The sequence below is a fragment of the Bradyrhizobium sp. CCGUVB14 genome, from assembly GCF_024199935.1.
GTDB lineage: Bacteria > Pseudomonadota > Alphaproteobacteria > Rhizobiales > Xanthobacteraceae > Bradyrhizobium.
Genome location: NZ_JANADS010000001.1, coordinates 4,605,937 through 4,715,477 on the forward strand (window position 1 = coordinate 4,605,937; position 109,541 = coordinate 4,715,477).

A 109,541-nucleotide genomic window follows, 5' to 3' on the forward strand; every position below is an offset into this window, starting at 1 on the left:
CGACGCCGCAGAAGAAGCCGGACAAGCCGACCTATGTCAGCATCAAGCCCGATCTGACGCTCGCGATCGGCGAAAACGCGGTCAAGCGGACCGACCTCGTCAGTTCGCTCGACGCCATCGCCGACATGAGCAAGGACAAATACGTGTTCCTGCGCGCCGACAAGGCCGTGCCTTACGGCGAGTTGATGGGCGTCATGGAAATCCTGCGGTCCGGCGGCTATTCTCGGATCAAGCTGGTGGCGCTCGAAGCACCTCCTGCGGCGGCTGGGCCGGCGCAGGGGGCGGTCCAACCCTAACGGCAGCGCGATGTCCGACCCTGTAATCGACGCAAAACCATCCCGGCGGCTCTGGATTCTGGCCGCGATCGCCGCGATTGGCCTGCATCTCGGCGGGGCTGCGCTGGCGCTCGCCAACCTTCGTGCCGACGACGGCGACGATGGCCTCGGCGCCAACGGCGCGGAATACGCCGTCGAGATGACCTCGCCGAAGCTGCCCGAGACGGATCTGCCTCCCGGCCCGGATAGCGAAGCCTCGCAGTATCAGCCGCAGCAGATGCAGCAGCAGGCCGAGGTTCACGAGACCGATCTGCCGAAGGAAATACCTCAGGAGGCCGAAGACCCGGACCGCCTCGTCACCGAGAACGACTCCAAGAAGCCGGTCGAGGACACCACGAAAGTGGCCAAGGTCGAAACCCAGGCCGTCGAGGAGATGCCGAACGCCCAGGAATCGGCGAGGCAGGCGCTAAACGAAGACGCGCGCGAGGACGAGAAGGCGGCTGCCCCCAACCAGGGCATCGGCAAGGACCTTCGCAAGCTGACGGCCGAGTGGGGCAAGCGGATCAGCGCCTATTTCGAGCTGCACAAGCGCTATCCCAAGGACAAGAGCAAGACGACGACGGTCAAGCTCAGCCTGGTCCTGAACCGACGCGGCAATGTCGTGTCAGTCGACGTGGCCGAGTCCTCCGGCGATCCCGCCTTCGACAGCGAGGCCATCTCCATGGTGCGCCGCTCGGATCCCGTGCCGGTCCCGCCGGCCGACCTGACGGACGATCAGTTCGCCTTCAGCCTGCCGGTGAATTTCAAGAAGCCGTCGAAATAACCTTCAGCGCCAGTAGAACTTGATCGAGACGTAGACCACGACCAGGCAGGCGAAGATCAGCGCCACCGGGAGGGGGCGCTTCTCGGTTCCACCGAACATCGCCGCTCCGAACATGGCGGCCTTCTTCGGCTTGGGGGCCGGGCGCCGGAAGGCGGTAACATTGTCCGCCACCGGCTCAGCCGGCCGCGAGCGGACGTCGGGCGGGTTCCCGGCGCCACCCATCTCCAGATAGTAGGATTTGTAGACCTCGGCGATGGTGGCTTCGGCCGCCTCGCCCTCGCTCATCCGCTCCAGCAGCTTCTTGTAGCCGTCGAGGAAGCCCTGTGCGTCCGCAGGCAGCGCCGACAACCCATTCAGCTTGGCCATCATCTTCCAGGTGGCGAAATCGGCGCGGGCACGGGTGTCGGCGCGTCGCGCGATCAGCATATCGGCAGCTTTGACCAAGTTGGCCTCTAGCCCTTCGGCTTTGTCTTCAAGTGCAGGATCTTCAAGTCCGGGATCTTCAAGTGCATGGTCTTGAAGGGAGTGTCTTCAACTACGCATTGCCGGTAGCGAAGAGAACAGCTTGAATCACATAACCGGTCAACGTTCGCAGTATTGCTGAAATAACATCAAGATTTAGACCGAACTGGGAACCCGCAAGCGGCAGCAGGATCAGAAGCGCGATCAGGATCATCATGCCGTACGGCTCGAGCCGTGACAGCGGCAGGGCAAGCGGCCGGGGCAACAGCCCGACCGCGACCCGTCCGCCGTCCAGCGGCGGGATCGGCATCATGTTGAAGACCGCCAGCACGGCGTTGATCAGCAGCGCATTCTTGAGGTTGTCGAAGATCCATTGCGCCGAACTGGCGGGCGCCAGGGGCAGGGCGTGCAGGGCGAGGCCCGCGACCAGCGCCAGCAGGATGTTGGTGACGGGGCCGGCCAGGGCGACCCAGACCATGTCCAGCTTCGGATTGTTGAGGTTGCGAAAGTTCACCGGCACCGGCTTGGCGTAGCCGAACAGGAACGGCGAATGCGCAAACAGCAGCATCGCCGGCAGAATCAGCGTGCCGAACGGGTCGATATGGCGCAGCGGATTGAAGCTGACGCGGCCGAGCTGCCAGGCGGTGTTGTCGCCGAGGCGGTGCGCGACGAAGCCGTGCGCCGCCTCGTGGAAAGTGATGGCAAGCACCAGCGGCAGCACCCACACCGAGAGGTCATAGAGGGAAATGTTCAATTTGCATCTCGTCCGGTCTTGCTCGTCGCCTTGCAGACGACCTGGCCAGACCGGCGGTGCAGCAACGCTTCGGCTCAAGATAGGATGGCCGGTTCCGAAATACCACGCTGCAAATGATCGGCAAGCCGGGCCGCCGGGCGCGGCAGGTTGCGCGCGCGGTGGATGCGGATGTCGGCCGCGGGAAGCGGCGGCAGGCCGTCGCGTGCGCCGAGAGCGCGGAGCCGAGGCGGCAGGATGCCGGCCTTCACCACGGTAATCGCAAGGCCCTCCGCCGCGATCGATTCCACCGCCGCCAGCGTCCGGCTGACGAAGGCGAGCCGCCACCGCCGGCCGGCGCGATCGAGCGCGTCTGCGGCCCATTGGCGAAACAGGCAACCGGGCGGGTACAGCGCGACGGGCAGAGTGTCCTCCGCCGTGGCGCGGCAGGCGGCGGCCGCCGCCCAGACGGCCTGCTCGCGCCGCAACAACTCGCCGTCGCCACGCCCTTGCGGATGCATGGCGATGACGAGGTCATAGGCTTCGCCGAGCCGGGCCGGCATGGTCGCGGTCAGCCCGGTCTCGATCTCGACCCGCACCGCCGGATGCTCCCTGGCGAAGCTCGCCAGCAGGGGCGGAATGACGATCGTGCCATAATCGTCCATCACGCCGAGGCGGATGACGGCTTCCGGCTTGCGTGCGCGTAACGCGCCGATTGCTTCGGCATGGAGAGCAAGGATGCGCCGCGCATAGGCCCGCAACTCGTCGCCCGCGGCGGTCGGCACGATTCCGGCCCGATTGCGCTGAAACAGCTTTGCGCCGAGCCGCTCCTCGAGGCGCCTGACCTGCACGCTCACCGCCGACTGGGTGCGGTTGAGCTGATCGGCCGCGCGCGTGAACGAGCGATGCTCGGCGACGGCGAGAAAAGCCCTCAGCAGATCGGGATCGAGATCGGGCACGGTCATGATGGAACGTTATCCCAGCATGACGGAAATTCCATTCCCAGTTTGGGCACGGCCCGTATGCTCTTCGTCAAGGCGTTCGACGGGAGGGATTGTGGGCGAGATTCTTGGCGTTCTGGCTGCGGTGCTATCGAGTGCGCTCGGCGGCACCTCGATCGGTGCGACGCGCTATCTCGTTGGCAGCATCGATCCGCTGGCGATCGGCTCGTTCCGGTTCGGGATCGGCTTTCTGCTGCTGCTGCCGCTGACATGGCTGCGTGGCGATCGCCGGCCGGCGCGGGGCGACTGGGCTGTTGCGATCGGGCTCGGCATCCTCTTCTTCGCGCTGTTTCCGATCCTGTTCAACGCATCGCTGATCTTCACGACAGCCGCGCGCGGCGCGCTCGCGCTGTCGACATTGCCGCTGTTGACACTCGTGATCGGCGCCGCGCTCGGCAGCGAGGCGCTGAGCTGGCGCAAATCGATCGGCGTCGTGGTGGCAACATCAGGCGTTGCCGTCGCGCTGCTCACGGACCTCAACGCGGCGCCATCGGGCGCCTGGCGCGGCGATCTCCTGATGATGGCGGCTGCGCTGTGCATGGCGCTGTACGGCATCTGGTCGCGGCCGTTGATCCGGCGCTCCAGCCCGATCGCCTTCACCACCATGAGCATGGCAGCGGGCGCCGTCTGCCTTGTCCTGCTCTCGTGTTTCCGCGGCAGTTTTGCGCCCGTCGCAAATTTCGGCACGCCGCAATGGCTCGCCGCGCTTTACCTCGGCGCCTTCGGCGCGGCGCTGACCTTCTATCTCTGGGCCTTCGCGCTGGAGCGGACGACGCCGACGCGCGTCGCGATCTCGGTGACGGTCAATCCAATCACGGCGTCACTGGTTGGCGCCTTCCTGCTGAACGAGCCGCTGCGCTGGAATCTCGCCGCCGGCATCGTCGCGGTGTTTGCGGGAATCTGGCTGGCCACGACCACAGGACGGCGCGTTGAGACCGCCAGCTTGCCTGCTTCAAGCCGGCCCTGACCTTACGCCGGGATCGTCCTCTCATATTGCTTGAGGCCATCGTCGAGCTTCAGCCAGGCGAGCTTTTCCGAGACCCAGATGTGCTCGGTCGGCGCGAAGGCGTTGCGGTCGTCGAAGGTCGCGAGCGCCACGCCGGCCAGCGTGCCGTTGCGCCGCCAGGAGAACAGCCGGGTGCCGCAATTCTTGCAGAACACGCGCTCGATGGCCTCGGACGATGCGTAACGGCCGGTGTCGCCCTCGACCGTCAGCGCTTTCTGGTCGAACTGGGCACGAACGAAGTAAGGCGAGCCCATCGCCTTCTGGCACATGCGGCAATGGCAGATGCGCACATTCAGCGGCTCGCCCTCCGCCTTGAACCGCACTGCGCCGCACAGGCATCCACCTTCTCTAATCATGCCACCCGCCATTCGCTGACTTGCCGCGCCATATTCCAGTTGAGCTCATCGAGTTCGTCATCCATCTTGGTGTTCGGCCGGCTGACGTTGGTGAAGGCGGCCCAGCAGAAGCCGCCATGGGTTCTGACCGCAATGGTGCTGGTGCCGGGCAGGCTGCCATTGTGCCACCAATTGCCTGAACTGTTGATGCAGAATCCCTTGGCATAGTCCGGGCTATAGCTCGGTGCCGTGGTCATGACCTGGATGGTGCGCGGCCGCAGGATGTTCGCCGGCCGCGCATAGCCGTCGACGTGCATCAGGAACTGCACGAGGTCGGTCGGCGTCGCGATCCAGCCGCCATGGGAATCCATGCGGCGGACGTTCATCTCGTAGGGACTTTCGACCTTGCAGTAATAGGCGACTTCGCCGGCCTGGCGCTGGTCGCTTGTGTTGCCGGCGATCGTCATGTCGGTGATGCCGCAACGGCCAAGTACCTCGGCGCGGACATGTTCGGCATAGCGCTGGCCGGTGAGCTTCTCGATCACGCGGCCCAGCACGCAATAGCCGAAATTCGAGTAGGCGTAGTGCTGGCCCGGCGGACGGTCGAGCGGCCGATTGGCCAGCGTCCAGGTGATCAGCTGCGCGTGATCCATGTGCGGATGCGTGAACATGGGATCGCGGTTGTCGTTGGTCCAGCCGCCGCCGGTATGCGTCAGGAGATGCTCGAGCGTGATCTGGTCGATGCCGGGCGAGTAGGGCGGCGCGCCGTAATCGGTGCCGAGCAGCGCGCCGGGGCCGAACACGCGGTCGGTGAGCTTGACGCGGTTCTCCTCGATCAGCCGAAACAGCGTGACCGAGGTGATCATCTTGCTGACGCTGGCGATGCGAAACAGATGCTGCGGCGTCGTTGCTTCATTCTGCTCGCGATCGGCGACGCCGAACGCGGCCTGGTGGACGATCGCACCCGCATAGCCGATCGCAAAGGAGAGCCCCGGCACGTCGAACTTGCCCATGAAGCTCTGCGCCAGCCGGCCCATCGCCGCGCGTTCGGCCGGCGAGGGCGGGCGGATGCTCGGCGGGTTGGGCGCGAGCTGCGCCAGCGCGCGTTGCGACAGCAGCGGCAGCGCGCCCGCGCCGGCTGCGAACTTCACAAAATCCCGACGCCCAAGCTGCATGGTCCGCCTCCCTGGACGGACCATCACGCTCTCAATAGGTCGCCCGTCCCCCGGAAATATCAAAGACCGCGCCAGTGGAGAAGGCACAATCTTCGGATGCAAGCCACGCGGCCATCGCGGCGAGCTCTTCCACCAGGACGAAGCGGGCTTTGGGGATTTTCGACAGCATGAAATCGATATGTTGCTGCGTCATCTGGTCGAAGATCGCGGTCTTTGCCGCCGCCGGCGTCACGGCATTCACGAGAATGTCATGGGCGGCGAGCTCCTTGCCGAGCGACTTCGTCAGCGCGATCAGGCCGGCCTTCGACGCCGAATAGTGCGAGGCGTTCGGATTGCCTTCCTTGCCGGCGATCGAGGCGATGTTCACGATCCGCCCGTATTTCTGCTTGAGCATCACGGGCACGACCGCCTTGCAGACGATGAAGGGGCCGTCGAGGTTGATGCGCAGCACCTTGCGCCATTCCTCGAGATCGGTCTCCCACACCGGCTTGTTGACGCCGGCGATGCCGGCATTGTTGACGAGGATGTCGATCTTGCCGAAGGCGGCAAGCGTGGCATCGCGCGCCTGCTCGACGCCTGCGGTGTCAGTGACGTCGACCTTGACGACGCGGACGCTGTCGCCGATCTCCTTCGCCGTCTTCTCGGCCAGCGCGGCATCGAAATCCCAGATCGCGACCTTGGCGCCGGAGGCGACGAAGCGCTCGGTGATCGCGCGGCCAAAACCCTGCGCGCCGCCCGTGACGACGGCGACGCGGCCCTGGAGATCAATCTTGTTCATGAGATGTGATCCCTGTGGGCGTCAGAGCATGTAGCCGCCGTCGACGACGAGATCGACGCCGGTGGTGAAGGCGCTCTCGTCGCTGCCGAGATAGATCGCCATGTTGGCGATTTCGTCGGCGGTGCCGAGCCGGCCCATCTTCTGGCGGGAGATGAACATCTCCTTGCCCTGCGGTCCCTGGGCCGCGGCGCGATCGAGCATCGAGGGGGTCTCGACCGTGCCGGGGCAGATCGAGTTGCAGCGGATGCCCTTGGTGATGAAGTCGAGCGCGACCGCGCGGGTCAGCAGCGACACAGCGGCCTTCGAGGAGCTGTAGACGTAGCGGTTCGCCGGCGGCCGCAGCGCCGCGCAGGACGAGATGTTGACGATGCTGCCGCCGCCGCCCGCGAGCATGTCGGGCAGGAACGCCCTGATGGTCCGGTGCATCGACTTGACGTTGAGGTCGAACGAGAAATCGAAATCCTCCTCCGAGCACTCCAGGATGGTGCCGTGATGCACGAAGCCGGCGGCGTTGAGCAGGATGTCGATCTTGCCGATGCGCTTGGCGAAGGCGTTGACGTCGGCGGTGTTGCGGACGTCGAGCTTTGCGACCTCGGCGATGCCTTCCTTGGTCAGGCCCCCGATGCCGGCCTCGTTGATGTCGGTGGCGATGACGGTTGCGCCTTCACGCGCGAATGCGAGGGCGCATGCGCGCCCGATGCCTGCCGCTGCAGCCGTGATGACGGCGCGCTTACCCTTGAGGCGGTCTGCCATGTTCTTGTTCTCCTCACCTTGAAAATTTGACTGTTGGTTTCTCGTCATTGCGAGCGAAGCGAAGCAATCCAGATTCTTGCCGCGGGGGCAGTCTGGATTGCTTCGTCGCTACGCTCCTCGCAATGACGGTGTCGCTGTCAGTGATTATCCCGCGGCACGCCAAACGCGGCGGCGACGTTCTGGTAGCGCGTGGCGAGCTCCATGCAGGCGCCGGTCGATTGCTGGCCGACGGTGTTGCGATAGATCTCCTGCCAGGGCGTCTGGTTCGCCGGGTGCTTGAAGCCGCCGCTGGCCTTCAGCTCGGCGTGGCGCTTCTTCAACTCGTCGTCCGAGATCAGGATGTTGGCGCTGCCCTTGTTGAGGTCGATGCGGACCTTGTCGCCGGTCTTGAGGATCGCAAGGCCGCCATTGGCGGCGGCTTCCGGCGAGGCGTTCAGGATCGACGGCGAGCCCGACGTGCCGGACTGGCGACCGTCCCCGATGCAGGGCAGGGACAGGATGCCGCGTTTGATCAGGGCGGCCGGCGGCTGCATGTTCACGACCTCGGCGCCGCCGGGATAGCCGATCGGGCCGGTGCCGCGGATGAACAGCACGCAGTGCTCGTCGATGTCGAGCGAAGCGTCATCGATCCGCTCGTGATAGTCCTCCGGACCCTCGAACACGATCGCGCGGCCCTCGAAGGCATTCAGATCCTTCGGGTTGACGAGATAGCGGTCGCGGAATTCCTTGGAGATCACGGAGGTCTTCATGATCGCGGAATCGAACAGATTGCCCTTCAGCACCAGGAAGCCGGCGTCCTTCACCAGCGGCTTGTCATAAGCCCAGATCACGTCGTTGTCGGGCTTCGGCGCATCCTTGCAGTTCTCGCCGATGCCGCGGCCGTTCACCGTGACCGCGTCCTCATGGATGCGCTTGTGCTTCATCAATTCGCGCACCACGGCCGGCACGCCGCCGGCGCGGTGGAATTCCTCGCCGAGATAGAAGCCGGCCGGCTGCATGTTGACCAGCAGCGGCACGTCATGGCCGAACTTCTGCCAGTCATCGATCGACAGCTCCACGCCGATATGGCGGGCCAGCGCATTGATGTGGATCGGCGCGTTGGTCGAGCCGCCGATCGCCGAATTGATCACGATGCAGTTTTCGAACGCCTTGCGGGTCAGGATGTCCGAGGGCTTGAGGTCTTCCCAGACCATCTCGACGGCGCGCTTGCCCGTCTCGTAGGCGATCTGGCCGCGTTCGCGGTAGGGGGCCGGAATCGCCGAGCAACCCGGCAGCGAGAAGCCGAGCGCTTCGGCAAGGCCGTTCATGGTCGAGGCCGTGCCCATGGTGTTGCAATGGCCGACCGAAGGCGCCGAGGACGCCACGATCTCCATGAACTCTTCATAGTCGATCTCGCCTGCGGCGAGCCGCTCGCGCGACTTCCAGACGATGGTGCCGGAGCCGGTGCGCTCACCGGCATGCCAGCCGTTGAGCATCGGGCCGCCTGACAGCACGATCGCGGGCAGGTTCACGGTCGCCGCCGCCATCATCAGGGCGGGCGTGGTCTTGTCGCAGCCGGTGGTCAGCACCACGCCGTCGAGCGGATAGCCGTAGAGGATCTCGACCAGGCCGAGATAGGCGAGGTTGCGGTCGAGCGCCGCGGTCGGGCGCTTGCCGGTCTCCTGGATCGGGTGGGTCGGGAATTCCATCGCAATGCCGCCGGCCTCGCGGATGCCTTCGCGGACGCGATGGGCGAGCTCGATATGATGGCGGTTGCAGGGGGAGAGGTCGTTGCCGGTCTGGGCGATGCCGATGATCGGCTTGCCGGACTGCAGCTCGGCGCGGGTGAGGCCGTAGTTCAGATAGCGCTCCATGTAGAGCGCGGTCATGCCCGGATTATGCGGGTTGTTGAACCAGTCCTGCGAGCGAAGGTGGCGGCGGGTGCCGTTACCGGCGGGCGCATGCCCATTGGTTGGCTTTTTTGTCATTGGATTCTCCTTCAATGCAAACGCACGGGCCGGCGTCCGGGATGCCGATCGGTGCGATGCCCGGCAGCGCGAGCATGTCGTGACGGCCCGCCTGCTGGCGAACGTTTCCTGATGGCAGCGATACTACTCATGGGTCGTTGGTAACGCTATCATTTTGTACGGCTGGCGCCCATTCCGGCGTGTGCGGGCCGGCCGCGAGCCGCTGCGTCTGCGAACTCTGCCGCTCGATCACGGTAAAGCCGAGATCGAGCACGGGCTCCTCGGGACGCTTGCCTTCGATCGCCTCGATCAGCATCGCGGCAGCAGCGCTGCCCATTTCGTAGCGGTTGGTCCGGACGCTCGTCAGCGTCGGCACCGAGGAGGCCATGAATTCGAGGTCGTTGAACCCGACGATCGCGATCTGATCGGGGACTGCGATGTCCCGTCGGCGGCATTCGAACAGCACGCCGAGCGCGAGGTCGTCATTGGCGCAGAACACCGAGTCGATGCCGGGCTCGCGCGCGAGAAGATCGGCGAACAGCGCACCGCCGAGCGTGACCGAGGTCGGCGTCGCCGTCGTCACGATCAGTCTTTGGTCGAACAGGCCGGCGTCCTTCATGGCCGCGACGTAGCCGTCGAGCCGGCGCTGCACCCGCGGGTCCATGCGCGCGCCGACAAAGCCGATCCTGCGGTGGCCCTGCGCGAACAAATGAGCAATCGCCGCGCGCGCTGCATCATAATGGGAAAAGCCGATCATCATGTCGACCGGGTTGGGCCCGATCTCCATGATCTGCACGATCGGGCAGTCGGCCGCCTCCAGCATCGCGCGCGATTCCGTGGTCTGGTCGATGCCCGTGACGATCAGTCCCGCCGGCTTCTGCGCCAGAAACAGGCGCAACAGTTTCTCCTCCTGGAGGATGCTGTAACGCGTGTTGGATAGCTGGATCGAGTAACGGCTGCTTTCGGAGGCGTCATAGATGCCGCGCAGCACGTCGGAGAACACGTTGTTGGTCAGTGACGGAATCAAGACACCGATCACCTCGGTGCGCTGCGAGGCCAGCGCGCGTGCCGCAAGGTTGGGCACATAGCCGAGCTCCCGGGCCGCGCTTTCGACCCGCGTCCGCTTGGCGACCGACAGCGCCTCGGGATTGCGGAAGAAGCGGGAGGCCGTAATGGGGCTGACGCCGGCGAGCTCGGCGACTTCCGCCAACCGAATCTTGCCCGACTTGGTGCGCTTTCGTCCCATTTGTTGCTCTTATCACAGCCACTCCCGCAAACAAAGGATCGTTGACAGCGCTACCAGCAACGACTAACCAAAGACAAATTGCCAAAGCCGCACAAACTGCCGACAATGTCGCCTGTTAAGAGGGGCTTCGGGTCGGCGAAGTTCAGAGAAAACAAGACGGTGGCGGCGCCACAGTTGCGTCGTCTAAGTCGGAGGAGGGAGCCTAGATGTCGTCTGTGCAAATCCGCGACGTGCGGAAATCGTTCGGCAATTTTGAAGTCCTGCACGGCGTCTCGATTCCGATCGAGGACGGCCAGTTCGTCGTCCTGGTTGGCCCTTCCGGCTGCGGCAAGTCGACGCTTCTGCGCATGCTCGCAGGCCTCGAGAACATCACCTCCGGCACGATCTCGATCGGCGACCGCGTCGTCAACAATGTCCAGCCCAAGGAGCGGGACATTGCGATGGTGTTCCAGAACTACGCGCTCTACCCGCACATGACGGTCGGCGAAAACATGGGCTTCTCGCTGAAGCTGCGTAACGCCGGCTCCGACGAGATCAACAAGCGCGTCAAGCGCGCTGCCGAAATCCTCGCACTGACGCCGTTGCTCGAGCGCTACCCGCGTCAGCTCTCCGGCGGCCAGCGCCAACGCGTCGCCATGGGCCGCGCCATCGTGCGCGATCCCCAGGTGTTCCTGTTCGACGAGCCCTTGTCGAACCTCGACGCCAAGCTGCGCGTCGCCATGCGCACCGAGATCAAGGAGCTGCACCAGCGGCTCAAGACCACGACCGTCTACGTCACCCACGACCAGATCGAGGCCATGACCATGGCCGACAAGATCGTCGTGATGCATGACGGCATCGTCGAGCAGATGGGCACGCCGCTCGAGCTCTACGACAAGCCGGAAAACCAGTTCGTCGCCGGTTTCATCGGCTCGCCCGCGATGAACTTCCTGAAGGGGCATGTCCGCGTCAACGGCGTTGCGACCTTCGAGGGACCGAACGGCGTCAGGCTGCCGCTCAAGAGCGCGCCGGCGGGCTCCGATGGCAAGCCTGTGGTCTATGGCGTCCGTCCCGAGCATTTCACCATCGCCGATGACGGTGCCGACGCCGAGATCGTCGTGGTCGAGCCGACCGGTTCGGAGACGCAGGTGTTTGCGAAGGTCGGTGGCGAGCAGGTCGTCGCGGTTTTCCGCGAGCGTCACCAGTTCAACCCGGGCGACAAGGTCAAGCTGAAGCCCGATCCGGCCCTAGTGCATCTGTTCGACGAGGCGACCGGCAAGCGCATGTAGCGGCGTTTCGTGACGTAAGACGACTAAATACAAAATATAAAATTCAGGGAGAGAACGATGAGCCATTTCGACAGGCGTAGTGTGCTTAAAGCCAGCCTGGGCGGCGCAGCTTTGCTCGCTGGCCCAGGGATCGTCCCGGTGCGTGCTGCGGAGTGGACCAACACGCCGGAGCCGAACGCCTCCATTCGCGTGCTGCGCTGGAAGCAGTTCATCCAGGCTGAGTTCGACAAGTTCGCCGAGCAGACCAAGAAGTTCTCCGAAAAGACCGGCATCAAGGTCAAGCTCGAGGCCGAGAGCTGGGAAGACATCCGCCCGAAGGCCGCGGTCGCCGCTAATGTCGGCGCCGGTCCGGATCTCATCGTCGGCACGCTCGACGATCCCTTCAAATTCCCCGAGAAGCTGATCGACGTGACCGACGTCGCCGACTATCTCGGCAAGCAATATGGCGGCTGGTATCCGGTCGCCGAGCGCTACGGCAAGAAGGGCAACAACTGGATCGCCATCCCGCAGGGCGCGACCGGCGGCTGCCTCAACTACCGCATCAGCCACGTGAAGGCCGCGGGCTTCGAGGAATTCCCCAAAGACACCGACGGCTTCCTCAAGCTGTGCCAGGCGCTGAAGAAGAACAACACGCCGGCGGGCTTCGCGCTCGGCCATGCCACGGGCGACGCCAACGGCTGGTGCCAGTGGGCGCTGTGGGCGTTCGGCGGCAAGGTCGTCAACGACAAGAACGAGGTCGTGATCGACTCGCCGGAGACGATCGCCGCGATCGAATACGTCAAGCAGCTCTATGCGACGTTCATTCCGGGCGTGCTGTCTTGGAACGACTCGAACAACAACAAGGCGTTCCTCAACGGCGAACTCAGCCTCACCCTGAACGGCATCTCGATCTGGACCGTCGGCAAGAACTCGACCGATCCGAAGCAGCAGGAGATCGCCAAGGACATGAACCACGCGCCGATGCCGATCGGCCCTGTGGGCGTGTCGACCGAGCAGCAGAACGTCCTGGTCTACTACGGCTACAAGCACTCGAAGTATCCGAAGGCGGTCAAGGAGTTCATCAAGTTCATGATGGACAAGGAGAACTACGACGCGTGGGAGGTGGCCTCCAACGGCTACGTCTCGCCGCCGCTCCCGGCCTATAACGACAACCCGGTCTGGACCTCCGATCCCAAGATCACGCCGTATCGCGACTGCCTGAAGCGCTGCCGCGACAACGGCTATGCCGGCGATCTCGGCTACGCCTCGGCCGCCGTCATGGGCGACTTCGTGGTGGTGGACATGTTCGCGGAAGCCGCATCCGGCTCGGCCACGCCGCAGGAAGCAGCCAAGCGCGCTGCCGAGCGTGCCAAGCGCTACTACCAGGTCTGATCAGCCACAGGCGGCGGCGTCCGGTTTGCTGGGCGCCGCCGTTGTCGTTCTTTGAGGGGAGTCCGACATGGCCGTTATCGCCGAGCCCGCCGCTGCGGAAGTCAAGCGCAGCAGCTTGTGGAGCAGGGCGTTCGAAAGCCGGCATTTTCTCGGCGCCATGTTCATGGTGCCGGCGATCGCGATCCTGATCCTGTTTCTGGCTTATCCGCTCGCGCTCGGATTCTGGCTCGGCATGACCGACACCAAGATCGGCGGCGTCGGTCGTTACATCGGCTTCCAGAACTTCGTCTCGCTGTCCAAGGACAGCGTGTTCTGGCTGTCGGTGTTCAACACCATTTTCTACACGGTGTTCGCGAGCATCGTGAAATTCGCGGTCGGACTTTACCTGGCCCTGCTGCTCAACGAGCGGCTGCCGTTCAAGTCGATGGTCCGCGCCATCGTGCTGTTGCCCTTCGTGGTGCCGACCGTGCTGTCGGCGATCGCGTTCTGGTGGATCTATGACAGCCAGTTCTCGATCATCTCCTGGGTGCTGATCAAGGCGGGCCTGTTGACCCACTACATCGACTTCCTCGGCGATCCCTGGAATGCGCGCTGGTCGGTGGTGCTCGCCAACATCTGGCGCGGCGTCCCCTTCGTGGCCATCACGCTGCTGGCGGGATTGCAGACGATCTCGCCGTCGCTTTACGAGGCCGCCAATCTCGATGGCGCCACCAACCTGCAGCGCTTCCGCCACATCACGCTGCCGATGCTGTCGCCGATCATCGCGGTGGTGATGACGTTCTCGGTGCTGATGACGTTCACCGACTTCCAGCTGATCTACACCATCACGCGCGGTGGCCCGATCAACGCGACCCATCTGATGGCGACGCTGTCGTTCCAGCGCGCCATCACCGGCGGCAATCTCGGCGAGGGCGCGGCGATCTCGAACGCGATGATCCCGTTCCTGGTCGCGGCAATCCTGTTGAGCTTCTTCGGGCTTCAGCGCTCCCGTTGGCAGCAGGGCGGGAGGGACTGACCATGACCACCGTGGACGACCAAAGCGTCGGAATGGACTATCTGGAAAGCTTTCCGCGGAAGTTCCTCCGCGTCTACCTTCCGCTCGGCCTGATCATCGTCTTCCTGCTGTTCCCGTTCTACTGGATGGCGGTGACGACGTTCAAGCCGGACGCGGAGATGTACGACTATGAGAAGTACAATCCGTTCCTGATTGCGCATCCGACGCTGGAGCACATCAAGAAGCTGTTCTTCGACACGGACTATCCGTTGTGGATGTGGAACACCGTCATCGTCTCGGTGTCCTCGACCTTCATCTCGCTGTTCGCCAGCGTCTGCGCGGCCTATGCGATCGAGCGCCTCCGCTACAAGGGCTCGCGCTATGTCGGCCTTGCGATCTTCCTCGGCTATCTCGTCCCGCCCTCGATCCTGTTCATTCCGCTGGCGGCGATCGTGTTCCAGCTCGGCCTGTTCGACGGCAATCTGGCGCTGATCCTGACCTATCCAACCTTCCTGATCCCGTTCTGCACCTGGCTCCTGATGGGCTATTTCCGCACCATCCCGTACGAGCTTGAGGAATGCGCGCTGATCGACGGGGCGACGCGGCTGCAGATCCTGACCAAGATCACGCTGCCGCTGTCGCTGCCGGGGGTGATCTCGGCGGGCATCTTCGCCTTCACGTTGTCCTGGAACGAGTTCATCTACGCGCTGACCTTCATCTCCTCGTCCGAGAACAAGACGATTCCGGTCGGCGCCATCACCGAGCTCGTCAATGGCGACGTCTACCATTGGGGCGCCCTGATGGCGGCGGCCCTGACCGGCTCGGTCCCCGTAGTTATCCTTTATTCCTTCTTCGTAGAGTACTATGTGTCGGCGATGACCGGCGCCGTGAAGGAATGATCGCGGGGCCTGCCTGAGAACGCGTCAGTAGATCAAGGGCGGCGCGTTCCGGCCAATAAGAAGGAGTAGGCTCTTGCACATTCTGGTTCTGGGTGCTGCCGGCATGGTCGGCCGCAAATTGTGTGAACGTCTCTTGCGCGACGGCCGGCTCGGCAAGAGCGACATCACCAAGCTGACCATGCACGACGTGGTCGAGCCCAAGAAGCCGGAGAAGGCCGGTTTCCCCGTCGAGACCGTCTCGGGCGATTTCGCCGTGCCGGGCGCTGCCGAAAAGCTGATCGCCGGCCGTCCCGACGTGATCTTCCATCTCGCCGCGATCGTCTCGGGCGAGGCCGAGCTCGATTTCGACAAGGGCTACCGCATCAATCTCGACGGCACGCGGATGCTGCTTGACGCTGTCAGGCTCGTCGGCGGCGGCTACAAGCCCCGCGTCGTGTTCACGTCCTCGATCGCGGTGTTCGGCGCGCCGTTCCCGGATGCGATCGGCGACGAGTTCTTCCACACGCCGCTGCTCAGCTACGGCACCCAGAAGGCGATCGGCGAGCTGCTGCTGGCGGATTATTCGCGCCGCGGCTTCCTCGACGGCATCGGCATTCGCCTGCCGACCATCTGCATCCGTCCCGGCCTGCCCAACAAAGCGGCATCGGGCTTCTTCTCCAATATCCTGCGCGAACCGCTCGCCGGCAAGGAAGCGGTTCTCCCGGTCTCCGAGGACGTCCGCCACTGGCACGCCACGCCGCGCTCGGCCGTCGGCTTCCTGCTTCATGCCGGCACCATGGACCTCGCCAAGGTCGGTCCGCGTCGCAACCTGACCATGCCGGGCTTCTCGGCCACGGTCGGCGAGCAGATCGCCGCGCTCAGGCGGGTCGCGGGCGACAAGGTCGCCGCGCGCATCAAGCATGAGCTCGATCCGTTCATCGTCGGCATCGTCGGTGGTTGGCCGCGCAATTTCGAGGCGAAGCGGGCGCGCGAGCTCGGCTTCACCACCGAAGAGAAGAGCTTCGACGATATCATCCGGATCCACATCGACGACGAGCTTGGCGGCAATTTCGTCGCCTGATCGTTGGAGATGAACAGCGTGGACATGACGATGGCGAGCGTTGCTTGCATCGGTGAATGCATGGTCGAGCTCCGGCAGGCTCAAGGTGGACAGTCCACCGGTCAGTCTGCCGGGCAGGGTGGTGGCCTGTTCTCGCGCGGCTTCGGCGGCGATACCCTCAACACGGCGGTCTATCTGGCGCGGCTCGAGATCAAGGTCGACTATCTCACCGCGCTCGGCGACGACGGCATGAGCGAGGAGATGATCACGGCCTGGAATGCCGAGGGCGTCGGCACGCGGCGCGTGGTGCGGCTGCCGGGCAAGCTGCCCGGCCTCTACATGATCCAGCTCGATGCCAACGGCGAGCGCCAGTTCTTTCACTGGCGCGACAGTGCGGCGGCGCGGCAGCTGATGAGCCTGCCGGAGACCGACGAGCTGCTCAACTCGCTGATGAGCTACGACATCGTCTATCTCTCGGCGATCACGCTCTCGATCTACGACGCCTCGGGGCGCGACCGCCTGTTCGCGGCGATCAAGCGCGCCCGGCTGCTCGGCACCCGCTTCGTGTTCGACACGAATTTTCGCGCACGCGGTTGGCCCGACCGCGACGTCGCGCGCGAGGTGTTTGCCGCGGCGTTTGCCGCCGCCGACATCGTGCTGACCTCGACCGAGGATCTGCTCGCGCTCTATCCCGGCGAAAGCCGTGAACAGCTGATGGCGCGCATCCCGACGCCCGAGCTGGTGTTCCGCCTGGCCGAGCCCGTCAGCATGCTGCGCTTTCCCGGGGCGACCTATGAGGTCCACGCCGAACCAATGACCAAGCCGGTCGTTGACACCACGGCGGCCGGGGACAGCTTTGCCGCGGCCTATATCGCGGCCCGGCTCGGCGGTTCCGATCCGGTCGAGGCCGCCCAGGCCGGGCATCGCCTCGCCAGCCTCGTGATCTGCTATCCCGGCGCCATCATTCCGGGCTATGCCATGCCGCCGAAGAAGCGGCACCGGCCGGCGACCACGCGTCAAGCGACCAAGTGAAACGAAAAGATCCCAGAGATGCCCACGACCGCCCAACAGAACCACCTCGTCGCGCTGTTCAAGGCCGCGACCGTCATTCCCGTCCTGACCATCGACCGCATTCAGGATGCCGTGCCGTTGGCGCAAGCCCTCGTGGCCGGCGGCGTTCGCACGCTGGAGGTGACCCTGCGCACCCCCATCGCGATCGAGGCGGCGCGGGCGATCATGTCCGAAGTCCCCGACGCGGTCGTCGGCATCGGCACCATCCTCAATCCGGCCGACTTCACCCGTGTGGAGAAGATCGGCGTCGCCTTCGGCATCAGCCCGGGCCTGACCCCCGATCTCCTCAAGGCCGCCGCGCACAGCTCCTTGCCCTTTGCGCCCGGCATCGCCACGGCGTCCGAGCTGATGATGGCGCTGTCGCATGGATTCGACGTCGCAAAATTCTTTCCGGCGGAGCAGGCCGGCGGCATCAAGGGGCTGCGCTCGCTCGGTGGGCCGTTCCCGAACGTTCGGTTCTGCCCGACCGGCGGGGTCGGTGAGGCCAATGCGGCGACCTGGCTCGCCGAGCCCAATGTCGTCGCGGTCGGCGGTTCCTGGCTGTGCCCGACAGCCGAGATCAAGGCCGGGAACTGGGCTGGCATAACTGCCATCTGCCAGCGCACCCTCCAGGCCCTTAAACCTGCGTGAAGTCTTGCCATCCCTGGGCTAAGACTTAGGTCAGGATAAGACTTGGGTCAGCAAGAGACCGCCAGGGAGAAAAGACCATGACCGCCAGCATCGTCGGATGGGCGCATACGCCGTTCGGCAAGTTCGACACCGAAACCGTCGAAAGCCTCGTCACTCGCGTCGCCAACGAGGCGATGGCCGATGCCGGCATTTCGGCCTCCGATGTCGACGAGATCGTGCTCGGCCATTTCAACGCCGGCTTCTCGGCGCAGGATTTTACCGCCTCGCTGGTGCTCCAGGCCGACCCGAAGCTGCGTTTCAAGCCGGCCACCCGGGTCGAAAATGCCTGCGCGACCGGATCGGCCGCAGTGCACCAGGGCCTGCGCGCGATTGCCGCGGGCGCGGCCAAGATCGTGCTGGTTGTCGGCGTCGAGCAGATGACCCGCACCCCGGGTCCGGAGATCGGCAAGAACCTGCTCAAGGCGTCCTATCTGCCCGAGGACGGCGACACCGTCGGCGGCTTCGCCGGCGTGTTCGGCAAGATCGCCAGCTCCTATTTCCAGAAATACGGCGACCAGTCCGATGCGCTGGCGCTGATCGCGGCCAAGAACCACAAGAACGGCGTCGCCAATCCCTTCGCCCAGATGCGCAAGGACTTTGGCTTCGACTTCTGCCGCGCCGAGAGCGAGAAGAATCCGTATGTCGCCGGCCCCCTGAAGCGCACCGACTGCTCGCTCGTCTCCGACGGCGCGGCCGCGCTGGTGCTGGCCGATGCCGAGACCGCCAAGGGCATGGGCAAGTCGATCGGCTTCCGCGCCACCGCGCACGCCCAGGACTTTTTGCCGATGTCCAAGCGCGACATCCTCCAGTTCGAAGGCTGCACGGTCGCCTGGCAGCGCGCGCTGGAGCAGGCCGGCGTGACGCTCAACGATCTCTCCTTCGTCGAGACCCATGACTGCTTCACCGTCGCCGAGCTGATCGAGTACGAAGCGATGGGCCTGACGCCGAAGGGGCAGGGTGCCCGCGCCATCAAGGAAGGCTGGACCCTCAAGGACGGCAAGCTGCCGGTCAATCCGTCCGGCGGGCTGAAGGCCAAGGGCCATCCGATCGGCGCCACCGGCGTCTCCATGCACGTGATGACCGCGATGCAGCTCGCAGGCCAGGCGCCAGAGGGCATGCAGCTCAAGAACGCCAAGCTCGGCGGCATCTTCAACATGGGCGGCGCCGCCGTCGCCAACTACGTCTCGGTCCTCGAACCTCTGAAGTAGCCAGTCCCGTAGGGTGGGCAAAGGCGCGCAAGCCCCTTGCCCACCATTTCCTTGCGTTAGATCATGGTGGGCACGTTGCGCTTTGCCCACCCTACGGCTCCTGATTGATTTGAGAGAAAGCTATCATGAGCAATGCCTACGAAGATTCACTCTCTATTGAAGCCCTCAACGATCGCATCGCGATCCTCGAAGACAATATCCGCCAGCTGATCGAGCAGGCTGCGGCCGCCTCGGGCGAGCAGAACGAGTCGCGCATCGCCGACCGCATCAACCAGCAGAACGACGAGCTCGATCGCCTCATGAAAATCCGCGAATCCCGCCAGAAGAAATAGCGGCCGCACCGCGCATGCGGCCATACCCCGGCCGCCCTTGCGCGTGCGCTGCTGCTGCCTTTAGCTGGACCGAAATCGCGGGGCCGCGCCTGTAGCGTTTTCGAGCGAAGTGGATACCGGTTCGCATAAAGAAAACGCGTCAAAACAGGAATCCATAGCCTGCGCAATCGGGAGCGAACGAATGGGGCCGCTGAAGGGCATCAAGGTCGTCGACATGACCACCGTGCTGATGGGGCCTTATGCGACCCAGATGCTCGGCGATTACGGTGCCGACGTGATTAAGGTGGAATCGCTCGACGGCGACGTCACCCGCCTGATCGGCCCGATGCGGCATGCCGGCATGGGCCCGGTGTTTCTCAACACCAACCGTAGCAAGCGCTCGATCTGCCTCGACCTGAAGAAGCCTGCGGGACGCGAGGCCGTGCTGCGGCTGCTGAAGGATGCCGACGTTCTCGTCTACAACGTCCGCCCGCAGGCGATGGCGCGGCTTCAGCTTGGTTATGACGTCGTCTCCGCGATCAACCCGCGCCTCGTCTATGCCGGCGTGTTCGGCTTCGGTCAGGACGGGCCCTATGCCGCAAAACCCGCCTATGACGATCTGATCCAGGGCGCCACCGCGCTCCCCGCCCTGATGGCGCAGACCGGCGACGGCGTGCCGCGCTACGTGCCGAACGCGCTGGTCGACCGCATCGTCGGCCTCACCGCCGTCGGCGCGATCTGCGCCAGCCTCGTGCATCGCGATCGCACCGGCTACGGCCAGCGCGTCGACATCCCGATGTTCGAGACCATGGCCGGCTTCGTCATGGGCGACCACATGGGCGGGCTCACCTTTGAGCCGCCGCTCGACAAGGGTGGCTATGCCCGGCATCTCTCGCGCGACCGCAGGCCGTACAAGACCTCCGACGGTTATCTCAGCGTCATCGTCTACAACGACAAGCAGTGGGAGAACTTCTTCAAGGCCACGGGGCGCGACGACCTGCGCGCCGATCCCAAATTCGCAACCTTCGCCGGCCGTGCCGCCAACATCGACGTCGTCTATGCCGAGCTCGCGCGCATCTTCGAGACGCGCACCACGGCCGAGTGGATCGAGCTGCTGACCAAGGCCGACGTGCCCGTGATGCCGATGCATGACCTCGCGTCGATCCTGCACGACCAGCATCTGGAGGCGACGGGCTTCTTCCCGGTTGTCGACCATCCGACCGAAGGCCCGATCCGCAGCATGAAGGTGACGGCCACCTGGTCGGAGACCGAGGCCGAGCCTGTCAGGCTCGCCCCACGCCTCAACGAGCATGGCGCGGAGATCCTGCGCGAGATCGGCTACTCCGCCGACGACATCGCCGCCATGGTTCGCGATGGCGTCACGCGCTTGGCGCCGGAGTAGGAGGGCATCATGAGCTTCATCACCGGTGTCGGCCTCACGTCCTACGGCAAGCACGAAGGCTCGTCCTCGCTCGACCTGATGAGCAAGGCTGCGCAATCCGCGCTCGACGATGCCGGGCTGAAGCGGGCCGAGATCGATGGCATCCTCTGCGGCTACTCAACGGTGTCGCCGCACATCATGCTGGCGACGGTGTTCGCTGAACATTTTGGCATCCGCCCGTCCTATGCGCACGCCGTGCAGGTCGGCGGCGCCACCGGACTTGCGATGACGATGCTCGCCCATCATCTCGTTGACGCCGGCGTCTGCCGCAACGTGCTCGTTGTCGGCGGCGAGAACCGCCTGACCGGGCAGAGCCGCGATGCCTCGATCCAGGCGCTGGCGCAGGTCGGTCATCCCGACTACGAGGTGCCGCTGGGCCCGACCATTCCCGCCTATTACGGTCTCGTCGCCACACGCTACATGCATGAATACGGCGTCACCGAACAGGATCTCGCCGAATTCGCCGTGCTGATGCGCGCGCATGCCTGCGCGCATCCCGGCGCGCAATTCCACGATCCCATCACGGTCGCCGACGTCATGGCCTCGAAGCCGGTGGCGATGCCGCTCAAGCTGCTCGACTGCTGCCCGGTGTCTGACGGCGGCGCGGCCTTCGTCATCAGCCGGGAGCGGACCGGGGAGGCGGGCGTACGCATTCGCGGCTGCGCCCAGGCGCATACCCATCAGCATGTCACCGCTGCGCCGGCGTTGAGCGAGCTCGGCGCCGAAATCTCCATCGCGCGCGCCAGGGAGGCCTCCGGCCTTGCGATCTCCGACGTGCGTTACGCCGCGATCTACGACAGTTTTACCATTACGCTCGCGATGCTGCTGGAAGACCTCGGCCTGGCCGGCCGCGGCGAGGCGGCGGCACGCGTGCGCTCAGGGCATTTTGGCCGTGACGGCGCGATGCCGCTCAACACCCATGGCGGCCTCCTGAGTTACGGCCATTGCGGCGTCGGCGGTGCCATGGCGCATCTGGTCGAGGCGCATCTGCAGATGACGGGACGGGCGGCGAATCGCCAGGTTCGCGATGCCTCGATTGCGCTGCTGCACGGCGACGGCGGCGTGCTGTCGTCCCATGTCAGCATGTTTCTGGAGCAGGTGCGATGAGCGAGCGAATCGCGGACTGGACCAAGGGCGAAGAGGCCATCACCTTTCAGACCTGCAGCGCATGCGGCCATGTGCAATATTTCCACCGCGCCTTTTGCGCGGCCTGCGGTGCGTCAGACCTGCACGAAGCGCGTGCCAGCGGCAAGGGCGGGGTCTACGCGACCTCGCTGGTCTGCCGCGCCGCCACGCCCGAGACGCGGGCGCACGTGCCCTACAACATCCTGCTGGTCGATTGCGCCGAGGGATTTCGCATGATGGCTCATGGCGAGAATGATCTTGCCATTGGCGACGAGGTGATCGCGGGCTTCAAGCCGTTTGCGGGTAAGCTCGTGCCGTTCTTTGCGAAGAAGGCGTAGTGGGCTTCGTCATTCGGGGGCGGTCCAAGGGACCGAGCCTGGAACGGGTATTCTGGGCCTGGCCTGTGCGAGGGCCACCCCGGAATGACGAAAACTGGAAAACGCGAACGCAACGCCCGTAAAGCTAACTCAACGCCCGTAGAATAATATGCTGGCGATGACGAGCATCGCCATCACCGCCAGCATATGCGCGAGCGCTTCCGAGGCCGCCCCCTTGGTGGCTTCCTTCATGCCGTTTTCTCCCTAGACTTGGGCGTGACTCATCGTGTGCGCTACTCGCGCACCCGACGGCCAATTATTTTACTCGGAACACCCCACTTCGAGTATTCGCCGCAATCAAGTCCCCACGCGGCGAATATCGACTGTGCCAAGGTCGATCAGCAATGCGGCGGCATTTTGACTCGATGATGTTGCTCCTGCGGTCTCGCTGCGCAGAGTTTGAGGAACCTTTCCTCGACCGCGACAAGTCTCATCGAATTTTCTTGGAAGAGTTCCCGGACGATTTCGGTGTGGCCATCGATTTGGCCTTCGAAGCCACCATCAGCGCATCCCTGATATTGCTGAGGTGACGTGTCATCGCCTGGCTCGCCTTGCGAGCGCTCCTCGCTTGAACGGCTTCGAATATGGCTTCGTGATCCCTGAGCCACATGGGACGATAATCCTCCATCTGCATGTGGTTGTGAATCTCCTGCCAGATGCCGGACTCGGTTTGCGCACGCCACAAGGAGTCGCTGATCGACACCAGTGCTCCGTTTCCCGTCGCCTCGGCCAGCACCATGTGGAAGCGGTGGTCCGACGTGTCGGCCTCGCGTCCCTGCGCGTGTTCCCAGCGCATCATGGCGAGTGCTTCGGCAAGCTGCACGAAGGTGGCCTCCGAGGCGCGCTGCGCCGCGATCGCCGCGATCTGCGGCTCGATGAGCTGACGCGCTTCCAGATTCTCGAACGGCCCAAAGCCTTCGAGCACATGCACGTCAGGCGCCTCCTGACGACTGATGACATAGACGCCGCTATTGCTGCGGACCTTCAGCATCCCGGCCATCGCGAGCGACAGGATGGCCTCGCGCACCGTCGGGCGTGACACGCCAAAAGTCTTCGCGAGATCGCGCTCGGCCGGCAGGCGCTGGCCGATGCGGTAACTCGTCTGGATCATTGCAGCAATGCGCCGCGCGACGATCTCGAAGCTGCGTTCAGGTTTGGTTGGAGGGTCGTGCAACATCTTCGTGCTCATCAGCTGTTTTTTTGAGTTTGACAAGCTGCCGCGCGAAAGCCAAGCTGGTCAGACCAATTTGGCCTGACCAATTTGGGTCGAACCGACGCCGGATCTGCATCACCGGCGGGAAGACGGAGCAACCGCGCGTGTCCGACCGAAGACTGAATTCAGCCGAGGCGCGCGACATCGCGTTCCATCTGCACTCGCAGACCAATCCTCTGCATCATGCAGAAATCGGACCGCTGATCATGACGCGCGGCGAGGGCGTCCATGTCTATGACGCAAGCGGCAAGCGTTATCTGGAAGCGATGGCCGGGCTCTGGTGCACCTCGCTCGGCTTTTCCGAGGCGCGGCTGAAGGCGGCCGCAGCTGCGGCCTACGACAAGTTTGGATTCTATCACAGCTTCAATCACAAGACGCCCGACAACACGATCGACCTCGCCGAGAAGCTGGTTGAGATCTCGCCGATCCCGGATGCGCAGGCCTATTTCGCCACCTCGGGCTCGGAAGCCACCGAGACGATGGTGAAGCTCGCCTGGGTCTATCACGCGGTCCATGGCAAGCCGGGGAAGCGCAAGATCATCGCTCGCGACCGCGGGTTCCATGGCTCGACGATCGTCGCGGCCTCGATGTGCGGTCTGCCCCGCATGCACCGCGAATTCGGCCTTCCGCTCGACGGCTTCCTGCATACGCATTGCCCGGATGCCTATCGCGGCACCAGGCCTGGCGAGAGCGAGGCGGCGTTCGTCGCTCGCCTTGCGGCCGATCTCGAAGCGCTGATCACGGCCGAGGGACCCGATACGATCGCCGCCTTCATCGCCGAGCCGATCAACGCCGGCGGCGGCATCGTCGTGCCGCCGAAGGGATATTTCGCTGCGATCGAGGCGGTGCTGCGCCGTCACGACATCCTGGTGCTTGGCGACGAAGTGGTCTGCGGCTTCGGCCGCACCGGCAACTGGTTCGGCTGCGAGACGGTCGGCATGAAGCCGGACATGGTGGCGCTCGCCAAAGGCATCACCTCGTCCTACTTCCCGATGTCAGCCGTGTTGCTCGGACGTCCGATCCGGGACGCGCTTGCCGAAATGAACAAGGGCGGCGAGCTGTTCGGACACGGCTTCACCAATTCCGGGCATCCGGTCGGCGCGGCCATCGCGCTCGAGACGCTGAAGATCTATCACGAGATGGACGTCGTGCCGCATGTCCGTCGCATGGGCGGCAGGCTCCGTGCCGGGCTGGAGCAGATCGCGCGGGATTCGCGCATCGTCGGCCAGGTTCGCGGCGAAGGATTGATGATCGGGGTCGAGCTGGTCGCTGACCCCGCGACGCGGCGGGCGTTCGATCCGGCGTTGAAGGTCGGCGCGATGTTCGATGCGCTTGCGATCGAGAATGGCCTGATCATCCGCGCAATGGGCGATACGATCGGGTTCTGTCCGCCGCTCATCATCGACGAAGCCGGGGTCGACGAAGCGCTCGACCTGTTCGCGCGGACCTTGTCCGGCGCCGAAGCCAAGCTTGCCGAGAACCGTCCATCTTCGTAATCCGTTGAGGAGACAAAAACATGCGTCGTCGAGACCTGCTCCGATCCACACTGGGCGCCGGTCTCGGCGTCGCCCTGGGTTCGACCCTTCCGATGCCGCGGCTGGCCCGCGCGCAGGGCTCGCGCGTGCTGCGCTTCGTGCCGCAGGCCGATGCGGCCATTCTCGATCCGATGATCACCACCGGCCTGGTCAACCGGAATCATGGCTTCCTGATCTGGGATACCCTCTACGGCGTCGACGAGAAATTCCAGGTTCAGCCGCAGATGGTCGCGGGCCACACCGTCGAGAACGACGGCAAGCTCTGGACGATGACCTTGCGCGACGGCTTGAAATTCCACGACGGCGAGCCGGTGCGCGGGCGCGACGTAGTGGCGAGCCTGAAGCGCTGGGCCTCGCGCGATGCGTTCGGCAATTCGCTCTTCAATCTGGTCGATGAGGTCTCCGCGCCTGACGACAAGACCGTGCGCTGGCGGCTCAAGTCGCCGTTTCCGCTGCTGCCGGAGGCGCTCGGCAAGGTCGGTGCCATCATTGCCTTCATCATGCCGGAGCGTCTGGCGCAGACCGACAGCGTCACGCCGGTCAAGGAGCTGATCGGCTCCGGTCCGTTCAAATTCCAGGCCGATCAGCACGTGCCCGGCGCGCGTCTCGTTTACTCGCGTTTCGACGGCTATGTGCCGCGTCCCGAGGGGACGCCGAGCCTCCTTGCAGGTCCGAAGGTCGCTTATTTCGACCGGGTCGAGTGGCAGGTCATCCCGGATCCCGCGACGGCCGCGGCCGCGCTTCAGCAGGGCGAGATCGACTGGTGGGATCAGCCCATCGTCGACTTGTTGCAGAAGCTGAAGGCGAACAAGGCGCTCAATGTCGAACTGCTCGATCCCATCGGCAATGTCGGCGTGCTGCGCTTCAACCATACGCAGCCGCCCTTCGACAACCCGGCCATCCGCCGCGCCGTGCTCTCCGCCATCAGCCAGAAGGAGTTCATGTCCGCGGTTGCGGGAGACGATACCAGCCTCTGGCGCGACAAGGTCGGCTTCTTCGCGCCCGGTGGCGCCATGGCAAACGATGCCGGCATGGACGCGCTGAATGGTCCGCGGGACATCGCCGCCGCCGCCAAGGCGATCAAGGATGCCGGCTACAAGGGTGAGAAAGTACTGTTGATGGCGCCGGGCGATTTCCCCGTCATCGGACAGATGAGCGAGGTCGCCGCCGATCTGTTCCGCAAGCTCGGCTTCAATCTCGATTACGTCATGACGGACTGGGGCTCGATGCTGCGCCGCATGGGCAACCGCGAGACGCCGGACAAGGGCGGATACAGCGCCTTCTGCACCTATTCCGCCGGCGTCACGCAACTGAATCCGTCGGCCCACAACTTCATCCGCGGCAGCGGTGACAAGGCGACCTTCGGCTGGGCCAGGAGCGAGAAGCTGGAGCAGCTCCGGGATTCCTGGTTCGCAGCGCCCGATGCCGCCGCGCAGGCCAAGATCGGCATCGAGATGCAGAAGCAGTGCTTTGTCGATGTTCCCTATGTGCCGCTTGGTGTCTTCTATCAGCCGACCGCGTACAAGAAGAGCATCACCGGCATGCTCAAGGGCCTGCCGTTGTTCTGGAACGTGCGCGGCGCCTGAAGAAGGATTTTCGATGCTCCCAATCACCGGCTATGCGGACCGCTGGAGCGTGCGCCCCGGCGACGACATCAAGTTCATGATCGCGGTCAAAGGCGGCGGGCGCTATTCGGCGCGGATCGCACGGATCATCTGCGGCGACCCGAATCCCAAGGGGCCCGGCTATCGCGAGATTCCGGTGAAGTGGAATCTCGAAGGCCAGCACGACGGGATCGAGCAGACCATCGCCAAGGGCTCATGGGTCGATGTATCCGCGCTGACTTTGCCGGCAGGTCCGGTCGCCTTTGCCGCGACCGTCTGGCCGACCTTGCTCGCCGCGGGCAAGCAGGCCGTGCTGAATTTTGCGGGCGCCGGCGGCTCGCTGACGCTCGGCGTCGGTGAAAGGGGTGCTTTCGCCCGGCATGTGACCGGTGAGGGCACCGTCGAGGTCGAGACCGGTATCGCGCTCACCGAGCGTGCCTGGCACGATATCGCCTGCCTGTTCGATCCCGCGACCGGATCGCTGGCGATTGCGCAGGCGCCACGCAAGATCAGGCTCGACCGCGACGAGCGCGCGACGAAAACGCTGAGCGCGCCAAAGGCCGCGTTGGCCGGCACGGGCGCGGCGGCAATCGCCGCGGAGCGCGGAAGCCGGGGCGCAGTCCACCACTTCAATGGCAAGATCGAGCGGCCGCGCATCACCGATGGCAGCACCGGTCTTGACGGCGTCATCGCCGCGCAAGCCTCTGGCGCGGCGGCCCCGGCCATCGCCGAATGGGATTTTTCGATCGGCATTCCGACCGACACGGCGACGGATATCGGCGCAGCCAAGGCGCACGGTACCTGCATCAATTTGCCGACGCGCGCGATGACGGGCTCGCGCTGGACTGGCGGAGTGACGCATCGCTGGACGGAAGAGCCAAAACTCTGGGGCGCGATCCATTTCCACGATGATGATATCGGCGATTCCGGCTGGCAGCCGTCGCTGAGCTTCACCGTGCCGGAGGATTGGACGAGCGGCGTCTATGCGCTGCACCTCGAAAAGGACGGCGCGCGCGACAACATCGTCTTCTATGTCCGCGCCAAAATACCGGGATCGCAGGCCAAGGTGGCGTTCCTCGCGCCGACCTTCAGTTACACCGTCTACAGCCAGTATCAGAAGAAGGGCAGGCAAGCTCTGATCACGGAGCGCTCGCTGGCCTGGGGCGCGCTGGCGCAGGCGCCGGACGGCCATCCGGAATACGGCGTCTCGCCCTACAATTTCCATTCGGACGGCAGCGGCGTGGTGATGTCGACCATGCGCCGGCCGCTGATCGACAAGCGCGTCAACCAGATCCACCTGGTCGATCCCAGCGATGACGGTTCCGGCCTCTACTGGATCGCCGCCGACAGCGCCATCACCGATCTCTTGACCCGCAAGGGCATCGACTTCGAAGTCATCACCGATCACGACGTCCATGCCGAAGGCGTCGATCTGCTGTCGAAATATTCGGTCGTCCTGACCGGCCAGCATCCGGAATATCATACGCACGAGACGCTCGATGCGCTCGGTGGCTATATCGGCAATGGCGGCCGCTTCATGTATCTCGGCGGCAACGGCTTCTACTGGAAAGTGGTGCCGCACGCGACAGGCACCTGGGCTTTCGAGCTGCGGCGCGCCGAGGGCGGCATCCGACTCTGGGAAACGCTGCCCGGCGAGAGCTATCATGCGTTCGATGGGTCCTATGGTGGCCTCTGGCGACGGCTTGGCCGGCCGCCGCAGGCGCTGGTCGGTGTCGGCTTCAGCACGCAAGGGGAATACAAGGGGTTCCCCTACACCTTCCTCGACGGCATTCTCGATCCCCGCGTCGCGTTCATGCGCGAGGGGATCGAGGAACTGGCGAGCCCCGGTGCCAGGCTTGGCGAGCGCGGCTTCATGGGCGGAGGCGCGGCCGGTCACGAGCTCGACCGTGCGGACACGCGCCTCGGCACGCCGCATCATGCGATCATCATCGGCCGCGCTGTGCTCGATGATCCGACCTATCAGCCCGTCAACGAAGAGCGCTACGACCATACCTGGCCGGCGTCGCGCGAGGACATCATCCGCTCCGACCTGACCTTCTTCGAAACGCCGAATGGCGGCGCGGTCTTTTCGGTCGGCTCGATGAATTTCATCGGCGCATTGCCGGTCGACGGCTACGCCAACGTGGCGGCCCTGCTGGTGACCAACATCGTCAGGCGCTTTGCCGATCCGACGGCATTTCCGGAGCCGAAGTCCTCCGCATGATGTTGCTCTTGCGTCGGGGCAAGAATAGTCTTGGGTCGTCCAAAAAACGACAACAAGACCCAAGGTGATCATGGCCCGCATCGACTACAGCGACCCGTCCAAGGCGTCCGACCGCACTCGCGAAATCCTCGACAAGAACCGCAATGCCAACATCTTCCGCATGATGTCGCATTCGCCGAGCTATTTTGAACAGTATTGCCGCCTCGGCGGCGCCATCCGCCACAAGGGCGAGCTCGATCCCATCGTGCGCGAGCTCGCGATCACGCGCACCGGCATTCTGTGCGAGGCGCCCTACGAGATCGTCGCGCACAAGCGCATCGGCAAGAACGTCGGCGTCACCGACGCGCAGAACGAGGCGCTGGAGAATTGGCAGGCTGCGACCTGTTTCGACGAGACGCAGCGCGCCGCGCTCGCCTTCACCGACGAGATCGTGAAGCTGAGGAAGCCGACGGATGCGACCTTCAAGGCGATTGCCGCAAAGCTGACGCCGGCAGCGCTCATCGAGCTGCAGCTCTCGGTCGGCTTCTACATCATGACGTCGAAGTTCCTGGAGACGTTCGAGATCGATCTCCAACCCGTCACCGAGGTGGTGGGCTGATCCACAGCGAGGCTTGCGAGGGATGGTCATGACGATCGATGAATATGCGGCCTGGGCTGCGACCGTTGCGAAAGTCGATGAGCATCCTTCGAACGAACGGCTGTCCTATCTCGGGCTCGGCCTCGCCGGTGAATCCGGCGAGGTCGCCGAGCACATCAAGAAGCTGCTGCGCGACGACTGGCTCGACAAGGCGGGGCTAATCGAAGAGCTCGGCGATGTCATCTACTACTGGGCCTGCCTGTGCGCCGCGACCGGCCAGCAGCCGTCCGAATTGCTGAAGGCCAGCGCGGCCAAGATCAAGCGACGTATCAGCGAGGCGGCGAGCCGATAGGCGATCGCTTACGTCGACGTCAGAATATCGACCTTGGTGTTGGCGACGATCAGGCGATCGGCCAGGAGCTGCGCCAGGTTGCGCATGATGCGCTCGGAGGCACGCGGGTGCTGCCGGCGAAAACGCTCGAAATCCCTGAGCGACACTTCGAACGCGGTCGCCGCCATGTCCGCGAACACGTCGGCGGAGCGGGCGGTCTCGATCAGTGCCATCTCGCCGAAGGCCATGCCGGCGGTCAGCGTCGCAAGCCTGACGCCATCGGGCAGGGTGACATGCACGGCGCCGCTGCGCAGGAAGAACAGGGCGTCGGCAGGATCGCCTGCGGTGAGGATCTTTGCACCGGAGTGATAGGTTTTGATCGTGCAGATCGAGGCGAGGTCCGTCAGCTCCTCGGCGCTGAGGCCGTCGAGCAGCGGCTGTTCGGACAGCTCGGTGGTCTCGTGGAAATCGATCGAACCGCCATAGCGATAGACGATCTGGTCTTCGGCCCATTCGATCGCGGTATCGAGCAGGTAGAAATCGCGAACGTTCTTCAGCTCCGCGGTCCATTCCCGCAAGCTGTCCCATTCCTTGGAGGCGCGACGGACGCCGGAAATCACCACGGTGACGTTCAGCGCGGCGAGCTGCTCGAAGGCTTCGGCCACAAGGCGTGCGCCGGCCCGCGTGGTGGAGGTGACGCGGTGAAGATCGAAGATCACGAACTGCGGCCGCGGTCGATCGGCCAGCCGGCGCGAGACATAGTCGACCGCCGAGAGCGACAGCGTGCCAACCAGCTCGATGACCCGCACGGCCTCTTCATGCGCGGCGAGGATGTCGCGCTCCTGCTGGCGGCGGACGCGGCGTGACGGGCTCTTGCCGATGTCGTAGTCAGCAATGACGGCGTTGCGGGCGTCATCGCTGCGGTTGAGCATGTGCAAATCGTAGTGCGAGGACAGCGCCTCGCAGACCTTGATGCCGCGCACGCTGTTGCCGTGCTTGTCGAGCCTTGGCGAATAGCTGCCGAGCCCGAGGCGGGCGGGAAGCGCGGCCAGGATGCCGCCGCCGACGCCGCTCTTGGCGGGGATGCCGATCCGGTAGATCCACTCGCCGGCGTAATCGTACATGCCCGACGAGGTCATCACCGACAACGTCCGCGAGATCGCATACGGCGTCAGCACCTGTTCGCCGGTGACCGGATTGACGCCGCGATTGGCGAGCGTCGCGGCCATGATCGCGATGTCGCGCGCGGTGACCAGCACCGCGCATTGGCGGAAATAGACGTCGAGCACGCCGGCGACATTGTCCGAGATCACCGCATTGGTCTTGAGCAGATAGCCGATGGCGCGGTTGCGGTCGCCGGTCTGACTTTCGGACGTGTAGACCGCTTCGTCGACGGCGAGGTCGCGTCCCGCAAAGCGGCTGAGGGCGAGCCGGATCTGCTCGAAAGCATCAGCGCCCTTGCTCGCATGGATCAGTCCGGTGCAGGCGATCGCGCCGGCATTGACCATCGGGTTGAACGGATGATTCTCCGCATTGAGCCGGATCGAGTTGAAGGGATCGCCCGAGGGCTCGACGCCGATCGCGCTTTCGACCTTGCCCGCACCCAGAAGATCCAGCGCCAGCGCGAACACGAACGGCTTTGACATCGACTGGATGGTGAAGGGCACCCTGGAGTCGCCCACTTCATAGACATGGCCGTCGAGCGTGGCGAGGCTGATGCCGAAATAGGCAGGGTCGGCCTTGCTCAGCTCGGGAATATAATCCGCAACTGTGCCAGAGGTCTCCGCGGAGAACTCATTCAGGCATGTGTCGAGAAACCGCAGCAGCGGCGGCTTCGAGCGGGTCCAGGCGGCGGCGGGCGGCGGTTGCGCTATCATCGCCACCCTTGTGCAACGCAATCCTGACATGCGCAACCCGTTCGGCTCTGTTGTAACGCCCGAACGCAAGACGCCGCGCGCGATTGCATCATGATCTGTTTCAGATTGTCGCAGATCCGAAGCCGCCGAGAAACTGCAACGGAAACTGCAACGAACCTGCGGCGGCGCGTGCTCAGCTCGCGACGATCGCGATCGCTTGGCCTTCGGCGACAAGGTCATCGATCTTCACGAGCAGTGATTTGAGCGTGCCGGCCGCAGGCGAGGACACCGGGATCTCCATCTTCATGGCCTCGACGATCACAACGTCTTCGCCATCCGCGACGGTTCCTCCAACTTGCACGGGCGTTGCGCAGATACGTCCCGCAACTTCAGTGACGATCTTTATTTCTGGCATGCCATCGCCTTTTTGTTGTCGTCGCAAAATGCCTGAGGTAGCGTCTTTCACAAGTGGAATTTAATTCCGCAGAGCGGAACAAACGGTAGGGATCATGGGACGACGTTCGGAGCGGTTGAGTAGGCAAGGTGCACTCGCTGGCGATGCCGGTGAAGGTGATGTCATCCAGGTGGTGTCGCGCGCGTTCGACGTGTTGCGATGCTTCGAGGGCCACGATAGCAGGCTCGGCAATCTCGAGATTTCAAATCGCTGCGGCCTGCCGCGTTCCACCGTGTCGCGGCTCACGCACACGCTGACGCGCATGGGGCAGCTGGTTTACCTGCCGCGCGACCAGAAATATCGCATCGGGCCGAGTGCGGTGGCGATGAGCGCCTCGATGATGAAGGGCGCGCAGCTGCGCAGCATGATCCGCCAGCGGCTGCAGGAAGTCGCCGACCAATTGCCTGGCACCGTCGGCTTCGTCGTGCCCGATCGCTTCCATCTCGTCTATCTCCAGTTCGCGCGCTCGGCCTCTGCGCTCGGTCTGCACGAGGGCACAGGCAGCCGCATCTCGATGGCCTCGACCGCTGCGGGCGCGGCCTATACCGCGGCCTTGTCGCCGGAAGTCGGCGATGCCTACATCGCCGAAATGGAGCGCGAAGCGCCCGAGGCGGCGAAGATCCTCAGGCCCCGCATCGAGGCCAACCGGCAATCGCTGCGCGAGCGCGGCTATGTCACGGCCTGCGGCCTGTGGAGCCCGCACATCAATGGCCTGGCGGTGCCGATCTGGTCGCCGCAGTACCAGACCTTCGTGGTCGTCACGATCGGCCTTCTCTCGGCGATGTTTGACGAGCAGCGTCTCCACGCCGAAGTCGCGCCGGTGATGGTCGCGCTCGGCCGTTCGCTCGGCAGCCTGATGGAGGGCGCGGAAGGCGACGCCTTCAACAACCGCATCTCGCGCAAACCGGTCGCAATGGCCGTGCACAACAATAACAAGCCGATCAATTCGGAGGGAGTGAATGAATTGGAAGCCGGAACTCGACGAGCTCGCCCGGCGCGAAGCCTTCGCGCGGGAGATGGGCGGCGTTGACAAGGTCAAGCGACAGCATGACCAGGGCCGGCTGACTGTTCGGGAACGCATCGACAAACTGATCGACAAGGGCAGCTTCCACGAGATCGGTGCCGTTTCCGGCATCGGTGAGTACGATCCCAAAGGCGAGCTGAAGACCGTGACGCCGGCGAACTGCGTGTTCGGCCGCGCGCGCGTCGACGGCCGCACCGTGGTTGTCGTCGGCGACGATTTCACGGTGCGCGGCGGCTCGGCGGATGCGTCGATCTCGGCAAAGCCCTTGATGGCGGAGGAGATGGCGCACGACCTCCGTCTACCCATCGTGCGCATCATCGAGGGCTCCGGCGGCGGCGGCTCGGTCAAGACCATCGAGACCAAGGGCGCGGCGAACCTGCCGGGTGGCATCGGCGGCACGCGCTGGTATCGCTTCACGACGGAGAACTTGTCGCGCGTTCCGGTGGTCGCGCTGGGCCTCGGCTCGGTTGCGGGCCTCGGCGCTGCGCGTCTGGCCGCCAGCCACTATTCCATCATGACGCGGAAGTCCGCGATGTTCGTCGCCGGTCCGCCGGTGGTGAAGGCGCTTGGGCAGAACCTCTCGAAAGAAGAACTCGGCGGCGCGGATATCCAGACCCGCGCCGGCGCGGTCGATCATGCCGTCGACACCGAGGAGGAGGCTTTTGCCTGCGCGCGGCGCTTCCTCTCGTATTTGCCGTCATCGGTTTACGAGCTGCCGCCGACCTTGCCCTGCATCGACAATCCGGAGCGCAGCGAAGAGGCGCTGATGAATGCGGTGCCGCGCAACCGCAAGCAGGTCTACAAGATGCGGCCGATCATCGAGCAGGTCGTCGACAAGGGCTCGTTCTTCGAGGTCGCTTCCAATTTCGGCAAGCCGATCATCGTGGGCCTCGCGCGGCTCGAGGGTAGGGCGGTGATGCTGCTCGCCAGCGACAGCTTTCACTATGGCGGCTCCTGGACGGCGGATGCCTGCCAGAAGGTGGTGCGCTGGGTCGACTTCGCCGAGACCTTCCATCTGCCGATCGTCTATCTCATGGATTGCCCCGGCTTCATGATCGGTCTCGATGCCGAGAAGGCGGCGACCATCCGCCACGGCGTGCGCGCCATGGCCGCGGTCAACCAGACCACCGTGCCCTGGTGCACCGTGATCCTGCGCAATGCCTTCGGCGTCGCCGGCGTCGTGCATCAGCCGGCCGACCGCTTCTCGATCCGTTACGCCTGGCCGTCGGCCTATTGGGGCTCGCTGCCGCTCGAAGGCGGCATCGAGGCCGCCTACCGCGCCGACATCGACGCGGCCGAGGACAAGGAAGCCAAGCTCAACGAGATCCAGGAACGGCTCAACAAGCTGCGCTCGCCGTTCCGCTCGGCCGAAAAATTCTGGGTCGAGGAGATCATCGATCCGCGCAAGACCCGCTCGCTGCTGTGCGAGTTCGCGCGGCTGGCCGAGCCGTTGCGAAAAGCAGGGCCGCCGGAGAACATGACGATCCGGCCCTAACGTCCCGCCGTCATTGCCAGCGTCCTGTCCGCGCAAGCTCGGAGAGCCAAGGCGGAAGCGCCGCAATTGATCCTCTCACCGCGGACACGTCTGGATTGCGTCGTCGCAATCGGGGCGAGCGGGAACACATCCGAGGCGACGGCGCCCAAATCCGGCCATCTTTCGCCGCGCTTCAGGCCCATTTCGGTCAAACCGATATCTGTAGCTCGTCGCCGGGGCAGGGCCCTCCAACCGGAGTCCTGCAATGATGAAGTTAGTAATTTCTGCGTGTTTTTTAATTGCAGTTAGTTCAGTTGCTTCGGAAGCGCGGCCCTCGCGCAATCTTCAAGCGCCCGGGTGCAACATCACCATGCCCTGCGACTTCTCGTATCCGCAGGCGCGACGCGAGCGGGCTCCCCGCCAGGCATTGCAAGCCTATCGGGCAACCCAAATGACGATGACTGACGCGGGAAGCCGCGCCACGACAATCAGCGTGTCCGGTGGCGATCGCGTCATTGGCGGTCGTCCGGCCGGGTGTCCCTCGTCCTTCTGCGGTTGTGGCGCGGCGCTGCGCGTGTTCGGCCGTATCGTGCCGGAATTGAACCTCGCGGCCAATTGGCTGCGTTTCCCGCGGACGGCGCCGGCGCCGGGAATGGTTGCGGCGCGCCGCGGGCACGTCTTCGTTCTGGAGCAGCATCTCAGCGGCGACATGTGGATGGCCTATGACGCCAATTCGGGCGGTCACGCCACGCGCATGCATGCACGTTCATTGCGGGGCTACACCATCGTCAACCCGCGCGCTTGAGACGACGGGGAGGGTGCTCGGACGTCATCACACCCGCAGCACCTTCCCCGGATTCATGATGTTCTGCGGGTCGAGCGCGCGCTTGATGGTGCGCATGATGTCGAGCTCGGTCTTCGAGCGGTAATGGCTGAGCTCGTCGAGCTTCTCGATGCCGATGCCATGCTCCGCCGAGATCGAGCCGCCCATCGAGGCGATGATATCGTTGACGGCCCGCGTGATCGCGGCGGTGTATTGGTTCAGCGTCTGCTGATCCATGCCCTTCGGCCCCATGAACGAGAAGTGCAGATTGCCGTCGCCGATATGCCCCAGAGGATAGGGGCGAATGCTCGGGAGAATATCGAGTACGGCCTTGAGCCCCTTGTCGATGAACTCCGGAATTTTTGAGATCGCCACCGACATGTCGTAGCTGATCCCCGGTCCTTCGGCGCGCGAGGCCTCGGCCATGGCTTCCCGGATGCGCCACATGTTGCGCGACTGGCTGACGGTCTGCGCGATCACCGCGTCGATCACGCGACCGGCCTCGAGCTGGTCGGCGAGAAACTGCTCGAGCTTCTCCGACATGCCGGTGGCCCCGTCCTGCCGGGGGCGCGAGGACGACCATTCGAGCAGCAGGTACCATTGCGTATCCGCCTTGAGCGGGTCCTGGACGCCGGGAATGTGGCGCATTACGAGGTCGACGGCCGCGCGGCTCAAGAGCTCGCAGGACCCGACATTGTCCTCGGAGGCCGCATGCGCTTCGGAGAGGATCTCCAGCGCCGCGCGCGGATCGCGGACCGCCAGCCACGCCGTGGCGACGTCCTTCGGCGCCGGCCATAGCTTGAGGACGGCCTTGGTGATGATGCCGAGCGTGCCCTCGGCGCCCATGAAGAGGTGCTTGAGGTCGTAGCCGGTGTTGTCCTTCTTCAGCGCACGCAGTCCGTTCCAGACGTCGCCGTTGGGCAGGACGACCTCGAGACCGAACACGAGGTTGCGCGCGTTGCCGTAGCGCAGCACCTGCACGCCGCCGGCGTTGGTCGAGAGATTGCCGCCGATCATGCAGGAGCCCTCGGCGCCAAGGCTCAGCGGCAGAAACCTGTCGTGCCTGGCCGCGGTCTCCTGCAGCATCTGCAAGACGCAGCCGGCCTCCACCGTCATCGCATAGCCGACGGGATCGACGTCCAGCACGCGGTTCATCCGGCCGAGCGACAGCACGATGCCGGTATGGGCGGGCCAGGGCGTGGCGGCGCCCATCAGCCCGGTGTTGCCGCCCTGTGGCACGATCGCGACGCCGTGGTCGTGGCATAGCCGGACCACTTTCGAGACCTCCTCGGTGCTGCCGGGACGTATGACGGCCCCGGCGCCGCCCACCAGCAGCCCCCGCCAGTCCGTGACGAACGGCTGCTTGGCGTGCTCGTCTTCGATAAATCCCTTCTCGCCGACGATCGCGCGCAGGGCGTCGCGTAGCTCTGCGGTCACAGGTGCGGTCGGAATGGCGGGTACGGGTGACGGGAAGGCAGTCGGCATTTTGTTTCCCCTGGCGCATCTTGGTGTGCACTGCGCGCGCGAAGCGCTTTAAGGGCATTGTCCACGTTTGGGCCGCGAAGTCTAACGGCAATATCGGTCACACCGGGACAATCTTGGCAACATCTCCAAACATGTTCGCCAACATCTTGCGGCTGTCTCGTCCTAGGAGGGGCCCCGACCCCGCAAGCAGGATTGGCAGATGCGATTGAAACCTTCGGCGACACGTCTTGGCGCAGGCGTGGCCTGCCTGATGCTCGCAAGCATCACATCGGCGCACGCAGAGCCGGTGTTCGACAGCCTCGGCGGCACATGGTCGGGCACCGGTTCGATGAAGCCATCGGACGGCCCGCGTGAGAAGGTGCGCTGCAAGGTGGCGTACGACATCACCAAGCCAGGACGTTCCGTAAGCCTCGACCTGCGCTGCGCGAGCGATGCGTACAAGATGGTCCTGTCCGCGAACATCGATCAAAACGGGACCGAGCTGTCCGGAAACTGGTTCGAGCACGAGTATCGGCAGGGCGGCAAGGTCACCGGCACCAACAAGGACGGCTTGATCGAGGCGCGCATCGAAGGAAACACCGTGGCCGCGCTGGTGACGATCCAGACCAAGGCCAATCATCAGTCGTTCCTGATGGAGGCACCGGGGTCCTGGATGTCGGAAGTCGCGATCGAACTGAACAAGGACGTGAAGTGACGGTGCGCGCATCACGGGCCGTCAGGCATTTGCTCACCGCGATATTCTTTCTCGCTTCCATCGGTCAACCTCGCGCACAAATCCCCCCCGGAGGCGGGACGCCGCCGCGCGCGGATCCTCTTCCTGACGGGCCGCCGATCTGGGACTACGACCACGACGGCACCTACACCTGCGATGAATGGAAGCGATACATGGACCAGCTGTTCCGGCTGGCCGACAAGAACCGCGACGGCTTTCTGAGCGCGTCGGAATTCCCCGTCATCCGACGCGCCGAGCGGAGTTTCGCCCAGGCGGAGCTCGGCTATTTCGACGACAACGGCGACGGCAAGGTGAGCCGCTCCGAGCTCGTGGACAAGCCAAGCCGCTTCATCGGCCAGTACGACGCGAACGCGGACTGCAAGGTCACGGCTGCAGAACTGAAAGGCGGCTCATCGCCGCCGTCTGACGGCGGCGGACGGCGCGGGCGCGGTGGTGGCGGGCCGGGCGGGGCGGGAGGCCTGGGGCCGAAGTTCTAGCGCATCGATTTGCGGCCGTTGACGACGGGCGCAAGTGAACATTGATCTGGATCAAGCGGAATTCCGCGCAGCCCATTTTGGTACAGGTTGCGCCTGCTGGCCACGTCGATGGTTGAGACCGACGAGAGGAACGTGCAAAACTGTTCCTGATCGTGGAAGGGGACGCCGGGAGGAGGGCGGGATGTATCTGCGGCGCCGTACAGTTGCGTCTTTGCATGTCGCTGCTGTCGCGTTGACGGTTCTGGCCTCCGCCTCCTGCACGTTGCGCCCCCTGCAAGGCGTGCTGATCCCGAGTAGCGAGGCCGTTGAAGCAACCTCCCGAGTCCCGATCCTGATCGGAACAACGCGCACGCGATCCGGCAGCGATCCCGGCGAGATGTTCAGCCGCGAGCAGTCCGGCGAGATGGCGTTCGCAGAAGTGATCGTGTCGATTCCGCCGGACGGATCGCGCACGGTGGGTGAAATCCAGTGGCCGCTCTCGCCCCCCGGCGATCCGCGCAAGGAGTTCGTCACGGCATCGGCGGGCTATCTGGATCGCGCCGGATTCAACGCTGCCATGACCAACGCGGTAAAGGCCAGGCATCTCAACAAGGCGATGGTCTTCGTTCACGGCTTCAACAACCGTTTTGACGACGCGGTGTACCGCTACGCCCAGTTCGTTCATGACGGCCGGATTCCCGTCATTCCCATCCTGTTTTCGTGGCCATCGCAGGGCGCCGGAAACCTCGGCTCCTACGAATACGACCGCAAGGTCGCGGGACAATCGGGTGCGGCGCTGGCAGCACTGGTCGACAGCGTGAACGCCAATCCGGCGATCAAGGAGATCACGTTCGTCTGCCACTCCATGGGCTGCCTGGTGACGCTCGATGCGCTGCGGAACAGGGCACAGCACGGTGGACCGCCCTCGAAGCTGAAGAATGTCGCGCTTGTCGCGCCCGACATCGGCTTTGACGAGTTCATCAGCCAGATCAGTGCGGCGGGACCGCGGCGTCCCCGCATCGGGCTGTTCCTGTCTCAGGATGATGTTGCTCTGAAAATATCGAGGTCCCTTGCCGGAGGAACAGCCCGTCTCGGCGAATTCAATCCGCAGGACGAGCCGTACAGAAGTGCGCTTGCGCAGCAGAAGATCGCGGTGTTCGACCTGACGCACCTGGGCGGCGATGATGCGCACTCCAGAGCCTTCGAGGACGTGACCTCCGTCATGGGAATGATCAGGCAGAGGCTCGCCCAGGGCCAGCAGCTCGGCGAGGACGCGTCGCGAATGGCCTCGCGCTAGAGTTAGGTTTTTCCTGTTAGGTCGCTGCGCGAGCAGGTGCTGGCCTGCGCGTCTGACTGCGGGGTCACGTTCACTTGAACACGATCATCTTCTCCGCGGTCATCTCGTGCATCGTATAAGGGATGCCTCCAACGCCGTGGCCCGATACGCGACGACCCGCGAAGGGCATCCAGTCGGTGCGGAAGGCCGTGTGATCGTTGATCATCACTGCCGCCGCATCGAGGCGCTCCGCCGCATCGAGGGCCGTGGCGAGATCGCGCGTGAAGATCGCGGACTGGAACGAGACCGGAAGTGAATTGGCTTCTGCGATCGCATCGTCGATGCGATCGAACGGATAGACGCAGGTCACCGGCCCGAAGACTTCCAGGGTGGAGACTTTTGCGTCGCGCGGTGGCGAGACGAGAATCGATGGTTTGAGGGTCGTCTCGCTCAGCCGTCCGCCGCCGATCTGGCGCGTTCCGCGAGAGGTGGCCTCCGCGATCCAACCTTCGACACGCTCGACCTCCCGCGGGGTGATCAGCGGTCCGACCTCTGTCTCGGGACGCGTCGGATCTCCCACCTTCAGGGCCTCGACCCTTGCCGTCATTCGGTCGATGAATTCCTTCTGAAGCGATGAATGCACGTAGATCCGCTGGACCGATACGCAGACCTGGCCGGCGTGGTAATATCCACCCTTGACGACCGGCTCGATGATCTTCTCGAGATCGGCGCTGCGGTCGATGATGAGGGGAGCGACGCCGCCGTGCTCCAGCGCGCAGCGCGCACCGGGTGTGATGACCGATCGCAGGTGCCAGCCGACACGCGCCGATCCGATGAAGCTGAGGAAGGCGACGCGCGGGTCGGTCGCAAATTTTTCCGGAAGGCTTTGATCTTCCGGGAGGAACGTCTGGACCCAGCCTTCGGGCATGCCGGCCTTGTGAACAAGCTTCACCAGTTCCACGCAGCACAGAGGCGTCGTGCCCGCAGGCTTCACGATCACCGGGCAACCGGTCGCAATCGCCGGCGCGACCTGGTGAACGATCAGGTTGAGGGGATGATTGAAGGCGGAGATTGCCGCGACGATGCCGATCGGCTCCTTGATGGTCCAGGCCCGGCGGCTGTCGCTTGCGGGCGTCAGGCCCATGGGGATCTCGACCCCGGCGCGGGTTCGCAGAAAATCCGCCGCCGAGCGGATGCCGTCGATCGCCCGGTCGGTCTCGATCAATGCGTCCGTGAGCGGCTTTCCGCCCTCCCGTGCGATCAGAATGCCGAAATCCTGCCGCTTCTCGGCAACGAGATCGGCGAGCTTGTGGAGGATGGCGATCCGCTGATGGGTTTTCAGCCAGGCCTTTCGGTCCGCGAGCAGCTTTCGCGCGGTCTCGAACTTCGCGTCCAATGCGGCAGCGTCGTCACTGGCGAGCTCGGTGATCTCTTTTCGGTCGAAGGCCTGTACGACTTGAATCATGATTGTCTCCCGCGCATCGACGAGGTCAGCGGCATTACGAAGCTGGCGGCACAGAGGATCGTGACTGTCTGCACCGCGCGGATTGACCTTGCCGTCTGACGCTCTCAACGCTCAATGTACGGCGCCGGGCGCAAGCTCGCCACGTCGCGCGTTGGCGCAGAGCGGATCTGTCGTGCGATTTTGCAATGATGATATTGTGCAGGTGTTTTGCCCGACGTGTCAAACGACGAGTCAAACCGCGTGCCGGGGGGCTAGTCGTCGCGAATCTAAATTCTTGAACGATCTCTACTGTGCATGGGGTTGTTTTCGACGTTTTGTCGAGAGCGCCCGTCAGGCGCTCTCCGTCTCCCGGTGCACGTCGTGCACGACGAGCCCCATGCCTTCGTCGGGCATCTTGATCCAGTCGCGGCGCTTCAGTGTGCGCTTGGTGTCCTCGTAGCCGCTTGTCCAATGCTCGCGCATCGAGGTGCCCGAGAATTCGTGGTCCTTGGCGTCGCCCTCATAGGCCTTCTGCTGGTAGATCAGGTGCAGGATCGCGATCTCCGGCATGCGGCGCAGGCTCGATTTCAGCTGGCGGTCCTCGTCGGAGAGCTGCTCGTCCGGAATCTTCGCCAAGGCCTTGTAGAGCAGCACCTTGAGATTATGCGTGCGGCGATAGACGTCGGTGTTGTGACGGGTGCGCGAGGAATACATGATGTCCTTGTGGCGGGCCATCACGTCCTGGATCGAGCGCGGCAGCACACCGCGCGCGCTGAACAGGTCGACCTGGAACACCAGCGAATTGATCGCGTCCTCCTGGTCGAGCAGGTGCTGCAGCGGCGTGTTGGAGACGATGCCGCCGTCCCAGAAATGATCGGTGCCGATCCGCACCATCGGCAGCGCCGGGGGCAGGGCGCCGGAAGCCATGATGTGCTCCGGCTCGATCTCGTCATGGGCGTTGTCGAAATAGATGAAGTTGCCGGAGAGCACGTTCACCGCGCCGACCGCGAAGCGGATCTTCTTTTCGTTGATGAGGTCGAAATCGACGAGCTCGAGCAGGGTCGCCTTCAGCGCGGCCGTGTCGTAGTAGCTGGTCGCGGTCTTGGCGCCGACCGGGCTGAACCAGGGATTGACCTGGTGCGGCGTGAAGAAGCCGGGTTGGCCCATCGCCGATGTCATCCAGGAGCTGTAGAGGTTGCGCCACTGGCGGAAGATGTCGCCGTCCGGCGTGTAGTGCCAGATCTTGCGGTTGGTGATGCGCTCCCAGAAAATGCGCAGCGCTTCGAGCCGCTTCTCCGGTTTGTTGCCGGCGATGATGGACGAGTTGATCGCGCCGATCGAGACGCCGGTGACCCAGTCGGGCTCGATGCCGGCCTCGTGCAGCGCCTGGTAGACGCCGGCCTGGTAGGCGCCGAGCGCGCCGCCGCCCTGCAGGACCAGCGCGACGCGATCGCAGCGTTCGGGCCGCCAGCCCCGCGCGGGCGGCTGATGGGTCTGATGTGTCGGTTGCGACGTGCGAGCGTCCATGGCGATGCCTCCAGCCTTCACCGGACGATTGCGGCCGGTGGTGACGGCGTGATGACAAAGCAGGCCGATGCCGCCTTTGCATGCAGGTCAACCGCGACGGGAATGGCGGGAGGTCGTGTCCCTGACGGAAATCGGTCACATCGCAGTCAATGACGGCAGCTAGCAATCTGCGTGAAGTCGGAACTTGCCGGATCACCAGAGGAGACAGCGATGCGCAGGGAAGACGTGCTGAGGCTTCCGTCCATGCCGGCCGCCGGGCCGAGCTATCCGGCCGGCCCGTACCGCTTCGTCAACCGCGAATTCCTGGTGATCACCTACGAGACCGACCCGGACCTGATCCGTGCCGGCCTGCCTGAGCCGCTGGAGCCGATCGACCAGCCGATCGTGCACTACGAATGGATCAAGATGCCGGACTCCTCCGGCTTCGGCAGCTACACCGAATCCGGCCTCGTGATCCCGGCGCGGCTGCACGGCGAGGAGGTCAACTTCGTCTCGCAGATGTATCTCGATGATGATCCGCCGATTGCGGCGGGCCGTGAGATCTGGGGCTTCCCGAAGAAGTACGCCCACCCGAAACTCGAGATCGTCAAGGATACACTGACGGGCACGCTTGAATATGCCGGCCAGCTCGTCGCCATGGGCACGATGGGCTACAAGCACGAGAGCATGGCCGGCAACGGCGATCTCACCCGCGCCACGCTGTCGAAGACGCAAATCAATCTGAAGATGATCCCCGGCGTCGACGGCCATCTCGAGGTCTGCCAACTCGTCGCGATCAACCTGATCGACATCGTGCCGAAGGGGTCCTGGATGGGACCCGGCCGGCTGCATCTGGTGCCGCACGTCAACGCGCCGGTTGCGGATTTCCCGGTCCGCCGCTGCATCGGCGCGCATCACTACATCGCCGACCTGACACTGCCGTTCGGCCGCGTCGTGCACGATTACATCAAGGAAGCCCAGGCCGCGACGGGGCTCGCCGCGGAATAGGGCGGCGCGCCATCATCAAACTGTAACACTGGCGTAATTGACTGCACGGAGGACCCGGAGGAGGCCAATAACGGCCCCCCGGGATTGGGCTGCAATGATATGGGGTCAGCATGGCCGAGCCGGCAATGCTTGTCAGCGCGACATCGGGTGTCGCGCCTGTCATTCCTGGACTGGTGTGGGCGTTTCGTTTGCATGGCGACGGCAGCGCTGAGGCGCTGCCGATCGACCAGCCGATCGAGTTCAGCCATGATGGCCGACTCTGGCTGCATTTCAATTTGACAGATGGTCGCGTGCGGCCGTGGATCGCAGCATCACAGCTGCCGCCGCTTGCGCGCGATCTCTTGCTGTCGAGCGACACGTTCCAGCAGCTTCACGTCATCGACCATTGCGTCTACGGCGTGTTCTCCGATCTGGTTCGCGACATCGATGCTGCAACGGAAGAGACCGCGTTCCTGCGCTTCGCCATGACCGAGCATCTCCTGGTCTCCGGCCGTCACCAGGCGCTTTGCTCGGCGGATGCGACGCGCCGCGTGCTCGAAGGCGGCTACCGCGTCGACAACGTCGCCCATCTCCTGGAAAAGATCGTCGACGAGGTCGCCGACACGCTCGATCGGATGGCCGACAAGCTCGGCCAGGAAATCGACGGCATCGAGGAACGCATCCTCGCCGACGAAGCCAAGCCGGAGATGCGCCGCACGCTTGGTCGGTTGCGCCGGACCTGCGTCCGCCTGCACCGCCAGCTGACGGGATTGCGCGTGCTGTTCCACCGGCTCGACCAGAAGAACACCGATCATCTGTCGCCGGGGCTTCGTATTCAGGCCGGCAAGCTCGCCCAGCGGCTCGACGGGCTCGACCACGACATCGTCGAGTTGCGCGAGCGCAGCCGCCTGCTCGAGGAGGAGCTGCGCTTCAAGAACGAGGAGGAGAGCAACCGCCACCTCCACACGCTCTCGATCGTGACGACGCTGCTGCTGCCGCCGACGCTGATCACGGGCATCTTCGGTATGAACACCAAGGGCCTGCCGCTCACCGACGTGGACGAGGGCTTTCTCTGGGCGGCGGCGCTCATGGTGAGCTCGATCGGCCTTGCCTATCTGTTCATGCGGCGCACCGGCATCTTCAAGAAATAGCGCAGGCCAGCCGGTGTCGGCCGTGAATGCGATTGCCCCAACATTGGCGTTGCGACGCTCGCTCGTGATCGCCGTGGTGCTGTTCGCGAGCACCAGCGCATTCGCCGGCGCCAAGGACGAGAGCGCCGCCGACTGGCTGTTCCCGAAATGGTTCAACGAATGGCATGACGGGCTCGCCAACAAGGGACTGAATTTCGGCGCGACCTACATTGCCGACAATATCGGCAATGTCTCGGGCGGGGTCTCGCGCGGCGCCATCCATTTCGGCCGGCTCGATCTGTCGGTCGATGCCGATCTCGACAAGCTCGTCGGCTGGACCGGCGGACGCTTCTACGCCAACGGCTACATCATCTACGGTCGCGGGCTCAGCCGGAACTACATCCAGAATCTCGCCACCATCAGCGAGATCGAGGCGCTGCCAGATCAGCGGCTTTACAACGCCTATTTCGAGCAGAGCTTCTTCAACGACCGCTTGAACATCAGGGCCGGCCAGCAGGCGGCCGACGTCGAGTTCTTCGACAGCCAGACCGACGACCTCTTCATCAACGGCACCTTCGGCTGGCCCGCCATCAAGGCGACCAATTTGCCGGCCGGCGGCCCGGCGCCGCCGATCGCGGTGCCCGGTATTCGGCTCAAGGCTCAGGTCGCGGACAACGTCACCGTCTTCGGTGCCGTGTTCAACGGCAATCCGGCCGCCCCCGGCGACGGTGATCCGCAGACGCGTGACAATCACGGCCTCGCATTTCGTGTCAATGATCCGCCGTGGGTCATCGGGCAGGTCCATTTCGACTATCACGTCGACATCGGCGCAAGCACGCTTGCCGGCAACGTCACGCCCGGCGGCTGGTATCATTTCGGCGACTTCGACAGCCAGCGCTTCACCGCGGACGGCTTTTCGCTCGCAGACCCGACCGGATCCGGTATTCCCGCGAAGCTTCGCGGCAATTACGGAATCTACGCGGTCGTCGAGCAGGCGCTCTGGCGGCCGCCGGGGACGGAAATCGAAAAGACCGTGTCGGCCTCGATACCCGGCGTTACCGCGTTCGGCCGCATCGCCTACAGCCCGCCGGATCGCAATTTGATCGATCTCTATGTTGACGGCGGCGTCGGCTTTGTCGGCTTTACGCCCGGTCGTCCGCTCGATCGGTTCGGCATCGGGCTTGCTTACATGCGGATCTCGGGGGCGGCCCGGAGCCTCGATGTCGACACGCAGATCTTCAGCGGGATCCAGAGCCCGGTACGCAGCAGCGAGGGCCTGCTTGAAATCATCTATGAGGCGCACATCAAGCCGGGCTGGCTGATCGCGCCTTACTTCCAATATGTGCGCAGGCCGTCCGGGGGCATTCCGAACCCGAACGATCCGACCGGCGTGTCGCGGATCGGTGACGCCGCCGTGTTCGGCGTCACCACCACGCTCCGGTACTAGGCCATCGCCGGCTTTGCTTGCGGTTTTGGCTGCCGCGACAGCGCCAGCACGATCAGCGAGGCGAACACGCAGAGTGCGCCGGCCACGAAGAAGGCGGGCAGGTAGCTCTGCAGCAGCGTCCGCGACAGGCCCGCGCCGAAGGCGGCGGTGCCGGCGCCGAGCTGGTGGCCGGCGAAGATCCAGCCGAACACCAGATTAGCGCGTTCGGGTCCGAATTTCTGCGCGGTCAGCCGCACCGTCGGCGGCACGGTGGCGATCCAGTCGAGACCGTAGAACATCGCGAAGATCGACAGGCCGTAGAACGAGAAATCGCTGAACGGCAGGAAGATCAGCGAGAGCCCGCGCAGACCGTAGTACCAGAACAGCAGGTAGCGATTGTCATAGCGGTCCGACAGCCAGCCCGACATGATAGTGCCGAAGAAATCGAAGATGCCCATCGCCGCCAGCAGGCTCGCCGCCTGCACCTGCGGGATGCCGAAGTCGAGGCACATCGGAATCAGATGCACCTGCACGAGCCCGTTGGTCGAGGCGCCGCAAACGAAGAAGGTCGCAAACAGGATCCAGAACGCGCTCGACTTCGAGGCGTCGCGCAGCGTGCCGAGCGCCACGCCCGTGATCGAGCCGTGGTTCACCGGCGGCGCGGGCAGGGGCTCGGTGCCTTCGTCGCCGAACGGACGCAGGCCCAGATCGCTCGGCCGGTCGCGCATGATGAGCAGGACCGCCGCTGCGGAAACGCCGAGCATGATACAGACGAAACCGAGCGCCAGGCGCCAGCCGTAACGCTCGGTCATGCTTGCCAGCAGCGGCAGGAACACGAGTTGGCCGGTGGCGACGCTCGCGGTCATGATGCCGACGACGAGGCCACGCCGCGCTGCGAACCAGCGCGTCGCGATGGTGGCGCCGAGCACCAGTGCGGTCATGCCGGTGCCGATGCCGATCACCACGCCCCACAGTGCCACGAGCTGCCAGACCTGTGTCATGCCGAGCGAGGCCACCAGCGCCGAGACGACGATGAGCTGTGCGGTCAGCGTGACATTGCGCAGGCCGTAGCGGTTGAGGAGGGCGGCTGCGAACGGTGCCATCAATCCAAACAGGATGAAGCGGATTGAAAGCGCAGATGAGATCTCCGCCGTGCTCCAGCCGAACTCCTTCTGCAAGGGAACGATGAACACGCCGGGCGCGCCGACCGTGCCGGCGCTGATCAGAGCGGCGAAGAAGGTCACGCCGACCATCACCCAACCGTAGTGGATGTTGCGACGGCCGAGCGCGGCCGAAAGCCAGTTCGAGATCATTGCCCCTCAATCCAGGTTGGCGGGCTCCGGGACGCCCGCGTCATTGTTGCAGTCTGGCACGGAAACGGGAAGTCTGAAATGACAGACTTCCCTCAATTCAGGACGTCGCGGCAGCTAGTGCGCGAGACGCTCCACCGCGATCGCGGTGGCTTCGCCGCCGCCGATACAGAGTGCCGCGACGCCGCGCTTGAGGTTGTTGGCCTCGAGCGCATGCAACAGCGTCACGATCAGTCGGGCGCCGGTGGCACCGATGGGATGACCGAGTGCGCAGGCGCCGCCATTGATGTTCAGCTTCTCGCGGGGAATGCCGAGATCGCGCTGCGCCGCCATCGCGACGACAGCGAACGCTTCGTTGATCTCGAACAGGTCGACGTCACCGGCGCTCCAGCCGACCTTGTCGAGCAGCTTGCGGATCGCCGGGATCGGCGCCGTGGTGAACCATTGCGGCTCCTGGCTATGCGTGGCATGGCCCTTGATCTCGGCGAGTGCAGGCAGCCCGTTACGATCGGCAAGCGAGCGCTTGGTCAGGACCAGCGCGGCGGCGCCATCGGCGTTTGCGGAGGAGGCTGCGGGCGTGATCGTGCCATTGGCGCGGAACGCCGGCTTCAGTCCGGGAATTTTGGCGGGATCCACCTTCAGCGGATGCTCGTCATTGGCGACGATGCGCGGCCCCGCCTTCTCGGTCAGTGTGATCGGCGCGATCTCGACCTTGAATGCGCCGCCCTCGACCGCCTTGCGGGCGCGGCTCAGCGTCTCCATCGCATAGGCATCCTGGTCCTTGCGGGTGAACTGATAGGCTTCCGCGGTGGCCTCGCCGAAGTCGCCCATGGAGCGGCCGGTCTCGTAGGCATCCTCGAGCCCGTCCATCATCATGTGATCGATGATGCGGTCATGACCGGCGCGATAGCCGCCGCGCGCCTTCGCCAGCAGATACGGCGCGTTGCTCATGCTCTCCATGCCGCCGGAGACGACGATCTCGGCCGAGCCGGCGCGGATGATGTCGTGCGCCAGCATGGTGGCCTTCATGCCGGAGCCGCAGACCTTGTTGACGGTGGTCGCGCCGGTGGCATCGGGCAGGCCGGCGCCACGTGCCGCCTGGCGCGCGGGCGCCTGGCCCTGGCCGGCCGGCAGCACGCAGCCCATGAAGACCTCGTCGACCTTCTCGGGCGCGAGCTTGGCGCGTTCCAGCGCCGCATTGATCACGTGCGATCCGAGCTTATGCGCTGCGAGCGGCGACAATTCGCCCATGAAGCGGCCGAGCGGGGTGCGGGCGGCGGAGACGATGACGACGGGATCGGCTGCTTCGGCCATGACAAGACTCCCTGGCGATGACAAGTGAGATTATGATCATCATATGATGCGGCGCAAAAAATGCAACCGCGCCCGGCATGAGAAATTGTCGTGGTTCGGATGAGATTCCCTCAAGTCGTCCCGGCAGAGGCCGGGACCCATACTCCGCAGCGAGTGTTAATGAGGCGAGATGGTAACTCGGAGTCTTCGTCAGATTGAATTCGGTGGTTATGGGTCCCGGCCTTCGCCGGGACGACACCGATGACAGGTCACCGCTTCCGGTTCACGAACGCCTGCATCAGTCGCGTCGGCTCGTCGGTCAGGAATGACTCGCCGAAGACCTTGACGCTGAGGTTCACCGACTCCGTCAGCGGCAGTTCCTCCCACTGTCGCAGCAATGCCTTCTGCGACCGCAGCGCTTCGGGGCCGCATTCGAGCAGCGCGTGCACGAGGTGCTCGATCTCGGCATCCAGTCCGCCGGCCGGCGCGATCTTGTCGATCAGGCCCCAGGCCAGCGCCGTCGGCGCGTCGATGTTTTCAGCGGTCATCACCAGCCAGCGCGCGCGGGCCCAGCCGATCAGGCGTGGCAGCAGGGCGGCGTGGATGACCGAGGGGATGCCGACGCGAACCTCGGGCATGCCGAAATGCGCATCATGTGCGGCGATACGGAAGTCGCAGGCGGCAGCCACTTCGAGCCCGCCGCCAAGGCACCAGCCGGGCATGCGTGCGATCACGGGGGCAGGGAATTGGCGTACGGCTTCGCAGAGGTCGCGCAGGCGGCTGATGAACGCCTCGGCCGATTTCTGGTCGAGCTTCGCCATCTCCTTGATGTCGGCGCCCCCGATCATGCTCTTTTCGCTTTGGCCGCGCAGGACCACGGCTCGAATGCTGCGATCAGTGGCGAGTTGTTGCAGGCCTTCGCGCACCGCATCGGTCACGGGCGAGCCCAGAATGTTGAGCGATCCGGCATTGCAGATCGCGACATGGACGACGCCGCGCGCATCGCGCGTCACGCCGCAGTGATTGTTGAGCATTTCCATCGTGGCATCTCGAAGGTTTCGTGGACAGGCGCGAGGCGCACCGGTCGGAATTACTTCCGGGCCGAAATGCCTCCCTTGTCAAGCGGCGGGGACGGAGTTGCCAGCGGGAAGTCCGCAGCATAGTATGATGATGATCATACAAAGAGGCCGCCCATGACCGATTCCGCTCAACTCGACCTGTTTTCGCCAGCGCAGCGCCGCGAGCGCTTGGTGGACTGGCAGGTGCCTGCGCCCGTTGCAAAAGTGGCGATGGGCTTGTCCGGCATCGACGCCATGTTGGGCATCCGTGATGGCCGACTGCCCTCGCCGCCGTTTGCAAAGCTGATCGGCTTCGTCATGGCCGTGGTCGAGCCGGGCCGGATCGTGATGGAACTGGAGCCGCGCGAGGATCTCGAAAATACCATCGGCCTGCTGCATGGGGCGACCGCTGCGGCGCTCCTCGACACCGCCATGGGCTGCGCGATTTCGACGCGGCTGGAGGCAGGGCAGGGGTCGGTTACCCTCGACCTGAAGATGACCTTCCTGCGTCCGCTCTCGGTCCGCTCGGGACTGATCTCGGCCGAAGGCAAGATCATCAAGCTGGGGCGGCAGACGAGCTACACCGAAGGCTTCGTGCGCGACGGCAAGGGCGCCCTCGCAGTCCATGCAACTGCAACCTTTTCCATGATCGGCAACAATTTTACCGGGAATTAATGCGCCGCTGGACCGATATCCGTGTTATGAGATGACCTCCGACATCCAATGAGAGCCGCATGCGCTATTCTCGGGAACACAAGCAGGAAACCCACGATCGCATCGTGAAGAAGGCCTCGGTGCGACTGCGCGAAAAGGGGGCCCACGGCATCGGTGTTGCCGACCTCATGAAAGAGGCGGGCCTGACCCATGGCGGCTTCTACGCCCATTTCGATTCCCGCGAGGCGCTGGTAATCGAGGCGTTCGCCTACGCCATGGACCGCTCGATGGAGCACTGGCGCAAGCAATCCGATCAGGTCGCGCCCGAGAAGCAGCTCGCCCAGATCGTCGACACTTATCTTTCGGCGCTCCACCGCGACAATCCCGGCCATGGCTGCTCGATCCCCGCGCTCGGCGCCGAGATCGCCCGCGAGAGTCCGAAGACGCGAAAGGCCTTTTCCGGCAAGCTCGACGAGATGGTCGAGATGATGACCGATTTCATCCCCAATTTGCCGCGCAAGGCCGCGCGCAAACAGGCGATCGCCACGCTGGCCACGATGGCCGGCACCATGCTGCTGGCGCGCATTGCGGGCTCCAGTGAGCTGTCGGATGAGGTGTTGAAGGCGGGCAAGGACAGCGCGCTGGAGGGCGCGCGCCGTGAGCCTGCGAAGTCTGCACCGGCGAGGAAGAAGCAGAACTAGGCGAGATACCGTAGGGTGGGCAAAGCGGAGCGTGCCCACCATCTGTCGCCGCTCGAGAAAGATCGTGGGCACGGCGCTGGCGCGCCTTTGCCCACCCTACGAGAGCGGTGTTTTATCGCCCCGCAAACAGCGCCCGCTCGCGCTCCACGATCTCGCCGATGTAATCCGCCACCGCCCGGATCCGCGCGAGATCCTTGCTGTCGGCGTGCATCAGCATCCAGAACGTCCGCGTGATCGAGATCTCTTCCGGCAGCACCGCGACAAGCTGCGGATAGTCGCTCGCCATGAAATGCGGCAGCACCGCGATGCCGAAGCCTGACAGCGTCGCATTGAGTTGCGCGATCAGATTGGCGCTGCGGAAGCGCGCGGAGATGCGCGGCGACACCTGCGGCAGATAGTCGAGCTCCGGCGTGAACAGGAGCTCCTCAATGTAGCCGACGAAACGATGCTGCGGCAGCACCTCGCGCGAGGCGATCTTCGGGAAGCGATCGAGATAGGCGGGGGCGGCATAGAGCCCAAGGCGATAATCCAGCAGCTTGCGGCCGACGATGCGGCCTTCCTTCGGCATGGTCAGGCTGATTGCGATATCAGCCTCGCGCTTGGAGAGACTGAACAGTCGCGCGGTGGCTACAAGTTGCAGATCGAGGTCAGGATATCGGTCGGCAAAAGGCGCGAGCCGCGGTGCCAGGAAAGCGGTGCCGAACCCGTCGGGCGCACCGATCCGCACCGTGCCGGTCAGCCGCGCCACCGAGCCGCCAACCTGCTCCTGGTTGGCGACGATGGTGGATTCCATCGCCTCGGCGCTGTCGGCGACGCGCTGGCCGGCCTCGGTGAGGAGGTAGCCGGTCTTGCGGCGGTCAAATAGCTTGGCCGAGAGGTGCTTTTCCAACCGGTCGACGCGACGGATCACCGTGGCGTGGTCCACGCCAAGCTGTTTTGCCGCAGCCGACACCGAGCCGCCCCGCACGATGGCCAGCACGAAGCGGAAGTCGTCCCAATCGATGTGACCTTGATCCAGCATTTTCGCACATCTATGGTGCATTATCTCAGACTTGAATCCTATAAAATGCAGGTCGATAGGATTTGTCAAAGCTATCAGACCGGGACCTAAGGAGTTCATTCCATGCGCGCAGTCGGACATTTCATCGGTGGCAAGGAGGTCAAGGGCACCTCGGGCCGCACGGCCGACGTTTTCGAGCCGATGACGGGCGACGTCCAGGCCAAGGTTGCGCTGGCGTCGAAGGCTGAAGTCCGCGCCGCCGTGGAAAATGCCCGCGCAGCACAGCCCGAGTGGGCTGCGACCAATCCGCAGCGCCGCGCCCGCGTCATGACGAAATTCGTCGAGCTGGTGCAGCGCGACTACGACAAGCTCGCCGAGTTGCTCGCGCGCGAGCACGGCAAGACCGTGCCCGACGCCAAGGGTGACATCCAGCGCGGCCTCGAAGTCGCCGAGTTCGCCTGCGGCATCCCTCATCTGATGAAGGGCGAGTACACCGAAGGCGCCGGTCCCGGCATCGACATCTACTCGCTGCGCCAGCCGCTCGGCGTCGTCGCCGGCATCACGCCGTTCAATTTTCCGGCGATGATCCCGATGTGGAAATTCGCGCCCGCGATCGCCTGCGGCAACGCCTTCATCCTCAAGCCGTCCGAGCGTGATCCCGGCGTGCCGATGAAGCTGGCCGAGCTGATGATCGAAGCGGGCCTGCCGGCCGGCATCCTCAACGTTGTCAACGGCGACAAGGAAGCGGTCGACGCCATCCTCGACGATCCCGATATCAAGGCCGTCGGCTTCGTCGGCTCCACGCCGATCGCGCAGTACATCTATGAGCGCGCCGCCCAGACCGGCAAGCGCTGCCAATGCTTCGGCGGTGCCAAGAACCACGCCATCATCATGCCGGACGCCGACATGGATCAGGCGGTCGACGCGCTGATCGGCGCCGGCTACGGCTCGGCCGGCGAGCGCTGCATGGCGGTTTCGGTCGCCGTGCCCGTCGGCAAGACCACCGCGGACCGCCTCATGGAAAAGCTGATCCCGCGCGTCGAGTCGCTCAAGATCGGCACCTCGATCGATCCGTCCGCCGATTACGGTCCGTTGGTGACGCGCGAAGCGGTGGAGAAGGTCAAGGGCTACATCGATATCGGCCTCAAGGAGGGCGCGACGCTCGCCGTCGACGGCCGCGGCTTCAAGATGCAGGGCTACGAGAAGGGCTTTTATCTCGGTGGTTCGCTGTTCGACAACGTCACCAAGGACATGCGGATCTACAAGGAAGAGATCTTCGGCCCCGTTCTCTCGGTCGTGCGCGCACACGACTACAAGGAAGCGCTGGCGCTGCCGTCCGACCATGACTACGGCAACGGCGTTGCCATTTTCACCCGCGACGGCGACGCTGCCCGCGACTTCGCAGCCAAGGTCAATGTCGGCATGGTCGGCATCAACGTGCCGATCCCGGTGCCGATCGCCTATTACACCTTCGGCGGCTGGAAGAAGTCCGGCTTCGGCGATCTCAACCAGCACGGCCCGGACTCGATCCGCTTCTACACCAAGACCAAGACGGTGACTTCGCGCTGGCCATCCGGCGTCAAGGAAGGTGCGGAGTTCTCGATCCCGACGATGAAGTAACTCAAGCAGCGCGAGCTCGACATGCAGTTCGCCCTGAATGAGGATCAAGTCGCGGTTCGCGATATGGCGTTGGCGTTTGCGGCTTCGAGGATCGCGCCGCACGCGCTGCGCTGGGACGAGGAGAAGCATTTCCCCGTCGACGTGATGCGCGAAGCCGCCACGCTCGGCATGGGCGGCATCTACATCCGCGAGGATGTGGGTGGCTCTGCCATGACGCGGTTCGACGCGGCGCTGATTTTTGAGGCGCTGGCGACGGGCTGTCCGACGACCTCGGCCTTCATCTCCATCCACAACATGGCGTCCTGGATGATCGATGCGTTCGGCAGCGACACTCAGCGCCACACATGGTTGCCGAAGCTATGCACCATGGAGCTGATCGCGAGCTATTGCCTGACCGAGCCGGGCGCCGGCTCCGATGCAGCAGCGCTCCGCACCCGCGCGGTGCGCGAGGGCGACCACTATGTTCTCAACGGCCAGAAGCAGTTCATCTCCGGTGCCGGCGGCACCGATCTCCTGGTTGCAATGGTCCGCACTGGCGGCGACGGCCCCGGCGGCATCTCGACCCTCGTCATCGACGGCAAGACGCCGGGCGTGTCCTTCGGCGCCAATGAGCGCAAGATGGGCTGGAACGCGCAGCCGACCCGCGCGGTGATGTTCGAGAACGCCCGCGTGCCGGTCGCTAATCGCTTGAGCGAGGAGGGCGTCGGCTTCAAGATCGCGATGGCGGGCCTCGACGGCGGCCGCCTCAACATCACGGCGTGTTCTCTTGGTGGTGCCCAATCGGCGCTCGACAAAGCGCGGGCCTACATGAAGGAGCGCAAGGCGTTCGGAAAGCGGCTCGACGAATTCCAGGCCCTGCAATTCAAGCTCGCTGACATGGCGATCGAGCTCGAGGCCGCACGCACATTCCTGTGGCGTGCTGCGGCGGCGCTCGACCGCAAAGATCCCGACGCCACCATGCTGTGTGCAATGGCAAAGCGCTTCGGCACCGATGCCGGTTTCGAGGTCGCCAACCACGCGCTGCAGCTTCACGGCGGCTACGGCTACCTCAGCGAATACGGCATCGAGAAGATCGTGCGCGATCTGCGCGTGCACCAGATCCTCGAAGGCACCAACGAAATCATGCGGCTGATCGTGGCGCGCAAATTGATCGAGGGCGCGCGATGAGTTCGGTGGAAGAGGGCGACCTGATCGTTCGCCGCGAGGGCGCGGCGGGCGTGATCCGGCTCAATCGTCCGAAGGCGATCAACGCCATGACGCTAGAGATGTCCGAGGGCATCGACGCGGCGCTGGATCGCTTCGAGACCGATCCTGAAGTCGCATTGATCATTCTGGAAGGCTCTGGCGAACGCGGCCTCTGCGCCGGCGGCGACATCCGCGGCCTCTGGGAGAGCTCGCGCGAAGGCGGCGACCTCGGCGCCCGGTTCTGGCGCCAGGAATACGTCATGAATGCGCGGATCGCGAAGTACCCCAAATCCTATGTCGCGTTCATGGACGGCCTCGTGATGGGGGGCGGCGTCGGGCTTTCGGGCCACGCCAGCCATCGTGTCGTCACTGATCGTACCAAGCTCGCGATGCCCGAGGTCGGGCTCGGCTTCTTCCCCGATGTCGGCGGCACCTGGCTGTTGTCGCGCTCGCCCGGCGAGATCGGCACCTATTTTGGTTTGACCGGCCAGACCATGAACGGGCCTGACGCGATCCACGCCAAGTTTGCGGATGCCGTGGTACCGGCGGCCAAATGGCCGGCGCTGCGCGAGGCGCTGACCAAGGTTCGCGCCGGCGTCACAGCGGCGGATGTCACCAAGCTCATCAACGGCTTTGCGACTGGTGAAACCGCTGGGCCGGTTGCGGCAAAGGAGCCGGTTATCGACGCCTTGTTCGGCTTCGACCGCATGGAAGACATCTTCGCGGCCCTGAAGCGTGACGGCTCCGAGTTCGCGCTGGCGACGCTCAAGACACTGAATGAAAAATCGCCGCGCGGCATGGTGGTGACGCTGAAGCTGCTGCGGCTCGCGCGCACCGCATCGAGCCTGGAGGAATGCCTGGTGCGCGAATATCGCGCCGCGCTGGAGGTGTTCCGCAGCGACGATTTCCGCGAGGGCGTGCGCGCGGCCGTGATCGACAAGGACCGCAATCCGAGCTGGTCGCCGCCGCGGATCGAGGACGTGACGCCGCAAATGCTGGCGCCGTATCTCGCGGAGATCGGCGTCGACGAGCTGAAGTTCAACTAACAACGCTACAAGCGGAGGAAACGACAATGGCCACGATCGCATTCATCGGTCTCGGCAACATGGGCGGCCCGATGGCCGCCAATCTGGTCAAGGCCGGCCACAAGGTGGTGGCGTTCGACCTCGTCGAAGCCTCCCGCAATCAGGCCAAGGCCGATGGAGCCGGGATCGCCGACAGTGCGTCGGGCGCAGTGAAGGGCGCTGACATCGTCGTTACGATGCTGCCCGCAGGCAAGCACGTGCTCGGCGTCTGGAACGAGGTGGTGCCCGCCATGGCCAAAGGCGCGCTGATCATCGACTCGTCCACCATCGACGTCGAAAGCGCGCGCCAGGCGCATGCGCTTGCCGCCAAGCACGGCGTGCTCTCGGTCGACGCACCGGTCTCCGGCGGCACCGGCGGCGCCAAGGGCGCAACGCTCACTTTCATGTGCGGCGGCGAGGAGGGCGCCTTCGCGGCGGCAAAGCCCGTGCTGGAGAAGATGGGCAAGAAGATCGTGCATTGCGGCGGCGCCGGCGCGGGCCAAGCCGCAAAGATCTGCAACAACATGATCCTCGGCATTTCCATGATCGCGGTGAGCGAAGCCTTTGCGCTCGGAGAAAAGCTCGGGCTTTCACACCAGGCGCTGTTCGACGTCGCCTCGACCTCGTCGGGCCAGTGCTGGTCGCTCACGACCTATTGCCCGGTTCCGGGTCCGGTTCCGACCTCGCCGGCCAACAACGATTACAAGCCCGGTTTCGCCTCGGCGCTGATGGTGAAGGACCTGACCCTGGCGCAGGACGCCGCGAAGGCCGCAGGCGCCGCGACGCCGCTCGGCCAGCATGCGCAGGAGATTTACCAGGCCTTCGACAAGGCGGGGCAGGGCGGGGTGGATTTTTCCGGAATTATCAAGCACGTTAGGGAGCTAGCCGGGAAAACTTAATGACGACATTTCAGGAAGCGCGTGCGTTTCTTCTTGCTCATCGCACTGATTACGAGACAGCGGTCAGAGATTTCCGCTGGCCCGATCCGGTTCCCTTCAACTGGGCACTCGACTGGTTCGACGAGCTGGCGAAAGATGCGGAAGCCAAGGACAGGCCTGCGCTCTGGATTGTCGATGCTGCACAGGACAAGCAGACAAAGCTGTCCTTCGCAGCGCTCTCACAGCGCTCGAACCAGGTCGCCAACTTCCTCCGCGCACAGGGCCTGAAGCGCGGCGATCACCTCCTGCTGCTGCTCGGCAACGTGGTTCCGCTGTGGGAGACGATGCTGGCGGCGATCAAGCTCGGCGTCGTTGTGATTCCCGCGACCACGCTGCTCACGGCCGAGGAGTTGCGCGACCGGCTCGATCGCGGCAAGGCGAAGGCGGTGGTGGCCGCCGAAGATCAGGTCACGAAATTCGCAAGCCTCGGTGCGGAGAACATCGTGCGCATCGTGGTCGGCGCCGCTTCCGAAGGCTGGCTTGCCTATGACGAGACGGCGAAAGCTTCTGAGAGTCTTGTGCCGGACGGCCCGACCCGCGCCGACGACCCGATGCTGCTCTATTTCACCTCGGGCACGACGGCAAAACCAAAGCTCGTGCTGCACAGCCAGCGCAGCTATCCGGTCGGCCATCTCTCGACCATGTACTGGATCGGGCTGAAGCCCGGCGACGTCCATCTCAACATCTCGTCACCCGGCTGGGCCAAGCATGCCTGGAGCTGCTTCTTCGCGCCGTGGAATGCGGGTGCCACCGTGTTCGTGGTCAATCAGCCGCGCTTCGATGCCAAGGGCCTGCTCGCCACCATCGGCCGCTGCGGCGTCACCACGCTGTGCGCGCCGCCGACGGTGTGGCGGCTGTTCATCCAGGAGAACCTTTCGGCCTTCAAGGTCGCCTTGCGCGAAGTCTGCGGCGCCGGCGAGCCGCTCAATCCGGAAGTGATCGACCAGGTGCAGGCCGCCTGGGGCCTCACCATCCGCGACGGCTATGGCCAGACCGAAACCACCGCGCTGGCCGGCAACTCGCCGGGGCAAAAGATCAAGATCGGCTCGATGGGCCGCCCGCTGCCGGGCTATCGTGTGCAGGTCAGCGACGCCGACGGCCATCCGGCCAAGGAAGGCGAGGTGGCACTGCTGCTCGGCGCCGACCGTCCGGCGGGTCTGATGCAAGGCTATCAGGGCGACGACGGCAAGCTCTCGGGCGCCGAAGGCGAGATCTATCGCAGCGGCGACGTCGTATTCGCCGACGAGGATGGCTATCTCACCTTCGTCGGCCGCTCCGACGACGTGTTCAAATCATCGGACTATCGCATCAGCCCGTTCGAGCTGGAGAGCGTGCTGCTCGAGCATGAACTCGTTGCGGAAGCCGCTGTGGTGCCGAGCCCGGATCCGATCCGGCTCGCGATCCCCAAGGCCTTCGTGCTGCTGACCTCGGGCGCGGAGCGGACGCCGGAGACGGCGCTCTCGATTTTCAAGCACCTGCACACGCGGCTTGCGCCGTTCAAGCGTATCCGTCGCCTCGAAATCGTCACCGAACTGCCGAAGACGATCTCTGGCAAAATCCGCCGCGTGCAGCTACGACGGCTCGAACGCGACGATGATCGCAACGATCCGCTGCGCGGCCGGGAATTCCGCGAGGAGGATTTTCCCGAGCTGCCGAAAACAAGAAGTGAGACCTGAAGAGACATGAACGAAATCTGGAAGAAGCCGCCGATCACGCTGGAGGCCTATCAGGCCCTGGTCGGTAAGGAGATCGGCGTATCGTCCTGGCACCTGATCGACCAGCCCCGCATCGACACCTACGCCGACGTCACCGAGGATCACCAGTTCATCCATGTCGACCCCGAGAGGGCTAAGGCGGAGACGGCGTTCGGCACCACCATCGCGCACGGCTTCCTGACGATGTCGATGCTGTCGGTGATGTCCTACGAAGTGATGCCGGCGATCGCGGGCACCACGATGGGCGTCAACTACGGCTTCGACAAGCTGCGCTTCATCTCGCCGGTGCGCTCGGGCAAGCGCGTTCGCGGCCGCTTCGTGCTGGCGGAAGCCAAGCTGCGCAAGCCAAACGAATTGCAGTCGCGGACCAATGTGACGGTCGAGATCGAAGGCGAGGACAAGCCCGCGTTGGTCGCGGACTGGCTCGGCCTGATCTATTTCGCCTGAGCCCAGCCCTCAGGGCCGGGCTTGACCCGGCCAGGCATCGCTGCTCAAAAGCCTCTCGGTTTTCAGAGATGGCCGGGTCGAGTCTGGTCATGACGACTAACATCCAGGAATCATACTCATGGCAATCAGGTTCGACGGACGCGTCGCTATCGTCACCGGCGCGGGCAATGGTCTCGGCAAGGCGCATGCGCTGGGCCTGGCGAGCCGCGGGGCGAAAGTCGTGGTCAACGATTTCGGCGGCGCGCGCGACGGCACCGGCGCCTCGCTCTCGCCGGCTGAGGCCGTGGTCGAGGAGATCCGCAAGGCCGGCGGCACCGCGATGGCCGACGGCGCCGACGTCTCCAATTTCGAGCAAGTCACCGCCATGGTCGAGCGCGCCACCAAGGAGTGGGGCAGCGTCGACATCATGTGCGCCAATGCCGGCATCCTGCGCGACAAGTCGTTCGGCAAGATGGAAGCCGCCGATTTCCAGAAGGTGCTCGACGTGCACCTCGTCGGCACCTTCTATTGCTGCAAGGCGGTCTGGGCCGGCATGCGCGACCGCAATTACGGCCGCATCGTGCTGACCACCTCGTCCTCCGGCCTCTACGGCAATTTCGGCCAGGCCAATTACGGCGCCGCGAAGTCGGGCATGGTCGGGCTGATGAATGTGCTCGCGGAAGAAGGCCGCAAGACCAACATCCGCGTCAACATGATCTCGCCGACCGCGGCGACCCGCATGACCGAAGAGCTGCTGCCGCCGCAGGCGCTGCAACTGATGAAGCCGAACGCGATCACGCCAGCGGTCGAGTACATGCTGAGCGAGGACGCGCCGACCCGCACCATCATGGGGGCCGGCGCCGGCTCCTTCGCGGTGATCAAGATTGTGGAGAGCGAAGGCATCAACCTTCCGGAATCCGAATGGACCCCCGACGCCGTCGCCGCCCATTTCGCTGAGATCAGCGACATGTCGAAGGCCAAGGCGTTGACCGGCGCGTTCGAGCAGACGCAGAAATATGTGGCGCAGGCCGCGGCACGGGCGGGCATCAAGCTCTAATTCTCTGTCATTCCGGGGCGCCCGAAGGGCGAGCCCGGAATCCATCGTGCCACCGACTCTGCCGCCCAATGGATTCCGGGCTCGCGCTGCGCGCGCCCCGGAATCACACTGTTTGTGGCGCGATAATCTGGTCTTAAACTCCCGCCATGACTTCATCCGAGACGAACATCGCTGTCATCGGCGCCGGTCCCGCGGGCTTGATGGCGGCGGAGGTGCTGGCGCAGGGCGGCGCCCGCGTCACGGTCTATGACGCCATGCCGTCGGCGGGCCGCAAGTTTCTGATGGCCGGCCGAGGCGGCCTCAATCTCACCCATAGCGAGCCGCTCACGGATTTCCTCCCCCGCTACCGCGAGGCGATGCCGCACTTGCGCGCCGCGGTTGAGGCGTTTCCGCCCGATGCGCTGCGCGATTGGAGCGCAGCTCTGGGGCAACTGACGTTCGTCGGCAGCAGCGGCCGGGTGTTTCCAAAGACGTTCAAGGCCTCGCCCTTGCTGCGCGCCTGGCTGCGGCGGCTCGATGCGGCCGGCGTGCAATTTGCGTTTCGCCATCGCTGGACCGGGTGGGACGAGCAGGGTCGGCTCCAATTCCAGGCACCCAACGGTCCGCTTGCCATCGCCCCGAGCGCAACCGTGCTCGCACTCGGTGGCGCGAGCTGGCCGAGGCTCGGCTCGGATGGCGCCTGGGCCGGATATCTCGCCGCGAAGGGCGTTGCCATCTCCAGGCTCAGGCCGGCCAATTCCGGCTTCACGGTTGCATGGTCCGATGTGTTTCGGGACCGATTCGAGGGCCAGCCTCTGAAGGGCGTGACGCTGACGGTCGGCGCGCACACGGTTCGGGGCGAAGCCATGATCACGCGCAGCGGCATCGAGGGCGGCGCGATCTACGCGCTGTCGGCGGAGCTGCGCGAGGCGGTGTTGGGGATCGGGCAGGCGACGCTGACGATCGCCTTGCGGCCCGATCTCGACAAGGCGGCACTGACCACGCGCCTGTCGGGCACGCGCGGCAAGCAATCGCTGGCGAACTTTCTGCGCAAGGCGGCGCAAGTGTCGCCGGTCGGTATCGGCCTGATGCAGGAAGCGGCCATTGCGGCCGGCCGGCCACTGGCGGCGTTGTCGCCGGTGGAGCTTGCGCATCTGGTGAACGCAATCCCGGTTCAGCTCACCGGCGTGGCGCCGATCGAGCGCGCGATCTCCACCGCGGGCGGGATCGCCTTCGACGAGCTCGACGACCACTTCATGCTGCGCAAGCTCCCCGGCGTGTTCGCTGCCGGCGAGATGCTGGACTGGGAAGCGCCGACCGGCGGTTATCTGCTGCAGGCCTCGTTCGCGACCGGCGCTGCCGCGGGCAGCGGCGTGTTGCGATGGCTCGCGTCATCCTGATCACGACGTGCCGGTCCGGGTCAAAAGATCGGTGAGAAGGCCGAGCACGCCAAAGCTCGCCGCGACCACACAGACCGCGCTCCAGCCGCCATAGCTCCAGGCTAGCGAGGCCGCGGCGGAGCCGACCCCACCGCCGACAAAGAACAGCGCAACGAACAGGCCGTTGATGCGGCCGCGCGCCTCCGGCCGCAACAGATTGACGGCGCGGCGGCCCAGCGTCTGGTCGGCGGTGATACCGATATCGAGCAGGATGGTGCCGAGGCTCAACACCAGGAGAGCCGCGATACGGGACTCGATCGCGCCCGCCCAGGCGCAGAGCGCGAGCGAGCCGATGATGCACAGATGTGCGGCGAAGAACAGCGGGCGTGCCCAGCCCTTGTCGCCCCAGCGACCGGCGAGCGGTGTCGCCGCGGCGCCCGCGACGCCGATCAGTGCGAAAGCGGCAATGCCCTTGGCATCGAGCGTGAACGGGACCTCCGGCAGGCGCAGCGCGACCGCGGACCAGAACGCGGTGAAAGACGCCATGACCAGGGACGCAGTCCAGGCCCGCACGCGCAGCACGGGTTCTTCCCGCAACAGTTTCGGGAACGAGCGGAGCAGATCGCCGTAGCCGACGCGGGCCGCCGGTTGCAGCATCGGCAGGTAGCGGCCGAGCGCACCGGCGAGCAGCGCCATCAGGATGGCCGAGGCGAGGTAATAGGCACGCCAGCTCCAGAGATCTGCGATCAGGCTCGCGGCAGGCCGCGACAACAGGATACCGATCATCAGCCCGCTCATGACTTCGCCAATGGCCTGGCCGCGGCGCTCGGGCGCGACCATCGAGGCCACGAGCGGAACCATCATCTGGATCGCCGCGCAGGACGCGCCGAGGACGAAGGTTGCGAGCAGCAGCAGCACTGGCGTCGGCGCGAGTGCAGTTGCCAGCGCCGCGAGGATGGCGCAGCCGAGCGTGCGCAGGATCAGGCGGCGGTTCTCGACGAGATCGACCAGCGGCACCAGCAACAGCAGGCCGAGCGCATAGCCGAGCAGGGTGAGCGTGCTGACGAGGCCGGCCTGCCAGGCGGTCATGGCCAGCGACTGGCCGATCAGTCCAACGAGAATCTGCGGCGCGAACAAATTGGTGACGACGACGCCAGTGGTGATGGCGCCGAGCCAGATCAGCGATCGCTCGGCGAGTTTCTTCGGGGATACGAGCTTGGTGGTTTCGGAGATGGTCATGGGACCTCGCGGCTGAATGCGGGTCCCCTTTAAGCGGGACGATCAGTATGCTACAATTGAATTAAGTCTATAAAGAATATGCGAGTTACTTATGAATACCCATGACCTCGTCGCGTTCGTTGCTGTGGTCGAGACCGGATCAATCGTTGCCGCCTCGACGCGCCTCAACCTCACTCAGCCTGGCGTGACCCGGCGCATCCAGAATCTCGAGGAGATGCTGGGAGCGCAGTTGTTGGACCGCCTGTCGAAACCGTTGAAGCCCACGGCCGCAGGCCACGAGGCCTATGAGCAGGGTCGGCGCCTGCTCAGGATGCTGGATGATCTCAAGGCCCGCGTCGCCAAGGATGGCGTGGTGCGCGGTGAGTTCCGGCTCGGCCTCACGCCGTTTCTCTCGGAGGCCGGACTCAGCGGGCCGCTCGATGCGGTGCGTGCCGAGTTTCCGGCGCTGAGCGTGCGCGTCGTCTCCGGCTGGTCGCCCAATCAGGTCGAGCGGGTCAGCCGCAACGAACTGGATGCGGCCGCGATCTGCCTGCCCGACGGGGCCACGCCGCCCGCCGATCTCGTCGCCGACGATCTCGGTTCGCAGCCGGTCGTGTTCGTCGTTGCGCGCGAGATGAAGATCCCGCGCACCGTCGACCTCGAGCGCCTGTCGCAGCTCTCATGGGTGATCAACCAGGACGGCTGCGGATTTCGCGACACGCTCAAGCGTCGCTTCGATGCCGAGCATCTGCCGTTCACCGTCGCCGTGGAAGCGCTCGACAGCGAGCTTCGGCTCTCGCTGGTGTCACGCGGCCTTGGCGTCGGGCTGGTCACGCCGCTTGCGCTGAAGCGCAGCGTGTTTCGCGACAAGCTCAAGCCGGTCGCCGCGCGCGACTTCAATCCCGCGGTGCGCGCATGGCTCGTGCATCGTCCGCCGGCGGGGCGGTTGACCCGCCCGATCAATCTGTTTCGCGAGGGGCTCGACCGGGAGCTTCAGGCTCTCATTCGCGCCTAGCGCAGCTTGCCCCGTGCGGCCACCGGCAGCGTGCCGATGATCTCGTCGCCGCGGACCATCACCACCTCGTCCATCATGTTGACGACGACGCAAACATGATTGGGCACGATGCGGACGACGTCGCCGACGTTCGGGCGGGTGTTGCTGCGGGAGAGGTCGAGGAAGCCGTGCTCCTCGGCGAACTTTGCGATCTTTGCTTCGGGGTGCTCGAGGATCAGGCCGTGGCCGTCGAGGCCGCCGGTGTCCGTCGTCAGCGTCTTCGAGCCGGCGTCCAGAATGCCGCGCTCGGGTGCGGCGCGGCTCACCACCGTCGAATAGATGTGCAGGGCGCAATCGTCCCAGGTGGCGGAGCCGGCGGCGACCTGCATGCGGTCGTTGTAGATGTAGGTGCCGAAGCGATGCTCGGTGCCGCCCTTGAGCTTGCCGATGTTGACGAGATTTGGCGTGCCGCCGGTCGAGACGATCCTGGCATCGAGCCCGTGCGCCCGCACGCCGGCGAGCGCCTCGTCGAAGAATTTCTGCGCATCGCCCCAGCCGGTCTCGGTCGGGTAGAGCATGAAGCCGGCAAACTGCAGTCCCTTGGACGCGGCGATCTCGCGTGCCAGCGCGATCGCCTCCGCCGGCGTCTCGACGCCCGCGCGCTTGCGGCCGGTATCGCATTCGACCACGACCGAGAGCGGGCGGCCCGAAGCCGCGGCCGCTTTCGGCAGGCCGGCAACGACGGTCGAATTGTCGGCGGCGACCGTCATGTTGGTCTTGGCATTCAGCGCGCCGAGCCGCGCCATCTTTTCTTCGCCCAGCAGATTGTAGCTGATCAGGATGTCATCAATGCCGGCATTGGCCATGATCTCGGCCTCGCCGATCTTCTGGCAGGTGATACCCTTGGCGCCGGCCGCGACCTGCATCTTCGCAATGGTGGGATTCTTGTGCGTCTTGATGTGCGGGCGGTTGGCGACGCCGGCGTCGTCGCAGGCCTTCTGGATCCGCGCGATGTTGCGCTCGACCTTGTCCATGTCGATGACGGCACAGGGCGTGCCATATTCGCGGGCGATTTTGGCGGCGAGGGGAGTGGTCATGTGATCTCTCTATTTCCGGCCCTGTGGGATGGGTAGAGCGAAGCGAAACCCATCAGAACCAATTCGCGTTAGGCGATGGGTTTCGCTGCGCTCTACCCATCCTACGATATCCATGATCAGGCTTGCTCGATTTCTTCACGCAACATTTCGAGCTCCAGCCAGCGCTCTTCGGCGCTTGACAATTCGTCGTGCGCCTTGGCGATGGCGGCGGAGGTGTCGTCGAATTTCTTGCGATCCTTGGCATAAAGATTGGGATCGTCGAGCACACGCTGCAGCTTGGCAATATCGGCGTGCAACGTTTCCATCTTCTTCGGCAGCGTTTCCAGCGCGTGTTTCTCGTTGAAGCTCAGCTTCCGCTTGGACGTGGAGGCGGGAGCGGCAGTGCGCTCCTCTTTCCTCTCCGCAGGCGCCGACGTCTTCGCGGTGTCGCGCTTCAAATCCGCGCCGCGCTGCGCCAGCATGTCGCTATAGCCGCCGGCATATTCGATCCACTTGCCGTTGCCCTCGGGCGCGATCACGGAGGTGACGACGCGGTCGAGGAAGTCGCGGTCATGGCTGATCAGGATGACCGTGCCCTCGTAGTCGCCGAGCATGTCTTCGAGCACGTCGAGCGTCTCGAGGTCGAGATCGTTGGTCGGCTCGTCCAGCACCAGCAGGTTCGATGGTTTTGCCAGCGCGCGCGCCAGCATCAGTCGGCCGCGCTCGCCGCCTGACAACACCTCAACGGGCGTGCCGCGCTGCTCCTGCGCGAACAGGAAGTCCTTCATGTAGCCGACGACATGCTTGGGCTTGCCGCCGACCATGATCTGGTCGCCGCGACCACCGGTCAGCGCCTCGGCCAGCGTCGATTTCGGATCGAGGCTTTCGCGATGCTGATCAAGTGTGGCGGTCTCGAGGTTGGCGCCGAGCCGCACGATGCCGGTGTCAGGCTCGCCGCCGCCGGTCAGCAGATTGACCAGCGTGGTCTTGCCGGCGCCGTTCGGGCCGATGATGCCGAGCCGGTCGCCGCGCTGGATTCGGGTCGAGAAATTGTCCACGATCACGCGGTCGCCAAAGGCCTTGCTGATGCCCTTGGCCTCGATCACCAGCTTGCCGGATTGCTCCGCCTCGGCTGCGGCGAGACTGGCGGTGCCGGCCGTGCCGCGATAATTGCGACGCTGGTCGCGCAGTGTGTGCAGATTGGCGAGCCGCTTGACGTTGCGCTTGCGGCGGCCGGAAACGCCGTGCCGCAGCCAGTGCTCCTCGTCGACGATCTTGCGGTCGAGCTTGTGCTGGTCGCGCTCTTCTTCCGCCAGCACCTCGTCACGCCAGGTCTCGAACGAAGCGAAGCCGCGGTCGATCTGCTTGATCTTGCCGCGGTCGAGCCAGGCGGTCGAACGGGAGAGATTGGTCAGGAAGCGGCGGTCGTGGCTGATGATGACGAGCGCGCTGCGGCGACCGTCGAGCTCCTTTTCCAGCCATTCGATGGTGGAGAGATCGAGATGGTTGGTCGGCTCGTCCAGCAGCAGGATATCCGGCGAGGGCGCCAGCACACGCGCCAGCGCCGCGCGGCGGGCCTCGCCGCCGGAGACGTTGGCCGGGTTCTCGTCGCCGGTCAGCCCGAGCTGCTCGACCAGATAGCGCGCCTGGTATGGATCGTCGCCGGGCGCGAGCCCGGCCTCGACATAGGCCAGTAGGGTCCTGTGCTCGCCGAAATCAGGCTCCTGCGGCAAATAGCGAACCGTCGCGCCGGGCTGCACGAATCGTGTGCCGCCGTCGGGCTCGACGGTGCCGGCCGCGATCTTCAGCAGTGTTGACTTGCCGGAGCCGTTGCGGCCGATCAGGCAGACACGTTCGGATGGCGCGACATTGAGCTCGACGCCCGACAGCAGCGGCGTGCCGCCAAAGGTCAGCTTGATGTCTTTGAGTTGGATCAGCGGCGGCGCCATGACTAACCTTGGCTCGTGGCGGCGTGGTCGGCACGACGGCGCTGGATGCGGCGTAGCGTCTGGTCGAGCGCCGAGAGGAAGGCGGAGCGGTCGCGCGGGGAGAACGAGCGCGGGCCACCGGTGACTTCGCCGGCCGAGCGCAGATCCGTCATGAGATTGCGCACCGCCAGCGTCATCCCGATCGACTCCTCCGTGAACGGCTTGCCGTTCGGCGCGATCACGTCGGCGCCGGCCTTGACGCAGCGGCTCGCCAGCGGAATGTCGGAGGTGATGACGACGTCGCCGGGCCTCGCACGCTCCGCGATCCAGTCGTCGGCCGCGTCCATCCCGGCGCCCGCGGCGATGCGCTCGATGAGGGGATCGTGCGGCACGCGAATAAAATTGCCGGCGACCACGCTCACGGGCACGCCGTGGCGAAGCGCCACGCGGTAGATTTCGTCTTTCACCGGGCAGGCGTCGGCGTCGACATAGATGCGGGTGGGGGTGTCGGTCATTCGCCGCGTGGTACCCCATTCGGGCCCCAAAGGCGAGGGGATTGACCCCAGTTCCGCAAGGCCTACGATCGGCCCTGAAAGAACAAAAACAGAGGGAAAAGCCCGCCATGCCGAACCGGCTCGAAACCTACCGCGTCGCGGCTTACAACACCGCCAAACAGTCCGAAAACAAGATGCACGACGACACGGTGGCGCGCCGCTTCGGCTTTTCCGGTGGCCTCGTCCCGGGCGTCGACGTCTTCGCCTACATGATGCACGTGCCGGTGGCGCGCTGGGGCCGCGATTTCCTCGCGCGCGGGCTGGTCGAGGCGCGCTTCATCAAGCCGGTCTATGATGGTGAGACCGCCGATGTCGACGCGACCGAGCACAACGGCCTGCTCACGATCGAGGTGTTCAGCCGCACTGAACTCTGCGCCACAGGGACGGCGTCGCTGCCGGCGGCAGCGCCAGCGGTGTCATTGCACGATTACGTCGAGGTGCCCGCGGTGGCTGAGCGCCGGCCGGTCAGCCCTGATATCTTCGAGGTCGGCAAATGGCTCGGCACAACGCCGCGCCGCTGGGCCGGGCAGGACGCGACCGACTATCTCGCCGATGTCAGAGAGGCCGATCCGATTTTCGTGCGCGAGGGGCTCGGGCATCCCGGCCTGATCCAGCGCGTCATGAACCGCGTGTTGGTGGACAATACGATCCTCGGCCCCTGGATCCATGTCGGCAGCCGCATGCAGCTCCTGTCGCCCGCGCGCATCGGCGACGAGATCGTGGCGCGGGCGAAGGTCTCGGCGAATTACGAGAAGAAGGGCCATCGCTTCGTCGAGTTCGACGCGCTTGTCGTCGCCAACGGCACAACGCCGCTGGCGCACTGCCAGCACACCGCGATCTACCAGCCGCGGGAGCAGGCGGCGGCGTAGCGGGCAAACTGGTCGCCTCAAAGGGTGGTGTCATGCCCCGCGAAGGCGGGGCATCCAGTACGCCGCGGCCTATCCGTCAATCACCACTGTCTCGGAGTACTGGATCGCCCGGTCCTGATGCGCAATTGCGCATAAGGCCGGGCGATGACAGCATTGTTGTGGAGGCGGCGTGGCTACAACTACGACGCCGCCCCCTTCGCGTCCTGGATCGCGCGCCACACCCGCTCCGGCGTCAGCGGCATGTCGATGTGCTTGATGCCGTAGTCCGACAGCGCATCGACCACCGCGTTCACCACCGTCGACAGGCTGCCGGCACAGCCGGCTTCGCCGCAGCCCTTGGTACCGAGGGGATTGCTCTTGGCCGGCACTGGGTGATCGCCGACCTCCATGAACGGCACGTCCTCGGCGCGGGGCAGCGCGTAGTCCATCAGCGAGCCTGTGATTGGCTGGCCGCTCTCGTCGTAGCGGACGTGTTCCATCAGCGCCTGACCGATGCCCTGGACGACGCCGCCGTGGAGCTGGCCGGCGACCAGCATCGGGTTGATCACGGTGCCGAAGTCGTTCACCGCGCTGTAGCGCACGATCTGCACCACGCCCGTATCCGGATCGACCTCGACCTCGGCGACATGGCAGCCGTTCGGGAACGCCGAGGCGACCGGATCGCTGGTGTGATCGACGTCGAGACTGTCAGGCACGCCATCCGGGACCTTGCCGTCATGCAGCTTCTTGGCAAGCTCCATGATGTCGATGCTGCGGTCGGTGCCGGCGATGGTGAAGGCGCCGTCGGCGAATTCGATGTCGGCTTCCGAGGCCTCCAGCATGTGCGCGGCGGCGCGCTTGCCCTTTTCGATGACGAGCTTTGCCGCCCCGACGATGGCCTGGCCGCTCGCCGTAATCGAGCGCGAGCCGCCGGTGCCGTTGCCGGTATGGACGATGTCGCTGTCGCCCTGCACGAGCTGCACGCTCTCGAAGGGCACACCGAGCTGCGCGCTCAGCACCTGCGCGAACGGCGTCGCGTGGCCCTGGCCGTAGTCGAGCGTGCCGGTGATGAGCTGGACCGAGCCATCCGGATCGAACACGATCTTGCCGAGCTCGGGGCTCGGCGGCGCGGTGACCTCGAGATAGGAGCCGACGGCGATGCCGCGCAGCTTGCCGGCCTTCTTGCTCTCTTTCTTGCGCTTGGCGAAATTCTCGTGGTCGGAGATTTCGAGCGCCTTGGTGAACACAGCCTGGAAGTCGCCACTGTCATAGGTGACGCCCGAGGAGGCCGGGAACGGCATCTGGTTCGGCTTGATGAAGTTGCGCTTGCGCATCGTCAGCCGGTTGATGCCCATCTCGTCGGCGGCGCGGTCGATCAACCGCTCCATGTAGTAGTTGGCTTCGGGACGGCCGGCGCCACGATAGGCGCCCATCAGCGTGGTGTTGGTCAGCACCGTCTTGATGTCGACGCCCATCAGCGGCGTGCGGTAGACGCTGGAAAAGTTCTTGCCGGTGTTGAGCGAGAGCGGGCCGGGCGCAACGCCGGTGATGTAGGCGCCGAGATTGCCGTAGCCGGAGAGCTTTGCCGCGAGGAAGTGACCCTCGGCATCGAGCGCGAGCTCGGCATGGATGCGCTGCGCGCGGCCGTGGCTGTCGGAGAGGAAGCTGGTGGAGCGCTCGTCGAGCCACTTCACCGGACGTCCCAGCGCCTTCGCCGCGTACAGGATGCACATGTATTCGGGATAGTTGACGTTCTTCATGCCGAAGGAGCCGCCGACATTGGCGGTGAGGATGCGCACCTTCTCGTTCGGCACCTTCAGATTCTTGGCGAGGTTGGCGCGGTTGCCCGCGACGCCCTGCGTCGGCATCTGGATGGTGTAGCGCTCGGTCGCCTTGTCGTAGGAGGCAAGACCGACGCGCGGCTCCATCGAGACCACGGCAACGCGGGTGTTCTCGATATCGACCTTGGTCACATGGGCGGCGCTGGCGAACGCGGCGTTCACCTTCTCCATGTCGCCATAATGATAGTCGAGCGCGACGTTGTTCGGGATGTGGTCGTAAAGCTGCGGCGCGCCGGGCTTGGTGGCTTCCTCCGGATCGGTCACGGCCGGCAGCGGCTCGATATCGAGCTCGACGGCTTCAGCCGCGTCGCGCGCCTGCGCCAACGTCTCGGCCACCACGAAGGCGACGGGGTCGCCGACGAAGCGGACCTTGTCGGTTGCCAGCGGCTGGCGGTTGGTCTGGAGCAGGGGCGAGCCGTCGCGGTTCTTCAGCGGCAGGCCGCAGGTGAAGGGACCGTAGCCGGCCGCGTCGAGGTCCTTGCCGGTCCATACGCCCAGCACGCCCGGCATTGCCCTCGCGGCCTCGGTGCCGATGCCGCGGAGGATGCCGTGGGCATGGGTTGAGCGGACGACCACGCAATGGGCCTGGCCGGGCAGGTTGAAATCGTCGGTGTAGCGGCCCTTGCCGCGCACCAGCGTGTCGTCTTCCTTGCGGCGGACCGGCTGACCAACGCCGTATTTTTGCAGTGCAATAGCGTTTTCGAGCGTCGAGGATTTCGTGTGTTCTTGCATGGAAATGACCTGAAAAGCCGGCAATTGCGCGTTTTGTGGGCGCCTGGGGGGACCGGACCCCATTGAAATAACCCACCGACCCGTTCACGACAACGCACGAATGGGCATGGTCCCATGTGATGCGTTGTTGCGCATACCCGCCGCGCTGCTAATGTTTCAGGCGAAAAATCAATTCCAGACCGGCCCGACCGGCCGCGGAAAGACAGTTTGTATGAATGACCACACGCGGCTCCGCGACGGCCATGGGCCGCACGGTGAGCTCGAGGGGTCGATGGCGGCGGTGGCGTTGGCCCCCGAACCGGCCGTCCCCGCGCAAGCGGGAACCGGCGTCTACGCGGCGCTGGACCTCGGCACCAACAATTGCAGGCTTCTGATCGCCTGTCCGACCCACGACGGCTTTCGCGTGGTCGATTCCTTCTCGCGCATCATCCGGCTCGGCGAGGGCGTCTCGGCGACCGGCTCGATCAGCGAGGCCGCGATCGATCGCGCCATCGCCGCGCTCAGTATCTGCCGGGACAAGATCAACCTGCGCAAGGCCAAGCGGCTGCGGCTGATCGCCACCGAAGCCTGCCGCGCGGCCTCGAACGCGGAAGGTTTCCGCAGTCGCGTCGCGGCCGAGACAGGCATCGAGCTCGAGGTCATCGACCGCGAGACCGAAGCCTCGCTCGCCATGCTCGGCTGCTCGCCGCTGGTCGATCCGAAGGGACGCGGTGCCATCCTGTTCGATATCGGCGGCGGCTCGACCGAGCTGGTGCGGATCGAGCGCGATCCCGCCAATCCGGAGCCGCGCATCAAGGCCTGGATGTCGATCCCGTTGGGCGTCGTGACGCTGGCCGAGCAGTTCGGCGGCCGCGACGTGACGCCGGAGATTTATGCTGCGATGGAGCAGGAGGTCGCTAACCATGTCGCGCCGTTCGCGGAACAACATGGCCGCGATCTCGCCGACATGCATCTGCTCGGCACCTCAGGCACCGTGACCACGCTCGCCGGCATCCATCTCAATCTCGCGCGTTACGACCGCCGCCGCATCGACAGTATCTGGATGAACGATACCGACATCACCGCGACCATCAACAAGCTGCTCGGCATGAGCTACGAGGATCGCGCCAACAACAATTGCATCAGCGTCGAGCGCGCCGATCTGGTGCTGGCCGGCTGCGCCATCCTCGATGCGATCCGCCGTTCTTTCCCGCTGCCGCGCCTGCGCGTCGCCGACCGTGGCCTGCGCGAGGGCATGCTGGTCGAGATGATGCGCGAGGACGGCGCGCTCAGGAGCTGGTGAGATGGCGAAAGACACCACCGGCCGCTTGCACGTCCAGGTCAAGACCGGCGGCAAGCGCAAATTGTCGTCAAAGCTCTGGCTGGAGCGGCAGCTCAACGATCCCTATGTCGCCAAGGCCAAGGCGGCGGGCTATCGCTCGCGCGCCGCGTTCAAGCTGCTCGAGATCGACGACAAGTTTCGCCTGTTGAAGCCCGGCATGGCCGTGGTCGATCTCGGCGCGGCGCCCGGCGGCTGGAGCCAGATCGCGGCCAAGCGCGTCGGCTCGGTCGACGGCAAGGGCAAGGTCGTCGCGATCGACCTCCTGGAGATGCCGGAGATCCCCGGTGTCGACTTCGCGCAGCTCGATTTCATGGACAACGACGCACCCAACAAGCTGACCACGATGCTGGGTGGCGGCGCCGATATCGTGATGTCCGACATGGCCGCCAACACCACAGGCCACCGCAAGACCGACCAGCTCCGCATCGTCGGCCTGGTCGAGACGGCGGCGGCGTTTGCCTGCGACGTGCTCAAGCCGGGCGGCACGTTCCTGGCCAAGACGTTCCAGAGCGGCGCTGACGCCGATCTGCTCGCCCAGCTCAAGCGCGACTTTGCGACGGTACGTCACGTGAAGCCCGCGGCGAGCCGTCAGGATTCCTCGGAGCGCTACGTGCTCGCGACCGGATTTCGGGGCGAGGCGAAAGCGTAGACGCATACTTCTCCGTCATTGCGAGGAGCGAAGCGACGAAGCAATCCAGTCTGCTCCCGCGGAAGGATTCTGGATTGCTTCGCTGCGCTCGCAATGACGGGAGGGACTAGCCCAGCCGCTGATCCCGCATGTCCTGCGTGTCTTCCGTCGCGACCTTGACGGCGGCGGTCGCCGCGCTCTTGGCTGCGCCCTTGCGGCTTGCGATCTCCACCGCCTTGCGGCCCGAGATCTCGTGGCCGGCATCGGCGGGCATCTGCCAGAAGAACCAGCTCGAGACCGCCGAGGTCAGCCCCACCACGATGAAGGCCGGCGCGAACACGGTGGCGTTGAGCTCGCTGACATGGCTGAGCCACATCGTGGTCTCGACCGAGGCGGCACCGACCGCGACGCCGGCGGAGACCGCGAGTTGCTGGTTGACGCTGACCAGCGTCGTGGCGCGGCTCATCTGCGCGCTCTCGACGTCGGCATAGGCGACCGTGTTGATCGCGGTGAACTCGAGCGAACGGAAGAAGCCGCCGACCACCAGGATCACCAGGATGATCAGCAGCGGCGTCGTCACCGTGAACAGCGCGCAGACGCCGAGGAAGAATGCGCTGATGATGGCGTTCACCGTCATCAGGTTGCGGAAACCGAAGGTGCGGATGATCCGCGCGGCCAGCGTCTTCATGCCCATCGCGCCGAGCGAGGAGCCGAAGGTGACGAGGCCGGAATGGAATGGCGACAGCCCAAAGCCGATCTGCATCAACAGCGGCAGGAGGAAGGGCAGGGCGCCGATGCCGAGCCGGAACAGGAAACCGCCGAGCACGGCCGCGCGCAGCGTTGGCAGGTTCAGCAGCGAAAAGTCCAGCACCGGCGATCCCGTCCGCCGGGCATGGATGACGTAGAGCGTCATCGAGATCGCGCCGCCCGCGACCAGGGCCGCCACGATGCTCCAGGGCAGCAGGTTGAGGCCGGCCACCGACAGGCCGAACGCGATGCCGGCAAGCCCGATGCCCGCCAGCACCATGCCGTAGAGATCGAACGGCTCGCGATTCTCGCTCTTGATCGGATCGATGAACTTCAGCGCCATGAAGATGCCGAGCAACCCGATCGGAATGTTGATCAGGAAGATCCAGTGCCATGAGGCGTAGGTGGTGATGAAGCCGCCGAGCGGCGGGCCGATCACCGGACCGATCAAGGCAGGGACCGTCACCCAGGCCATCGCGTTGACCAGCGCGCTCTTGTCGACAGAGCGCAGCAGCACGAGACGCCCGACCGGCGTCATCATCGCGCCGCCCATGCCCTGGAGGATGCGCGCGAACACGAAGTCGGTGACCGAGGTCGAGAGCGCGCAGCCGACCGAGCCGACCATGAACACGCCGACCGCGATCGCGAACACCAGACGCGCGCCGAACCTGTCGGCGGTCCAGCCGCTCGCCGGGATGAACACCGCGAGCGACAGGAGGTAGGACGTGATCGCGAGCTTCAGCGTCAGCGGGCTGGAGCCGATATCGGCCGCGATCGCCGGCAGCGAGGTGGCGATCACCGTGGAGTCCATGTTCTCCATGAAGAGCGCAGTGGCCACGATCAGCGGGATGATGCGTTGCTTGTCGACCATGACGGATTGTTAATGAAAATCAGAAGAATGGGTGGACTTGCGGCTTATCACCGCCGCGCGGCCGGGACCATTGCGGATCAACGCATAGCACCTAAATCCTGCGCTCCTTCCTCCGTCATTCCGGGGCTCGCGCCTTCGTCGTGCCCCCCGGAATGACGGAGGGTGGGCCGCGGCCGGGCTATCCCCGCCGAATTTACGTAAAAAGCCTGTGCATGGCTGGCCAGCGGTCCGATTTACTTTGATTCGTCGCGCGGCCGTGCTATCGACCCGCGTCAACCCCACCGATGGGCTCCGATTCTCCGGCGATGCCGCAAGGCACGCCGAGGGCGGCGCTCATCCATACTTATTTGCGGCACGGCCGCGGAAGGAGTTGGCACATGGCCACGGTACAACAAGGCATTCGCGAAGCCTTTACGTTCGACGACGTGCTGTTGAGGCCGGGCCTGTCGGACGTCATGCCGGGCGAAGTCGACATCCGCTCCCGCGTCACCCGCGCCATTCCGCTCAACATCCCGATCATGGCCTCCGCCATGGACACCGTCACCGAGGCCCGCATGGCGATCGCCATGGCGCAGGCCGGCGGCCTCGGCGTCATCCACCGCAATTTCGATCCCGAAGGGCAGGCTGCCCAGGTGCGGCAGGTCAAGCGCTACGAGTCGGGCATGGTGGTGAACCCGCTCACCATCAGCCCCGAGGCCACGCTTGACGAAGCGCTCAAGCTGATGAGCGATCACGGCATCTCCGGCATTCCCGTCGTCACCGGCGCCGGCAAGAACACGCCAGGCAAGCTGGTCGGCATCCTCACCAACCGCGACGTGCGGTTTGCCACCGACCGCCGGCAAAAAGTCTCCGAGCTGATGACGCATGAGAAGCTCGTCACGGTGCGCGAGAATGTCAGCCAGGACGAGGCGCGCCGGATGCTGCACCAGCACCGGATCGAGAAGCTGCTCGTGGTCGATGAGCAATATCGCTGCGTCGGCCTGATCACCGTGAAGGACATGGAGAAGGCGGTCGCCCATCCGCTCGCCTGCAAGGACGCGCAGGGGCGCCTGCGCGTTGCCGCGGCCACCACCGTCGGTGACACCGGCTTCGAGCGCACCGAGCGGCTGATCGATGCCGGTGTCGACCTCGTCGTCGTCGACACCGCGCACGGCCACTCCCGCCACGTGTTGCACGCCGTCAATCGCATCAAGCGTCTCTCCAACTCCGTGCAGGTCGTCGCCGGCAACGTCGCGACCGCAGAGGGGACGCAGGCGCTGATCGATGCGGGCGCGGATTGCATCAAGGTCGGCATCGGCCCGGGCTCGATCTGCACCACGCGCATCGTCGCCGGCGTCGGCGTGCCGCAGCTCACCGCGATCATGGATGCGGTGGAGGCTGCCAAAAAGTCGGACATCCCCGTCATCGCCGACGGCGGCATCAAGTTCTCCGGCGATCTCGCCAAGGCGCTCGCCGCCGGTGCTGACATCGCGATGGTCGGCTCGCTGCTCGCCGGCACCGACGAGACCCCCGGCGAAGTCTTCTTGTGGCAGGGCCGTTCCTACAAGGCCTATCGCGGCATGGGCTCGGTCGGCGCGATGGCGCGGGGATCTGCCGACCGCTACTTCCAGCAGGACATCAAGGACGCGCTCAAGCTCGTCCCTGAAGGCATCGAGGGCCAGGTGCCCTACAAGGGCCCGGTCGGCAACGTCATGCACCAGCTCGCCGGTGGCCTCCGTGCCGCAATGGGCTATGTCGGCGCAAAGGACATGAAGGAGCTGCACGAGAAAGCGAACTTCGTCCGCATCACCGGCGCGGGCCTGCGCGAAAGCCACGTCCACGACGTGACGATTACCCGCGAAGCCCCGAACTATCCGGGTGGCGGTTAGTTCGCGCGACCCAAGGTCATGTGCTGATCGTTGTCAGCGATGCGATCGGCGGCGCGGAGTGATCCAGCGCCGCCGCGTCCGGTCTTTTGCTGTTGTTCAACGACCAGATAAGCGCGACTGGCGTCCCCAGGATCGACCACCACGCTTGGCCGTCGAGGCCGACCCAGCTGTTGACGGGTATGCCGGCCAGGCAGAGCAGGGACGTTATGAAGGCAAGGAAATTCAACAGGAATATAAACAAGACACAGGGATGATTGAGAAAGAGTGCGATCCATGTTGGCGAGAGGATCAGCACGAAACCTGCAAGATAGTGGACCGCTTCACGAAAATTAGGAGGGGCGTCCGAGAGCCACGCAGTGAGCACGGGGCCGATCACAAAGATGAGGATCGGCAAGGAAGCCAGGGCGGCCGTTACTTTCCATGCCGTGCTCTTCGGGGCCGCGAGACCCATTTGCCCGATCTGCTGCCTCAGCGATGCCATTCCCTGTCCAATTGTCATTTGCCTATCGCGGTGCCCGGCAGAGGCGAAGCGATCTCCCTGGTACAGCCTAAACTGGTGAGCTGATCGCGGCCTTAATCCGGCACATAAAATTCTACGGGGTCGGGCGACGACAGCGAGTGCGCGGCTCCACCGCTTTTGTATTGACGCGCCTCAATCCCTCCGCTTCCGTCCGCGTCGAAAGACAAAACGGAGGAAGCCATCATGTCTCAAGGCAAACGCATTGTTCTCGCCGCGCGTCCCGTCGGTGAGCCCAAATCATCCGATTTTCGCCTGGAGGAATTCGCAGTGCCGACGCCGGGTGCGGGCGAGGTGCTGCTGCGCACGGTCTGGCTGTCGCTCGATCCCTATATGCGCGGCCGCATGAGCGAGGGGCCGTCCTATGCTGCGCCGGTGCCGGTCGGTGGCGTGATGGAGGGCGAGGCGGTCAGCGAGGTCGCTGCCTCCAACAATCCTGATTTCGCAAAAGGCGACATCGTGCGCATCCGCTCGGGCTGGCAGACGCACGCGATCTCGAACGGCAAAGGTCTCATCAAGGTCGATCCCAAGCTCGGTCCGATTTCGACCTCGATCGGTGTGCTCGGCATGCCCGGCATGACCGCCTATACGGGTCTGCTCGACATCGGCAAGCCGCAACAAGGCGAGACCGTCGTCGTCGCCGGCGCTTCCGGCGCCGTCGGCTCGGCCGTGGGGCAGATCGCGAAGATCAAGGGCGCACGCGCGGTCGGTATTGCCGGCGGTAAGGACAAGTGCGACTACGTGGTGAAGGAGCTCGGTTTCGATGCCTGCATCGATCACCGTGATCCTGATCTCGCCGCGAAGCTGAAGGACGCCTGCCCGAAGGGGATCGACGTCTATTTCGAGAATGTCGGCGGCGCGGTGTTCGAGGCGGTCTTCCCGCTGCTCAATCAATTCGCGCGCGTGCCGGTGTGCGGCCTGATCGCCCATTACAATGATACGGAGTCGAAGCCGCCGAAATGGGCCGCAAGCCTGATGCGCGCAACGCTGACCAAGCGGCTTACCTTCCGCGGCTTCATCGTCTCCGACTTCGCCTCGCGCCATGGCGACTTCCTGCGCGACATGTCCGGCTGGGTCCGCGACGGCAAGGTGAAGTACAAGGAGTTCGTCACCGAGGGTCTGGAGAGCGCCCCGGGCGCCTTCATCGGGCTGCTGAAGGGCGCCAATTTCGGCAAGCAGCTGGTCCGGGTCGGGCCAGATAAGGCCTAACAGAGGGGCCTGGAGCGCCTCCTGTCGGCCTGGAGCGTCTCGTAGTTGCACCGGTGTCACACCCCCTGACACCGGTGGTTAACAAAGCGTTACCAATTAGCAACACTTGCCCGCAAAAACCCGTATGTGTGACCGAGGGTTCATTGACGTCCGGGCGAAGGCATTGAATCATCGCGCATATTTAGGGTGTTGCGATGTTAGAGATTGGTATTTTCTGCGTAATCCTTTTGGCTGCCGGCTATTGGGTGGCCATGTATGTCATGGGCCGCCATGACGATGTCATCCATGGCAAGTTCGTGCACAGCGAGGACGAGGCTGCGTTCACGCAGGCCCCGATGCCGGCGCCGCCACCATTCCCGAAGCGTCCGGTCAAGGCGGCGCAGTCCGCTCATGTCCAGCCTGCCAAGGCTCAGCCCGAGATGGCTGAGGCCAGGCCGGTCAGCAGTGCCGCGCTGGAATCCCTGCTCGCTGCGATCCAGCAGGACCTCAAGAGCGTCGCCTGAATCAGACGCTGCCGCGCTCGACCAGGAACAGATCGACGGCGAGCCGCTGCGCAGCGAGTGGCGTGCCGGACAGGCGCGCCAGAAGCAGTTCTCCCGCAATACGCCCGACCGCCGCGGCATCGAACGAGATCGTCGTGAGGCCGGGCGTGATCTGGTCGGCAACGTCGTTGTCGCCGAAGCCGAGCACGGCGAGATCGCGTGGCACCGACAGGCCGCGGCCGCGAGCCTCGATCAGTGCGCCGGTCGCCAGCAGGTCGTTGGCGCAGAACACGGCATCGATGCGGTCGCCGCGGTCGAGCAGGGTGGTGAAGGCCGCGCGGCCGTCGACGAGGCCCGTGATCTCGCCGACGCCGATCTCGTGGACGATCTCGAGCCCAAGCCCGGCTGCGGCCGCGCGAAATCCATCGCGGCGAAGCGCGCCGCGGCCGCTGGTGCGACCGATGAAGGCGACGCGGCGATGTCCGGCATCAGCCAGGCGACGCGCTGCCATCGCGCCGGCATCCGCATTCGGCAGGCCGACCAGCATGTCGATGGGATCGCGCGGATAGGCCCAGGTCTCGATCACGGGAATGCCGAGCTCGAGCAACGCGGCGCGATTCTCCTCGAGCTCGATCACGCCCGTGAACATCACCGCCGCAGGCCGGATGCCGCGCAGCGACTGGATCATCGCGACCTCCTTGGCATAGGAGTAGGAGGTCTGGCCGACCAGCACCTCAAAGCCCTCCGGCTCGAGCGTGGCGGCGAGGCTGCGGACCGCGAGGCCGAACTGCTGGCTCAGAATGTTCGAGACAAAGGCCACGACCACGTTCGATCGGCCTGAGCGCAGCGCGCGCGCATGCGGGTTGGAGGCGTAGCCGGTCGCCTCGATCACTTCGAGGATGCGCTCGCGGGTGTCGCGATTGACCTTTTCGGGATGGCGCAGCACCCGCGACACCGTGATCGGCGACACGCCGGCGCGCTCCGCCACCTCCTCGATGCGCGGCGGCCGTCCGGTCGCATTGCTGCGGCCGGGCGGCGCCGGAATGCGCACCACATCGTCATAGGTCGGCTTTGCCGGATCGGTCATCGATTCCCGAAGTTAGTCGAAGTCGGTGGCTCTCCAAAGCTCAGCGCGCCACCTCGTCGCGCGATAGCGCGCGGCCGACCTGGACCAGGCAGTCGCCGCTCTGGCTGTCGGTGTGCAGGCGCTGCGAGATCACGATGCCGTCGGCAGGGAAGCGGAGCACCTCTTCCGCCAGCTCCGGTCGCTCGAAATCATGATACCAGCCGGCGATGTCACCCGCCTTGACCCGTGCGCCGACCGTGACGGCCGGCTCGAACCAGCCGCGGCGTGTCGCGAACACGGCCTGCGCGTGGCTTTGCAGCGCCAGCAATTCGGTGGCGCGTTCGACCGGCGCGTGAGGTCCCAATACCGGCGCCTGAACCAGGCCGAGCGCGAGCAGCAGGCGATCGACGGCGCGCGCAGTCAGCGCCATCGTCTGCGGCGTGACAGTGCCGCCGCCGCCGAATTCACCCGACAGCCCGATCGCGCCGGCGCGCGCGGCTGCGGCCATCGAAGTCGGTGCGGCCGCGCCGTTCTCGGCGACGAAGGCGAAGGGCATGCCGAGCCCTTCCATCAGCCGCAGCGCGTGGGCGAACATCTCGGGCGGTCCCTGCCGCTCGATCAACGCGCAAGGCACGTGCGTCATCGACGTGCCGCCGGAATGGATGTCGAAGACGAATTGGTGACGCGGAAAGAGCTCGTGCTCGAGGAAGTGGGCAAGCCGGAACGTCGGCGTGCCCGCGGCATCGCCTGGGAAGGCGCGGTTGAGATTGCCCTCGTCGAGCGGCGAGCGCCGCCGCGCCGCCATGACCGCAGGCCAATTGGCAAACGGAAGAATGGTGATCTCGCCCTTGATGGCTTTCGCATCGAGCCGGCGATACAGCCGTGTCAGCGTGATCTCGCCCTCGTACTCGTCGCCGTGATTGCCGGCCATCAGCAGCAGTTTCGGGCCGGCGCCGTTCTTGATCCGGAAGATCGGGATCTTGAGCTGGTAGTAGGGAGAGCGATCGATCGAGAAGGGAATGCCGAGATGGCCGGACCATTTCTGGTCCTTCTCGAAATCGATCTCGTGGAAAAGTCCGGTATGCATGGGAGGCCTCAGGGCCGCGCCGTCGCCGACGCCGGCCGAAGGTTGAGAGAAGTGCCGTTCAGAGCAGGGCGACCGCGGTCATCTCGACGCGCAAATCGGGATCGGCGAGGCGGGCCTCGACGCAGGCGCGCGCCGGCGGATTGGCTGGATCGATCCAGGAATCGTAGACCGAGTTCATGGAGTCGAAGTCGATGATGTGCGGCAGAAAGACGTTGACCGCGATCAGCCTGGAGCGGTCGGTGCCGGCTTCCTTCAGCAGCGCGTCGATCTTGGCGAGCACCTGCTGGGTCTGCGACACGATGCCTGCCTTGCGGTCATCCGCGACTTGACCTGCGATGTGCACCATGCCGCCGGCGGCGACAGCCTGGCTCATGCGCGAGCCGACGACATAACGTTTGATCATTTCGAATTCTCCTCGTGAAAGCGGCCCCCGCGCACACCGCGGGAGCCGTTGCGTTCTTACAGCGTCGGCAGCGTCTGTTCTTCCTTGAACCACTTCAGTTGCAGCGCGCCGAGCTTGCCGCTGAGCTTGTTGGTGAAGATGTCGGTGTTGATCCAGTTGAGCAGGTTCTGCTCGCCCTGACGGACGCCGACATGGGCTGGCGACTGACGGATCAGGAATTTCAGCTCGACCTCCTTGGTCGGGTTCTGCTCCTGCACCTTGATCGCGATGGCGCTGTTCTCGGCGAAGGTATCGGCTTGTCCCGCGAGGAACGCGGCGAGCGCGGCCGGCGTGTCCTCGAAGCGCACCAGCTTGACCTTGGGCGCGTTGTCGGTGAGCCAGACGTCGAGCGTCGTGCCCTTGGCGACCGCGACGGTGCGCCCCTCCAGATTGTCGGGCTTCTTGCCGGTGGCGGCCGGAATCGACTTGGCACCATAGACGCCGAGATTCACCACCGCATAGGGCTGCGAGAACATCACCTGCTGGGCGCGCTCGGGCGTGGCGCCGAGGCCCGCGATCAGGATGTCGATCTTGTCCGAGAGCAGGCTCGGGATGCGTGCCGCGCCCGTCACCGGGACCAGTTCGAGCTTCACGCCCATGTCGGCGGCAATCAGCCGCGCGAGGTCGGCGTCGAGGCCCGCGATCTCGCCCTTATCGTCCTTGAAGCCCCAGGGGGCGGCATCGGTGAGGATGCCGACGCGGAGCTTGCCGGAGCCGAGTACGTCCTGGAGCTTGTCGGCTTGCGCTAGGGTCGGTACCGCGAGAACGGCGAGAGCCGTGGCTGCGATCGCAAAGAGGGACTTCAGTGGTCTCATGACGGTCTCCTGGTGGCGGATGGGTTGATGTTCATTTCGACGAGGCGATGAAGCTTGCGAGCTCTGATGTCTCGGGGTTGGCGAACAGTTTTGCCGGCGGTCCCTGTTCCCAGACGCGGCCCTGGTGCATGAAGACGATGCGGTTGGCGACGTTGCGGGCAAAGCCCATCTCATGCGTGACCAGGATCATGGTCATGCCTTGCCTGGCCATCGCCTCCATCACCTTCAAGACTTCACCGACAAGCTCGGGGTCGAGCGCGGAGGTCACCTCGTCGAACAACATGAGGTGAGGGGCCATGGCGAGGCAGCGTGCGATCGCGACGCGCTGCTGCTGGCCGCCGGAGAGCTGCTCGGGCCAGGCGTCGATCTTGTCGGCGAGGCCGACGCGGGTCAGCACGTCCTGCGCCAGCGCACGTGCTTTCGCTTTGTCGGTGCGGCCGGTGAGCAGTGGGGCGAGCGTGATGTTGCGCTCGACCTTCAGATGCGGAAACAGGTTGAAGGCCTGGAACACAATGCCGACGCGCTGACGAAACTTCTTCAGGTCGGGCATTTTGGCGTGGACCCTCTCGCCCTCGACGCGGATCTCGCCGGAATCGACGCTCTCCAGTGCGTTGATGCAGCGGAGCAGCGTCGACTTGCCCGAGCCCGAGCGGCCGATGATCGTGACGATCTCGCCTTCCTCGACATCGAGCGAGACGCCCTTGAGCACCTCGACCTTGCCGAATGTCTTGTGCACGTCGCGGATTTCAACGAGAGCCATCGAGGCGGGCCTCCAAGGAGCGGGACCAGAGCGTGAGCGGCAGGCACAGCGCAAAGTAGATCGCGGCGACGAGCGCGTAGGTGAGCAGCGGCTGGAACGTCGCCGCGCTCACCACTTGTCCGGCGCGGGCAAGCTCGACGAAGCCGACGATCGAGGCGAGCGAGGTGCCCTTGATCAGCTGCACCAGGAAACCGACGGTCGGCGGCAGCGACAGCCGCAGCGCCTGCGGCGCGATGATGTGGCGGAACTGCTGCCAGGCGGAGAGGCCGAGGCAGGCACCGGCCTCCCATTGCGCCTGCTTCACCGCCTCGAGGCCGCCGCGCCAGATCTCGCCGAGGAAGGCGGCGGTGTAGAGCGTGTAGGCGACGGTGACCGCGACGATCGCGGGCACCTGGATGCCGAGGAAAACCGGCATGCCGAAATAGAAGAAGAACAACAGCCCGAGCAGCGGCACGCTCTGGATCACCTGGATCAGCGCCGCCATCGTCCAGCGCAGGCCGTTGAAGCGGCTGATGCGCCCGAGCGCGAGGCCGAGCGCCAACGGCGCACCGAACGTGAGCGCGAGTGCGACCAGCGCGACGGTCCAGCGCAGGGCCGAAAACAGCGAGACGAAATCGATGAGGGTGAAGGATCGCATCGCTTCGTCCCTACCTTCGCCGCGGCCAGCGGAAGGCGGCCGCCGCGATGATGGCGAACAGCGCCTTGAACGCCATCGCCATCGCGAAATAGACCACGCAGATCACCGCGTAGACCTCGAAGCTGCGATAGGTGCGGCTCTCGATGAAGCCGGCGACATGAAACAGCTCGTCGGCGGCGACCTGCGAGGCGAGCGAGGTGCCGAGCAGCAGCAGGACGAACTGGCTGGTCACGGCCGGATAGGCGTTGCGCAGGGCCGGCGGCAACACGATGTGGCGGAACACCTGCCAGCCGGACAGCCCGAGGCATTGCCCCGCTTCGACCTGGCTTCGCGGAATGGAGTCGAGCCCCGAGCGGATGATCTCGACAGAATAGGCACCGAAATAGAGCGAGAGGGCGACCGCGGCGGATTCGAAGGCCGGGAGCTTCAGGCCGAAGGTCGGCAGCACGAAAAAGATGATGAAGATCTGGATCAGCGACGGCGTGTTGCGGAATAGCTCGATGTAACCGCGCACCAGCCAGCGCAGCGCTGCGATGCGACCCTTCAGTGCAACCGCGCCGGCAATGCCGATCAGCAGCCCAGCGACCGCCGCGATCGTCGTCAGCTCGAGCGTGACGATGGCCCCGTCGATGAGCTGGTTCTGATAGCGCCAGAGCGGGAGGAAGTTCATGAGCCGCTCAGCCGAACTGGGTGGGAAGTGCGCGCGTCACGGTGCCGGCGGCATCGACGCCAAAAATCACGCGCCAGCGATCGAGGCAGGTGCAGGGATGCGAGATGCCGAAGGCGATGACGTCTCCGACGTCGAGCGGGCAACCGGGCGCGATGGACAGGAACGCATGCTGGTCGTTGAGGCGCGTGACTGACACGCTTGCGGCAAGTCCTTTCTGTTCGACGCCGTCGCGAAAGATGTGCAACGGCTGCGGCAGTCCCTGATCGAACGAGGCGTCGCGCATGCCGAAGCCGGCAATCGCAAGCCCGGCTTCGGGGCGCGACAGGACCTCGGCCCAGAGCGTCAGCGCGGGACGAAAGCTTTCCGCCGCGGAGTGGTGCGTGCCGTCGATGACGAGACCACCGCGCCGGTCGAGCTCGGCGAAGGCGCGGGCATAGATGCCGTGATCGGCAAAGAACAACGCACCGGAGCGCAGGACGACGGTCGCGTGGCCATCAGCCTGCGCGGCTGGTGCGAGCGCGCGGGCCACGACATCGAAATAGGCGGACCCGCCGGCGCTGAGGAGCAGCGGCAGGCGCGGGGCGGCGGCGCGGACCATGGCGAACGCCGCGATGGTGCGCTCCATCAGCGCTGCAATCGCCTGCATGGTCGCGTCGGCATCGGGTGTCGCGACCGCGCCTTCGTAAGCAGCGACGCCACCGAGCACGAGGCGGTCGGCGGCGAGCACCGCGGCAATCGTTGCCTCGACCGCGATGCGATCGCGCGCGCCGGCACGGCCTGCGCCGAGCTCGATCAGCACCGAGAGCTCGTCCCGGTCGGCGACGCGCGCCGCCTCGGCCAGCGCTGCGACCGCGGCCGGTGAATCGGCGAAAGCGTGAAGCTCGACATCTGGATAGGCGCTCAGCAGCGCGCCGAGCCGCCGGCCGGCCGCGAGCCCGCCGATTTCGTTGGCCAGCAGCAGCCGCCGCTCGCCATGGCCAAGCAGCACGGCGGCCTGCTGGATATTGGCAACGGTGGTGCCCCAGGCGCCGGCCTCGCGCAGCGAGCGTGCGAGTTCCGGCGACATCGGCGTCTTGGCGTGGGGCGCAACGGCAACGCCGGCGCTCCGGCACCAACGCAGGAAGAGGTCGCGATTGGCGGCGAATGCGGTCTCATCGAGCGTGAGGGCGGGCAGCGCGAGGTCGCCCCGTGCCGGCAGCCAGCCTTGGCTGCCAACGTCCTCGGTAGCGAGGCCATCGACCACGGGAATGCCCCGCGTTGTCGTGGACAGGCGCTGGTTATCCCACCGGGACAAAAACTGCATCGTTACTCCCTCGCGCGGCTCTTGACCGTTGAAGGGAACGATATGCGTCTATGACAACGTTGTCATTAGCCAAAATCAAGCATTCCAAGGCCAAATTTGGAGCAGGGAGGTAATTAGGTAAAGCGGCGTGCCCGCGCGTTGAGCTAGTGCTCGCCGCCCATCTGGGCGAACAGCTCTTCGATATCGACGTCGACCTGGCCGGCGGCGCGGACGTGGCGGACTTCGAAGCTATCGGGAGCGAAGCGGTACTCGACGAGGCCGGTCTCCTTGATTGCGATCCGGTCCTGCCGGGCGTCGTTGATCTTGAAGCCCGCCGACGGGGCCCAGACGTGGCGCGTGTGGCGGAACGTGAAGTCGCGACGCTGGTGCACGTGACCGCTCGCGATCAGGCGGAGATCGACATTCGCAAACATCTCGATCAGCCGCGCGCGCGCCGGCTGCGGCACGTAGCGGATCGAGGTCTCAGGTGTTTCCGGGTCGTCGGGCAGGTTGAGAAACAGCGGCTTGTGGATGAACAGCGCGACCGGTTTGCCGTTCACGCGCGAAATGTCTGAAGCGAGCCAGTCGAACTGCTCGGCCTCGAACGCGAGCCCTGAATTCATCGCGAGCGAGTTGAGACCGATGAAGCGCCAGCCCGCGGCCTCGAACGACCAATGATCCTCGCCGATGATGTCGCGGAACTGCTGGCGGTGCGCTTCCGCGATCGGCGGCTTGGGCGCAGGCCCGATCGCGGTCGGGTTGTCGCCGATGTCGTGATTGCCCGGAACATAGCGGCAGTCGACGGGCAGCGCGTCGTGCAGGCCCTTTGCAAACTGCATATCGTCGCGGCTCGTCGGACCGTCGAAGGACACATCGCCGGTGTTGATGACGAGATCAGGCCTGTCAGCATCGATATGCTCGGTGACGCGATGGAAGTTCGCGATCAGGCCGGGAAAGCGCCGGCCGAGATGCGTGTCGGAAATCTGGGTGAGGCGAAATTCGGACATGGGCGAAGTATCGCCCGCGCAAACGTCGGAGCGATGACGCGTGCGCAAAACCTGCGATCGAACAAAGTTTAAAGCACGCGATAGCGGATCGTGTAATCGTCCTGCGGGGCGACGGCGCCTGCAAGCGGCGAGGCGATGCGGTCGGCGAGATGCCAGGGGCCGAACTGCTCGGTGCGATGCGGCTCGGCGGGCAGGCGCAGTCGGAATTCGAACGTGCCCTTGCCGGGCAGGTTCACGACCAGCATCCGGTCGGCGGTGCGATGGTTGAGCGCGACCGCGCCGCGCAGCAATGCGCGTCCGTCGGCGAGATCGCTGACGCCGCCGACCAGAGCGAGGGTCTGGTTGCGGTCGGTGTGCAATTCGATCTGGGTGTCGGCGGTGACCGCCGCGAGCGTTTCCCGCGGCATGCGGATCTCGAACTCGACCGCGGGCTTGGACGGGTTGAGGCCGAGATAGGCGAGCGCGGCGTGGCGCATATCGTAGGCGGCGAAGGCGAGCAGGGCGACAGCGGCGAGCACGGCCAGTCCGTGCCTGACGACATCGCGCCAGGTCCGGTATCCCAGGCGGAAATACACCGTCATCGCCAGCGCGACCGCGAGTGCCGCTGCGATGCCGGCCAGCGCCGACATCCAGATGCCGAACTGGCCGTCGGCGGATTCGGTCCAAAGGCTGGGCAGGGTGTTCATGCTGCTCTCTTGGCGCTCTCTCGCCGGGCTCGAGGGGGGCAAAAATCGCTTTAAAGATCGGCAGTTGGTCGCAGATGCAGGAACGCCGGTTCAACTGGTTGATTGTCAGCGCCAGAAGTCGCGGCTAATGACGGTCTGCGGCACGCCGCCTCACGGGAAAGTTCCGATGTCTGTTCAAATGGTCCTGCTGCCGGTCTTCGTGCAGGTCGGCCTCACCTTCGCGCTCCTGCTCGGCATGGTGTTCGGGCGCCGGAATGCGCTGGTCTCGGGCGAGACCAAGATCCGCGACATCGCTCTCGGCGAGCCGAACTGGCCGAAGGGCGCCACCCAGGTCGCCAATTGCTATCGCAACCAATTCGAGCTGCCGGTGCTGTTCTATGCGCTGATCGCGCTGGCGCTGCCGCTCCGCCATGCCGATCTCTTCATCGTGCTGATGTCCTGGGTGTTCGTGGTGACGCGCTTCGCCCATGCCGGCGTGTTCGTGACCTCGAACGATCTCGGCCGGCGCTCGTCGGTCTGGCTCGCCGGCGTGCTGGTGCTGCTGGCGATGTGGATCTACTTCGCACTCAAAATTCTGTTGCTGATCTGACCCGCGCATGATCCGGAAAAGTGGCCACCGGTTTTCCGACAAGTTCATGCGCAATAACAAACCCTTAGCTCGACTTTGGCCGATTTATGCGGCGTAGGCGAGCGCGTTCTCCATCCGGCGCCAGATATGGCGCGGAATTTCTATACTGTTCCGGCGCGGCCGGGACATGAAAGAAATCTGATGAGCCCATATTTGGCGTCGGACGGATGCGATCGCATCGCTAAAGGTCAGCGCGGCTTTTGGATACCAAGCCGCGGTTCTGGGCTTGAGCTTTTGTGCCTTGGCGAGGTCGTGGGTCCATAGCGTGACGATGGAGTAGAGGCCGAGCAAGATCGGGGTAGTGCGCAGAATGGCTTTGTCCGACCATTGGCGCTGGGTCTCGACACCGAGGTGAGCGCGAACTTCCTCGAAGGTGACTTCGACCTGCCAGCGACTGACGAACCAGGCGAGGATGTCGCGGGGAAGAGCGTTGAGATCGGTCGCCAGGAAGGCCTGCGGGTCGAACTCGCCGGTTGGGTCGCGGACGAGAAGCCAGCGGATCGGTACCGGCGGAACGCCGCCGCGATACCACAGCGCGGTGCCGGTTGCGATCTCGACAATGCGATTGGTTCGGCCGTACCAGAGACTGACCCGGTAGCGCGTCCAGGACACGTTGCGATCCTTGAGGATGGCAGAGAGTTTTTTGTGGGGCTTACCTCGGATTGGAGGGCGGCCACGACCTTTGCGCTTTGGTCGGGGAAATTCGAACAGGTTGGCATCGAGGCGCAGGCGGGTGACAATGCAGACATGCTTGCGCACTGCGGCAAGGAACTCGATGGCCGCAAAGGCGCTGTCGGCGACCAGGACAATATATCGATCGGGCAGCCAACGATGGATTTGCCAAGCAGCCTGGCGGGCCCAATCGAGCAGCGTCTTGGGCGAGCGCGATTTGCCGTCATAGAAGCGTTTGGAGGGGGCGAGCAGTGTGAGGAAGGGCAGCGCCATGATGCGATCGGCCCACGGCACGCGCACCAACAACATGGCGGAAAGCCAGCGCAGACCGCTGGCTTTGACGAAGTGCCCCTTGGAGGAGCGCACCGGGTCGCGATAGATGCCGCGGGCGCTGATCTTGGGTCCCCAGCGTCGCTCGATGGTGTCATCGAGCCCGATCACCACTGGCTCGCCGGCCGCCACGAAGACCTTGATCAGCAGGAGCAGCAGGCGGCCTGCCGCGGCCCGCGACGACCACGCCGCCCGGTTGAGGACGCGATGGAAAGTACAGAAATCGGGATCGCGCTCTCGCCCGAGGATGCGCAGCGCCGCCGTGACAGTGCGCCGGCCGGGCGCCAGGATAACGCCGGCGAGCAGCATCAGAACATTCGGCCAGGTAGGACGCGTGAACAGATCGGTGAAGACTGCAAGCCGGGCCGCAAAACGCGGCGGCAGCGGATCGCAAGAGCGGGGAAGAAGACGGGCGTGTTGCATCCCATCGGTAGAATCGGCATGTTGAATCGCAGCAACCTCGTCCAGCTGCGACAAATTGAATCGGCAAACCGATCCACTCTGGCCCGCGCGGCACCGATCGAGCACATTGAGCGCTATGGCAAAATCCGACCCAACGCTTGCCCAGATTGCTGCTCAGTTCACGCATCACGACATAGAAAAGAGCCGTAGCGGTTATTTAGTTATCAACCGTCGGACTTCAAATCCGGTCGCACGGCTGCGCCCCATTCCAGATACCGATCGCTTCGAGCTCTTCTACTGGTCGAACGTGAAGGGGCGCTGGACAACGTTTGGCAATATGGGGCGCATGAAACTCATGCTCACGAGCGCTCATGAAATCGTCGAGAACGATCCCATGTTCAGGGGTCCGCGTACCCCATGAACGAGTTCAAAATTGGCCAAAGTCAAGCTTAGAGCGCGATCTTAAAATCGCGCCGTCGGACCTGATCTGAAAGATTCAAATGACTCCCGCTGCCCGGCTGTCCGCAGCCATCGAACTGATCGACACCATCGAACGCGACCGCGTGCCCGCGGCGAAAGCGCTGAAGGAGTGGGGCACCGCGCACCGCTTTGCCGGCTCCGGCGACCGCGCTGCCATTGCCGGCCTGGTCTGGGACGTGCTGCGCCGGTTTTCCTCCAGCGCGTTCCTGATGGGCTCCGATTCGGCCCGCGCGCGGCTGATCGGCATGCTCCGCCTCGAGCGGAACATGGACACCGCCACCATGGCTGCCTTGTTCGACGGCAGCCGGTTTGCACCTGAGCCGCTGACGGCGGCTGAGGAGGCCGCACTTGCCTCGCGGTCCCTGAAAGATGCGCCCGCCGCGATCGCCGGCGACTACCCCGAATGGCTGGATTCCCATCTCGCCAAGGTGTTCGGCGAGGACCGCGCGGCGGAGGCCGTGGCGATGGCGAGCCGGGCGCCGCTCGACCTGCGCGTCAACACGCTAAAATCCAATCGCGACAAGGTGCTGAAGGCGCTTGCTCATCTTCATGCGAAACCGACGCAATGGTCGCCAAATGGCCTGCGCATCGAGCTTTCGGCCGATGCGCGCAACCCGGGCATCCAGGCGGAAGAGGATTTCATCAAGGGCGGCGTTGAAGTGCAGGACGAAGGATCGCAGCTTGCGGCCCTTCTCACCGCGGCAAAACCGGGCGAGCAGGTGATCGATCTCTGCGCCGGCGCCGGCGGCAAGACGCTGGCGCTCGCAGCCATGATGCAGGGCAAAGGCCGGCTGATCGCGACCGACAGCGACAAGCGTCAGCTCGCACCGATCCACGAGCGCCTGTCGCGCGCCGGCGTCCACAATGCCGATGTCCGCACGCCCAAGGGCGAGGCCGATCCGCTCGCCGATATCCGCGCGACCGCCGACCTCATCGTCATCGACGCGCCGTGTACGGGAACCGGAACCTGGCGTCGCAATCCCGATGCCAAATGGCGGATGCGCCCGGGCGCGCTGGAGATTCGCTTGAAGGACCAGGCCGAGGTGCTGGAGCGCGCCGCGCCGCTGGTGAAGGCCGGCGGCCGCATCGCCTACATCACCTGCTCGGTCTTGCCTGAGGAAAACGGCGAGCAGGTGAGGGCCTTCGTCGCGAAGCATCCGGACTTCGCGGTGGTGCCGCCGGAGCAGACCGCGAGCGTGCTCTGGGACAAGGCCGAGGCATTTGGGCAAGCCGCGCTGCAGTCGGACGAGGGCTGGCTGATGACGCCAAGGCGGACCGGGACGGACGGGTTCTTCGTGTCCGTTCTGAAAAAGGGCGGCTGATCTTGCTCGCCCGTCATTCCGGGGCGCCCGAAGCGCGAGCCCGGAATCCATCGGGCGGCGGATTCCGCGGATCAATGGATTCCGGGCTCTCGCTTCGCGAGCCCCGGAATGACAGCGCAAACAAAAACCCCGCGAACCGGAAGCCCGGTCGCGGGGTCTCTGAACTCAACGATCTGCCGGTACGTCCGTGGTCAGATCGCGAATGTCGCGGTCAACTAGCCGGCGCGGAGGTTGTCGGCCGAGGACTTACCGCTGCGGCGGTCCGCAACGATGTCGAAGGAGACCTTCTGGCCCTCGTTGAGGGTGCTCAGACCAGCGCGCTCAACGGCGCTGATGTGAACGAAGACGTCCTTTGCGCCGTCATCCGGCTGGATGAAGCCGAAGCCCTTTTGGTTGTTGAACCACTTCACGGTGCCCATTGCCATAGTCATTTCCTTTCAATTGACGATGCACTCAGGGGGACAAATGCACATTGCTGCGCCCATCATCCCGGTTGGTCGATTTTGGAGAAATACCTGAAACGTGCTCGCCCATTGAAATGAGACGGAGCGGCCCAGTCGTTCGGCCAAGGATCGATGTTCACAATCTAGCGATTTTTTGGGGCAACTTCAAGGCGGCACGCGCCCACAGCGAGCGCCGCGCAGTTTGCTATTTTGCGCTGCACACCGAGCGGTTCCGTCAGTCCACGATGAAGAGGGTAGCGCCCGTCGCCGTCGATGAGCGGTGCGCGGCGTCGCCGAAATCCGAGACCTGGTAGCTCATGCCCGGCGTCAGCTTGAACTTGCGTCCGTCGCGCAGCTCGCTGTCGAGTTCGCCCGCCAGCACGTACAGCACGTGGCCGCGGTCGCACCAATGATCGGCGAGATAGCCCGGCGAATACTCCACCATCCGCACCCGGAGATCGCCGATGTTGAGCGTGCGCCACAGCGCCTGCCCGGTCTCGCCGGGATGCGTGGTGGCCTCGACCTTGCTCCAGTCGGTGACGGTGAAGGGCGAGGTGGGGAGTTTCATGGTGGGGTCCTTGTGTAGTGGTGATCGTGCCTCACACGCGCTGTCATCGCCCGACTTGATCGGGCGATCCAGTATTCCAGAGGCCGCGATGTGATGCGGAGATGCTGCGGCGTACTGGATGCCCCGGTCAAGCCGGGGCATGACAGTTGTGGACGATGCGACAGCCCTCAATGCGGCAAATGGTTCGCCGATCCCTGCACGATCAGCCCCGCATCATTCACCCGCAGATATTCGCAGATGCGCTTGCCCCGCTCGTTCTCGTAAAACACCACCACGCTATCCGGGCTCACGAACACGTCGATCAGCGAAAAGTGCAGGTTCGGGATCAACCCGAGTGCCTTGCTCCAATAAGCGCGCAACGCATCCTTGCCGCGCACGGTGCCGCTGGCGTCAAATCCCATCACCGGGATCCGGTCCGAGGTCATCACGACGGCGTCGTCGTAAAGCGTGAGCACCCGCTCGAGATCGCGGGCATTCCAGGCCTCGACCCAGGTCCGGCCGAGCGCGGCAAGCGTTGATGGCGGATGGTGCTGTGACATGGGCGGTCTCCCTGATCGGCCCCTCTGTGACGTGGGGGCACATATAGGTCAATAATACTTACCTATTTTGATTTGTCCATGCCCAAAGAAGAATGTGGGCGCGCGGCCCGCGTGGTTGCGGGCAGGGGCGTGGTCGCGTATCTGCTGGCCATGACAGCAGCACAGAACGACCGCTCCGCGTCGGCGCCCTCCGTGGCCTCGGCGCACGACAAGATTCTCATCGTCGACTTCGGCAGCCAGGTGACGCAGCTGATTGCGCGTCGCGTGCGCGAGGACGGCGTTTATTGCGAGATCGTCCCGTTCAACAAGGCCGAAGAAGCCTTCAAGGAGATGAAGCCGAAAGCGGTGATTCTCTCCGGGGGCCCGGAGTCGGTGCATGAGGCAGGCTCGCCCCGCGCCCCGCAGCTGATCTTCGCCTCCGGCGTGCCCGTGATGGGCATCTGCTACGGCCAGATGACCATGGCGGCCCAGCTCGGCGGCGAGGTCGAGGGCGGCCATCACCGTGAATTCGGCCGCGCCGATGTCGAGGTGAAAGCCGACAGCCAGCTGTTCGAGGACGTCTGGTCATCGGGCAGCAAGAACCAGGTCTGGATGAGCCATGGCGACCGCATCACCAAGATGCCGCCGGGCTTCAGCGTTGCCGGCACCTCGCCGAACGCGCCCTTCGCGATCATCCAGGACGAGAAGCGCAAGTACTACGGCCTGATGTTCCACCCCGAAGTGGTGCACACGCCCGACGGCGCAAAGCTGATCCGCAACTTCGTGCGCAAGATCGCCGGCCTCACCGGCGACTGGACCATGCGCGCCTTCCGCGAGGAAGAGATCGCAAAGATCCGCGCCCAGGTCGGCAAGGGCAAGGTGATCTGCGGCCTCTCCGGCGGCGTCGATTCAGCCGTCGCGGCCGTGCTGATTCATGAAGCCATTGGCGACCAGCTCACCTGCGTGTTCGTCGATCACGGCATGCTGCGCCTTGATGAGGCCAAGACTGTCGTCGACCTGTTCCGCCACCACTACAACATTCCGCTCGTGCACGTGGATGCCTCAAAACAGTTTTTGGGCGAGCTCGAAGGCGTCACCGATCCCGAGAAGAAGCGCAAGACCATTGGCCGGCTCTTCATCGAGGTGTTCGAGCAGGAAGCCAAGAAGCTCGGCGGCGCCGACTTCCTGGCGCAGGGCACGCTCTATCCCGATGTGATCGAGAGCGTCTCCTTCACCGGCGGCCCCTCGGTGACGATCAAGTCGCACCACAATGTCGGTGGTCTGCCCGAGCGCATGAACATGAAGCTCGTCGAGCCCTTGCGCGAGTTGTTCAAGGACGAGGTGCGCAAGCTCGGCTACGAGCTCGGCCTGCCCGAGATCTTCGTCGGCCGTCACCCGTTCCCGGGCCCGGGCCTCGCCATCCGCTGCCCCGGCGACATCACCCGCGATAAGCTCGACATCCTGCGCAAGGCCGATGCCGTCTACATCGACCAGATCCGCAAGCACGGCCTCTACGACGACATCTGGCAGGCTTTTGCGGTGCTGCTCCCGGTGAAGACGGTGGGCGTCATGGGCGACGGCCGCACCTACGACTACGTCGTGGGCCTCCGCGCCGTCACCTCCACCGACGGCATGACCGCGGACTTCTACCAGTTCGACATGAAGTTCCTGGGCGAGACCGCCACGCGCATCATCAACGAGGTGAAGGGCGTGAACCGGGTGGTGTACGACGTGACCAGCAAGCCGCCGGGGACGATTGAGTGGGAGTAGGGGGCGGCTAGCTGTCGTCCGACTAAGGCCGGAATTCCAGCTTTGCTCCACCAGTCCTAAGAGATCTGACAATGTCGATAGGAGCGGAAGGGTTGCATGGGGGAGGACGACAAGAAGAAGGAATTCGCTGAACGGGTGTGGCGACACTTTCAGGAGATCACGCCTCAACTGAACAAAGAATTGGCGATGATAGCGGGGCTGTCATGGGTAGACACTCCGAGCTTCCTGCTGATCGAATACGACTCGCAGCTCTTTAGCGATGAATTTGCTGTGTCACTGTGGGCGATGGATGCAGATGGCGAACCTGTTGATCGGGACGGGCATTCGTTTCTGGAGGGCGGGACGGTCGTAGTTCCCGCCGAAATTTATGATGATGAGAGATACGACGCGATTGAGCCGTGGGATACAGCTTCAGAGCTTTTGGAGCAGTGGTTCGCCCAAGCGTGGCGTGCCCATGGGCACAAGACGCTCCCAGCCTATATCGGCCACCACGACAGCTATTTTAAGACTGATCTGGCCACCGGCGGAAAGGTGAATTGGGACAGCATCGTAGCGCGAGCACAGGCTGGGCTCGCCTCGTAGTCCTAGCGAAACCTAATCGACGCGTAAGTGCCCAGCGCCTGTGTCGGATGTGTCTCATGCACGCACGTGCTACCTCAGCATCATCTCTCTGGAGCCAGTGTTGATGTCCGTCCCGCCCGCCAATCCCACCTCCACCGACCCCGAAGCTCTCGGCTGGATGTGCGGCTTCCCACCGTCCCCCGATCGCCTCGTCACCTTCCAGAACGGCTCGTTCCGCAATTTCCCTGAACTCCGCTGGGCCTGGAGCAACATCCGCCAGTTGGTGCCGACGGTGAATGTCTGGCGCGGGGCGGGGCCTGCCTCCGTGCTGCCGTGTGCGGAGCAGGACATCGGCGCGGTCGCCTCGACCACGATGGACGGGCGTCCCATGACGTTCGCGAAGATGCTGGAAGAAACCTACACCGACGGCATCGCGGTGTTGCATCGGGGCAAGCTGATCTATGAGCGCTATTTCGGCGCGTTGAAGCCGCACAAGCCGCATATCGCGATGTCCGTGACGAAGTCGTTCACCGGTACGCTCGCGGGCATCTTGATCGCCGAGGGCAAGATCGATCCGCAGGCGCCTGTGACCGACTACGTGCCGGAGCTGAAGGCGAGCGCATTTGGTGATGCGCGCGTGCACGAGGCCATGGATATGACCACCGGGCTCGCATACACCGAAGTCTACACCGACAAGAATTCGCACGTCTGGGGCTTGCGCCGCGCCAACGGCATGGCGCCGATTCCGCCGGACTATGACGGCGCCACCAACATTTTCGATTTCCTCATTGCGCAGACGAAGCAGGGCGAGCACGGCAAGGCGTTTGCCTACAAGACCGTCAATTCCGACGTGCTGGCCTGGATCATCAGGCGCGCCAGCGGCATGACGCTGTCCGACCTGCTGTCTGAACGCATCTGGCAGCCGATGGGCGCGGAGGAGGACGCGCATTATCACGTCGATCGCATCGGCACCGAGAGCGGCGGGGGTGGCCTGTCCACCACGCTGCGCGATCTCGCCCGCTTCGGCGAGACCATTCGCAATCACGGTCGCTTCAACGGCCGCCAGATCGTGCCGTCGCAGGTGGTCGAGGACATCGCACGCGGCGGCGACCCCGAAAAGTTCAAGCCGGCCGGCTACACCACGCTGCCCGGCGCGTCCTACCGGAATCAATGGTGGGTGACGCACAACGCCCACGGCGCCTGTATGGCGCGCGGCGTTCACGGCCAGGGCATCTACATCGATCCCAAGGCCGAGATGGTGATCGCGCGCTACGCCTCGCACCCCATGGCAGGCAACGCCGCCAACGATCCCGCGACGCTGCCGGCGTATATGGCGCTGGCGAAGGAATTGATGGCGGGCGGGTAGGCCTCTTGTAGGATGGGTAGAGCGAAGCGAAACCCATCATCGCGCCTCCATTAAGAACGCGATGGGTTTCGCTTCGCTCTACCCATCCTACAGGTTTCAGCCAAACCGCAAGATCGGTCGAGCACGTCACGCCCATCTTCGCCTAACTCAATCCGCCACGGAGGAGGGACGATGACGGCGGCATTGCAAAACTACCAAGCCCGGATGCGGCGGGTGCTGGATCATATTGACCGGCATCTCGACGAAGATCTGGACCTGGACAGCTTGAGCGCTGTCGCGGCGTTCTCGAAGTTTCATTTCCACCGGCAGTTCACGGCGACCTTCGGGCTCTCCGTGCATCGCTATGTCCAGCTCGCCCGTCTGAAGCGCGCGTCGCATCAGTTGGCCTACAATGACGCTCTTGATGTCACCGACATCGCGATGGATGCCGGCTACGACGCGCCTGACGCCTTCGCCCGCGCCTTTCGGCAACGGTTCGGGCAATCGCCGTCGTCGTTCCGGAAATCGCCGGACTGGGAGCCGTGGCTTGCGGCCTTCGGGCCTCTCGACAACGCGAGGAGCAAGCTCATGCAGAAGAATTTTACCACTGACGACGTGACGATCCGCGATGTGCACCCCACGCGTGTCGCGATCTTGGAGCATCGGGGAAGTCCTGAGACGCTTGGTGACACGATCCGGCGGTTCATCGCGTGGCGCAAGGCCGCGTGCCTGCACCCCAGGACCAGTCCGACCTTCAATGTCTGGCACTCCGAGGGGCGTCCGGTGCAGCAGGACGAATATAGCATCGACCTCTGCGTCGGGACCGACCAGCCGATCGAGCCGAATGGCGAAGAGATCAAGGCCGGCGAGATTCCCGGCGGACGCTGCGCGGTGCTGCGCGTCGTCGGCTTCACCGACAATCTGGAGCCCGCCGCGCTCTATCTCTATCGCGACTGGCTTCCAGCCAGCGGCGAGGAAGCGCGCGACTTCCCGATCTACTGCCAGCGGCTCAGCCTGTTCCCGGAGGTGCCGGAGCATGAGGCCATGGCGGACGTTTTCCTGCCGTTGAAGTAGTCGCTCGGATGGCGTGTAGGACGGATTGCGCTTGCGCTCATCCGCCCTACGCCTGTCGCATCCCCGTGAAGAAGTCCACCAGGCCGAACGGCGCGCGTTCGCCGAGGCAGAGCTCCAGGATTTCATGCGCGCCGATTGCGGCAGAGCGGCTGCGCGGGAACAGCGCGGCTTCGTAAGTCGCTAATGCCGCTTCGATGTCGTCGGGGTAGGCAGCGATGGCCTTGCCAAGCTCGGCGCCATCGAGCATCGCGAGGTTTGCGCCGTCGCCGGCCGGCGGCATCAAATGCGCGGCATCGCCGAGCAGCGTCACTCCACCCTCACGCTCCCAGCGATGGTCGTTGGGTAGCGCGTGGAGCATGCGCAGCACCAGCGGCGTGTCGGCGTCGGTGATCAGCGCCGTGAGCCCCGGCGCCCAGCCGGCGAATTCGGTCGCGATGCGTGCCGTTGCAGTGGGGACATCGGTGAAGTCGATCGCGGAAAACCATTCGGCGGAACGGTTCAGCGCGATATAGGCGTGAAGCGCGCTGTCCGGCTCGCGGTGCGCGAAAATGCCTTTGCCGGGCGCGTTCGCGAACAGCGCACCGCCGCCGACAGCCTCGGCCGCAGCACGATGCCGCGCGTCCGCATCATGCAGATAAGTCTCGATGAAGGACGTTCCGACATATTTGGGCGTCGCATCCGACAGCAGCGGTCGCACCTTTGACCACGCCCCGTCGGCGCCAACGAGAAGTTCGGTGCTGACGCCAAAACCGTCGGCGAATGTCAGCTCATGCCGCCCGGCACCGCGTGCAACCACGCCCGCAAGCTTCTTGTCCCATCGGATCGTCTCGGCGGGCAGGGAGTCCAGAAGGATGCGCCGCAGCGCGCCGCGACGCACCTCAGGTCGCCCGCCCGTGCCGTCGTCGGGCTCGTCGAGCAACACCTTGCCATTCTGGTCGAGAACGCGCGAGGCCTGGCCGCCCTCATGGATGAGCGCGCGGAATTCCTCGAACAAGCCAGCCGCCTTGAGTGCGAGCTGTCCGCTGTCGTCGTGGATGTCGAGCATGCCGCCTTGCGTCCGCGCCATCGCCGACGCTTCGGCCTCGTAGACGGTGACGGGAATGCCATGCAGGTGAAGTACGCGGGCGAGGGTGAGGCCGCCGAGGCCTGCACCGACAATCGTAACCGGAGGCGTCATCGGGTTCTTTACCAATGTGAATGGAACGTTGTTCCATAGCATTGGAACGACGTTCCAGTCATGTCAAGATGGCGACCATGGCGAAGAAGACCAACCGGATTGAGCGGCGCACCGATGCGCTCACGCGGGAGCGGATCGTCGCGGCCGCAATCGAGATCCTGGACAGCGGCGGCGAGGGCGCGCTGACCGTCCGCGCGCTCGCGGCGCATCTGGCAACCGGAAGCGGGGCGATCTATTGGCACGTGGCCGACAAGGGCGAGCTGCTTGCGGCCGCGACTGACGAGGTCATCGCGCGTGTCATGTCCGAGCTGCCCGGCGGCACCAGGCCGCGCGAGGCGATCCGTGCGGTCGCACTCGGCGTATTCGACGCGATCGATGTCCACCCCTGGGTCGGCGCGCAGCTGTTTCGCGAGCCGTGGCGGCCGGCGATGCTGGACATCATCGAGAGCGTCGGCGGACGGCTCCAGGCGCTCGGCGTGCCCAAGGCTGCGCAGTTCGATTCCGCATCGGCGCTGGTGCACTACATCCTCGGGGTCGCCGGACAGAACGCCGCGAACGCCCGCGTTCATGCCCCCGATACGGATCGATCGGCCTTTCTTGCATCCGTCGCGGCGCAGTGGGAGGCGCTCGATTCCGCAAAATATCCATTCGTGCGGCAGATGGCGACGCAGCTCCGCGACCACGACGACCGCGCGCAGTTCTTGGCCGGCATCGATCTGATCCTGGCGGGGATCGGTACGTTAGGTAGGGCGGATTAGCGAAGCGTAATCCGCCATCTTGGAGCGGCGCATAAACATGGCGGATTACGCCTTTGGCTAATCCGCCCTACGGAACCGTTCACCCCCGCGCCATCTTCTCGAATTTCTTCACCAGCCGCTCGCGCTTGAGCCGCGACAGCCGCTGGATCCAGAACATCCCGTCGAGCTGGTCGATCTCGTGCTGATGGCAGACGGCGCGCAAGGCCTCGGACTCCTCGCTTTGCGCGTTGCCGTCGAGATCCCAGTAGCCGATCCGCACCCGGGCGTGGCGCTGCACCTCGTCATTGACGCCGGGCATCGAGACGCTGCCTTCCTTGTGCAGGATCATCTCGGGCGAGGCCCATTCGATCACGGGATTGACGTAGGTCTGCGGGCCCACCTTGGCGTCGAGCTCGAGCACGACGATGCGCAAGGGCACGCCGATATGCGGCGCCGTGATGCCGATGCCGGGCGCGGCGCGCATCGTCTCCAGCAGATCGGCTGCGAGCTCGCGCAAGCCATCGTCGAAGGCGGTGACGGGCCGCGCGGGCATGGCGAGGCGGCGGTCGGGGTAGCGAACGATCGGACGAATGGTCATTTGAGGCTCCTACCACTCACGGGGGAGTGAAGCACCCCGGTTCTTGACGATCTACCAACTGGTAGGTAGTCAAGGGTCATGACCAATGTTTCCTCGACCGCCGACGACATCCTGGCTTGCGCCCGCACGTTGATCATCGCGGGCGGCTACAACGGCTTCAGCTATGCCGACGTCGCCGACATCGTCGGCATCCGCAAGCCGAGCATCCACCACCATTTCGCCAGCAAGGTCGATCTGGTCCGCACCCTGGTGTCGCGCTATCGCGAGGAGGCCGAAGCAGGGCTGGCGGCGCTCGAGCGCAATGTTCCGGACCCGCGCGAGCAGCTCAAAAGCTACGTGGCGTATTGGGAAGCGTGCATCGGCGATGCAACGGCGCCCTTCTGCGTCTGCGCGCTGCTGGCCAGCGAGCTCCCGATCCTGCCGGAGGAGGTGGCGCTCGAAGTCCGCTCGCATTTCCGCTCGCTGGCGTCCTGGCTGACGTCGGTGATGGAGCGCGGCAAGCGGAAGGGGCAGCTGAAACTCTCCGGCGCGGCCCGGGTCGAGGCTGAAGGGTTCATGGCGACCATTCATGGCGCGATGCTATCGGCACGTGCCTATGGCGATCCCAGGATGTTCGGTGTGATCACCGCGCCGCTGCTGGAGCGGCTCTCCACGAAGCACTGAGGACATCGACGAGACGACAGCGGCGCCCGCAGGCATCGGGGCGGAGCGTCTTGCGCGTAAAACTACCAACTAGTAGGTAAGGGGTGAAAGCAATGGCTCATCTTCAAACGGATCTCGTTCGTGACGATCGCGAGCAATGGCTCAAGCAATATTACTTCCTCCGCGCGGCCTTCTCCGTTGCCTGGGTCGTTGCCGCGATTGCCGTCGCATCGTCGTCTTCGGCGATCGCCGGCGCGTTGCTCGTGCTCTATCCGGCGTGGGACGCCGCGGCCAATTTCGTGGACGCTCTGCGCAGCGGCGGGCTCGCGCAAAATCGTACGCAGGCGCTGAACGTTGCGGTCAGCCTCGCGACATCAGTCGCGGTCATCGTGGCCCTGCAAACGAGCATGAACGGGGTGCTCGGCGTCTTCGGCGCCTGGGCGATCCTGTCCGGCTTGCTCCAGCTGGGGACCGCGGTCCGGCGCTGGAAAAGTTTTGGCGCGCAATGGGCCATGGTGCTCAGCGGCGGTCAGTCGGCGCTCGCCGGCAGCTTCTTCATCTTTCAGGCGACGACGCCGATGTCGCCGTCGATCGCAAACGTCGCGGGCTATGCCGGCGTCGGTGCGCTCTACTTCCTGGTCTCGGCCGTATGGCTCACCGTCGGCGACTGGCGCAGGCGTACCAGGCGGATGCAGCAGGGGTGATGCGATCGAATGGTCAAATCCCGCGCTAGCTCTTTTGGATCAGCTCACGCCCGATACGCTTCGGCGGTTCGCTCCGCAGCACGATCGCCGTCGTGACCGAACCATATCGGGCAATCGCATCGACGATACTCTCGAGCTCCGCCGGCGAGGGCACCATCACCTTGAGGTGAAAGCAATCCTCGCCGGTCAACCTCAGGACCTCGATGATCTCAGGCATCTCCGCAAACTGCTTCAGGCAGGCCTTGATGTGCTCATGCGTCGTCCGCAGCCGGATGATGGCCATCATGTGGAGGCCGACCGCGGCCGGATCGATGACGGCGCGATAGGCCTTGATGATCCCGCGCTCCTCCAGCCGCTTCAGCCGTTCCGAGGTGGCCGGCTGGGACAGGCCGACCTTTCTGCCCAATTCCGAGACGCTGATGCGGCCATCGTCCTGCAGCGTTTCGATGATCGCGACATCGGTCGGATCGAGAACGGGATGAAACTCTTGGCTTCGCGTCATGACCTCTAATCTATCGGAATTGCGCTTCGCTTTCCGATGAATGCCAATTCCGTTTGCGCTTGTAAATCGCCATGCTCCGCGCCAGCGTGATGAAAGACGAGAGGTGAGGCGTGACGGAATTCATTCATTTGCCGGGCATTGGCAACTCCGGCGAAGCCCATTGGCAAAGCCGTTGGGAGCTGGCTGATCCTGCGATCCGCCGTTTCGCTCCGGCCAATTGGGAGCAACCTGATCTGGTCGACTGGATCGCGGCCCTGGATCGGGCCGTCGGCGCGGCGACAAGGCCGCCGGTGCTCGTGGCTCACAGCCTGGCCTGCCTGCTCGTTGCGCATTGGCAAAAACAGATGTCCGCGCCGGTGAAGGGAGCGCTTCTGGTTGCCGTTCCCGATCCGCGGTCTCCGGCGTTTCCTGTCGAGGCCGCCGCGTTCGCATCCGTACCGGAAGAGCGTCTTCGTTTTCCCTCGTTGATCGTGGCCAGCAGCAACGACCCTTACGCGTCGCTGCCATACGTGGAAGCAAGAGCAGGGCAGTGGGGCAGCGATCTCGTCAACATCGGCGCGAGGGGCCACATCAATGGCGGGAGCAATCTCGGCGACTGGCCGGAAGGGCGTCAGATACTCATGGAATTTGATGCGCGGATCTAGATGAGGGGCAGGTCAATCTGTGTCGTTTCATACGGTGCTTCAGTCGATCAGCATTGCAGCCGAACCGCGGGATGTGTGGGCGGCCCTGACCGGTCGCGATGCCGGGGACCAATGGCGCAATGCCCACTTTAGGACCGGTTGGCAGACCGGCGACCTGATCGAGATCGAGGCGATCATCGGACCGAGACGTTATCGGGACAAAGGGCAGGTCGTTCAGGTCCAGCCGCACGCGCTGCTGCAATACACCTATTGGTCCAGCGTGTCCGGTCTGCCGGATCGTGCGGAATGCTATTCGACCGTCACCATGACGCTCGAGTCCAAGCAGGGTGACGAGGGCGCGGAGACGATCTTGACGGTGGAACAGAGCGTGCCACCATCATCGGTGCGGAAGGGGCCGGGCTGGGAAATCGGCGAGGAGTCCGGGGCGAAGCATGTCGCTTTCTATTGGCGAGTGACCCTTCCGGTCCTCAAGCGCGTCGTGGAGGAAGCGCGGGGGGGCGCCGTGATCCGATGCTGCTGGATCGAATGGATCGCCAGGTGGCTCGCTTTCGCAAAAGGCACTTCCTGTAAGTTCTCGGCTTACCTGTGCGGATAGGGCGTGCCGTCCTTATGCACGAACCGTCCATCGGAATTGGCGCTCATCATGTCGATGTCGGAGCAGGTCGTGAGGTCCTCGGGCGCACGCGAGCCCACCTCGAGATAGACGGCAATCGCGTCCGACCGGTTGATCATGTGATGGCCGTTGCCGCTGCCTTTCGGGAAGGCCGCGCAGTCGCCGGCGCGCAGCACCGTTTCGCATTCGTCTTCGACGAGGGTCACTTCGCCTTCGAGCACATAGACGAATTCGTCCTCATGCGAATGCCAATGCCGCTGGCTCGACCAGTTGCCAGGCGGCAGTCGCATCAGATTGACGCCGAAATCGGAAAGGCCCCCGGCATTGCCGAGCCGCTTGCGGATGCGCTCCGCACAAGGGGCGTCGAAGGGTGCGGGATAACCGGAGCCCTTGCGGGCCGGAACGGCGGCGACGTCGATTTTCGGCATGCATGACTTCCTGACATCTGCTGCCAGCACATAGGCAGCGTGCGCGGGGCGCACCAGAGGCATCCGCCGCGGAACCATGCGCTGTCGGCAGTCGTGATAGCTTGCGAAATAAAGTAGGGTCGCCCTGTCTGCTTTCCCCATTTCCATTCGTCTTCCACCCAGACAGACCTGACGGGAGACAAAAATGACTTCTTCCTCTTATCGCTGGGTGATCGTCGCCGCCGGCGGCCTGCTTGGCTGCGTCGCGATCGGCGGCATGTTTTCGCTGCCGGTGTTCCTGCAGCCGATCGCCAAGGACACCGGCTGGTCGGTGACCGGCATTTCCAGCGCGATGACGATCGGTTTTCTGGCGATGGCCTTCACGAGCATGGCCTGGGGCTCGTTGACGGATAAGTTTGGTCCGCTGCCGGTGGTGCTGACGGGATCGGTCGTGTTGGCGCTGAGCCTGTTCGCCGCGAGCCACGCGACCTCGCTGATCGCGTTCCAGTTCGTGTTCGGCCTTTTGGTCGGCGCTTCCTGCGCCGCGATCTTCGCGCCGATGATGGCGACCGTCACCGGCTGGTTCGACACCCATCGCGGCCTTGCGGTCTCGCTGGTGTCGGCCGGCATGGGCGTGGCGCCGATGACGATGGCGCCGCTCGCGGCATGGCTCGTGTCCAACCACGACTGGCGCACCGCGATGCAGATCGTGTCGCTGGTGGTCGCCGTCATCATGATCCCGGTCGCGCTTTTGGTCCGCCGTCCGCCGGCGCTTGCGCATCCGCCGGTCGGCGCAGCGGGGCCGGGTGGACCGCAATCCGAGATGACGGTGGGCGAAGCGCTGCGTTCGCCGCAATTCCTGATCCTGATCGCGACCAATTTCTTCTGCTGCGCCACGCATTCCGGTCCGATCATTCACACCGTCAGCTATGCCGTCAGTTGCGGCATCCCGCTGATCTCGGCGGTGACGATCTACAGTGTCGAGGGACTGGCTGGTCTCGGCGGCCGTATCGCATTCGGCCTGATGGGCGATCGCCTGGGCGCCAAGCGTGTGCTGGTCGGCGGCCTGCTCGCGCAAGCCTTCGGCGCGCTCGCCTATGTCTTCGCCCATGAGCTTACGACTTTCTACATGGTCGCGACCGTCTTCGGCTTCATCTATGCCGGCACCATGCCGCTCTATGCGGTGATCATCCGCGAGAACTTTCCGCTCAAGATGATGGGCACCGTGATCGGCGGCACCGCGATGGCCGGTAGTCTCGGCATGGCAACGGGCCCGCTCGCCGGCGGCATGATCTACGACGCGTTTTCCAGCTACGCCTGGCTCTATATCGGCTCCTGGGCGATGGGTCTCGGCGCGTTCCTGATGGCGATGACGTTCCGGCCCTTTCCGAAGCCGCAAAGCGAGCCCGCGCCGGCGCCGGTGGCGGCCTGAGCGGATCGAGGCGCAGCCTCAGAGCTGCGCCTCGATGGCCGCCTTGTCGACGAGCGACCACACCTGCCGGATCCTTCCGTCGTCGAATTCGTAGAACACGTTTTCGCAGAAGGAGACGCGCTTGCCGTTGACGGCAAGTCCGAGGAAGTTTCCGACCGGCTTGCAATCGAATTTCAACCGGCTGGCAATGCGCGGTGGTTCGGAGATCAGAAGCCTGATGTTGAAATGCAGATCCGGGATCTCGCGAAAATCCCGCTCCAGCATGGCGCGATAACCCGCCAGCCCGAGGGGCCATGCGTTGTGGGTGACCTCGTCATGGACGAATTGCCCGAGTGCAGGCCAATCCTGCCGGTTCAGGCAGGCGATGTAGTCGCGATAGATGTCGGCGAGTTCGACTGGCGTCATGGCGATGCTCCTGCGGCTCCGGGCCTAACGCGGGAGCAGGGGAATCGGCGTGCCGCTCACAAGGGTTTTTCGAAGAACAGATCTGGATACGGGTCGTCGTTGAAGCGCGGGATTTCGCGCCAGCCGGTGGTGCGGTAGAGCTGGCCGGCCTCGGGGAGCGCGCTGTTGGTGTCGAGCCGCAGCAGCGCGATGCCGAGCGTGCGCGCGGTATCCTCGGCGGCATCCATCAGGCGCTTGCCGAGGCCCAATCCGCGCGCGGAAGAGGCGACCCACAGCCGCTTGATCTCGGCATAGCCATGATCGGTTCCCTTCAACCCGACGCAGCCGATCGGTAACGTATCCGACATGGCGACGATGAAGCTGCCGCGGGGCCGGCGCATGTCCTTGGCATCGGGGTCGCGCGACAGCGAGACGTCAAATCCCTGTTTGAAGCGGCGCCCGAGCTCGGCATAATATTCCCTGAGGCAATAGCGCGCCTCGTCGCTGCGCGGATCCATCTCGGCAAGCGCGATACGGTCGCGCGTCAGCGCAGACGCAATCAGATCCATCGCCGCGAGCAGTGCTTCGCGCTGCCCATTGCGGGCGAGAAAGCCTTCGGCCTGCGTGTTGGACAGCGCTTCATAGGCTGCGAATTCGCGCTTGCCGGCGCGGGTAAGGCTGGCCACGCGGCGCCGCGCATCGTCCTCGTGCGGATGTGTTTCGATCAGGCCTTCATCTTCCAGGCTGCGCAACAGCCGGCTCATCAGCCCGGAATCGAGGCCGAGATAGTCGCGGGCCTCGCCGAGGTCGGAGCGTCCCTGTCCGATCGCATTGAGCACGCGCGCCGCGCCCAGCGGCCGGCCGCGCCCGAGGAATGAATTGTCGAGCGCGCCGACGGCGGAAGTCACGGCACGGTTGAAGCGGCGGACGCGGGAGACGGGATCGAGCATTATCTGACTTTAGTCAGATATCACGCCTTGGTCAATCGTGTTCACTTCGCGATCGTCAGCAGCGGCTTGTCCTTTTCGACGATATAGGTCGCAAGCTCGCTCGCGGACACGTCGCCGGCGTTCTTCGCGGCATGAATCGTTCCGGCAGGGATGAAGAGGACATCGCCGGTCTTCAACGTCACCGGCGGTTTACCGTCGAGGTCGTATTCGATGGAGCCGGCCAGCACATAGATGATCTCTTCGCCCGGATGGCTGTGCCGGCCAAACGCGACGCCCGGGGCGAGATCGACACGCACCTGGACGGCCTCGCGGCCGGGCGCGCTGAGATCGTGACGCTGCAGGTCGGTGCGGGTAACGCCGGCCGGCTGGGCCGCCGCGGCCGGCAGCGTGACGAGGTTGGTCGCGAGTACGGCTGCACTCGCCAGCACGCGCACGGTTCGCAGGAAAGAGTTGGTCATGGTCGGCTCCCGGATTGATGATCCGCGCCGCGCGCCCGGCCGTTCTTCGGCCGGGCCGCGTCGGGGTGTGTCAGACGAGGGTGGTGGTCACTTCGATGTTGCCGTGGACGGCCTTGGAGTACGGGCAGATGCCGTGCGCGGCCTCGATCAACTCCTGCGAAACTGCGCGATCTACGCCGGGGACGCTGACGTCGAGACGTGCGCGCAGGAAGAAGGCGCCGTTTGCGTTGTTCAGGTCGATCGCGGTGTCGACCGAGGGCTCTTCCGGCAGCTTGACCCTACGCTGGGCGGCGGCGAGGCCGATGGCGCCGAGATAGCAGGCCGACCAGGCGGCGGCGAACAGGTTCTCGGCAGCGGGGTGCGGCTGCGGCAGTTTGATGTCGAGTTGGCCGTCCTGCGAGCGCGCAGCGCCCTGATGACCTGCGGTGACGTGGGTCTTGCCGGTGAAGAGAACCTTTGCAGCGGTGGTCATGGCGATCGTCCTTTCCATTTTGATCGTGTCCGATCCAATCGGATACGATGCGAAATAAACCTCGCGCGTCCGCCGGTCAAGCTCTTCCGATTTAATCGGATGCGATTTATATGGATTGCGGATCACGAATTGCGGAGGTTCCAATGGCCCGTTCCCCCAAAACCGCCGATAAAGGCCGAAAACTCTCGAATTTCCTGTGCTTTGCCGTCTATTCGGCCAATCTGGCCTTCGGTCGTGCCTACAAGCCGCTGCTGGATAAGGTCGGCCTGACCTACACCCAGTACATCGCCATGGTGGCGCTATCGGACGAGGATGAGCTGACGGTCAGCGCGCTCGGCGAAAAACTGTTTCTGGAATCCAACACGCTGACGCCGATCCTGAAAAAGCTGGAGCAGGTGGGCTTCATCAAGCGCCACCGCGATCCCGCGGATGAGCGGCAAGTGCGGGTCAGCCTGACCCCGACCGGAAGGAAGCTGATCGAGCAGGATCTCGGCGAATCCGTGGTCGATGCGACGGGCCTGGGCGACGAATTTCCGGTGGTGCAGAAGACCGTAAGCCGGCTGCGCGACAATTTGCTGCGCAACACGCAGGCGGGCAGCGCGAATAAGCGTTAATCGAAACCGCGACCCGGATCTGATGTCAAAGTCGGAGGCGATGTTCGCCTCCGACGCAAGTATTAAGGACGAGCGCGCCGCATTCTAGATGCAGGTCACCTGCGGAATCATCCACGTCGCAACGGTCTGCCAGAGGCCGTCGTCGCGGCGCCGTTGATGAGAGACGAAGTCGGTACCGTCGTCGTGTACGAATTCGTAGCGATGGTTTTTCGTGGATGCGGTGTTGGGCTTGGCCATGGAAATCTCCATCAGAGAGAACCTTTCATCTTAGCTAGGTGCGGTGCAGTAGCGCGCCAATAGGAGGACGATCGTCATATCATCACGTTGCGGAGAGTGGCGGCGCTTCGCGCGGGCCGCCTGTGCCGGGATCGGCCGATCGCTCCGCGTGCGATCATCCCGCGGCTCTTGCCATCACCTGGCGGCTATGTTGAACAATCGGCCATGGACCGCTTCGAGACCATGCGCCTGTTCGTCCGCCTCGTGGAAAGGCGAAGTTTCACCGCTGCTGCGGCCGATCTCGGCCTGCCGCGCTCCACCGCAAGCGAAGTCCTGCGCGGCCTCGAGGCGCATCTCGGCGTGCGCCTGCTCGAACGCACCACGCGACATGTCACGCCGACGCTCGACGGCGAGGAGTATTATCGCCGCTGCGTCGCGATCCTGGCGGAGGTCGAGGAGGCGGAGAGCGCGATGCGCGACGCCCAGCCGCGCGGCCTGTTGCGGTTCGATGCGCATCCGCTGCTGACGCGCACCTTCATTCTGCCGAACCTGCCTGAATTCTTGGCGCGCCATCCGTTGATCGAGCTGCAGATCGGGCAGGGCGATCGCCTCGTCGATCTCGTGCGCGAGGGCGTCGACTGCGTCATCCGGTCCGGCCAGCCCGAAGACAGCGGCATGATCCAGCGCCGTCTCGGCTCGATTGCGGAGGTAACGGTGGCGAGCCCCGCCTATCTCGCCGCGCACGGCACGCCCGCGTCGCCGGATGCGCTCGACGGCCACCAGATGGTCGGCTTCATCTCGTCGCGAACCGGCGACGTGCTGCCGCTCGAGTTTTCCGTGGGCGGTGCCCTTCGCGAGATCGTGCTGCCGAGCCGGATCAGGGTGAACAATTCAGACACGATGGCGGATCTGGCGCGGCTCGGCTTCGGGCTGGCGCAGGCGCCGCGCTATCGTTTCGAAGATGATCTCGCCCGCGGCGCGCTGGTCGAAGTGCTGCCGAACCATCCACCATCACCGACGCCGCTGTCGGCGCTCTATCCGCAGAACCGCCAGCTCACGCTGCGCCTGCGCGTCTTCCTCGACTGGGTGGGACGCATTTTTGGCGAGGCCAAGCTCTAGTCCAGCCCCAGCGCCTTCCGCGATTTGCGTGTGAGCCTTGCCACGATCAGGGCGTGGGCCTGCGCGAGATAGGCCGTCAGCTCCGCATCGGGCAACGCGTTGTTGCTCACCAACTGCACCCATTTGGCCCGTGCCAGATAGGGCGCCGGCCGCGCGACACCGTGCTCGATCAGCATCGCATAGGCCATATCAGCGGTCTTGAACATGTAGCTTGCGGTAAAGCCGCCGCTCAGCGCGAACATCTTGCCGCCGACCTTGAACACGGAGGTGCCTTCCCACTGCACCACTTTGGTGGCAGCGGGCAGGCGCAGGCAACGGGCCTCGAAGGTCTTGGGAGTCATGCGATTGCAATAGCGGACATCGGCGCACCTTTGTGGCAGCATGCATGTTCCAACCGAGGATGGAATGCCATGTCGCGCGTTTCGATCAAGACCAGGGACGATCTGCCGGAAGCACTGCGCCCCCTGTGGGACAAGATGACGACCTATGGTGCGTTCGAGAACCAGGCCGGTGTGATGGCGCATCGCGCGCCGATCTTCAAGCACATGTGGTCGCTGCTGGTCGATCTCGCCAGCGAAGGCATGGTCTCGAAGCGCCATCTCGAGCTGGCGCTGGTCACGGTGTCGCTGCTCAACAAGTGCGATTACTGCGTTTCCCACCACGCGCCAAAACTCGCGGTGCAGGGCGTGTCAGAGGAGGGGGCCGCGCGCCTCATCGACTACAAGGATCACCCCGAACTCGATGAACGCGACAAGCTGGTCGTCGAATACGCCATTGCCGTCACCAACAACTGGAACAGGACGCGCGACGAGATCTTTGCCAGTCTGCGCATGCACTTCTCGGAAGCGCAGATCGTCGAGCTGACCTGGCGCATCGCGCTGTGCGGCGCCTTCAATCGCTTCAACGACATCCTCCAGCTCGAGGTCGAGCAGGGCGTTCCCCATAGCGAGGCTGCCGAGTAGCGGCCGGCGGCTGCGGCTTCCGGCCGACGATTGATCACGGACCCGTGATTTGCGCTTCGACTATCGCAAACTATATCGTAAGATATGTTTTGAGAAGGAGACGTAAGATATGTTCGGTAAACACCGAGACCACAGAGACTTTCACTTTGGGCACTTCGCCCACTTCGCCATGGGCCGGCATGGCGGGCGGCATCGCTTCGGCCGCGGCGGGCATGGCTTTTTCGGGCGCGGCGGCGACGAGTTTCCGGGCGCACGGCGGCTGTCCTCGCAGG

At 64.7% G+C, this 109,541-nt stretch carries 113 protein-coding genes (2 of these 113 only partly in view); 63 read left to right on the top strand and 50 right to left on the bottom strand.

Annotated features, from left to right (window positions below; all coding sequences use genetic code 11):
* Positions 1-296: the 3' portion of a TonB system transport protein ExbD gene (exbD, locus tag NLM32_RS21140; RefSeq protein WP_254130822.1), read on the top strand. Its footprint begins 166 nt before the window's first position; the window shows 296 of its 462 coding nt (coding positions 167-462); its start codon lies beyond the left edge, outside the window; its stop codon occupies positions 294-296.
* Between the two features lie 10 nt (positions 297-306).
* Positions 307-1,098, top strand: a complete 792-nt coding sequence (locus NLM32_RS21145; protein WP_254130823.1) for a TonB family protein — start codon at positions 307-309, stop codon at positions 1,096-1,098.
* A 3-nt stretch (positions 1,099-1,101) separates the two neighbouring features.
* Here NLM32_RS21145 and NLM32_RS21150 read toward each other — a convergent pair whose 3' ends face one another.
* From NLM32_RS21150 to NLM32_RS21160, 3 genes are all read right to left on the bottom strand, one after another.
* The gene (locus NLM32_RS21150) at positions 1,102-1,524 is read right to left on the bottom strand and encodes a hypothetical protein (protein WP_254135381.1); all 423 of its coding nucleotides are present in this window, start codon (positions 1,522-1,524) and stop codon (positions 1,102-1,104) included.
* Positions 1,525-1,633: 109 nt separating this feature from the next.
* Positions 1,634-2,314: a site-2 protease family protein gene (locus NLM32_RS21155; RefSeq protein WP_254130824.1), complete on the bottom strand. Its 681-nt coding sequence runs from the start codon at positions 2,312-2,314 to the stop codon at positions 1,634-1,636.
* Between the two features lie 74 nt (positions 2,315-2,388).
* A complete protein-coding gene (locus tag NLM32_RS21160; protein ID WP_254130825.1) occupies positions 2,389-3,255 on the bottom strand; it encodes a LysR family transcriptional regulator in 867 nt (288 codons plus the stop codon).
* A gap of 91 nt (positions 3,256-3,346) precedes the next feature.
* Between NLM32_RS21160 and NLM32_RS21165 the strand changes: the two genes are divergently transcribed.
* Positions 3,347-4,258 (top strand): DMT family transporter, encoded by a 912-nt coding sequence (locus NLM32_RS21165; protein WP_254130826.1) that lies wholly within the window; start codon positions 3,347-3,349, stop codon positions 4,256-4,258.
* A gap of 2 nt (positions 4,259-4,260) precedes the next feature.
* Here the strand turns inward: NLM32_RS21165 and NLM32_RS21170 are convergent, their stop codons facing one another.
* The 6 genes from NLM32_RS21170 to NLM32_RS21195 all read right to left on the bottom strand — a co-directional run bounded on the left by NLM32_RS21170 (position 4,261) and on the right by NLM32_RS21195 (position 10,530).
* Positions 4,261-4,653, bottom strand: coding sequence for a GFA family protein (locus NLM32_RS21170; RefSeq protein ID WP_254130827.1), 393 nt, complete (start codon positions 4,651-4,653; stop codon positions 4,261-4,263).
* Positions 4,650-5,807, bottom strand: coding sequence for a serine hydrolase (locus tag NLM32_RS21175; protein WP_254130828.1), 1,158 nt, complete (start codon positions 5,805-5,807; stop codon positions 4,650-4,652). The genes NLM32_RS21170 and NLM32_RS21175 overlap by 4 nt, the downstream gene beginning before the upstream one ends.
* A gap of 31 nt (positions 5,808-5,838) precedes the next feature.
* Positions 5,839-6,585 carry an SDR family NAD(P)-dependent oxidoreductase gene (locus NLM32_RS21180; protein ID WP_254130829.1) on the bottom strand — a complete coding sequence of 249 codons (747 nt, stop codon included), beginning with the start codon at positions 6,583-6,585 and terminating at the stop codon, positions 5,839-5,841.
* 21 nt (positions 6,586-6,606) lie between these two features.
* Positions 6,607-7,338, bottom strand: a complete 732-nt coding sequence (locus NLM32_RS21185) for an SDR family oxidoreductase (protein WP_254130830.1) — start codon at positions 7,336-7,338, stop codon at positions 6,607-6,609.
* Positions 7,339-7,475: 137 nt separating this feature from the next.
* Positions 7,476-9,305 carry an IlvD/Edd family dehydratase gene (locus tag NLM32_RS21190; protein ID WP_254130831.1) on the bottom strand — a complete coding sequence of 610 codons (1,830 nt, stop codon included), beginning with the start codon at positions 9,303-9,305 and terminating at the stop codon, positions 7,476-7,478.
* A gap of 127 nt (positions 9,306-9,432) precedes the next feature.
* On the bottom strand, positions 9,433-10,530 hold the full coding sequence (locus NLM32_RS21195) for a LacI family DNA-binding transcriptional regulator (protein ID WP_254130832.1): 1,098 nt from the start codon (positions 10,528-10,530) through the stop codon (positions 9,433-9,435).
* Between the two features lie 206 nt (positions 10,531-10,736).
* On the opposite strand from NLM32_RS21195, the gene NLM32_RS21200 reads away from it, so the two are divergent.
* The 12 genes from NLM32_RS21200 to NLM32_RS21255 all read left to right on the top strand — a co-directional run bounded on the left by NLM32_RS21200 (position 10,737) and on the right by NLM32_RS21255 (position 22,264).
* Positions 10,737-11,798 (top strand): ABC transporter ATP-binding protein, encoded by a 1,062-nt coding sequence (locus NLM32_RS21200; RefSeq protein ID WP_254130833.1) that lies wholly within the window; start codon positions 10,737-10,739, stop codon positions 11,796-11,798.
* Between the two features lie 57 nt (positions 11,799-11,855).
* The gene (locus NLM32_RS21205; protein ID WP_254130834.1) at positions 11,856-13,169 is read left to right on the top strand and encodes an ABC transporter substrate-binding protein; all 1,314 of its coding nucleotides are present in this window, start codon (positions 11,856-11,858) and stop codon (positions 13,167-13,169) included.
* A 67-nt stretch (positions 13,170-13,236) separates the two neighbouring features.
* Entirely contained in the window at positions 13,237-14,184 is a 948-nt protein-coding gene (locus tag NLM32_RS21210) for a carbohydrate ABC transporter permease (RefSeq protein ID WP_254130835.1), read from the top strand.
* 2 nt (positions 14,185-14,186) lie between these two features.
* On the top strand, positions 14,187-15,062 hold the full coding sequence (locus NLM32_RS21215) for a carbohydrate ABC transporter permease (protein ID WP_254130836.1): 876 nt from the start codon (positions 14,187-14,189) through the stop codon (positions 15,060-15,062).
* 73 nt (positions 15,063-15,135) lie between these two features.
* A complete protein-coding gene (gene denD, locus NLM32_RS21220; RefSeq protein WP_254130837.1) occupies positions 15,136-16,122 on the top strand; it encodes a D-erythronate dehydrogenase in 987 nt (328 codons plus the stop codon).
* Positions 16,123-16,152: 30 nt separating this feature from the next.
* Entirely contained in the window at positions 16,153-17,133 is a 981-nt protein-coding gene (locus NLM32_RS21225; RefSeq protein ID WP_254130838.1) for a sugar kinase, read from the top strand.
* Positions 17,134-17,151: 18 nt separating this feature from the next.
* Positions 17,152-17,802 (top strand): bifunctional 4-hydroxy-2-oxoglutarate aldolase/2-dehydro-3-deoxy-phosphogluconate aldolase, encoded by a 651-nt coding sequence (gene eda / locus NLM32_RS21230; RefSeq protein ID WP_254130839.1) that lies wholly within the window; start codon positions 17,152-17,154, stop codon positions 17,800-17,802.
* Positions 17,803-17,879: 77 nt separating this feature from the next.
* Complete coding sequence (locus NLM32_RS21235; RefSeq protein ID WP_254130840.1) at positions 17,880-19,049, top strand: acetyl-CoA acetyltransferase; 1,170 nt, start codon at positions 17,880-17,882, stop codon at positions 19,047-19,049.
* A gap of 125 nt (positions 19,050-19,174) precedes the next feature.
* Positions 19,175-19,381 (top strand): hypothetical protein, encoded by a 207-nt coding sequence (locus tag NLM32_RS21240; protein WP_254130841.1) that lies wholly within the window; start codon positions 19,175-19,177, stop codon positions 19,379-19,381.
* A gap of 181 nt (positions 19,382-19,562) precedes the next feature.
* A complete protein-coding gene (locus tag NLM32_RS21245) occupies positions 19,563-20,762 on the top strand; it encodes a CaiB/BaiF CoA-transferase family protein (RefSeq protein ID WP_254130842.1) in 1,200 nt (399 codons plus the stop codon).
* 9 nt (positions 20,763-20,771) lie between these two features.
* Complete coding sequence (locus tag NLM32_RS21250; RefSeq protein WP_254130843.1) at positions 20,772-21,908, top strand: thiolase family protein; 1,137 nt, start codon at positions 20,772-20,774, stop codon at positions 21,906-21,908.
* Positions 21,905-22,264: a Zn-ribbon domain-containing OB-fold protein gene (locus NLM32_RS21255; protein WP_254130844.1), complete on the top strand. Its 360-nt coding sequence runs from the start codon at positions 21,905-21,907 to the stop codon at positions 22,262-22,264. The genes NLM32_RS21250 and NLM32_RS21255 overlap by 4 nt, the downstream gene beginning before the upstream one ends.
* A gap of 469 nt (positions 22,265-22,733) precedes the next feature.
* On the opposite strand, the gene NLM32_RS21260 is transcribed toward NLM32_RS21255, so the two are convergent.
* Positions 22,734-23,492, bottom strand: coding sequence for a FadR/GntR family transcriptional regulator (locus tag NLM32_RS21260; RefSeq protein ID WP_254130845.1), 759 nt, complete (start codon positions 23,490-23,492; stop codon positions 22,734-22,736).
* Positions 23,493-23,620: 128 nt separating this feature from the next.
* Between NLM32_RS21260 and NLM32_RS21265 the strand changes: the two genes are divergently transcribed.
* The 5 genes from NLM32_RS21265 (at position 23,621) to NLM32_RS21285 (ending at position 29,808) form a co-directional block, all read left to right on the top strand.
* Positions 23,621-25,012 (top strand): aspartate aminotransferase family protein, encoded by a 1,392-nt coding sequence (locus NLM32_RS21265; protein ID WP_254130846.1) that lies wholly within the window; start codon positions 23,621-23,623, stop codon positions 25,010-25,012.
* A 20-nt stretch (positions 25,013-25,032) separates the two neighbouring features.
* A complete protein-coding gene (locus tag NLM32_RS21270) occupies positions 25,033-26,637 on the top strand; it encodes an ABC transporter substrate-binding protein (RefSeq protein WP_254130847.1) in 1,605 nt (534 codons plus the stop codon).
* 13 nt (positions 26,638-26,650) lie between these two features.
* Positions 26,651-28,879: a N,N-dimethylformamidase beta subunit family domain-containing protein gene (locus tag NLM32_RS21275; RefSeq protein WP_254130848.1), complete on the top strand. Its 2,229-nt coding sequence runs from the start codon at positions 26,651-26,653 to the stop codon at positions 28,877-28,879.
* Between the two features lie 70 nt (positions 28,880-28,949).
* Positions 28,950-29,477 carry a carboxymuconolactone decarboxylase family protein gene (locus tag NLM32_RS21280; protein WP_254130849.1) on the top strand — a complete coding sequence of 176 codons (528 nt, stop codon included), beginning with the start codon at positions 28,950-28,952 and terminating at the stop codon, positions 29,475-29,477.
* Positions 29,478-29,505: 28 nt separating this feature from the next.
* Positions 29,506-29,808 (top strand): nucleoside triphosphate pyrophosphohydrolase family protein, encoded by a 303-nt coding sequence (locus NLM32_RS21285; RefSeq protein ID WP_254130850.1) that lies wholly within the window; start codon positions 29,506-29,508, stop codon positions 29,806-29,808.
* 8 nt (positions 29,809-29,816) lie between these two features.
* On the opposite strand, the gene glsA is transcribed toward NLM32_RS21285, so the two are convergent.
* Together glsA and NLM32_RS21295 are read right to left on the bottom strand one after the other, a co-directional pair.
* On the bottom strand, positions 29,817-31,664 hold the full coding sequence (glsA, locus tag NLM32_RS21290) for a glutaminase A (protein ID WP_254130851.1): 1,848 nt from the start codon (positions 31,662-31,664) through the stop codon (positions 29,817-29,819).
* 172 nt (positions 31,665-31,836) lie between these two features.
* Positions 31,837-32,058 carry an acetyl-CoA carboxylase biotin carboxyl carrier protein subunit gene (locus NLM32_RS21295; RefSeq protein ID WP_254135382.1) on the bottom strand — a complete coding sequence of 74 codons (222 nt, stop codon included), beginning with the start codon at positions 32,056-32,058 and terminating at the stop codon, positions 31,837-31,839.
* Between the two features lie 94 nt (positions 32,059-32,152).
* Between NLM32_RS21295 and NLM32_RS21300 the strand changes: the two genes are divergently transcribed.
* The 3 genes from NLM32_RS21300 (at position 32,153) to NLM32_RS21310 (ending at position 35,400) form a co-directional block, all read left to right on the top strand.
* Positions 32,153-33,127, top strand: a complete 975-nt coding sequence (locus tag NLM32_RS21300; RefSeq protein WP_254130852.1) for an IclR family transcriptional regulator — start codon at positions 32,153-32,155, stop codon at positions 33,125-33,127.
* Entirely contained in the window at positions 33,057-34,616 is a 1,560-nt protein-coding gene (locus NLM32_RS21305) for an acyl-CoA carboxylase subunit beta (protein ID WP_254130853.1), read from the top strand. Before NLM32_RS21300 ends, NLM32_RS21305 begins: the two co-directional genes overlap by 71 nt.
* Before the next feature lie 244 nt (positions 34,617-34,860).
* Positions 34,861-35,400 (top strand): hypothetical protein, encoded by a 540-nt coding sequence (locus NLM32_RS21310; RefSeq protein ID WP_254130854.1) that lies wholly within the window; start codon positions 34,861-34,863, stop codon positions 35,398-35,400.
* Positions 35,401-35,427: 27 nt separating this feature from the next.
* Here NLM32_RS21310 and NLM32_RS21315 read toward each other — a convergent pair whose 3' ends face one another.
* On the bottom strand, positions 35,428-36,903 hold the full coding sequence (locus tag NLM32_RS21315; RefSeq protein WP_254130855.1) for an FAD-binding oxidoreductase: 1,476 nt from the start codon (positions 36,901-36,903) through the stop codon (positions 35,428-35,430).
* Positions 36,904-37,102: 199 nt separating this feature from the next.
* Between NLM32_RS21315 and NLM32_RS21320 the strand changes: the two genes are divergently transcribed.
* The 3 genes from NLM32_RS21320 (at position 37,103) to NLM32_RS21330 (ending at position 39,388) form a co-directional block, all read left to right on the top strand.
* The gene (locus tag NLM32_RS21320; protein WP_254130856.1) at positions 37,103-37,597 is read left to right on the top strand and encodes a hypothetical protein; all 495 of its coding nucleotides are present in this window, start codon (positions 37,103-37,105) and stop codon (positions 37,595-37,597) included.
* A gap of 191 nt (positions 37,598-37,788) precedes the next feature.
* Entirely contained in the window at positions 37,789-38,112 is a 324-nt protein-coding gene (locus NLM32_RS21325) for an EF-hand domain-containing protein (RefSeq protein WP_254130857.1), read from the top strand.
* A 181-nt stretch (positions 38,113-38,293) separates the two neighbouring features.
* Complete coding sequence (locus NLM32_RS21330) at positions 38,294-39,388, top strand: alpha/beta hydrolase (RefSeq protein ID WP_254130858.1); 1,095 nt, start codon at positions 38,294-38,296, stop codon at positions 39,386-39,388.
* A 70-nt stretch (positions 39,389-39,458) separates the two neighbouring features.
* Here the strand turns inward: NLM32_RS21330 and NLM32_RS21335 are convergent, their stop codons facing one another.
* Positions 39,459-40,832, bottom strand: coding sequence for an aldehyde dehydrogenase family protein (locus NLM32_RS21335; protein ID WP_254130859.1), 1,374 nt, complete (start codon positions 40,830-40,832; stop codon positions 39,459-39,461).
* A gap of 330 nt (positions 40,833-41,162) precedes the next feature.
* Entirely contained in the window at positions 41,163-42,338 is a 1,176-nt protein-coding gene (locus NLM32_RS21340; RefSeq protein ID WP_254130860.1) for a patatin-like phospholipase family protein, read from the bottom strand.
* Positions 42,339-42,548: 210 nt separating this feature from the next.
* Here NLM32_RS21340 and NLM32_RS21345 point away from each other — a divergent pair, with 210 nt between their 5' ends.
* The 3 genes from NLM32_RS21345 (at position 42,549) to NLM32_RS21355 (ending at position 45,881) form a co-directional block, all read left to right on the top strand.
* Positions 42,549-43,325 (top strand): acetoacetate decarboxylase, encoded by a 777-nt coding sequence (locus NLM32_RS21345; RefSeq protein ID WP_254130861.1) that lies wholly within the window; start codon positions 42,549-42,551, stop codon positions 43,323-43,325.
* Positions 43,326-43,435: 110 nt separating this feature from the next.
* A complete protein-coding gene (locus NLM32_RS21350) occupies positions 43,436-44,455 on the top strand; it encodes a transporter (RefSeq protein WP_254130862.1) in 1,020 nt (339 codons plus the stop codon).
* A 31-nt stretch (positions 44,456-44,486) separates the two neighbouring features.
* Positions 44,487-45,881, top strand: coding sequence for a carbohydrate porin (locus NLM32_RS21355; protein ID WP_254135383.1), 1,395 nt, complete (start codon positions 44,487-44,489; stop codon positions 45,879-45,881).
* On the opposite strand, the gene NLM32_RS21360 is transcribed toward NLM32_RS21355, so the two are convergent.
* The 3 genes from NLM32_RS21360 to NLM32_RS21370 all read right to left on the bottom strand — a co-directional run bounded on the left by NLM32_RS21360 (position 45,878) and on the right by NLM32_RS21370 (position 49,503).
* Positions 45,878-47,173, bottom strand: a complete 1,296-nt coding sequence (locus tag NLM32_RS21360) for an MFS transporter (RefSeq protein WP_254130863.1) — start codon at positions 47,171-47,173, stop codon at positions 45,878-45,880. The two genes, NLM32_RS21355 and NLM32_RS21360, sit on opposite strands and share 4 nt — an antisense overlap.
* A gap of 114 nt (positions 47,174-47,287) precedes the next feature.
* Positions 47,288-48,484, bottom strand: a complete 1,197-nt coding sequence (locus NLM32_RS21365) for an acetyl-CoA C-acyltransferase (RefSeq protein WP_254130864.1) — start codon at positions 48,482-48,484, stop codon at positions 47,288-47,290.
* A gap of 248 nt (positions 48,485-48,732) precedes the next feature.
* The gene (locus tag NLM32_RS21370) at positions 48,733-49,503 is read right to left on the bottom strand and encodes an enoyl-CoA hydratase (protein ID WP_254130865.1); all 771 of its coding nucleotides are present in this window, start codon (positions 49,501-49,503) and stop codon (positions 48,733-48,735) included.
* Between the two features lie 153 nt (positions 49,504-49,656).
* Here NLM32_RS21370 and NLM32_RS21375 point away from each other — a divergent pair, with 153 nt between their 5' ends.
* Together NLM32_RS21375 and NLM32_RS21380 are read left to right on the top strand one after the other, a co-directional pair.
* Complete coding sequence (locus tag NLM32_RS21375; RefSeq protein WP_254130866.1) at positions 49,657-50,196, top strand: PaaI family thioesterase; 540 nt, start codon at positions 49,657-49,659, stop codon at positions 50,194-50,196.
* A 59-nt stretch (positions 50,197-50,255) separates the two neighbouring features.
* Entirely contained in the window at positions 50,256-50,876 is a 621-nt protein-coding gene (locus tag NLM32_RS21380; protein ID WP_254130867.1) for a TetR/AcrR family transcriptional regulator, read from the top strand.
* Between the two features lie 112 nt (positions 50,877-50,988).
* Here NLM32_RS21380 and NLM32_RS21385 read toward each other — a convergent pair whose 3' ends face one another.
* Positions 50,989-51,897: a LysR family transcriptional regulator gene (locus NLM32_RS21385; RefSeq protein ID WP_254130868.1), complete on the bottom strand. Its 909-nt coding sequence runs from the start codon at positions 51,895-51,897 to the stop codon at positions 50,989-50,991.
* 102 nt (positions 51,898-51,999) lie between these two features.
* Here NLM32_RS21385 and NLM32_RS21390 point away from each other — a divergent pair, with 102 nt between their 5' ends.
* From NLM32_RS21390 to NLM32_RS21425, 8 genes are all read left to right on the top strand, one after another.
* Positions 52,000-53,496 (top strand): CoA-acylating methylmalonate-semialdehyde dehydrogenase, encoded by a 1,497-nt coding sequence (locus tag NLM32_RS21390; protein ID WP_254130869.1) that lies wholly within the window; start codon positions 52,000-52,002, stop codon positions 53,494-53,496.
* A gap of 21 nt (positions 53,497-53,517) precedes the next feature.
* Entirely contained in the window at positions 53,518-54,663 is a 1,146-nt protein-coding gene (locus NLM32_RS21395; RefSeq protein WP_254130870.1) for an isobutyryl-CoA dehydrogenase, read from the top strand.
* Positions 54,660-55,727: an enoyl-CoA hydratase/isomerase family protein gene (locus NLM32_RS21400; protein WP_254130871.1), complete on the top strand. Its 1,068-nt coding sequence runs from the start codon at positions 54,660-54,662 to the stop codon at positions 55,725-55,727. Before NLM32_RS21395 ends, NLM32_RS21400 begins: the two co-directional genes overlap by 4 nt.
* Before the next feature lie 26 nt (positions 55,728-55,753).
* Positions 55,754-56,644 (top strand): 3-hydroxyisobutyrate dehydrogenase, encoded by an 891-nt coding sequence (mmsB, locus tag NLM32_RS21405; protein WP_254130872.1) that lies wholly within the window; start codon positions 55,754-55,756, stop codon positions 56,642-56,644.
* The gene (locus NLM32_RS21410) at positions 56,644-58,359 is read left to right on the top strand and encodes an AMP-binding protein (protein WP_254130873.1); all 1,716 of its coding nucleotides are present in this window, start codon (positions 56,644-56,646) and stop codon (positions 58,357-58,359) included. The genes mmsB and NLM32_RS21410 overlap by 1 nt, the downstream gene beginning before the upstream one ends.
* 6 nt (positions 58,360-58,365) lie before the next feature.
* The gene (locus NLM32_RS21415) at positions 58,366-58,845 is read left to right on the top strand and encodes a MaoC family dehydratase (RefSeq protein WP_254130874.1); all 480 of its coding nucleotides are present in this window, start codon (positions 58,366-58,368) and stop codon (positions 58,843-58,845) included.
* 118 nt (positions 58,846-58,963) lie between these two features.
* Positions 58,964-59,881, top strand: coding sequence for an SDR family NAD(P)-dependent oxidoreductase (locus tag NLM32_RS21420; RefSeq protein WP_254130875.1), 918 nt, complete (start codon positions 58,964-58,966; stop codon positions 59,879-59,881).
* Between the two features lie 146 nt (positions 59,882-60,027).
* Entirely contained in the window at positions 60,028-61,260 is a 1,233-nt protein-coding gene (locus NLM32_RS21425; RefSeq protein ID WP_254130876.1) for a TIGR03862 family flavoprotein, read from the top strand.
* Here the strand turns inward: NLM32_RS21425 and NLM32_RS21430 are convergent, their stop codons facing one another.
* Positions 61,261-62,478 carry an MFS transporter gene (locus NLM32_RS21430; RefSeq protein WP_254130877.1) on the bottom strand — a complete coding sequence of 406 codons (1,218 nt, stop codon included), beginning with the start codon at positions 62,476-62,478 and terminating at the stop codon, positions 61,261-61,263. It lies immediately after the preceding gene.
* A 91-nt stretch (positions 62,479-62,569) separates the two neighbouring features.
* Between NLM32_RS21430 and NLM32_RS21435 the strand changes: the two genes are divergently transcribed.
* On the top strand, positions 62,570-63,472 hold the full coding sequence (locus NLM32_RS21435; RefSeq protein WP_254130878.1) for a LysR family transcriptional regulator: 903 nt from the start codon (positions 62,570-62,572) through the stop codon (positions 63,470-63,472).
* On the opposite strand, the gene NLM32_RS21440 is transcribed toward NLM32_RS21435, so the two are convergent.
* From NLM32_RS21440 to NLM32_RS21450, 3 genes are all read right to left on the bottom strand, one after another.
* Complete coding sequence (locus tag NLM32_RS21440) at positions 63,469-64,548, bottom strand: D-TA family PLP-dependent enzyme (RefSeq protein ID WP_254130879.1); 1,080 nt, start codon at positions 64,546-64,548, stop codon at positions 63,469-63,471. The two genes, NLM32_RS21435 and NLM32_RS21440, sit on opposite strands and share 4 nt — an antisense overlap.
* Positions 64,549-64,664: 116 nt before the next feature.
* Complete coding sequence (locus tag NLM32_RS21445; protein WP_254130880.1) at positions 64,665-66,476, bottom strand: ABC-F family ATP-binding cassette domain-containing protein; 1,812 nt, start codon at positions 66,474-66,476, stop codon at positions 64,665-64,667.
* Between the two features lie 2 nt (positions 66,477-66,478).
* Positions 66,479-66,970 (bottom strand): YaiI/YqxD family protein, encoded by a 492-nt coding sequence (locus tag NLM32_RS21450; protein ID WP_254130881.1) that lies wholly within the window; start codon positions 66,968-66,970, stop codon positions 66,479-66,481.
* A gap of 107 nt (positions 66,971-67,077) precedes the next feature.
* On the opposite strand from NLM32_RS21450, the gene NLM32_RS21455 reads away from it, so the two are divergent.
* On the top strand, positions 67,078-67,878 hold the full coding sequence (locus NLM32_RS21455; RefSeq protein WP_254130882.1) for a hypothetical protein: 801 nt from the start codon (positions 67,078-67,080) through the stop codon (positions 67,876-67,878).
* Between the two features lie 179 nt (positions 67,879-68,057).
* Here the strand turns inward: NLM32_RS21455 and NLM32_RS21460 are convergent, their stop codons facing one another.
* A complete protein-coding gene (locus tag NLM32_RS21460; protein WP_254130883.1) occupies positions 68,058-70,430 on the bottom strand; it encodes a xanthine dehydrogenase family protein molybdopterin-binding subunit in 2,373 nt (790 codons plus the stop codon).
* 211 nt (positions 70,431-70,641) lie between these two features.
* Between NLM32_RS21460 and NLM32_RS21465 the strand changes: the two genes are divergently transcribed.
* Complete coding sequence (locus NLM32_RS21465) at positions 70,642-71,712, top strand: Ppx/GppA phosphatase family protein (protein WP_254130884.1); 1,071 nt, start codon at positions 70,642-70,644, stop codon at positions 71,710-71,712.
* Between the two features lies 1 nt (position 71,713).
* Complete coding sequence (locus tag NLM32_RS21470; RefSeq protein WP_254130885.1) at positions 71,714-72,400, top strand: RlmE family RNA methyltransferase; 687 nt, start codon at positions 71,714-71,716, stop codon at positions 72,398-72,400.
* A gap of 106 nt (positions 72,401-72,506) precedes the next feature.
* On the opposite strand, the gene NLM32_RS21475 is transcribed toward NLM32_RS21470, so the two are convergent.
* A complete protein-coding gene (locus NLM32_RS21475) occupies positions 72,507-73,997 on the bottom strand; it encodes an MFS transporter (RefSeq protein WP_254130886.1) in 1,491 nt (496 codons plus the stop codon).
* Positions 73,998-74,374: 377 nt separating this feature from the next.
* Between NLM32_RS21475 and guaB the strand changes: the two genes are divergently transcribed.
* On the top strand, positions 74,375-75,865 hold the full coding sequence (gene guaB / locus NLM32_RS21480; RefSeq protein WP_254130887.1) for an IMP dehydrogenase: 1,491 nt from the start codon (positions 74,375-74,377) through the stop codon (positions 75,863-75,865).
* 16 nt (positions 75,866-75,881) lie between these two features.
* Here the strand turns inward: guaB and NLM32_RS21485 are convergent, their stop codons facing one another.
* Complete coding sequence (locus NLM32_RS21485) at positions 75,882-76,364, bottom strand: hypothetical protein (protein WP_254130888.1); 483 nt, start codon at positions 76,362-76,364, stop codon at positions 75,882-75,884.
* Positions 76,365-76,568: 204 nt separating this feature from the next.
* Here NLM32_RS21485 and NLM32_RS21490 point away from each other — a divergent pair, with 204 nt between their 5' ends.
* Both NLM32_RS21490 and NLM32_RS21495 read left to right on the top strand, forming a co-directional pair.
* Complete coding sequence (locus NLM32_RS21490) at positions 76,569-77,591, top strand: NADP-dependent oxidoreductase (RefSeq protein ID WP_254130889.1); 1,023 nt, start codon at positions 76,569-76,571, stop codon at positions 77,589-77,591.
* 194 nt (positions 77,592-77,785) lie between these two features.
* On the top strand, positions 77,786-78,094 hold the full coding sequence (locus NLM32_RS21495; protein WP_254130890.1) for a hypothetical protein: 309 nt from the start codon (positions 77,786-77,788) through the stop codon (positions 78,092-78,094).
* Position 78,095: 1 nt separating this feature from the next.
* Here the strand turns inward: NLM32_RS21495 and NLM32_RS21500 are convergent, their stop codons facing one another.
* From NLM32_RS21500 to NLM32_RS21545, 10 genes are all read right to left on the bottom strand, one after another.
* On the bottom strand, positions 78,096-79,160 hold the full coding sequence (locus NLM32_RS21500) for a LacI family DNA-binding transcriptional regulator (RefSeq protein WP_254130891.1): 1,065 nt from the start codon (positions 79,158-79,160) through the stop codon (positions 78,096-78,098).
* A gap of 40 nt (positions 79,161-79,200) precedes the next feature.
* Positions 79,201-80,226 (bottom strand): succinylglutamate desuccinylase/aspartoacylase family protein, encoded by a 1,026-nt coding sequence (locus tag NLM32_RS21505; RefSeq protein ID WP_254130892.1) that lies wholly within the window; start codon positions 80,224-80,226, stop codon positions 79,201-79,203.
* Between the two features lie 58 nt (positions 80,227-80,284).
* Positions 80,285-80,629, bottom strand: a complete 345-nt coding sequence (locus tag NLM32_RS21510; protein WP_254130893.1) for a RidA family protein — start codon at positions 80,627-80,629, stop codon at positions 80,285-80,287.
* A gap of 56 nt (positions 80,630-80,685) precedes the next feature.
* The gene (locus NLM32_RS21515) at positions 80,686-81,483 is read right to left on the bottom strand and encodes a transporter substrate-binding domain-containing protein (RefSeq protein ID WP_254130894.1); all 798 of its coding nucleotides are present in this window, start codon (positions 81,481-81,483) and stop codon (positions 80,686-80,688) included.
* 31 nt (positions 81,484-81,514) lie between these two features.
* Positions 81,515-82,243 carry an amino acid ABC transporter ATP-binding protein gene (locus NLM32_RS21520; protein ID WP_254130895.1) on the bottom strand — a complete coding sequence of 243 codons (729 nt, stop codon included), beginning with the start codon at positions 82,241-82,243 and terminating at the stop codon, positions 81,515-81,517.
* Complete coding sequence (locus NLM32_RS21525; RefSeq protein ID WP_254130896.1) at positions 82,230-82,880, bottom strand: amino acid ABC transporter permease; 651 nt, start codon at positions 82,878-82,880, stop codon at positions 82,230-82,232. Before NLM32_RS21525 ends, NLM32_RS21520 begins: the two co-directional genes overlap by 14 nt.
* Positions 82,881-82,890: 10 nt before the next feature.
* Entirely contained in the window at positions 82,891-83,550 is a 660-nt protein-coding gene (locus NLM32_RS21530) for an amino acid ABC transporter permease (protein WP_254130897.1), read from the bottom strand.
* Positions 83,551-83,557: 7 nt separating this feature from the next.
* Positions 83,558-84,853, bottom strand: coding sequence for an amino acid deaminase (locus NLM32_RS21535; RefSeq protein WP_254130898.1), 1,296 nt, complete (start codon positions 84,851-84,853; stop codon positions 83,558-83,560).
* A gap of 143 nt (positions 84,854-84,996) precedes the next feature.
* Positions 84,997-85,839: a metallophosphoesterase gene (locus NLM32_RS21540; protein WP_254130899.1), complete on the bottom strand. Its 843-nt coding sequence runs from the start codon at positions 85,837-85,839 to the stop codon at positions 84,997-84,999.
* Between the two features lie 68 nt (positions 85,840-85,907).
* Positions 85,908-86,525 (bottom strand): acriflavin resistance protein, encoded by a 618-nt coding sequence (locus tag NLM32_RS21545; protein ID WP_254130900.1) that lies wholly within the window; start codon positions 86,523-86,525, stop codon positions 85,908-85,910.
* 166 nt (positions 86,526-86,691) lie between these two features.
* Here NLM32_RS21545 and NLM32_RS21550 point away from each other — a divergent pair, with 166 nt between their 5' ends.
* A complete protein-coding gene (locus NLM32_RS21550) occupies positions 86,692-87,114 on the top strand; it encodes an MAPEG family protein (RefSeq protein ID WP_254130901.1) in 423 nt (140 codons plus the stop codon).
* An 84-nt stretch (positions 87,115-87,198) separates the two neighbouring features.
* Here the strand turns inward: NLM32_RS21550 and NLM32_RS21555 are convergent, their stop codons facing one another.
* Entirely contained in the window at positions 87,199-88,578 is a 1,380-nt protein-coding gene (locus NLM32_RS21555) for a transposase (protein ID WP_254128549.1), read from the bottom strand.
* A gap of 115 nt (positions 88,579-88,693) precedes the next feature.
* On the opposite strand from NLM32_RS21555, the gene NLM32_RS21560 reads away from it, so the two are divergent.
* Together NLM32_RS21560 and NLM32_RS21565 are read left to right on the top strand one after the other, a co-directional pair.
* Positions 88,694-88,978, top strand: a complete 285-nt coding sequence (locus tag NLM32_RS21560) for a hypothetical protein (protein ID WP_254106310.1) — start codon at positions 88,694-88,696, stop codon at positions 88,976-88,978.
* A gap of 79 nt (positions 88,979-89,057) precedes the next feature.
* Positions 89,058-90,359, top strand: a complete 1,302-nt coding sequence (locus NLM32_RS21565; protein ID WP_254130902.1) for an RsmB/NOP family class I SAM-dependent RNA methyltransferase — start codon at positions 89,058-89,060, stop codon at positions 90,357-90,359.
* Between the two features lie 215 nt (positions 90,360-90,574).
* On the opposite strand, the gene NLM32_RS21570 is transcribed toward NLM32_RS21565, so the two are convergent.
* The 3 genes from NLM32_RS21570 to NLM32_RS21580 form a co-directional block, all read right to left on the bottom strand.
* Positions 90,575-90,784 (bottom strand): cold-shock protein, encoded by a 210-nt coding sequence (locus NLM32_RS21570; RefSeq protein ID WP_027532363.1) that lies wholly within the window; start codon positions 90,782-90,784, stop codon positions 90,575-90,577.
* 253 nt (positions 90,785-91,037) lie between these two features.
* Positions 91,038-91,370, bottom strand: coding sequence for a DHCW motif cupin fold protein (locus NLM32_RS21575; protein ID WP_254130903.1), 333 nt, complete (start codon positions 91,368-91,370; stop codon positions 91,038-91,040).
* A 167-nt stretch (positions 91,371-91,537) separates the two neighbouring features.
* Complete coding sequence (locus tag NLM32_RS21580) at positions 91,538-91,909, bottom strand: nuclear transport factor 2 family protein (protein ID WP_254130904.1); 372 nt, start codon at positions 91,907-91,909, stop codon at positions 91,538-91,540.
* A gap of 150 nt (positions 91,910-92,059) precedes the next feature.
* Between NLM32_RS21580 and guaA the strand changes: the two genes are divergently transcribed.
* The 4 genes from guaA (at position 92,060) to NLM32_RS21600 (ending at position 96,638) form a co-directional block, all read left to right on the top strand.
* The gene (guaA, locus tag NLM32_RS21585; protein WP_254135384.1) at positions 92,060-93,658 is read left to right on the top strand and encodes a glutamine-hydrolyzing GMP synthase; all 1,599 of its coding nucleotides are present in this window, start codon (positions 92,060-92,062) and stop codon (positions 93,656-93,658) included.
* A 96-nt stretch (positions 93,659-93,754) separates the two neighbouring features.
* Entirely contained in the window at positions 93,755-94,240 is a 486-nt protein-coding gene (locus NLM32_RS21590; protein ID WP_254130905.1) for a hypothetical protein, read from the top strand.
* A gap of 103 nt (positions 94,241-94,343) precedes the next feature.
* Complete coding sequence (locus NLM32_RS21595; protein WP_254130906.1) at positions 94,344-95,585, top strand: serine hydrolase; 1,242 nt, start codon at positions 94,344-94,346, stop codon at positions 95,583-95,585.
* 171 nt (positions 95,586-95,756) lie between these two features.
* A complete protein-coding gene (locus tag NLM32_RS21600; protein WP_254130907.1) occupies positions 95,757-96,638 on the top strand; it encodes a GyrI-like domain-containing protein in 882 nt (293 codons plus the stop codon).
* 46 nt (positions 96,639-96,684) lie between these two features.
* On the opposite strand, the gene NLM32_RS21605 is transcribed toward NLM32_RS21600, so the two are convergent.
* Positions 96,685-97,815, bottom strand: coding sequence for an NAD(P)/FAD-dependent oxidoreductase (locus NLM32_RS21605; protein WP_254130908.1), 1,131 nt, complete (start codon positions 97,813-97,815; stop codon positions 96,685-96,687).
* Between the two features lie 77 nt (positions 97,816-97,892).
* Here NLM32_RS21605 and NLM32_RS21610 point away from each other — a divergent pair, with 77 nt between their 5' ends.
* Positions 97,893-98,573 (top strand): TetR/AcrR family transcriptional regulator, encoded by a 681-nt coding sequence (locus NLM32_RS21610; RefSeq protein ID WP_254130909.1) that lies wholly within the window; start codon positions 97,893-97,895, stop codon positions 98,571-98,573.
* Between the two features lie 79 nt (positions 98,574-98,652).
* On the opposite strand, the gene NLM32_RS21615 is transcribed toward NLM32_RS21610, so the two are convergent.
* Entirely contained in the window at positions 98,653-99,150 is a 498-nt protein-coding gene (locus tag NLM32_RS21615; protein ID WP_254130910.1) for a peptide deformylase, read from the bottom strand.
* Between the two features lie 78 nt (positions 99,151-99,228).
* On the opposite strand from NLM32_RS21615, the gene NLM32_RS21620 reads away from it, so the two are divergent.
* Positions 99,229-99,813, top strand: coding sequence for a TetR/AcrR family transcriptional regulator (locus tag NLM32_RS21620; RefSeq protein WP_254130911.1), 585 nt, complete (start codon positions 99,229-99,231; stop codon positions 99,811-99,813).
* Between the two features lie 92 nt (positions 99,814-99,905).
* The gene (locus NLM32_RS21625) at positions 99,906-100,496 is read left to right on the top strand and encodes a DUF308 domain-containing protein (RefSeq protein WP_254130912.1); all 591 of its coding nucleotides are present in this window, start codon (positions 99,906-99,908) and stop codon (positions 100,494-100,496) included.
* Positions 100,497-100,521: 25 nt separating this feature from the next.
* Here the strand turns inward: NLM32_RS21625 and NLM32_RS21630 are convergent, their stop codons facing one another.
* Positions 100,522-100,998: an Lrp/AsnC family transcriptional regulator gene (locus NLM32_RS21630; protein ID WP_254130913.1), complete on the bottom strand. Its 477-nt coding sequence runs from the start codon at positions 100,996-100,998 to the stop codon at positions 100,522-100,524.
* 110 nt (positions 100,999-101,108) lie between these two features.
* Between NLM32_RS21630 and NLM32_RS21635 the strand changes: the two genes are divergently transcribed.
* Positions 101,109-101,642, top strand: coding sequence for an alpha/beta fold hydrolase (locus NLM32_RS21635; RefSeq protein WP_254130914.1), 534 nt, complete (start codon positions 101,109-101,111; stop codon positions 101,640-101,642).
* Positions 101,643-101,661: 19 nt separating this feature from the next.
* Positions 101,662-102,237 carry an SRPBCC domain-containing protein gene (locus NLM32_RS21640; protein WP_254130915.1) on the top strand — a complete coding sequence of 192 codons (576 nt, stop codon included), beginning with the start codon at positions 101,662-101,664 and terminating at the stop codon, positions 102,235-102,237.
* On the opposite strand, the gene NLM32_RS21645 is transcribed toward NLM32_RS21640, so the two are convergent.
* The gene (locus NLM32_RS21645; RefSeq protein ID WP_254130916.1) at positions 102,222-102,683 is read right to left on the bottom strand and encodes a cupin domain-containing protein; all 462 of its coding nucleotides are present in this window, start codon (positions 102,681-102,683) and stop codon (positions 102,222-102,224) included. The two genes, NLM32_RS21640 and NLM32_RS21645, sit on opposite strands and share 16 nt — an antisense overlap.
* Positions 102,684-102,867: 184 nt before the next feature.
* Between NLM32_RS21645 and NLM32_RS21650 the strand changes: the two genes are divergently transcribed.
* Positions 102,868-104,094 carry an MFS transporter gene (locus tag NLM32_RS21650; RefSeq protein ID WP_254130917.1) on the top strand — a complete coding sequence of 409 codons (1,227 nt, stop codon included), beginning with the start codon at positions 102,868-102,870 and terminating at the stop codon, positions 104,092-104,094.
* A gap of 18 nt (positions 104,095-104,112) precedes the next feature.
* Here the strand turns inward: NLM32_RS21650 and NLM32_RS21655 are convergent, their stop codons facing one another.
* The 4 genes from NLM32_RS21655 to NLM32_RS21670 all read right to left on the bottom strand — a co-directional run bounded on the left by NLM32_RS21655 (position 104,113) and on the right by NLM32_RS21670 (position 106,358).
* The gene (locus tag NLM32_RS21655; protein ID WP_254130918.1) at positions 104,113-104,499 is read right to left on the bottom strand and encodes an ester cyclase; all 387 of its coding nucleotides are present in this window, start codon (positions 104,497-104,499) and stop codon (positions 104,113-104,115) included.
* A gap of 56 nt (positions 104,500-104,555) precedes the next feature.
* Entirely contained in the window at positions 104,556-105,428 is an 873-nt protein-coding gene (locus NLM32_RS21660) for a helix-turn-helix domain-containing GNAT family N-acetyltransferase (RefSeq protein ID WP_254130919.1), read from the bottom strand.
* A 41-nt stretch (positions 105,429-105,469) separates the two neighbouring features.
* A complete protein-coding gene (locus tag NLM32_RS21665; protein ID WP_254130920.1) occupies positions 105,470-105,886 on the bottom strand; it encodes a cupin domain-containing protein in 417 nt (138 codons plus the stop codon).
* Between the two features lie 70 nt (positions 105,887-105,956).
* The gene (locus NLM32_RS21670; protein ID WP_254130921.1) at positions 105,957-106,358 is read right to left on the bottom strand and encodes an Ohr family peroxiredoxin; all 402 of its coding nucleotides are present in this window, start codon (positions 106,356-106,358) and stop codon (positions 105,957-105,959) included.
* A gap of 143 nt (positions 106,359-106,501) precedes the next feature.
* Between NLM32_RS21670 and NLM32_RS21675 the strand changes: the two genes are divergently transcribed.
* Positions 106,502-106,972 carry a MarR family winged helix-turn-helix transcriptional regulator gene (locus tag NLM32_RS21675; RefSeq protein ID WP_254130922.1) on the top strand — a complete coding sequence of 157 codons (471 nt, stop codon included), beginning with the start codon at positions 106,502-106,504 and terminating at the stop codon, positions 106,970-106,972.
* An 84-nt stretch (positions 106,973-107,056) separates the two neighbouring features.
* On the opposite strand, the gene NLM32_RS21680 is transcribed toward NLM32_RS21675, so the two are convergent.
* The gene (locus NLM32_RS21680) at positions 107,057-107,209 is read right to left on the bottom strand and encodes a hypothetical protein (protein ID WP_254130923.1); all 153 of its coding nucleotides are present in this window, start codon (positions 107,207-107,209) and stop codon (positions 107,057-107,059) included.
* A 204-nt stretch (positions 107,210-107,413) separates the two neighbouring features.
* Here NLM32_RS21680 and NLM32_RS21685 point away from each other — a divergent pair, with 204 nt between their 5' ends.
* Entirely contained in the window at positions 107,414-108,307 is an 894-nt protein-coding gene (locus tag NLM32_RS21685; RefSeq protein WP_254130924.1) for a LysR family transcriptional regulator, read from the top strand.
* Here the strand turns inward: NLM32_RS21685 and NLM32_RS21690 are convergent.
* Positions 108,304-108,648, bottom strand: a complete 345-nt coding sequence (locus NLM32_RS21690; RefSeq protein WP_254135385.1) for an MmcQ/YjbR family DNA-binding protein — start codon at positions 108,646-108,648, stop codon at positions 108,304-108,306. The two genes, NLM32_RS21685 and NLM32_RS21690, sit on opposite strands and share 4 nt — an antisense overlap.
* A gap of 69 nt (positions 108,649-108,717) precedes the next feature.
* On the opposite strand from NLM32_RS21690, the gene NLM32_RS21695 reads away from it, so the two are divergent.
* The gene (locus NLM32_RS21695) at positions 108,718-109,269 is read left to right on the top strand and encodes a carboxymuconolactone decarboxylase family protein (RefSeq protein ID WP_254130925.1); all 552 of its coding nucleotides are present in this window, start codon (positions 108,718-108,720) and stop codon (positions 109,267-109,269) included.
* A 109-nt stretch (positions 109,270-109,378) separates the two neighbouring features.
* Positions 109,379-109,541: the beginning of a PadR family transcriptional regulator gene (locus tag NLM32_RS21700; RefSeq protein ID WP_254130926.1), read on the top strand. 464 nt of this gene lie beyond the right edge of the window; only the first 163 of its 627 coding nucleotides appear in the window; it begins with the start codon at positions 109,379-109,381; the stop codon falls past the right edge of the window.

Excerpts from the sequence above, each read along its gene's own strand:
- NLM32_RS21145 (WP_254130823.1), top strand. The coding sequence starts at position 307 with ATGTCCGACCCTGTAATCGACGCAAAACCATCCCGGCGGCTCTGGATT.
- NLM32_RS21150 (WP_254135381.1), bottom strand. The coding sequence starts at position 1,524 with ATGCTGATCGCGCGACGCGCCGACACCCGTGCCCGCGCCGATTTCGCC.
- NLM32_RS21160 (WP_254130825.1), bottom strand. The coding sequence starts at position 3,255 with ATGACCGTGCCCGATCTCGATCCCGATCTGCTGAGGGCTTTTCTCGCC.
- NLM32_RS21170 (WP_254130827.1), bottom strand. The coding sequence starts at position 4,653 with ATGATTAGAGAAGGTGGATGCCTGTGCGGCGCAGTGCGGTTCAAGGCG.
- NLM32_RS21175 (WP_254130828.1), bottom strand. The coding sequence starts at position 5,807 with ATGCAGCTTGGGCGTCGGGATTTTGTGAAGTTCGCAGCCGGCGCGGGC.
- NLM32_RS21180 (WP_254130829.1), bottom strand. The coding sequence starts at position 6,585 with ATGAACAAGATTGATCTCCAGGGCCGCGTCGCCGTCGTCACGGGCGGC.
- NLM32_RS21185 (WP_254130830.1), bottom strand. The coding sequence starts at position 7,338 with ATGGCAGACCGCCTCAAGGGTAAGCGCGCCGTCATCACGGCTGCAGCG.
- NLM32_RS21190 (WP_254130831.1), bottom strand. The coding sequence starts at position 9,305 with ATGACAAAAAAGCCAACCAATGGGCATGCGCCCGCCGGTAACGGCACC.
- NLM32_RS21195 (WP_254130832.1), bottom strand. The coding sequence starts at position 10,530 with ATGGGACGAAAGCGCACCAAGTCGGGCAAGATTCGGTTGGCGGAAGTC.
- NLM32_RS21200 (WP_254130833.1), top strand. The coding sequence starts at position 10,737 with ATGTCGTCTGTGCAAATCCGCGACGTGCGGAAATCGTTCGGCAATTTT.
- NLM32_RS21205 (WP_254130834.1), top strand. The coding sequence starts at position 11,856 with ATGAGCCATTTCGACAGGCGTAGTGTGCTTAAAGCCAGCCTGGGCGGC.
- NLM32_RS21210 (WP_254130835.1), top strand. The coding sequence starts at position 13,237 with ATGGCCGTTATCGCCGAGCCCGCCGCTGCGGAAGTCAAGCGCAGCAGC.
- NLM32_RS21215 (WP_254130836.1), top strand. The coding sequence starts at position 14,187 with ATGACCACCGTGGACGACCAAAGCGTCGGAATGGACTATCTGGAAAGC.
- NLM32_RS21225 (WP_254130838.1), top strand. The coding sequence starts at position 16,153 with ATGGCGAGCGTTGCTTGCATCGGTGAATGCATGGTCGAGCTCCGGCAG.
- eda (WP_254130839.1), top strand. The coding sequence starts at position 17,152 with ATGCCCACGACCGCCCAACAGAACCACCTCGTCGCGCTGTTCAAGGCC.
- NLM32_RS21235 (WP_254130840.1), top strand. The coding sequence starts at position 17,880 with ATGACCGCCAGCATCGTCGGATGGGCGCATACGCCGTTCGGCAAGTTC.
- NLM32_RS21240 (WP_254130841.1), top strand. The coding sequence starts at position 19,175 with ATGAGCAATGCCTACGAAGATTCACTCTCTATTGAAGCCCTCAACGAT.
- NLM32_RS21245 (WP_254130842.1), top strand. The coding sequence starts at position 19,563 with ATGGGGCCGCTGAAGGGCATCAAGGTCGTCGACATGACCACCGTGCTG.
- NLM32_RS21250 (WP_254130843.1), top strand. The coding sequence starts at position 20,772 with ATGAGCTTCATCACCGGTGTCGGCCTCACGTCCTACGGCAAGCACGAA.
- NLM32_RS21255 (WP_254130844.1), top strand. The coding sequence starts at position 21,905 with ATGAGCGAGCGAATCGCGGACTGGACCAAGGGCGAAGAGGCCATCACC.
- NLM32_RS21260 (WP_254130845.1), bottom strand. The coding sequence starts at position 23,492 with ATGAGCACGAAGATGTTGCACGACCCTCCAACCAAACCTGAACGCAGC.
- NLM32_RS21270 (WP_254130847.1), top strand. The coding sequence starts at position 25,033 with ATGCGTCGTCGAGACCTGCTCCGATCCACACTGGGCGCCGGTCTCGGC.
- NLM32_RS21275 (WP_254130848.1), top strand. The coding sequence starts at position 26,651 with ATGCTCCCAATCACCGGCTATGCGGACCGCTGGAGCGTGCGCCCCGGC.
- NLM32_RS21280 (WP_254130849.1), top strand. The coding sequence starts at position 28,950 with ATGGCCCGCATCGACTACAGCGACCCGTCCAAGGCGTCCGACCGCACT.
- NLM32_RS21285 (WP_254130850.1), top strand. The coding sequence starts at position 29,506 with ATGACGATCGATGAATATGCGGCCTGGGCTGCGACCGTTGCGAAAGTC.
- glsA (WP_254130851.1), bottom strand. The coding sequence starts at position 31,664 with ATGATAGCGCAACCGCCGCCCGCCGCCGCCTGGACCCGCTCGAAGCCG.
- NLM32_RS21295 (WP_254135382.1), bottom strand. The coding sequence starts at position 32,058 with ATGCCAGAAATAAAGATCGTCACTGAAGTTGCGGGACGTATCTGCGCA.
- NLM32_RS21300 (WP_254130852.1), top strand. The coding sequence starts at position 32,153 with ATGGGACGACGTTCGGAGCGGTTGAGTAGGCAAGGTGCACTCGCTGGC.
- NLM32_RS21305 (WP_254130853.1), top strand. The coding sequence starts at position 33,057 with ATGAATTGGAAGCCGGAACTCGACGAGCTCGCCCGGCGCGAAGCCTTC.
- NLM32_RS21310 (WP_254130854.1), top strand. The coding sequence starts at position 34,861 with ATGATGAAGTTAGTAATTTCTGCGTGTTTTTTAATTGCAGTTAGTTCA.
- NLM32_RS21315 (WP_254130855.1), bottom strand. The coding sequence starts at position 36,903 with ATGCCGACTGCCTTCCCGTCACCCGTACCCGCCATTCCGACCGCACCT.
- NLM32_RS21320 (WP_254130856.1), top strand. The coding sequence starts at position 37,103 with ATGCGATTGAAACCTTCGGCGACACGTCTTGGCGCAGGCGTGGCCTGC.
- NLM32_RS21325 (WP_254130857.1), top strand. The coding sequence starts at position 37,789 with ATGGACCAGCTGTTCCGGCTGGCCGACAAGAACCGCGACGGCTTTCTG.
- NLM32_RS21330 (WP_254130858.1), top strand. The coding sequence starts at position 38,294 with ATGTATCTGCGGCGCCGTACAGTTGCGTCTTTGCATGTCGCTGCTGTC.
- NLM32_RS21335 (WP_254130859.1), bottom strand. The coding sequence starts at position 40,832 with ATGATTCAAGTCGTACAGGCCTTCGACCGAAAAGAGATCACCGAGCTC.
- NLM32_RS21340 (WP_254130860.1), bottom strand. The coding sequence starts at position 42,338 with ATGGACGCTCGCACGTCGCAACCGACACATCAGACCCATCAGCCGCCC.
- NLM32_RS21345 (WP_254130861.1), top strand. The coding sequence starts at position 42,549 with ATGCGCAGGGAAGACGTGCTGAGGCTTCCGTCCATGCCGGCCGCCGGG.
- NLM32_RS21350 (WP_254130862.1), top strand. The coding sequence starts at position 43,436 with ATGGCCGAGCCGGCAATGCTTGTCAGCGCGACATCGGGTGTCGCGCCT.
- NLM32_RS21360 (WP_254130863.1), bottom strand. The coding sequence starts at position 47,173 with ATGATCTCGAACTGGCTTTCGGCCGCGCTCGGCCGTCGCAACATCCAC.
- NLM32_RS21365 (WP_254130864.1), bottom strand. The coding sequence starts at position 48,484 with ATGGCCGAAGCAGCCGATCCCGTCGTCATCGTCTCCGCCGCCCGCACC.
- NLM32_RS21370 (WP_254130865.1), bottom strand. The coding sequence starts at position 49,503 with ATGGAAATGCTCAACAATCACTGCGGCGTGACGCGCGATGCGCGCGGC.
- NLM32_RS21375 (WP_254130866.1), top strand. The coding sequence starts at position 49,657 with ATGACCGATTCCGCTCAACTCGACCTGTTTTCGCCAGCGCAGCGCCGC.
- NLM32_RS21380 (WP_254130867.1), top strand. The coding sequence starts at position 50,256 with ATGCGCTATTCTCGGGAACACAAGCAGGAAACCCACGATCGCATCGTG.
- NLM32_RS21385 (WP_254130868.1), bottom strand. The coding sequence starts at position 51,897 with ATGCTGGATCAAGGTCACATCGATTGGGACGACTTCCGCTTCGTGCTG.
- NLM32_RS21390 (WP_254130869.1), top strand. The coding sequence starts at position 52,000 with ATGCGCGCAGTCGGACATTTCATCGGTGGCAAGGAGGTCAAGGGCACC.
- NLM32_RS21395 (WP_254130870.1), top strand. The coding sequence starts at position 53,518 with ATGCAGTTCGCCCTGAATGAGGATCAAGTCGCGGTTCGCGATATGGCG.
- NLM32_RS21400 (WP_254130871.1), top strand. The coding sequence starts at position 54,660 with ATGAGTTCGGTGGAAGAGGGCGACCTGATCGTTCGCCGCGAGGGCGCG.
- mmsB (WP_254130872.1), top strand. The coding sequence starts at position 55,754 with ATGGCCACGATCGCATTCATCGGTCTCGGCAACATGGGCGGCCCGATG.
- NLM32_RS21410 (WP_254130873.1), top strand. The coding sequence starts at position 56,644 with ATGACGACATTTCAGGAAGCGCGTGCGTTTCTTCTTGCTCATCGCACT.
- NLM32_RS21415 (WP_254130874.1), top strand. The coding sequence starts at position 58,366 with ATGAACGAAATCTGGAAGAAGCCGCCGATCACGCTGGAGGCCTATCAG.
- NLM32_RS21420 (WP_254130875.1), top strand. The coding sequence starts at position 58,964 with ATGGCAATCAGGTTCGACGGACGCGTCGCTATCGTCACCGGCGCGGGC.
- NLM32_RS21425 (WP_254130876.1), top strand. The coding sequence starts at position 60,028 with ATGACTTCATCCGAGACGAACATCGCTGTCATCGGCGCCGGTCCCGCG.
- NLM32_RS21430 (WP_254130877.1), bottom strand. The coding sequence starts at position 62,478 with ATGACCATCTCCGAAACCACCAAGCTCGTATCCCCGAAGAAACTCGCC.
- NLM32_RS21435 (WP_254130878.1), top strand. The coding sequence starts at position 62,570 with ATGAATACCCATGACCTCGTCGCGTTCGTTGCTGTGGTCGAGACCGGA.
- NLM32_RS21440 (WP_254130879.1), bottom strand. The coding sequence starts at position 64,548 with ATGACCACTCCCCTCGCCGCCAAAATCGCCCGCGAATATGGCACGCCC.
- NLM32_RS21445 (WP_254130880.1), bottom strand. The coding sequence starts at position 66,476 with ATGGCGCCGCCGCTGATCCAACTCAAAGACATCAAGCTGACCTTTGGC.
- NLM32_RS21450 (WP_254130881.1), bottom strand. The coding sequence starts at position 66,970 with ATGACCGACACCCCCACCCGCATCTATGTCGACGCCGACGCCTGCCCG.
- NLM32_RS21455 (WP_254130882.1), top strand. The coding sequence starts at position 67,078 with ATGCCGAACCGGCTCGAAACCTACCGCGTCGCGGCTTACAACACCGCC.
- NLM32_RS21460 (WP_254130883.1), bottom strand. The coding sequence starts at position 70,430 with ATGCAAGAACACACGAAATCCTCGACGCTCGAAAACGCTATTGCACTG.
- NLM32_RS21465 (WP_254130884.1), top strand. The coding sequence starts at position 70,642 with ATGAATGACCACACGCGGCTCCGCGACGGCCATGGGCCGCACGGTGAG.
- NLM32_RS21470 (WP_254130885.1), top strand. The coding sequence starts at position 71,714 with ATGGCGAAAGACACCACCGGCCGCTTGCACGTCCAGGTCAAGACCGGC.
- NLM32_RS21475 (WP_254130886.1), bottom strand. The coding sequence starts at position 73,997 with ATGGTCGACAAGCAACGCATCATCCCGCTGATCGTGGCCACTGCGCTC.
- guaB (WP_254130887.1), top strand. The coding sequence starts at position 74,375 with ATGGCCACGGTACAACAAGGCATTCGCGAAGCCTTTACGTTCGACGAC.
- NLM32_RS21485 (WP_254130888.1), bottom strand. The coding sequence starts at position 76,364 with ATGACAATTGGACAGGGAATGGCATCGCTGAGGCAGCAGATCGGGCAA.
- NLM32_RS21490 (WP_254130889.1), top strand. The coding sequence starts at position 76,569 with ATGTCTCAAGGCAAACGCATTGTTCTCGCCGCGCGTCCCGTCGGTGAG.
- NLM32_RS21495 (WP_254130890.1), top strand. The coding sequence starts at position 77,786 with ATGTTAGAGATTGGTATTTTCTGCGTAATCCTTTTGGCTGCCGGCTAT.
- NLM32_RS21500 (WP_254130891.1), bottom strand. The coding sequence starts at position 79,160 with ATGACCGATCCGGCAAAGCCGACCTATGACGATGTGGTGCGCATTCCG.
- NLM32_RS21505 (WP_254130892.1), bottom strand. The coding sequence starts at position 80,226 with ATGCATACCGGACTTTTCCACGAGATCGATTTCGAGAAGGACCAGAAA.
- NLM32_RS21510 (WP_254130893.1), bottom strand. The coding sequence starts at position 80,629 with ATGATCAAACGTTATGTCGTCGGCTCGCGCATGAGCCAGGCTGTCGCC.
- NLM32_RS21515 (WP_254130894.1), bottom strand. The coding sequence starts at position 81,483 with ATGAGACCACTGAAGTCCCTCTTTGCGATCGCAGCCACGGCTCTCGCC.
- NLM32_RS21520 (WP_254130895.1), bottom strand. The coding sequence starts at position 82,243 with ATGGCTCTCGTTGAAATCCGCGACGTGCACAAGACATTCGGCAAGGTC.
- NLM32_RS21525 (WP_254130896.1), bottom strand. The coding sequence starts at position 82,880 with ATGCGATCCTTCACCCTCATCGATTTCGTCTCGCTGTTTTCGGCCCTG.
- NLM32_RS21530 (WP_254130897.1), bottom strand. The coding sequence starts at position 83,550 with ATGAACTTCCTCCCGCTCTGGCGCTATCAGAACCAGCTCATCGACGGG.
- NLM32_RS21535 (WP_254130898.1), bottom strand. The coding sequence starts at position 84,853 with ATGCAGTTTTTGTCCCGGTGGGATAACCAGCGCCTGTCCACGACAACG.
- NLM32_RS21540 (WP_254130899.1), bottom strand. The coding sequence starts at position 85,839 with ATGTCCGAATTTCGCCTCACCCAGATTTCCGACACGCATCTCGGCCGG.
- NLM32_RS21545 (WP_254130900.1), bottom strand. The coding sequence starts at position 86,525 with ATGAACACCCTGCCCAGCCTTTGGACCGAATCCGCCGACGGCCAGTTC.
- NLM32_RS21550 (WP_254130901.1), top strand. The coding sequence starts at position 86,692 with ATGTCTGTTCAAATGGTCCTGCTGCCGGTCTTCGTGCAGGTCGGCCTC.
- NLM32_RS21555 (WP_254128549.1), bottom strand. The coding sequence starts at position 88,578 with ATGCAACACGCCCGTCTTCTTCCCCGCTCTTGCGATCCGCTGCCGCCG.
- NLM32_RS21560 (WP_254106310.1), top strand. The coding sequence starts at position 88,694 with ATGGCAAAATCCGACCCAACGCTTGCCCAGATTGCTGCTCAGTTCACG.
- NLM32_RS21565 (WP_254130902.1), top strand. The coding sequence starts at position 89,058 with ATGACTCCCGCTGCCCGGCTGTCCGCAGCCATCGAACTGATCGACACC.
- NLM32_RS21570 (WP_027532363.1), bottom strand. The coding sequence starts at position 90,784 with ATGGCAATGGGCACCGTGAAGTGGTTCAACAACCAAAAGGGCTTCGGC.
- NLM32_RS21575 (WP_254130903.1), bottom strand. The coding sequence starts at position 91,370 with ATGAAACTCCCCACCTCGCCCTTCACCGTCACCGACTGGAGCAAGGTC.
- NLM32_RS21580 (WP_254130904.1), bottom strand. The coding sequence starts at position 91,909 with ATGTCACAGCACCATCCGCCATCAACGCTTGCCGCGCTCGGCCGGACC.
- guaA (WP_254135384.1), top strand. The coding sequence starts at position 92,060 with ATGACAGCAGCACAGAACGACCGCTCCGCGTCGGCGCCCTCCGTGGCC.
- NLM32_RS21590 (WP_254130905.1), top strand. The coding sequence starts at position 93,755 with ATGGGGGAGGACGACAAGAAGAAGGAATTCGCTGAACGGGTGTGGCGA.
- NLM32_RS21595 (WP_254130906.1), top strand. The coding sequence starts at position 94,344 with ATGTCCGTCCCGCCCGCCAATCCCACCTCCACCGACCCCGAAGCTCTC.
- NLM32_RS21600 (WP_254130907.1), top strand. The coding sequence starts at position 95,757 with ATGACGGCGGCATTGCAAAACTACCAAGCCCGGATGCGGCGGGTGCTG.
- NLM32_RS21605 (WP_254130908.1), bottom strand. The coding sequence starts at position 97,815 with ATGACGCCTCCGGTTACGATTGTCGGTGCAGGCCTCGGCGGCCTCACC.
- NLM32_RS21610 (WP_254130909.1), top strand. The coding sequence starts at position 97,893 with ATGGCGAAGAAGACCAACCGGATTGAGCGGCGCACCGATGCGCTCACG.
- NLM32_RS21615 (WP_254130910.1), bottom strand. The coding sequence starts at position 99,150 with ATGACCATTCGTCCGATCGTTCGCTACCCCGACCGCCGCCTCGCCATG.
- NLM32_RS21620 (WP_254130911.1), top strand. The coding sequence starts at position 99,229 with ATGACCAATGTTTCCTCGACCGCCGACGACATCCTGGCTTGCGCCCGC.
- NLM32_RS21625 (WP_254130912.1), top strand. The coding sequence starts at position 99,906 with ATGGCTCATCTTCAAACGGATCTCGTTCGTGACGATCGCGAGCAATGG.
- NLM32_RS21630 (WP_254130913.1), bottom strand. The coding sequence starts at position 100,998 with ATGACGCGAAGCCAAGAGTTTCATCCCGTTCTCGATCCGACCGATGTC.
- NLM32_RS21645 (WP_254130916.1), bottom strand. The coding sequence starts at position 102,683 with ATGCCGAAAATCGACGTCGCCGCCGTTCCGGCCCGCAAGGGCTCCGGT.
- NLM32_RS21650 (WP_254130917.1), top strand. The coding sequence starts at position 102,868 with ATGACTTCTTCCTCTTATCGCTGGGTGATCGTCGCCGCCGGCGGCCTG.
- NLM32_RS21655 (WP_254130918.1), bottom strand. The coding sequence starts at position 104,499 with ATGACGCCAGTCGAACTCGCCGACATCTATCGCGACTACATCGCCTGC.
- NLM32_RS21660 (WP_254130919.1), bottom strand. The coding sequence starts at position 105,428 with ATGCTCGATCCCGTCTCCCGCGTCCGCCGCTTCAACCGTGCCGTGACT.
- NLM32_RS21665 (WP_254130920.1), bottom strand. The coding sequence starts at position 105,886 with ATGACCAACTCTTTCCTGCGAACCGTGCGCGTGCTGGCGAGTGCAGCC.
- NLM32_RS21670 (WP_254130921.1), bottom strand. The coding sequence starts at position 106,358 with ATGACCACCGCTGCAAAGGTTCTCTTCACCGGCAAGACCCACGTCACC.
- NLM32_RS21675 (WP_254130922.1), top strand. The coding sequence starts at position 106,502 with ATGGCCCGTTCCCCCAAAACCGCCGATAAAGGCCGAAAACTCTCGAAT.
- NLM32_RS21680 (WP_254130923.1), bottom strand. The coding sequence starts at position 107,209 with ATGGCCAAGCCCAACACCGCATCCACGAAAAACCATCGCTACGAATTC.
- NLM32_RS21685 (WP_254130924.1), top strand. The coding sequence starts at position 107,414 with ATGGACCGCTTCGAGACCATGCGCCTGTTCGTCCGCCTCGTGGAAAGG.
- NLM32_RS21690 (WP_254135385.1), bottom strand. The coding sequence starts at position 108,648 with ATGACTCCCAAGACCTTCGAGGCCCGTTGCCTGCGCCTGCCCGCTGCC.
- NLM32_RS21695 (WP_254130925.1), top strand. The coding sequence starts at position 108,718 with ATGTCGCGCGTTTCGATCAAGACCAGGGACGATCTGCCGGAAGCACTG.